85 protein-coding genes, 1 tRNA gene and 3 riboswitches (2 of these 89 only partly in view) are annotated in these 115,343 nt (G+C 35.9%); of the genes, 67 read left to right on the top strand and 19 right to left on the bottom strand.

The window, feature by feature from the left end; translation table 11 throughout:
- Positions 1-2,258, top strand: the 3' portion of a protein-coding gene (locus PGC14_RS08155) for an MBL fold metallo-hydrolase (RefSeq protein WP_271628638.1). 208 nt of this gene lie to the left of the window's left edge; 2,258 of the gene's 2,466 nt are visible here — the last part of the coding sequence; the start codon falls outside the window, past its left edge; its stop codon occupies positions 2,256-2,258.
- Between the two features lie 535 nt (positions 2,259-2,793).
- On the opposite strand, the gene PGC14_RS08150 is transcribed toward PGC14_RS08155, so the two are convergent.
- Both PGC14_RS08150 and PGC14_RS08145 read right to left on the bottom strand, forming a co-directional pair.
- A complete protein-coding gene (locus PGC14_RS08150; RefSeq protein ID WP_011916575.1) occupies positions 2,794-3,552 on the bottom strand; it encodes a DUF3800 domain-containing protein in 759 nt (252 codons plus the stop codon).
- A 518-nt stretch (positions 3,553-4,070) separates the two neighbouring features.
- Positions 4,071-4,146, bottom strand: a tRNA-Arg gene (locus tag PGC14_RS08145).
- 205 nt (positions 4,147-4,351) lie between these two features.
- On the opposite strand from PGC14_RS08145, the gene PGC14_RS08140 reads away from it, so the two are divergent.
- The 5 genes from PGC14_RS08140 (at position 4,352) to PGC14_RS08120 (ending at position 10,087) form a co-directional block, all read left to right on the top strand.
- Entirely contained in the window at positions 4,352-5,485 is a 1,134-nt protein-coding gene (locus PGC14_RS08140) for a dienelactone hydrolase family protein (RefSeq protein ID WP_271628637.1), read from the top strand.
- A 22-nt stretch (positions 5,486-5,507) separates the two neighbouring features.
- On the top strand, positions 5,508-5,879 hold the full coding sequence (locus PGC14_RS08135) for a sensory rhodopsin transducer (RefSeq protein WP_039766944.1): 372 nt from the start codon (positions 5,508-5,510) through the stop codon (positions 5,877-5,879).
- A 26-nt stretch (positions 5,880-5,905) separates the two neighbouring features.
- Positions 5,906-7,936 carry a beta-galactosidase gene (locus tag PGC14_RS08130; protein WP_271628636.1) on the top strand — a complete coding sequence of 677 codons (2,031 nt, stop codon included), beginning with the start codon at positions 5,906-5,908 and terminating at the stop codon, positions 7,934-7,936.
- A 158-nt stretch (positions 7,937-8,094) separates the two neighbouring features.
- Entirely contained in the window at positions 8,095-9,342 is a 1,248-nt protein-coding gene (locus PGC14_RS08125; protein WP_039766939.1) for a putative DNA modification/repair radical SAM protein, read from the top strand.
- A gap of 1 nt (position 9,343) precedes the next feature.
- Entirely contained in the window at positions 9,344-10,087 is a 744-nt protein-coding gene (locus tag PGC14_RS08120) for a TIGR03915 family putative DNA repair protein (protein ID WP_271628635.1), read from the top strand.
- Positions 10,088-10,231: 144 nt separating this feature from the next.
- Here the strand turns inward: PGC14_RS08120 and PGC14_RS08115 are convergent, their stop codons facing one another.
- Entirely contained in the window at positions 10,232-11,266 is a 1,035-nt protein-coding gene (locus PGC14_RS08115; RefSeq protein WP_271628634.1) for a hypothetical protein, read from the bottom strand.
- A gap of 175 nt (positions 11,267-11,441) precedes the next feature.
- Here PGC14_RS08115 and PGC14_RS08110 point away from each other — a divergent pair, with 175 nt between their 5' ends.
- The 4 genes from PGC14_RS08110 (at position 11,442) to holA (ending at position 17,027) form a co-directional block, all read left to right on the top strand.
- Complete coding sequence (locus PGC14_RS08110; RefSeq protein WP_271628633.1) at positions 11,442-12,824, top strand: NAD(P)/FAD-dependent oxidoreductase; 1,383 nt, start codon at positions 11,442-11,444, stop codon at positions 12,822-12,824.
- A gap of 97 nt (positions 12,825-12,921) precedes the next feature.
- Positions 12,922-13,761, top strand: a complete 840-nt coding sequence (locus PGC14_RS08105) for a PHP domain-containing protein (protein WP_271628632.1) — start codon at positions 12,922-12,924, stop codon at positions 13,759-13,761.
- On the top strand, positions 13,758-16,013 hold the full coding sequence (locus tag PGC14_RS08100; protein ID WP_271628631.1) for a DNA internalization-related competence protein ComEC/Rec2: 2,256 nt from the start codon (positions 13,758-13,760) through the stop codon (positions 16,011-16,013). The genes PGC14_RS08105 and PGC14_RS08100 overlap by 4 nt, the downstream gene beginning before the upstream one ends.
- Positions 16,014-16,022: 9 nt before the next feature.
- Positions 16,023-17,027 carry a DNA polymerase III subunit delta gene (holA, locus tag PGC14_RS08095; RefSeq protein WP_271628630.1) on the top strand — a complete coding sequence of 335 codons (1,005 nt, stop codon included), beginning with the start codon at positions 16,023-16,025 and terminating at the stop codon, positions 17,025-17,027.
- A gap of 61 nt (positions 17,028-17,088) precedes the next feature.
- On the opposite strand, the gene rpsT is transcribed toward holA, so the two are convergent.
- Positions 17,089-17,388 carry a 30S ribosomal protein S20 gene (gene rpsT / locus PGC14_RS08090; protein WP_011916586.1) on the bottom strand — a complete coding sequence of 100 codons (300 nt, stop codon included), beginning with the start codon at positions 17,386-17,388 and terminating at the stop codon, positions 17,089-17,091.
- Between the two features lie 149 nt (positions 17,389-17,537).
- Entirely contained in the window at positions 17,538-18,482 is a 945-nt protein-coding gene (locus PGC14_RS08085; RefSeq protein ID WP_271628629.1) for an L-lactate dehydrogenase, read from the bottom strand.
- 410 nt (positions 18,483-18,892) lie between these two features.
- Here PGC14_RS08085 and PGC14_RS08080 point away from each other — a divergent pair, with 410 nt between their 5' ends.
- The 6 genes from PGC14_RS08080 (at position 18,893) to PGC14_RS08055 (ending at position 25,257) form a co-directional block, all read left to right on the top strand.
- Positions 18,893-19,813 (top strand): ABC transporter permease, encoded by a 921-nt coding sequence (locus tag PGC14_RS08080; RefSeq protein WP_039766921.1) that lies wholly within the window; start codon positions 18,893-18,895, stop codon positions 19,811-19,813.
- Positions 19,814-19,835: 22 nt separating this feature from the next.
- The gene (locus PGC14_RS08075) at positions 19,836-20,813 is read left to right on the top strand and encodes an ABC transporter permease (protein ID WP_271628628.1); all 978 of its coding nucleotides are present in this window, start codon (positions 19,836-19,838) and stop codon (positions 20,811-20,813) included.
- Positions 20,814-20,850: 37 nt separating this feature from the next.
- Complete coding sequence (locus tag PGC14_RS08070; RefSeq protein ID WP_039766917.1) at positions 20,851-21,867, top strand: ABC transporter ATP-binding protein; 1,017 nt, start codon at positions 20,851-20,853, stop codon at positions 21,865-21,867.
- Positions 21,868-21,923: 56 nt separating this feature from the next.
- The gene (locus PGC14_RS08065; RefSeq protein WP_039766915.1) at positions 21,924-22,889 is read left to right on the top strand and encodes an ABC transporter ATP-binding protein; all 966 of its coding nucleotides are present in this window, start codon (positions 21,924-21,926) and stop codon (positions 22,887-22,889) included.
- A 56-nt stretch (positions 22,890-22,945) separates the two neighbouring features.
- Complete coding sequence (locus PGC14_RS08060) at positions 22,946-24,550, top strand: peptide ABC transporter substrate-binding protein (RefSeq protein ID WP_271628627.1); 1,605 nt, start codon at positions 22,946-22,948, stop codon at positions 24,548-24,550.
- Positions 24,551-24,666: 116 nt separating this feature from the next.
- Entirely contained in the window at positions 24,667-25,257 is a 591-nt protein-coding gene (locus PGC14_RS08055) for a hypothetical protein (RefSeq protein WP_271628626.1), read from the top strand.
- Here PGC14_RS08055 and PGC14_RS08050 read toward each other — a convergent pair.
- The gene (locus tag PGC14_RS08050) at positions 25,243-26,370 is read right to left on the bottom strand and encodes a M20 family metallopeptidase (RefSeq protein WP_271628625.1); all 1,128 of its coding nucleotides are present in this window, start codon (positions 26,368-26,370) and stop codon (positions 25,243-25,245) included. The two genes, PGC14_RS08055 and PGC14_RS08050, sit on opposite strands and share 15 nt — an antisense overlap.
- Before the next feature lie 3 nt (positions 26,371-26,373).
- The gene (locus PGC14_RS08045; RefSeq protein ID WP_271628624.1) at positions 26,374-27,765 is read right to left on the bottom strand and encodes a PLP-dependent aminotransferase family protein; all 1,392 of its coding nucleotides are present in this window, start codon (positions 27,763-27,765) and stop codon (positions 26,374-26,376) included.
- Positions 27,766-27,856: 91 nt separating this feature from the next.
- Between PGC14_RS08045 and pdxS the strand changes: the two genes are divergently transcribed.
- Together pdxS and pdxT are read left to right on the top strand one after the other, a co-directional pair.
- Positions 27,857-28,747, top strand: coding sequence for a pyridoxal 5'-phosphate synthase lyase subunit PdxS (gene pdxS / locus PGC14_RS08040; protein ID WP_271628623.1), 891 nt, complete (start codon positions 27,857-27,859; stop codon positions 28,745-28,747).
- A 3-nt stretch (positions 28,748-28,750) separates the two neighbouring features.
- A complete protein-coding gene (pdxT, locus tag PGC14_RS08035) occupies positions 28,751-29,317 on the top strand; it encodes a pyridoxal 5'-phosphate synthase glutaminase subunit PdxT (RefSeq protein WP_127352264.1) in 567 nt (188 codons plus the stop codon).
- A 2-nt stretch (positions 29,318-29,319) separates the two neighbouring features.
- Here the strand turns inward: pdxT and PGC14_RS08030 are convergent, their stop codons facing one another.
- Entirely contained in the window at positions 29,320-29,484 is a 165-nt protein-coding gene (locus PGC14_RS08030) for a hypothetical protein (protein ID WP_271628622.1), read from the bottom strand.
- Positions 29,485-29,570: 86 nt separating this feature from the next.
- On the opposite strand from PGC14_RS08030, the gene acpS reads away from it, so the two are divergent.
- From acpS to PGC14_RS07955, 15 genes are all read left to right on the top strand, one after another.
- A complete protein-coding gene (gene acpS, locus PGC14_RS08025; protein WP_039766903.1) occupies positions 29,571-29,942 on the top strand; it encodes a holo-ACP synthase in 372 nt (123 codons plus the stop codon).
- A gap of 7 nt (positions 29,943-29,949) precedes the next feature.
- Positions 29,950-31,485, top strand: coding sequence for an NAD(P)H-hydrate dehydratase (locus PGC14_RS08020; protein WP_271628621.1), 1,536 nt, complete (start codon positions 29,950-29,952; stop codon positions 31,483-31,485).
- Positions 31,486-31,497: 12 nt separating this feature from the next.
- The gene (locus PGC14_RS08015; protein WP_271628620.1) at positions 31,498-32,013 is read left to right on the top strand and encodes a hypothetical protein; all 516 of its coding nucleotides are present in this window, start codon (positions 31,498-31,500) and stop codon (positions 32,011-32,013) included.
- A gap of 7 nt (positions 32,014-32,020) precedes the next feature.
- On the top strand, positions 32,021-33,184 hold the full coding sequence (gene alr / locus PGC14_RS08010) for an alanine racemase (RefSeq protein ID WP_164742595.1): 1,164 nt from the start codon (positions 32,021-32,023) through the stop codon (positions 33,182-33,184).
- A 108-nt stretch (positions 33,185-33,292) separates the two neighbouring features.
- Positions 33,293-33,613: a hypothetical protein gene (locus tag PGC14_RS08005; RefSeq protein WP_271628619.1), complete on the top strand. Its 321-nt coding sequence runs from the start codon at positions 33,293-33,295 to the stop codon at positions 33,611-33,613.
- 1 nt (position 33,614) lies between these two features.
- A complete protein-coding gene (locus PGC14_RS08000) occupies positions 33,615-34,013 on the top strand; it encodes a type II toxin-antitoxin system PemK/MazF family toxin (RefSeq protein ID WP_276054235.1) in 399 nt (132 codons plus the stop codon).
- Positions 33,974-34,621: a hypothetical protein gene (locus PGC14_RS07995; RefSeq protein ID WP_271628617.1), complete on the top strand. Its 648-nt coding sequence runs from the start codon at positions 33,974-33,976 to the stop codon at positions 34,619-34,621. Before PGC14_RS08000 ends, PGC14_RS07995 begins: the two co-directional genes overlap by 40 nt.
- A 17-nt stretch (positions 34,622-34,638) precedes the next feature.
- Positions 34,639-35,286, top strand: coding sequence for a cytochrome c biogenesis CcdA family protein (locus PGC14_RS07990; RefSeq protein WP_271628616.1), 648 nt, complete (start codon positions 34,639-34,641; stop codon positions 35,284-35,286).
- Between the two features lie 30 nt (positions 35,287-35,316).
- Positions 35,317-35,829: a TlpA family protein disulfide reductase gene (locus PGC14_RS07985; RefSeq protein WP_271628615.1), complete on the top strand. Its 513-nt coding sequence runs from the start codon at positions 35,317-35,319 to the stop codon at positions 35,827-35,829.
- Positions 35,830-35,835: 6 nt separating this feature from the next.
- Positions 35,836-36,156 (top strand): glycine cleavage system protein H, encoded by a 321-nt coding sequence (locus PGC14_RS07980; protein ID WP_271628614.1) that lies wholly within the window; start codon positions 35,836-35,838, stop codon positions 36,154-36,156.
- Between the two features lie 48 nt (positions 36,157-36,204).
- Complete coding sequence (locus PGC14_RS07975) at positions 36,205-37,149, top strand: ABC transporter substrate-binding protein (RefSeq protein ID WP_307742487.1); 945 nt, start codon at positions 36,205-36,207, stop codon at positions 37,147-37,149.
- Positions 37,150-37,179: 30 nt separating this feature from the next.
- Positions 37,180-38,190 (top strand): FecCD family ABC transporter permease, encoded by a 1,011-nt coding sequence (locus tag PGC14_RS07970; protein WP_271628612.1) that lies wholly within the window; start codon positions 37,180-37,182, stop codon positions 38,188-38,190.
- Between the two features lie 4 nt (positions 38,191-38,194).
- Positions 38,195-39,421, top strand: a complete 1,227-nt coding sequence (locus PGC14_RS07965; protein ID WP_271628611.1) for an ABC transporter ATP-binding protein — start codon at positions 38,195-38,197, stop codon at positions 39,419-39,421.
- A complete protein-coding gene (locus PGC14_RS07960; RefSeq protein ID WP_011916612.1) occupies positions 39,421-40,062 on the top strand; it encodes a lactate utilization protein in 642 nt (213 codons plus the stop codon). The genes PGC14_RS07965 and PGC14_RS07960 overlap by 1 nt, the downstream gene beginning before the upstream one ends.
- Positions 40,063-40,155: 93 nt before the next feature.
- Positions 40,156-40,318, top strand: a riboswitch (cyclic di-AMP (ydaO/yuaA leader).
- Between the two features lie 7 nt (positions 40,319-40,325).
- Positions 40,326-41,282, top strand: coding sequence for an NlpC/P60 family protein (locus PGC14_RS07955; RefSeq protein WP_271628610.1), 957 nt, complete (start codon positions 40,326-40,328; stop codon positions 41,280-41,282).
- A gap of 92 nt (positions 41,283-41,374) precedes the next feature.
- Here PGC14_RS07955 and PGC14_RS07950 read toward each other — a convergent pair whose 3' ends face one another.
- The gene (locus PGC14_RS07950; RefSeq protein WP_271628609.1) at positions 41,375-42,283 is read right to left on the bottom strand and encodes a hypothetical protein; all 909 of its coding nucleotides are present in this window, start codon (positions 42,281-42,283) and stop codon (positions 41,375-41,377) included.
- Between the two features lie 162 nt (positions 42,284-42,445).
- Here PGC14_RS07950 and PGC14_RS07945 point away from each other — a divergent pair, with 162 nt between their 5' ends.
- Both PGC14_RS07945 and aroE read left to right on the top strand, forming a co-directional pair.
- Positions 42,446-42,955 (top strand): YqeG family HAD IIIA-type phosphatase, encoded by a 510-nt coding sequence (locus tag PGC14_RS07945; protein ID WP_271628608.1) that lies wholly within the window; start codon positions 42,446-42,448, stop codon positions 42,953-42,955.
- The gene (gene aroE / locus PGC14_RS07940; RefSeq protein ID WP_271628607.1) at positions 42,952-43,791 is read left to right on the top strand and encodes a shikimate dehydrogenase; all 840 of its coding nucleotides are present in this window, start codon (positions 42,952-42,954) and stop codon (positions 43,789-43,791) included. Before PGC14_RS07945 ends, aroE begins: the two co-directional genes overlap by 4 nt.
- A 335-nt stretch (positions 43,792-44,126) precedes the next feature.
- On the opposite strand, the gene PGC14_RS07935 is transcribed toward aroE, so the two are convergent.
- The gene (locus tag PGC14_RS07935) at positions 44,127-44,594 is read right to left on the bottom strand and encodes a GtrA family protein (RefSeq protein WP_011916617.1); all 468 of its coding nucleotides are present in this window, start codon (positions 44,592-44,594) and stop codon (positions 44,127-44,129) included.
- A complete protein-coding gene (locus tag PGC14_RS07930; RefSeq protein ID WP_011916618.1) occupies positions 44,581-45,534 on the bottom strand; it encodes a glycosyltransferase family 2 protein in 954 nt (317 codons plus the stop codon). Before PGC14_RS07930 ends, PGC14_RS07935 begins: the two co-directional genes overlap by 14 nt.
- Positions 45,535-46,307: 773 nt before the next feature.
- Between PGC14_RS07930 and PGC14_RS07925 the strand changes: the two genes are divergently transcribed.
- From PGC14_RS07925 to PGC14_RS07790, 28 genes are all read left to right on the top strand, one after another.
- Positions 46,308-46,511: a DUF2273 domain-containing protein gene (locus tag PGC14_RS07925; protein ID WP_011916619.1), complete on the top strand. Its 204-nt coding sequence runs from the start codon at positions 46,308-46,310 to the stop codon at positions 46,509-46,511.
- A 39-nt stretch (positions 46,512-46,550) separates the two neighbouring features.
- Complete coding sequence (locus PGC14_RS07920) at positions 46,551-49,751, top strand: response regulator (RefSeq protein WP_271628606.1); 3,201 nt, start codon at positions 46,551-46,553, stop codon at positions 49,749-49,751.
- 27 nt (positions 49,752-49,778) lie between these two features.
- On the top strand, positions 49,779-51,491 hold the full coding sequence (locus PGC14_RS07915) for a GspE/PulE family protein (RefSeq protein WP_271628605.1): 1,713 nt from the start codon (positions 49,779-49,781) through the stop codon (positions 51,489-51,491).
- Positions 51,492-51,545: 54 nt separating this feature from the next.
- Positions 51,546-52,601, top strand: coding sequence for a type IV pilus twitching motility protein PilT (locus tag PGC14_RS07910; protein ID WP_271628604.1), 1,056 nt, complete (start codon positions 51,546-51,548; stop codon positions 52,599-52,601).
- Positions 52,602-52,671: 70 nt separating this feature from the next.
- Entirely contained in the window at positions 52,672-53,883 is a 1,212-nt protein-coding gene (locus tag PGC14_RS07905; protein WP_271628603.1) for a type II secretion system F family protein, read from the top strand.
- 37 nt (positions 53,884-53,920) lie between these two features.
- Positions 53,921-54,337: a type II secretion system protein gene (locus tag PGC14_RS07900; protein ID WP_271628602.1), complete on the top strand. Its 417-nt coding sequence runs from the start codon at positions 53,921-53,923 to the stop codon at positions 54,335-54,337.
- A 33-nt stretch (positions 54,338-54,370) separates the two neighbouring features.
- A complete protein-coding gene (locus tag PGC14_RS07895) occupies positions 54,371-54,808 on the top strand; it encodes a prepilin-type N-terminal cleavage/methylation domain-containing protein (protein WP_271628601.1) in 438 nt (145 codons plus the stop codon).
- Positions 54,809-54,854: 46 nt separating this feature from the next.
- Complete coding sequence (locus tag PGC14_RS07890) at positions 54,855-55,631, top strand: prepilin peptidase (RefSeq protein ID WP_011916626.1); 777 nt, start codon at positions 54,855-54,857, stop codon at positions 55,629-55,631.
- Positions 55,632-55,638: 7 nt separating this feature from the next.
- The gene (locus PGC14_RS07885) at positions 55,639-55,929 is read left to right on the top strand and encodes a late competence development ComFB family protein (RefSeq protein WP_271628600.1); all 291 of its coding nucleotides are present in this window, start codon (positions 55,639-55,641) and stop codon (positions 55,927-55,929) included.
- Positions 55,919-56,473: a prepilin-type N-terminal cleavage/methylation domain-containing protein gene (locus tag PGC14_RS07880; RefSeq protein ID WP_011916628.1), complete on the top strand. Its 555-nt coding sequence runs from the start codon at positions 55,919-55,921 to the stop codon at positions 56,471-56,473. The genes PGC14_RS07885 and PGC14_RS07880 overlap by 11 nt, the downstream gene beginning before the upstream one ends.
- Positions 56,470-57,042 carry a prepilin-type N-terminal cleavage/methylation domain-containing protein gene (locus PGC14_RS07875; protein WP_271628599.1) on the top strand — a complete coding sequence of 191 codons (573 nt, stop codon included), beginning with the start codon at positions 56,470-56,472 and terminating at the stop codon, positions 57,040-57,042. Before PGC14_RS07880 ends, PGC14_RS07875 begins: the two co-directional genes overlap by 4 nt.
- A gap of 56 nt (positions 57,043-57,098) precedes the next feature.
- Positions 57,099-58,061, top strand: a complete 963-nt coding sequence (pilM, locus tag PGC14_RS07870; protein WP_011916630.1) for a type IV pilus biogenesis protein PilM — start codon at positions 57,099-57,101, stop codon at positions 58,059-58,061.
- Positions 58,062-58,101: 40 nt separating this feature from the next.
- On the top strand, positions 58,102-58,635 hold the full coding sequence (locus PGC14_RS07865; RefSeq protein WP_271628598.1) for a PilN domain-containing protein: 534 nt from the start codon (positions 58,102-58,104) through the stop codon (positions 58,633-58,635).
- A 51-nt stretch (positions 58,636-58,686) separates the two neighbouring features.
- Positions 58,687-59,331, top strand: coding sequence for a hypothetical protein (locus PGC14_RS07860; RefSeq protein WP_271628597.1), 645 nt, complete (start codon positions 58,687-58,689; stop codon positions 59,329-59,331).
- A gap of 11 nt (positions 59,332-59,342) precedes the next feature.
- On the top strand, positions 59,343-60,191 hold the full coding sequence (locus PGC14_RS07855; protein WP_011916633.1) for a type II secretion system protein: 849 nt from the start codon (positions 59,343-59,345) through the stop codon (positions 60,189-60,191).
- 7 nt (positions 60,192-60,198) lie between these two features.
- Positions 60,199-62,127 carry a taperin gene (locus PGC14_RS07850; protein ID WP_271628596.1) on the top strand — a complete coding sequence of 643 codons (1,929 nt, stop codon included), beginning with the start codon at positions 60,199-60,201 and terminating at the stop codon, positions 62,125-62,127.
- Positions 62,128-62,339: 212 nt separating this feature from the next.
- Positions 62,340-62,429: riboswitch (cyclic di-GMP riboswitch) on the top strand.
- 610 nt (positions 62,430-63,039) lie between these two features.
- Positions 63,040-68,265 (top strand): glycoside hydrolase family 48 protein, encoded by a 5,226-nt coding sequence (locus PGC14_RS07845; RefSeq protein WP_271628595.1) that lies wholly within the window; start codon positions 63,040-63,042, stop codon positions 68,263-68,265.
- 154 nt (positions 68,266-68,419) lie between these two features.
- Positions 68,420-72,604 (top strand): glycoside hydrolase family 48 protein, encoded by a 4,185-nt coding sequence (locus PGC14_RS07840; RefSeq protein ID WP_271629870.1) that lies wholly within the window; start codon positions 68,420-68,422, stop codon positions 72,602-72,604.
- A 177-nt stretch (positions 72,605-72,781) separates the two neighbouring features.
- Complete coding sequence (locus PGC14_RS07835) at positions 72,782-77,572, top strand: endo-1,4-beta-xylanase (RefSeq protein WP_271628594.1); 4,791 nt, start codon at positions 72,782-72,784, stop codon at positions 77,570-77,572.
- 243 nt (positions 77,573-77,815) lie between these two features.
- Positions 77,816-82,009, top strand: a complete 4,194-nt coding sequence (locus PGC14_RS07830; protein ID WP_271628593.1) for a glycoside hydrolase family 9 protein — start codon at positions 77,816-77,818, stop codon at positions 82,007-82,009.
- A gap of 255 nt (positions 82,010-82,264) precedes the next feature.
- Positions 82,265-83,962, top strand: coding sequence for a glycosyltransferase family 39 protein (locus PGC14_RS07825; protein ID WP_271628592.1), 1,698 nt, complete (start codon positions 82,265-82,267; stop codon positions 83,960-83,962).
- 39 nt (positions 83,963-84,001) lie between these two features.
- A complete protein-coding gene (locus tag PGC14_RS07820; protein ID WP_271628591.1) occupies positions 84,002-85,459 on the top strand; it encodes a hypothetical protein in 1,458 nt (485 codons plus the stop codon).
- A gap of 41 nt (positions 85,460-85,500) precedes the next feature.
- Positions 85,501-87,027, top strand: a complete 1,527-nt coding sequence (locus PGC14_RS07815) for a WG repeat-containing protein (RefSeq protein WP_271628590.1) — start codon at positions 85,501-85,503, stop codon at positions 87,025-87,027.
- A 65-nt stretch (positions 87,028-87,092) separates the two neighbouring features.
- Complete coding sequence (locus tag PGC14_RS07810) at positions 87,093-88,115, top strand: peptidylprolyl isomerase (RefSeq protein WP_011916645.1); 1,023 nt, start codon at positions 87,093-87,095, stop codon at positions 88,113-88,115.
- A gap of 273 nt (positions 88,116-88,388) precedes the next feature.
- A complete protein-coding gene (locus PGC14_RS07805; protein ID WP_271628589.1) occupies positions 88,389-93,380 on the top strand; it encodes a glycoside hydrolase family 48 protein in 4,992 nt (1,663 codons plus the stop codon).
- A 389-nt stretch (positions 93,381-93,769) separates the two neighbouring features.
- Complete coding sequence (locus PGC14_RS07800) at positions 93,770-96,151, top strand: helix-turn-helix domain-containing protein (RefSeq protein WP_271628588.1); 2,382 nt, start codon at positions 93,770-93,772, stop codon at positions 96,149-96,151.
- A gap of 356 nt (positions 96,152-96,507) precedes the next feature.
- Positions 96,508-97,851 (top strand): pectate lyase, encoded by a 1,344-nt coding sequence (locus PGC14_RS07795; protein ID WP_271628587.1) that lies wholly within the window; start codon positions 96,508-96,510, stop codon positions 97,849-97,851.
- Between the two features lie 188 nt (positions 97,852-98,039).
- Positions 98,040-100,514 carry a cellulose binding domain-containing protein gene (locus PGC14_RS07790; RefSeq protein ID WP_271628586.1) on the top strand — a complete coding sequence of 825 codons (2,475 nt, stop codon included), beginning with the start codon at positions 98,040-98,042 and terminating at the stop codon, positions 100,512-100,514.
- Positions 100,515-100,960: 446 nt separating this feature from the next.
- Here the strand turns inward: PGC14_RS07790 and PGC14_RS07785 are convergent, their stop codons facing one another.
- Positions 100,961-104,422 carry an adenylate/guanylate cyclase domain-containing protein gene (locus tag PGC14_RS07785; protein ID WP_271628585.1) on the bottom strand — a complete coding sequence of 1,154 codons (3,462 nt, stop codon included), beginning with the start codon at positions 104,420-104,422 and terminating at the stop codon, positions 100,961-100,963.
- A gap of 141 nt (positions 104,423-104,563) precedes the next feature.
- Positions 104,564-104,660: riboswitch (cyclic di-GMP riboswitch) on the top strand.
- A gap of 136 nt (positions 104,661-104,796) precedes the next feature.
- On the opposite strand from PGC14_RS07785, the gene PGC14_RS07780 reads away from it, so the two are divergent.
- A complete protein-coding gene (locus tag PGC14_RS07780) occupies positions 104,797-105,216 on the top strand; it encodes a hypothetical protein (protein ID WP_039764699.1) in 420 nt (139 codons plus the stop codon).
- Positions 105,217-105,278: 62 nt separating this feature from the next.
- Here the strand turns inward: PGC14_RS07780 and PGC14_RS07775 are convergent, their stop codons facing one another.
- The 3 genes from PGC14_RS07775 to PGC14_RS07765 are packed head-to-tail and all read right to left on the bottom strand — an operon-like array spanning position 105,279 to position 108,405.
- Positions 105,279-106,484 (bottom strand): sensor domain-containing diguanylate cyclase, encoded by a 1,206-nt coding sequence (locus PGC14_RS07775; RefSeq protein WP_039764702.1) that lies wholly within the window; start codon positions 106,482-106,484, stop codon positions 105,279-105,281.
- On the bottom strand, positions 106,481-107,215 hold the full coding sequence (locus PGC14_RS07770; protein ID WP_039764703.1) for an MBL fold metallo-hydrolase: 735 nt from the start codon (positions 107,213-107,215) through the stop codon (positions 106,481-106,483). Before PGC14_RS07770 ends, PGC14_RS07775 begins: the two co-directional genes overlap by 4 nt.
- 41 nt (positions 107,216-107,256) lie before the next feature.
- Positions 107,257-108,405, bottom strand: a complete 1,149-nt coding sequence (locus tag PGC14_RS07765; RefSeq protein ID WP_039764705.1) for a GAF domain-containing protein — start codon at positions 108,403-108,405, stop codon at positions 107,257-107,259.
- Positions 108,406-108,600: 195 nt separating this feature from the next.
- Here PGC14_RS07765 and PGC14_RS07760 point away from each other — a divergent pair, with 195 nt between their 5' ends.
- Positions 108,601-110,328: an S-layer homology domain-containing protein gene (locus PGC14_RS07760; RefSeq protein ID WP_039764707.1), complete on the top strand. Its 1,728-nt coding sequence runs from the start codon at positions 108,601-108,603 to the stop codon at positions 110,326-110,328.
- A 48-nt stretch (positions 110,329-110,376) separates the two neighbouring features.
- Here PGC14_RS07760 and PGC14_RS07755 read toward each other — a convergent pair whose 3' ends face one another.
- From PGC14_RS07755 to PGC14_RS07745, 3 genes are read right to left on the bottom strand one after another with little or no spacing between them, the layout of a single operon-like run.
- A complete protein-coding gene (locus PGC14_RS07755) occupies positions 110,377-110,940 on the bottom strand; it encodes a uracil-DNA glycosylase (RefSeq protein WP_271628584.1) in 564 nt (187 codons plus the stop codon).
- Positions 110,918-112,123, bottom strand: a complete 1,206-nt coding sequence (locus tag PGC14_RS07750) for an aspartate aminotransferase family protein (RefSeq protein ID WP_271628583.1) — start codon at positions 112,121-112,123, stop codon at positions 110,918-110,920. The genes PGC14_RS07755 and PGC14_RS07750 overlap by 23 nt, the downstream gene beginning before the upstream one ends.
- Before the next feature lie 53 nt (positions 112,124-112,176).
- The gene (locus PGC14_RS07745; RefSeq protein ID WP_271628582.1) at positions 112,177-112,803 is read right to left on the bottom strand and encodes a DedA family protein; all 627 of its coding nucleotides are present in this window, start codon (positions 112,801-112,803) and stop codon (positions 112,177-112,179) included.
- Positions 112,804-112,896: 93 nt separating this feature from the next.
- Between PGC14_RS07745 and PGC14_RS07740 the strand changes: the two genes are divergently transcribed.
- Positions 112,897-113,871 (top strand): hypothetical protein, encoded by a 975-nt coding sequence (locus PGC14_RS07740; RefSeq protein WP_271628581.1) that lies wholly within the window; start codon positions 112,897-112,899, stop codon positions 113,869-113,871.
- Here the strand turns inward: PGC14_RS07740 and uppP are convergent.
- Positions 113,840-114,634 (bottom strand): undecaprenyl-diphosphatase UppP, encoded by a 795-nt coding sequence (gene uppP / locus PGC14_RS07735; protein ID WP_039764718.1) that lies wholly within the window; start codon positions 114,632-114,634, stop codon positions 113,840-113,842. The genes PGC14_RS07740 and uppP overlap by 32 nt on opposite strands.
- Before the next feature lie 142 nt (positions 114,635-114,776).
- Between uppP and tsaD the strand changes: the two genes are divergently transcribed.
- Positions 114,777-115,343: the 5' portion of a tRNA (adenosine(37)-N6)-threonylcarbamoyltransferase complex transferase subunit TsaD gene (tsaD, locus tag PGC14_RS07730; RefSeq protein WP_271628580.1), read on the top strand. It continues 444 nt past the right edge of the window; the window shows 567 of its 1,011 coding nt (coding positions 1-567); its start codon is at positions 114,777-114,779; the stop codon falls past the right edge of the window.

Below are 115,343 nucleotides of genomic sequence, written 5' to 3'. Positions count from 1 at the left end.
TTGCAAGAGAATATCCCCATATATTCTTCTATACTAATCAGCCAACAAAAGATTTGGTGAAAGTGCTTTTGTACGACAGCTTAAAGATTATGGACTCAAAAGAAGATGAGATTCCTATCTATGCAGAAAAGAATGTTGAAGATTTGCTGGACAGGACAATTACCTACGGGTTTAATTATACATTTGAGCCTTTAGAAGGGATAAAGGTTACTTTTTTCCCTGCGGGACATATCCTTGGTGCTTCGATGATTTTTATACAAACTCAGGAAGGGAGCATTCTATACACTGGAGATTTTTCCACTGAAAAGCAGCTTACTGTTGACAAAGCATCAGTTCCTAAAATAAGACCAGATGTTGTAATTTGTGAGTCAACCTATGGTGACAGGCTTCACACAAACAGAAGCTATGAGGAAGAAAGATTATTTAACAGTATATATGAGTTTATATCAAAAGGTGGTAAGGTATTAATTCCTGCATTTGCAATTGGAAGGGCTCAGGAGATAATTTTGATTTTAAGAAACTACATGAAAAAGAAAAAGGTAGAGTTCAATGTATTTATTGATGGAATGGTAAGAGAAGTCATAAGAGTTTATAAAAACAATCCAACCTTTTTGTCTTCAAGATATTACAAAAAAGTATTGAAGGGTGAGGAGATTTTTTTATCAGAAAACATCAATGTAATTACTGACAAAAAGCAAAGAGAAGAAGTTATTTCCTCCTCAAACCCATGTGTTATCATTTCCAGCTCAGGAATGTTAACTGGTGGTCCTTCTGTATTCTATGCAGAGAAGTTAGTAGAAAATCAAAATGCGCTGATTGCAATTACAGGGTATCAAGACGAAGAATCTCCGGGCAGGAAACTTCTTGAGCTGACTGAGCTTCCAGAGAGTGAGAGAAAGATTGAACTAAATGGCAAGGAATATGAAGTAAAGTGCAAGGTTGAAAAGTATGGTCTTTCTGCGCATGCAGACAGGGATAGTATATTAGGATTTTTAGCAATGCTAAAACCAAAAACTGTGGTTTTTGCTCATGGAAGTGAGGAAGCAATTTCGCAACTTTCAGATATGGCAATAAAAGAGATAGAAGCTGCTGTTTTAATTCCGCAAAATGGTGAGGTAACTACAGTTTCAATTGAAAAGCCAAGAAGACAGCTTTCATTTTTCAATGTCAGAAAACTAAGCAACATTGAACCACTGAATGAAGAAAATATCAAAAGTTTATGGGAATATCTTCTTGAAAGCAAACAAGAAGCAAATCATATTACAGCAGAGCATGCAATTCTGATTTGGAATGGGAAACAGTTTTTAGAAAGAGATGAGGTAAATAGGGTATTTGAACTTTTAAAATCTTCCCCATATTTTGAGCAAAATCCACGAAAACCTTATCTTTTTAGGATTTTGTCAAGAGCTGAAGTTGAAGACAAGCTGAAGCCAAAGCCTATGGAACAAAACAAGATGAGAGAGCTTGCTTTTGAAATGTTTAAAGATTTTGGACTTTACAAAGTTGGAATGGATATCGAAAATGTTGTTGTGACCTTTTATTTTAACTTTCCACACATAGCAAATAGGCTTGAAGATAAAATAAAAGAGTTTGAGGAAAAGACCCTGTGGAAGGTAGAGGTAAATCCAAATATAAATCTAACATATGCTCAAAAATATCTACAAAAGTTATTAGAAGATGAAGGTGTTAAGCTTTTAAAATTTTCATACAATCCTGTGATAAATGCTATTGTAGTAAAACCAAACAAAGAATTTGATTCGATGAAGGAGCTGTGCTCTAAATTTCTTGATGAGACAGGCATTGAGCTTATATTTGACATTGAAAATAAAGAGGATTGTACAGCAAGACTTCAAAATAAAGACAGGATGGAGCAGAACAAGGCTTTGCTTTTGATAGACCTGTATTTTGAAAATGAAAAAGACAAGGTTTACAAGAAGAGCATAAAAGAGGGTGGAAAATACATTGAACTATCATTTGTAACACCCTTTGTTGCAGAAAAGTACAAAGATAAGCTTAATGAACTTTCACAAAAAACTGGCTGGGAGATAAGGATTTCACAGACAATAAACCAGGTCGAAATGGTAAATATTTTGAAAGATATTTTAGCTAAGTATAATATTGATTTAATTAAAAATCCAAGTATTTATCCCTCAATAAGAGAAGTTAGGATAAAATTAGCAGGGGAGATAGATAGTAATATTGTAAATGAAATTGCAAATGAGTTTTATGATAGAACAGGATTTTATTTAAAGATTTAACTTACCGCTCTACAGCCTCACCTGATTTGTTATAGTTTACACAACAAAAACTGAGGTCATGGTTTATACTCAAACTCCTTCAAAAAAGACAATGAATATTTTCGCAGTGCTGCCAAGTAATGATTATTGTTATAAAGTTGCTGAAATACGAAAGAAAAAATGATGGGAAAATTTAGCTTTTTTTATTAGAATGCCACTTACCCGTTTTTGTCGACGCTTGCCGTTTTCATCTCTAATAGTATCAAAAACTACACTATATATGCTACCTCACTTTCTGATGTGTTCGCGCATTCTCAAACCTCCAACTTTACAAAATAATACCATATGGAATTATGGGCAACGTTATAACGCAATATAACACAAAATAAAAAATTTTTTTGACTAAATTGCTGTTGTGAGGTATAATTAAATTAAAAGATGAAAAAATAAATAATAAGTAGGTTAAAAACCTGCGTTCAGGAAATAGCGCCACTGATATCCGAAACCCTCACCAAGTGTGAGGCGCATCCTCAAAAAGAGGATAGGACTCAGGGCGCTATTTCGTTTTATATACCTTTTTTGATTTTTTAAAATCGCAATACCAAATATGAAAATGCATACTACAATCTTTTCTATGATATGATTTCAAAGTTGCTAATCCCGCTTTTTGAGCTATATACAAAGCTAATTCTTTTTTAGCTGAACTTGCACCTTCTTTTTTGTCCATATCATTCCAATGAAAACCTATTGCACCAGTCAAAATATCAGTAGCTTGTATTAAGTCTACTTCATGAGATTTTCTTGCCTCAATATGTCTTACTATATCCATATCTAATTTATGCTTTTTTCTAAGTCCTCTGTTAAGTATAATTTGTAAACTTTGTAGTCTGTACTTATAAGAGTTTTTTCTGTCATCTGGATAAATTATATAACGGTAATTTGGGTTGATATAATGTAGCAGCAACTGATAATACATTTTGTAAAAGCCTAATTCTTCATCTCCTTTATTGTACTTTTTGTTGTCCATTAGGGATAAATCAACCACTATACACCTATAAGCCATTTTCTTTTCTCCTATGAATTTGAAGATTATATCTACAAGCTTTTTGTACTCTACTAATTTTCCTTTAGAAACCTTACCCCACTTAAGTTCACTATACATATTATGTTGTGTTCTATACTGTTTAATGGTTTCTTCTATTTCTTTTAAATTTTCATACAAAACCCATAGCCCACCGATAATCATGTATCTATTTTTATTTTGTGAGCTTTCATCACAATAGATGTGTATTAAAGGTAGTTTTCCTTTTTTCATTGCGATGTTCCTTTCTACGATGAAGATATAGCAAAAAGTTATATTCCCCCAACATACTTCTTCGACGTGTTGCTTTTTTAATTAGATTTAGTTGACGAAGTAGACATCTCATTTATATATTCATGATTTTCATCTCTTAGTGTCACCTTTGAAATGTTTTTATTAAAACCATTTTCGCAGATTATTAAGCCTTAAATAACACATAACTATTGCCTTGATGATTGTTAAATTATTTTTAAACTCACGGCGCAATCCTTAAAGCTGCTTTGTCGGTTTGGGGCAATCCAGATGGTCTTGTTGTGTCATTCAATGATACAAGGGTTTGATTGGGAAAAATAGCTGCATATACAAAATTATATCACATTTAACGACACAACGCAAAACAAAAAAGCTGAGCATTGTGCTCAGCTTAATTTGTTGTATTCTATTATTTCTTGTTATTGCATAGTGTATGTTTGCAAAATGTTAGAAAATGCAAAGTATTTTAAATCTTACGGGCTTAAAACCCTTGCTATCTCTGGCACGCCCGGGGGGACTCGAACCCCCGACCACAGGATTCGAAGTCCTACGCTCTATCCTCTGAGCTACGGGCGCATCTTCATATTTTCATTTAAATTATAAAATCAAATGTGCAAAATTGCAACTCTTTCTTGTACATCTTAAAATCCTTATATCAATCTTAAAATTCAATGCTCTAAAGTAGCTTAACAGCTCTCGAACTTATTGATATAATATAGACAAATTCTGATGGAAAAATAAAAATTAGTAAACCCAAAAGCTTGAAAGGAAAAGAACCAAAATGGTTGAATTATTCGAAAGGTATTTTGGAATTCATAATAAACCGAATGTCTCTGCACCACACTGGGCAAAGTCAATTTTGGATTCATGTGACTTTGAATTTCAAAAAAGTATAGTTGAAAAACTACAGCCTTTGCTATATTTGAATTTGGAATTGTGCTTTGTTGAAAGAAACAAAAGAGAGATACACTATGAAGCCTTCACAGAAGAATTAATAACAGCTAACCTAAATGGTATTGAATCAGAAGCAGCATTTTTAAAACCATCCAATTCAAATCCACCTTATCCTGTTATTGTAGTTTTGCATGATCATGGTGGATTTTATTACTACGGCAAAGAGAGAATCTTTATGGATGATAGTACACAGCCTTTTTTAAGAGAGTACAGAGAAAAGTTTTATTCATCGTCAATGTGGGCTTTTGACCTACTTGAAAGAGGGTTTGCAGTTTTCTGCCCTGATGCGTTTTATTTTGGAAAGAGAAGGTTCCCACAAGAGCTAATAAAGATATTTGTTGATAATAAAACCTATGAACAGCTGACAAGTCTTGCTGAGGGTAGCTATGAATTTATTAAGCTTTTTAATAGAATTTCCTCCGAGCTTGAAGGGATAATATTTAAGAATATCAATTTTTACGGAACAAACTGGTCAAGTATTTTAATTAATGAAGACATTGCATGGCTAAATTACCTATTGAAAAGAGAAGATGTTGATAAAGAAAGAATTGCGTGTATGGGTTTTTCTTTGGGCGGTTTTAGAACTTTATTTTTAAGCGCTTTGAAAAAAGAGATAAAGGCAAGCTTAGTAATAGCTTTTATGTCTGAGTTTTCAAAAATGCTGGGTCAAACTTCAAGGCATACATTCATGGTACATATCCCCAGCTTTACACGCTTTTTAGACTTGCCAGATATAGCCGGGCTTATCCTTCCAAGAAAACTTTTTGTGAAGCAGTGTAGCGAAGATTCTTTATTTCCAGTTGATGCAATGAAGAGTGCAGTAGCCAAGATTGAAGAGTATTATAGCAGAGCAGGCTGTAGACACAATTTTTCGTACAAATTTTATCCAAATCCTCATCAATTTAATTCATACATGCAAAAAGATGCGTTTGATTATTTGTTTTTAAATATTCAAAAATAAAAATGTTTGGGAGGTTTTGTAAATGAAAGCCTTGGGCAAAAAAGTATGGGTAATCCCTGATGGATACATTCCATCTGAGGGTTCAATGTCAATCCCTGGGCATGAGTGTCTGTGCATAGTAAATACTGGAGATGTTGATGCAAAGGTGAAACTCACAGTCTTTTTTGAAGACAGAGACCCAATTGAAAGTGATTATTTTGTTGTCAAGGCAAAAAGAACAATTCATGCATGGCTAAACAAGCCAGAGCTGATAGGAAATCTTGTTATTCCAAAAGAGGTTCCGTATTCTTTAGTGGTTGAAAGTGACCAAAACATTGTTGTTCAGATGTCACGCTTGGATACACGACTTGGTAATATGGCGCTCTTAAGTGTAATTGGATTTCCAATTGAATAAACACCAAAAAAGGAGGCTTTGTTTCTATGGCTAAAATCAAACTGAAAAAATTCCTTTATGGCGGAGATTATAATCCTGACCAGTGGTCAGAAGATGTTTGGGAACAAGATATTGAGTTTATGAAGTATTACAATGTAAATGCAGTGTCAATGCCAATATTCTCATGGGCTCAGCTTCAGCCAAGTGAGGACAAGTTTACGTTTGAGTGGCTTGACAGAATAATTGATAAGCTCTATTCAAATGGTATTCACGTCATCTTGGCAACACCAACAGCTTCACAACCTGCGTGGCTGTCAAAAAAGTATCCTGACGTATTGCCTGTTGATATTCATGGAAGAAAGAGAAAACATGGGGCAAGGCAAAACTACTGCCCTAACAGCAAAAACTTCCAAGAGGCTGCAAAAAGAATTGTTGAAGAGATGGCAAAAAGATACAAAGACCATCCAGCAGTTATAATGTGGCATATCAGCAACGAATATGGTCCTTACTGCTACTGTGAAAACTGCGCTAAAGCCTTTAGAGAGTGGCTAAAAGAAAGATATAAAACATTGGATGAGCTTAACAAGAGATGGAACACAGCTTTCTGGGGACATACATTCTATGATTGGGATGAGATAGAAGTTCCATCGTATCTGAACGAAGAATATGAATATATGCCAGGCAGACAAAAAAGCTCATTCCAGGGACTTTCGCTTGATTACAAAAGGTTTATGTCTGATTGTTTGCTAAATCTTTATAAGATGGAAGTTGAGATTATCAAAAAATACATGCCAGATGTGCCTGTTACAACAAACCTTATGGGTCCATTTAAACCACTCGATTACCATAAATGGGCACAGTATATGGATGTAGTTTCGTGGGACAATTATCCTTCTATCAAAGACTCTCCACATTCTATAGCTTTCAAGCATGACCTTATGCGAGGACTTAAAAGGGACCAGTCATTTATATTAATGGAACAGACACCAAGCCAGACAAATTGGCAGTGGTATAATTCAGCAAAACGCCCTGGAATGATAAGACTTTTGAGCTACCATGCAATAGCTCATGGTGCGGACTCTGTTTTGTATTTCCAGTGGAGACAGTCGGTTGGGTCGTGTGAAAAATTCCACTCTGCAATGGTACCGCATGCTGGGCACTTGAATACAAGGGTTAGCAAAGAGCTAAAACAAATTGGCGATGAGCTTTTGCGCTTAGATGAGATTTTAGAATCAGTAAACAAAAGCGATGTAGCACTTTTGTTTGACTGGGAAAACTGGTGGGCACTTGAAGAGAGTATGGGATTTAGAAATGACATTTCGTATTTAGAGCACATTGATTCGTATTACAAGGCTTTGTATAAACTCAAAACAAACGTAGATGTTGTTGACCCAACCGAAGATTTATCAAGGTATAAACTTGTTGTTGCACCACTTTTGTATTTGCTCGATAGCAATACTGCAAAGAATATAGAAGAGTACGTGAAAAACGGAGGAATATTTATTACCACCTTCCTATCAGGTCTTGTTGATGAGAACGACAGGGTAATTCTTGGAGGATATCCTGGCTGGTTCAGAAAACTTTTGGGAATCTGGATTGAGGAGATTGATGCGCTCTTTCCAGATATGAAAAACGCAATCATTCTTGAGAAGCCACTTGGAACACTTGATGGCAGGTATGAGTGCGACTTTATATGTGATGTCATTCACTCAGAAGGAGCAAAAGTGCTTGCTTATTATGAGCAGGACTATTATAAAGGGATGCCAGCTATTTTGGAAAATACATATGGCAGTGGCAAGTCAGTGTATATAGGTACAAGACCAGAGCAAAAGGTTATAGAAGGACTTATCAAGTACTATGCTGATATGGCTGGTGTAAAACCAATTTTGCCTGTACCAGAAGGTGTTGAGGTTACAAAACGAACAAAGGATGGAAAAGAGTATATTTTCCTTTTAAATTTCAATAATTACGATGTATGTATTGAGTTGCCACAAGAATTCTATGAACTGATAACGCAAAAGCTATTTGGTGGCAGAGTAGTTCTGAGAGCAAAAGAAGTTATGATATTAAGAAAATAAAGCATTTTTAACCGCAATTTGCTAATTATATGGGACTCTTCAAATTGTTTTTTGAAGGGTCCCAGTTTTTTTGATATGACCTTAAACTATTGAAATAGAATATATATTCGGTTATTATATAGTTATGAAGTCAAAGAATAAACAAAGAAGTGATTGAAATGGATATTCTTGAAAAACTTCAGATACTGGGTGCAGCAGCAAAGTACGATGTTTCTTGTGCATCCAGTGGTAGCAAACGAGAAATAAATTATGGTATTGGTTCAACTTTTACAGCAGGTATTTGCCACAGCTGGACAGATGATGGCAGGTGTATATCTCTTTTGAAGATTCTCTTTACAAACGAATGCATCTTTGACTGTGCCTATTGTATCAATAGAAAGAGCAATGATATAAAAAGGGCAACTTTTACTCCTCATGAAATTGCTGAGCTTACCATGAATTTTTACAAGAGAAATTACATTGAAGGGCTTTTTCTAAGTTCTGCTATCAAAAACTCTCCTGACTGGACAATGGAGATGTTGTATAAAACGGTATATCTTTTGCGACACAAGTATCAGTTCAATGGATATATTCACGTAAAAGCAATCCCATATGCATCACTCGATTTGATTAGGAAAACAGGTTTTTTAGCTGATAGAATGAGTGTCAATATTGAACTTCCGTCTGAAAAGAGCCTGAAGCTTCTTTGTCCAAACAAAACAAAAGAGAGCATTTTAAAACCAATGGAGTTTATAACAAGAGTAGGTGAAGAAGAAAGAAATTTTGTCTCAGCAGGTCAAAGCACTCAGATGATAATAGGTGCAACAGAAGATAGTGATCGAAAGATTATTACACTCAGCCAGCATCTTTACAAAAAATTTAAGCTCAAGAGAGTTTACTATTCTGCCTATACACCTGTGAACAATGATCCAAGAATTTTGAAAGTTGAAAAACCTCCACTTTTAAGAGAACATAGATTATATCAAGCAGACTGGCTGATTAGGGTTTATAATTTTTCTGCTGATGAGCTTTTTGAAAAGGATGAAAACCTTGACCTTGAAGTTGACCCAAAAGTAATGTGGGCACTCAGACACCTTGACAAATTCCCCGTTGAGGTAAACAAAGCGAGTTATGAAGAGCTGATAAGAGTGCCGGGAATAGGAATAAAAAGTGCGAGAAGGATTATCAAAAACAGAGTATTTCATTCTCTTGACTTTGATGACTTGAAAAAGATAGGGGTTGTCATAAAAAGGGCAAAGTTTTTCATAACCTGCAATGGTAAGACTTATGAAAGACATTTGATTGATCTTCAGCCAGAAAAAATAAAATTGCAACTGACAGAAAAAGCAGTGGCTCAGCAAAGAATGCAGCAGCTTTCCTTTTTTGATAAAGAGGTTTTCACATCAGTAATAACTGGGGAGATTTAGAATGTATAATGTTTTTTTGTATGATGGAACATTTGATGGGCTTTTGACATGTATAGATGAGATTTTATCCACACATATTAATGAAGATGAAGTTGTCATTGTAGAAAAAGACAAATATCAACCAATGCTTTTTGATAATCCAGTTTATGTAGCTTTGGATAAAAATAGAAGTCAGGAACTTCGGCAAAAGGTAATAAATGCTTCTGGTAAGGTTACTTTTAAAAAGATATATTATTGTTTTCTATCTGAAGCTCAAAACAAAGAAACGTATATCTATAAGTATATAAAGCTTGTTTTAAAGCATGGCAAAAAAGTTAAATACCTTTACCATGATGATGTTGTCAATTTTGTTGAAAAGGCATCAAAGAATGTAAGCAGAGAAATAGGAAAGTATATGGGACTTATGAGGTTTAATGAAATAGAGGGTGGAGTACTTTATGCTCAATTTGAACCCACAAATGATATCTTGGTTCCTATTTCTTACTTTTTTAGAGAAAGATTGAAGAGTTTTAAATGGATCATACATGACAAAAAAAGGAGCAAACTTTCGATTTATGATACCAGAATGATAAAGTTTCTCAATGGAATGAATTTAAATGCAAGCTTTTCAGATAATGAGAATTTGTATCAAAAGCTGTGGAAACTTTATTTTAAGACCATGGCAATTGAAGAAAGAAAGAATTTAAAATTACAACGGCAAAATATGCCAAAGAAATATTGGAAGTATTTGATAGAAAAAAATTAGGTGTATACCTTGTTAGTTAAGGTATACACCTATCTTTTTGTACAACAACCATATTATATCTTATTTCTTCTTTATTAGAGGGGAGCAGTTTTTATATTTTGAGATTAATCTCACTTTTTCTTTCCGTTACCTTTATTCTCATTCTTATTTTTTTCTTTTTCTCTCTTTTTCTTTATTCTGTCCTTCCTGAATGTTCTGGTTCTTATTTAATATCCGTTCTTTCTCTTTTTCTTTATTTTGTTCTTTTTGAATATTTTGCTTCTTATTTTGAACTGGCAGTTTTAAAGAATTCTTCATTATATTTTCAATCTTTGTCAAGGTATCTATATATAAATTCTTAACTTCAGTAATTTTGTTAACCTTTTGCTGATAAAGAGCAATTAAGTCATTCAAGGTAGCTACCATCTTGTTATAGTTATTTTCTTTTTTAGCTTGTTCATATTCTTTTGTCTTTATCTTTATTTGATTGTTTATTTGTTCTATTTGATATACCTTATCTTTTACAGTTGGCTGGACTTGGTCCGCTAAAAGCTTTATTTGGTAAACAGCTTGTGCCACAGTTGCTTCATTTTCATTTTTGTAAGCTTCTTGGTAGACTTTAAGGTCATTTAATTTTTGGGTAAGCTGTTTTGAGTACTCATCAATTTGTGAGGATGAAAGCTTTTTATTATTTATTTCTTTTTTGATTTGGGAAATTAGTTTATTTGCCTCATTGATTATCTTTTGCAGCTCTTGATTAAAGAATTTTTTGTCGTATCTTTGAGCAGCTGCGATATAACTGTTAATTTTTGCGCGCAGATGATTTACCTCAGCGTTGATTTTATTAAATTTTGATTTCAGCTGATTAATTTGTAATATTAACTTGGAGATATTCTTCTTTTGCTCTTTTGTTAACTTTTCAGACTCCTTAATGGTTATATTATCGTTGCTAATTGGTGGAATAACCTCTGGACCGCTTACACTATAGGTAGAATTATAGGTTGTCGATGATGTTGAAGAATTGGTGGTGTTTGTAGTTGTTTTATAAGTTGAGTTTACTGTTGTGGTATACGTTGCACTGACTACAGTTTGATTATTTGTTGCAACTGATGAAGTTGTGTTTCCCTCTGCAAAAACAGGTAGTATTATTGAAAGTCCGAATACCAGAACTATTAGCAAAGTGACAAACTTTCTTTTCATAAGGAATAAACCTCCTTGTTAAATTTTCTCTTCCTAACTTATATAATAACCCCATACATATATATTTTTCTTTTCTTTTATGTTAAAAAAGTGTGTAAAATTATGATAGACAAATGTCCCATTTTGATGTAATATTTCAAAGAGAATTTAAATTTCAAAAGGGTGAAAAACAGAAATGAAGTACGATGTTATCATTGTAGGAGCAGGACCATGTGGAATATTTACTGCATATGAGCTTGTAAAACAAAACAAAGATGCAAAGATAATTATGTTTGAAAAAGGAAGAGACATTGAGTCACGCGAGTGCCCAAAAAGAGTTACAAATGTCTGTGTTGGATGTAAACCTTGCAATATAACAACAGGCTTTTCTGGTGCGGGGGCTTTTTCTGATGGTAAACTTTCACTTTCTCCAAATGTAGGAGGAAGAATTCAAGAGTATGTTGGTCAGAGCAAAGCATATGAGCTAATAAAATACGTAGACAATATATACCTTGAAAACGGGGCTGACACAAAGGTTTATGGCACAAATAGTCAAGTCATTGAAGAGATTAAAAGAAAAGCAACTGTTGCAAACCTCATGCTTGTCGAAAGTCCTATAAGGCATTTGGGCACTGAAGAGGCAAAAAAGATATACAAAAGACTTCAGGATTTTCTTCTAAACAACAATGTTGAGATAAAATTTAAAACTCCTGTCAAAGACTTGATAGTTGAAAATAACAAGGTTATAGGTGTTATAGCAGAGGATGAAAAAAGCTACCTTGGGAAAAATGTGGTTGTATGCGTTGGTCGTGAAGGTGCAAGCTGGCTTTCTAAAGTAATAGAAAAGTACAATATTCCGTGTGATAACAATAGAGTTGACATAGGTGTTAGAGTTGAGACACCTAATCACATTTGGAAAGGCATTACTGAGCACCTGTATGAAAGCAAATTTATTTATTATACAAAAACCTTTGATGACAAAGTAAGGACATTTTGTATGAACCCGGGCGGCTATGTTGCAGTTGAGCACTATGACAACTTGGCAGTTGTAAACGGCCACAGCTATAAGAACATCAAAAGCGACAATACAAACTTTGCATTGCTTGTCTCGAAACACTTTACAGATCCGTTCAAAGACAGTATAAAATATGGAAAGTACATTGCAGAACTTGCGAATATGCTATCTGGTGGCAAAGTTCTTGTGCAGCGGTATGGTGACTTTATTAGAGGAAGAAGGTCTAACGAAGAGAGAATAAGGAGAAACTCTGTTGTTCCTACATTGCAAGATGCAGTTGCAGGGGATTTGAGCCTTGTTTTGCCTTACAGAATTATGCTTGATATAAAAGAGATGATAGAGGCTTTAGACTATGTTGTCCAAGGTGTTGCCTCGTTTGATACACTACTTTATGGTGTTGAAGTAAAGTTTTATTCAAATGAAGTAAAAGTAAAGCAGAACTTTGAATGTACAACAATCCAGAACCTTTATTTTGGAGGCGATGGTGCAGGAATTACAAGGGGGCTTATGCAGGCAAGTGTAAACGGTGTTTTGATTGCAAGAGATATTGCAGCAAAGCTATAAAAAAATGATTTTTTGGCAGAGGTGGTCATTTTTTGACCGCCTTTTTCAATATTTAATATTTGCGATATAATAGTTTGGAAAAAGAGGTGAGAATGTTTTGATAGACTTGCACGTCCATACAACTTTTTCAGATGGAACATATTCGCCAGAGGATGTTGTTGAGCTTGCAAAGGAAAAGGGACTTTTTGCTATTGCAATTACTGATCATGACACAACAGATGGTGTAAAGATTGCTTTGAAAAAAGGACAGGAGATTGGAATAAAAGTTATTAGCGGGGTTGAAATTAGCGCAGATTTTGAGATTGAGATGCATATATTAGGACTTTTTATAGATGTCGACAATACCTCTTTGCAAGAAAAATTAAAAATGCTTGAGGTATTCAGAAAGGAGAGAAACCCAAAAATAATAGAAAAACTAAGAAAGATGGGATATGACATTTCAATGGAGGATGTTGAGAAGGTTGCCTCAGGTGAGGTGATAGGAAGGCCTCATATTGCCCGTGTGCTTGTCCAAAAGGGATATTTTGACAGTACAAAGGCTGTGTTTGAAAATCTTTTGGGGTTTGGGAAACCTGCATATGTAAAAAAGGAAAAGCTAAAGCCATATGAAGCAATTAGGGCTATAAAAGAAGCAAAAGGAATTGCAATCTTGGCACATCCTCACAAATATTTGTACCTTGAAGAAGGTCCAGAAAATGTATTTGAAGAGCTAAAAGAATATGGCTTAGACGGAATTGAGGTTTATCACTCGGATCACACGGACAAAGAGACAAGAGAACTTTTAGAGACTGCAAAAAAGCTTGACTTAATTGTGAGCGGCGGAAGTGACTTTCATGGAGCTAACAAACCTGATATTGAGATAGGAATTGGCAGAGGTAATTTGAATATAGAAGTAGGGATTTTAGAGGAGTTGGAAAGAAAGGTAGCAGGAAGATGAAAAGAGGAGCTTTGTTTTTGGCTGTGTTTCTAATTACTGGCATTGTGCTTGGAAGGAATTTGCCCACCATCAGTTTGTTATTTCTTTTTCTTGCTGTATTGACGTTTGGCTTTTTCACTTTGAATTTTTATTTTTTGAAAGAAAAAAAGATTGACATGATGCTCTTTCTATTAGCAATAGGTCTTTTTGTATATGCTTCTTTTAGAACATTTTATATCTTTAACTTTTTCGAACCAGAAGTTTCTTTGGATAATGAAGAAGTTACTATTATTGGTAAGGTTTCTTCGTTTCCAGAGATTAGCAAAGACAAAGTTGTTTTCTATTTAAAGACAAGAGTAAATAAGAGGTATGTAAACATAAGAATTACCACTAATATAGAGAAAAAATTTTATTATGGAGATATTGTAAAGGTATATGGCAAACTGAAAATACCAAGAGGAAAGACCAGCAGGTATGGATTTGATTATAAAGAGTACTTAAAAGCTAAAGGCACTTTATATACTCTTTATGCTAAAAAGCTATATATTGTTTCTACATCTCACAATATTCTAACTTATCTTGACATGTTCTCAAGCAAATTAAACCATCTTATAAATAATTCTTTTAAAGCTGAAATATCATCACTTTTAAATGGTTTAATCCTTGGCAATAAATCTACAATTCCTGATGATATATACAAAGATTTCCAAAGAAGTGGGCTTGCGCACCTTCTTGCTGTTTCAGGTGGAAATGTAGGTGTGCTTTGTGCATTTGTTGAGATTTTCTTTAGAAGAGTTTTAAGAGTTTATGGAAGAGGAGTAAATCTAATAATAATTGGCGTTATAGTCATATTTGCAATCATAACAGGTCTTTCTCCCTCAGTTGTGAGAGCCTCTATTATGGCAATAATATATTATCTTGGCAGAATAATCTATAGAAATCCAGACACATTAAATAGTTTAGCAGTAGCCGCAGTTTTAATGCTGGTTATAAATCCTCTTTACCTTTTTGACATTGGATTTCAGCTCTCTTTTTTAAGTGTGCTCTCTATAGTAATTTTTTACAGAAGAATATATGAGTATTTTATAAAGGTCAAAGTTCCTACAAGTATATCTTCACTTTGCGCAGTTTCAGTCTCAGCCCAAATTTTGATTTTGCCACTTTTAGCTTACTACTTTTGTGAAGTTTCATTGATTTCCTTTTTGACAAATCTCATTGCGGTACCCTTAGCAGGAGCGCTGGTACCAATAGGACTTGTGTATTACATACTTTTACTATTTGGAATAGACTTCATTGTACTAAAGTGGGTGCTATTAGTAATTGTCAAAGCTTTAATTTGGGTTTCACAACTGTCGCATGTGAGATTTTCATATATAAATATTGCATTTTGGGATGAAAAATTAATCATTGTTTACTACATATTTATTTTGATCCTATTTTATAAAAAGGTTATTCCAAAGTCTCTAAAACTTTTAATGTATTCAACTATTTCAGCTCTTATGCTAATATTTATTTTACAGGTAGTTATAAACTACAATAGACTAACTATCAGCGTGATTGATGTAGGACAAGGGGATAGCAATCTTGTAACATACAAAGGTTTTTCGATGCTCATTGATACAGGGCCGACCAACGAAGATTTTAGTTCTCTCAAGCGTATAGTTTTGCCATACATCTTGAAAAACAATGTCTCAAAGATTGATGTTTTGGTCCTTACACACAAACATAACGACCACATAGGTGATTTTGATTATCTTTTAAATGAGATGAAGGTGCGTGTAATTGTAACATCAAGAGAGGTTTATACTGAAAATATTGAAAAGTTAAAAGGAAGATATGTGGTTTTAATTGATAAATTAAAAGGGTTTTCTTATAAAGACTTAAAAGTCTTTTTCTTTCCACCAATTGAACGAGACCTAAATTCGTCTGTGGTCACGAAGATTGTTTTGGGGAACTTCAGTATGCTTTTTACTGGAGATGCTTCTTATGAGTCAGAAAAAGAATATATAAAGAAATTTAACCTTCGGGCAACTGTATTAAAAGTTGGTCATCATGGTAGTAATACTGCAACATCTGAGGAATTTTTAGAAAGTGTTGCTCCAAAGGTAGCAGTGATATCTGTTGGCAAAAACAACATATTTGGACATCCGTCGGAAGATGTTTTACGAAGGCTTGAAAAGAAAAACATAAAGGTGTTCAGAACAGATTTAAATGGTACAATTAAAATAGTAAAGACCAAAAATGAGGTTTTAATAAATCCTTATATGAGGTGATTTTTGAAAATGGACAAGTCAAAAGAGATAATAAAAGAGTTAAACTCTCAGCTTCTAAAAAAAGAGTTTAAAAAGATTTATCTTTTTTATGGTCAAGAAATCTTCCTCATTGATGAGTATACAAAGAGAATAAGTAGGGCAATTGTGAATGGCAATACAAACAACATTATAAGGTTTGATGGTGAGGATGCAAACTACAACGATATTGTAAACGAGATGATTTCAATATCGTTTGATTTGCAGCCACGAGTTTTGATATTCAAAAACTTTTTCAAATACAGCACAACAAACTCAAACTTGAATCTCTCTGGTATAGTTGAAAGACTAAAAGACTTTAACAGTGATAAAGTTTATATAATTTTTAAAGAGTATGAAGCAAAAGAAAATAAATTGTTCAACAGTTTAAAGTCAATAGCATTTTCTGCTGAGTTTACAACTCCTTCTATGCCAGACTTGATAAAATGGGTTCAAAACATCATGGCAAAGGAAGGCAAAGTTATTTCAGAGAACATGGCACAAGAGATTATTATGCACTACAACAAAGACATGCTGCTCATATACAATTACTTGCAGGTGCTTATTTCATACCTTGGCAAAAAGAGCAGACCTGCACATGAGGATATTCTAAAAACTTTAACAGACAATCCTCAAGACCACATTTTCCAGATGCTTGACGCTTTTGCAACAAAGGATGTTGAAAGTGGTTTTAGGTATTTAAAAGAGCTTTATCAACTTAAAACAAGTGTGAGCAAGATTCTTGCTCTTATTCTTCGTCACTTTAAAATACTTGGAATGATGAAAGAGTTGCAGGAGACAAATAAAAAACAGATTGCAAAACAGCTTGGTATACTTGAGTTTTTTGTTGACAAGTATAAAAAACAATCTGAGGCGTTTACCTTAGACAAGATTAAAAATATTATTCAAAGAACAATCGAATATGAATACATGATCAAAAGAGGACAAATTGATGACGAGACAGCACTTGAGATGCTTTTGTACCAGATTGTCAAATAAAAAGGTAATAAAAAATATAAAAAGGCTATCCAATAGAGAATAGCTGGACAGCCCTTTTTCTTTATTGAGCTTTCTTTTCTGGTTGTGGTGTAGACAAAGCAGCATACTTGTTGATTAGCTTCATTAATCTTGACTTTTTCCTTGAGGCATTGTTCTTATGGATAACACCCTTTGCAGCTGTTTGGTCAATTAGTTTTGCAGCTTTTGAATAGAGCTCTTTTGCCTTTTCAATGTCACCTGCTAATAGTGCTTTCTTTACTTCTTTGATAGCCTTTTTCATCTTAAACTTTTGAATTTTATTCTCAATAGTTCTGCGTCTTATAACTTTTATCTTCTTTTTTGCAGATTTTGTATTTGCCAACCCTTTTCACCTCCACTCAAAATTTAAGACTAATTGCTATTTTACCACGAGCAAAATAAAATTGCAACAGATGTCTTACCAGAAGTTAAAACAAAAAGGGTAAGGCTTTTAACCTTACCACCCATTACAAATTTATAACCGAACTTAATCTAAATATCAAGAGAATTTATTACGTTTTTGATAATTTGTGCAGAATTTTTTAGTTTTTCTTTTTCTTCATCTGTCAGAGGTATATCAAAAACTTTTGCAACTCCACTTTTATTTACAATTGCAGGGAGTGACAAAGCAACATCCTTTATTCCATATACATCATCAACTACTGAAGACACAGGCAAGATTGAATTTTCATCTCTTATAATTGCTTCGACAATTCTTCTTACTGCTAAGGCAATTGCATAGTAAGTTGCTCCTTTTCTTTCAATTATTTCGTAGGCAGCATTTTTGACCTTGTTAAATATTTCCTCTTTGACCTCAGGTGAGCAGTTCTTACCGCACAACAGACACTCTTGCATAAAATTCACACCACCGATGTTTGTGAGACTCCATGCTGCAATCTCGCTATCTCCATGTTCACCTAATATATATGCATGAACATTTCTCACATCAACTTGGCAATGCTGTGCCAAAAGATATCTAAACCTTGAGCTGTCTAAAACGGTCCCAGAGCCCAAAACCTGATTTTTTGGAAACCCTGATACTTTATACACAACGTAGGTCAGGACATCAACTGGGTTTGTCACCATCAGCAATATGGCATCCTTTGTATATTTAATAATATTCTCAACAATCGATTTTGTAACCTGTGCATTTTTCTTTGTCAAATCAAGCCTTGTCTCACCCGGCTTTTGATTTGCACCAGCTGTTATAATCACTATATCTGCATCTTTGCAATCTTCATAATCGCCCGCCCAGATTTTAACTGGCTTTACAAAAGATATTCCATGATTTAAATCCATTGCCTCTCCTTCTGCTTTTGCGCGGTTCACATCGATCAAAACAAGCTCTGTTGCAAGTCCCGCATCCATAATTGCAAAAGCTGTTGATGAGCCCACAAAACCAGTACCAACAATAACAATTTTACCAGGTTTTCTCACAAAGTATTCCTCCTATTTTATTGAACTTTTCTAGCTTAATTTTACCCTCAAAATAGGATATTTAAACTGACAAAAAAATTTTTTAAAACATAAAACAGTATAAATATAAAACGATTTTTTCTTTCCAATTGAATACCAATAATTTTAAGCCTTCATTTTTACGGGATAGAATAATTGAAAAATGAGAAGATAACTTAATAAGTATGAACAAATACATGCATACAATTCAAACGATTGAAAATTTTTTGATATATTCAGACAATTGAATGTGTTCACATGTATTGATTATGCAAAAACTTAGTGCTATAATAATCAACAGTAAATTCTGAATTAAATACTTTATAAATATTCAAACAATTGCATGAATATATACGTTTTATATAAAACTAATTCTAAAGGAGAGAGAAGAAGTGGCAAGATACATATTAAAGAGGTTATTATGGTCAGCTGTATCTCTGTTTGTAATTATAACTGTAACCTTTTTCCTTATGAGAATGATACCCGGTGGGCCTTTTACAGGTGAAAAAACACTACCTGAACAGATTTTGAAAAATTTAAACGAAAAATATGGCTTAAATCAGCCAATTGGTGTTCAATATGTAAAATATCTAAAAAGCCTTCTTCATGGTGATTTAGGAATTTCAATGAGAAACCAGGGAAGAACAGTAAATGAGATTATTGCTGAAACATTTCCGGTTTCCGCGAAGATTGGTATTATAGCGATAATTGTGAGTCTATTGGTTGGGATTCCTTTGGGAATTTGGTCGGCTGTGAACCAAGGAAAGTGGCAAGACCATCTTTCAATGGTGTTAGCTACAATATTTATAACAATACCTGGCTTTGTTCTTGCAATAATTTTAATGTACATCTTTGGTGTGAAGCTTCAACTTGTGCCTATAATGGGTTTAGATGAACCAAGAAGTTATATTCTGCCGGTGATAACCTTGGCAGCATATCCAATATCTTTTATTGCAAGGCTCATTCGAAGCAGTATGCTTGAAAGTTTGTCCCAAGACTATATAAGAACTGCAAGGGCTAAGGGACTTTCTAATTTTAAAGTTGTGTACAAGCACGCATTGAAAAACTCTTTAATTCCTGTTGTAACATATTTGGGACCGCTTATTGCAGGTGTTTTGACAGGTAGTTTCGTGGTTGAAAAGATTTTCTCAATACCGGGAATGGGAAGATTTTATGTTGATAGTATCTCAAATAGAGACTATTCGCTTGTAATGGGAACTACAATATTCTATGCTGCATTTTTAATATTTATGAATCTTATTGTTGATATCATCTATGTATTTATAGACCCACGTATTAAACTTGAGGACTAATTTTAAGGGGGCAAAGAAAATAATGGAGAATATATCAAGAGAACTTTTTGTGCCAATTTCAAAAGAAGAAAAACAACTTGAGACAATAGTCCGTCCAAGCATGAGTTATTGGCAAGATGCTTGGAGAAGACTCAAAGCCAACAAGGTTGCAATGGCTTCTATGTGGGCAATAATATTTTTTATAGTCCTTGCAATAGTTGGGCCAATGGTTATGCCATATAGGTATGATGAGCAGCTTCGTGGACAGGAAGCGTTAGCACCATCACTGAAACACTTATTTGGAACTGACGAGTTGGGAAGAGACCTTTTCGTAAGATGTTTGTATGGCATGAGAATTTCCTTGTCCATCGGTATAGTTGCGACAATTATAAATATTGTGATTGGTGTATTGTATGGCGGGATTTCAGGGTACATAGGTGGAAAAGTTGACAATATAATGATGAGAATAGTTGATATTTTATATAGCGTGCCCTTGATGATTTATGTAATTCTTCTTTCAGTTTCATTAAAACCTGCATTGGAGAAATTGTTTGACAAATACTCTTTTTTAAGCGGTCTTCAAACAGTAGGAGCACCACTTGTTTGTATCTATATTGCCTTGGGATTAACATATTGGATATCAATGGCAAGAATTGTTCGTGGCGAAATTTTAAGCCTAAAACAGCAAGAGTATGTTACTGCTGCGAAGACAATTGGTGCAAGTGGATGGAGGATTTTACTAAGGCACCTTATTCCAAACAGCATGGGTTCAATCATTGTTACGGCTACGCTGCAGATTCCAAGTGCTATTTTTACTGAGTCTTTCTTGAGCTTTATAGGACTTGGCGTTGATGCACCTGTTCCATCGCTTGGCTCTCTTGCATCTGATGGTATAAATGGCTTTATATCATACCCTTACAGACTATTTTTCCCGTCGCTCTTGTTGTGTTTAATAATATTGGCATTTAACCTGTTTGGCGATGGACTTAGAGATGCACTTGACCCAAGAATGAGAAAGTAATTATCTTCATAACTAATAGAATTTGAGGTGAAAGAAGTTGGCCAATAAACTGCTTGAAGTGAAAAACTTAAAAACCTCATTTTTTACACATGTTGGAGAAGTTAAGGCAGTAAACGATGTTTCGTTTGATGTATATGAAGGACAGACGGTAGGCATTGTAGGTGAATCTGGAAGTGGCAAGAGTGTAACATCAATGTCTATTATGAGACTTATTGCCCCGCCGGGCAAAATAATAGATGGTCAGATTATATTTGAAGGAAAGGACCTTTTAAAGCTATCCGAGAAAGAGATGAGAGATGTAAGAGGAAATAAAATCAGTATGATATTCCAAGACCCAATGACCTCTTTGAATCCTGTTTTCACAATAGGAAATCAGCTAATTGAAGCTATAAAGATTCACAATAAAGTTTCAACTGCCGAGGCTAAAAAAAGAGCAGTTGAGATGCTAAGATTAGTTGGAATTCCCAGTCCAGAAAGAAGACTTTCACAGTACCCGCATGAGTTTTCAGGTGGTATGCGTCAGAGGGTAATGATTGCAATGGCACTGTCTTGCAATCCAAAGCTTTTGATTGCAGATGAGCCAACAACTGCTCTTGATGTTACTATACAGGCACAGATATTAGACCTTCTAAAGAAGCTTCAGCAGCAACTAAAAATGTCTATAATACTTATCACACATGACCTTGGAGTTGTTGCTGATATATGCCAAAAGGTTATTGTTATGTATGGTGGGATAATTGTTGAAGAAGGAAGTGTTGATGATATCTTCTACAATCCAAAACATCCTTATACATGGGGACTTCTAAGATCTGTGCCAAAGATGCACTTGGGACTCAAGAAAAGGCTTGTTCCTATTGAAGGACAGCCGCCAGACCTTTTAAAACCACCAAAAGGATGTCCTTTTGCACCAAGGTGTGATTATGCAATGAAGGTGTGCTTAGAGGTACGGCCACCACTTTTTAATGTAGGGGATGGGCATCAGGCAAGGTGTTGGCTCAATCATGAATATGCTCCGCAAGAGTTACTAAGCAGTGCAAAGGTAGTAAATGAATAAAAACTGGGCCTAAGATTTTGTATTTGTCAATTTACCTAAAGAGGTAGGTGAAAAAATTGGATGAAATCCTTATTGAAGTAAAGAACCTTAAAAAATATTTTCCAGTAAGAAGTGGATTCGGCAAAAGGGCTTATATCAAGGCAGTAGACAATGTTAGCTTTTTTATAAAAAAAGGCGAAACGCTTGGTCTTGTGGGAGAAAGTGGATGTGGAAAGTCTACCACAGGAAGGACAATAATTAGACTTTATGAGCCAACAAGTGGTCAGATTATATTCAAAGGTGAAGATATAACAAAAAAAGACATGCTTCCTTACAGAAAATACATGCAGATGATCTTCCAAGACCCGTATGCATCACTAAATCCGAGAATGACTGTTGGAGATATAATAGGTGAGCCGCTTGAAATTCATAATATTGCAAAAGGCAATGAGAAAAAGGAAAGGGTCCAAGAACTGTTGAGGCTTGTTGGGCTGAATAGCGAACATGCAAACAGATACCCTCATGAATTTTCTGGTGGTCAGAGACAAAGAATAGGTATTGCAAGGGCATTGGCTGTTGAGCCTGAGTTTATAATCTGTGATGAGCCAATATCAGCACTTGACGTTTCAATTCAGGCTCAGATTGTAAATATGCTTGAAGACCTGCAGCAAGAGCTGGGTCTTACTTACCTATTTATTGCACATGACTTGTCAATGGTAAAGCATATAAGCAGCCGAGTAGGTGTTATGTATTTGGGAAAACTTGTTGAACTGGCAAGCAGCAATGAACTATATGAAAAGCCTCTTCATCCTTATACACAAGCGTTGCTTTCTGCAATACCTATTCCTGACCCAAAGATTTCAAGAGAACGAACAAGAATCATATTAGAGGGTGATGTTCCAAGCCCGCTAAATCCGCCAAGTGGTTGCAGGTTCAGAACAAGGTGCAAATATGCATTTGACAGGTGCAAGGAAGAAGAACCACAGCTAAAAGATGTTGGTTCTGGTCATTACGTAGCCTGCCATCTGATGGATAGAAAGTAAAGGTGGGCTACGTAAAGATAAATAAAAAAATTTCTTTTCAAGGAGGAGGATTTTTTATGAAAAAGCGTCTTATTGCCGCGTTTATACTTGTTATGTTTTTGGTGACAGGCCTATTTATTAACTCAAATTACAAATCAACAGAAGCTGCGGCAAAGCAGGTTTTGACTTACATCAATGGTGCTGAACCAAGGTATTTAGACCCAGCTTTAAATAATGCGGTTGATGGAGCAAACATCATCATTAATGTGTTTGAAGGTTTAACAAGAGTTAATGTAAAAGGCGAAACAGTGCCGGGCATGGCTTACAAGTGGACAGTATCTAAGGATGGTCTTACCTACACATTCTATTTAAGAGATGCAAAATGGTCAGATGGTAAACCAGTTACAGCATATGACTTTGAATATGCATGGAAAAGGGCATTAGATCCAAAGACAGCATCAGAATATGCTTATCAACTTTACTACATCAAAAATGGTCGCAAGTTTAATGAAGGTAAAGCAAAGGCTTCTGATGTTGGTGTAAAGGCTTTAAATGCAAAGACTCTGCAAGTAACATTAGAAGCACCAACACCATACTTTATTGATTTGACAAACTTCCCAACATACTTCCCTGTAAGAAAAGATATAGTAGAAAAGTATGGTGACAAATGGGCAACAAATCCAAAAACATATATAGGTAATGGTCCATTTATAATGACAAAGTGGGTTCATAACTCATACATTGAGTTCAAGAAAAACCCAAAATATTGGGATGCAAAATCAATAACACTTGAAAAGATTGTATATAAACTTTCAGAAGATGATAAAGCAAACCTCTTAGCATACGAAGCAGGACAAGTTGACGGTGCAGAATCTGTTCCAACAGAGGAGATACCAAGACTACTCAAAGAGAAAAAACTAAAAGTTTGGCCATTACTCGGCACATACTACTATGATGTTAACTGTAAGATAAAACCATTTAATGACAAGAGGGTAAGAGCTGCACTTTCACTTGCTATTGACAGGACTTATATTGTAGAGAATATAGGAAAGCTTGGTCAAAAACCAGCAACTGGATTTGTACCATATGGAATTAAAGGTATTTCAAAAGATTTTAGAATAGAGAGTGGTAATTATCTGCCAGTGAGAGCAGATTTAGCAAAAGCTAAGAAACTTTTGGCAGAAGCAGGTTATCCAAACGGTAAAGGTTTCCCAGAAATTGAAATTATCTACAACACAAACGAGGGACATAAGAAAATTGCAGAGGCTATTCAGAATATGTGGCAGCAGCTTGGTATCAAAGTCAAACTTTCCAATATGGAATGGAAAGTACTGCAAGACAGAAGACAGAAGAAAGACTACATGGTTGCAAGAGATGGTTGGATAGGCGACTATGTTGACCCAATGACCTTCTTAGATCTATTTACATCATACAGCGACAACAACAACACAAATTGGAGCAACAAAAAGTATGATGAGCTTATCGACAAGGCAAAGAGAACAACAGACAGAAAACAAAGAATGAAATACATGATGGAAGCAGAAAAGATTTTAATGGAAGATTATGCTGTTATTCCAATTTACTTCTATGTAAAAGGACAGCTTCTCAGAGACTACGTAAAGAACTACTACATCTCACCACTTGGATTTAACTACTTCATGTATGCTAAGATTGTAAAGTAAGAGAAAATGGAGTAAAATATAAAGGGAAGAGCTATTCAACAGTTGTAAATAGCTCTTCCCTTTTTGATTTATATGGTATGGCCTTTTTAGAAATAAAAAAAGGCAGGTGATATTATATGATTCAAAGAAATTTAAAAAAGAGTCTGAGTTTAATAGTTCTCATTAGTTTTTTAGCGTTTTTGTTGCAAGGCTGCTCAAGCAATGCAGATGATATCAACAAAAAAGTGAGGATTGTTCTTGTTGGCAATTTCATAGGCGATGAAAATGCTCAAAAATTGATTTCTGAGCTTGAAAAAAAGTCAGGCGATAAAATTTACATTGACCAGATTCTTTACACAGGAGATACTCCAAAATCCGAACAAGAATTTGCGTTTATGCAAAAACTTATGGTAATGCTTGCAGCAGGTGAAGGTGATATATATATCCTTGATAAAAAACTCTTTACAAACTATGCTCAAAATGGAGCATTCTATTCTCTAAAATCTTTTGTGAACAAAAACAAGCTAAATAAATTTATCGACGATACATGTTATGTTAAAGAAAAAGACAAATCTGCAAAAGACTTGTATGGCATTAAGGCTGACAACGTTGAAATACTTAAAAAATATGGGTTTGATACAAAGAACAAGTACATTGCTATTTACGTAAGAAGCAATAAGTTTTCACGTGCACAAAAGGTACTGCTTGCTCTTCTAAATAGTAAGTAAGTAGTTAACAACAAGGTATATTCCATAAAAAATACACTTTTCTGATGCATCAAAAGATGGTGAGTGCAAGGGATTTTCTCCTTTGCCATTTTCTTTTATTCCAAGCCTAAAATAAAAAGAGGGTACTTGTTTACAATAGAATGCAAAGTCTTCGGCGGTAAAGCTCATTTCAGCCCTCTTTACATTTTCCTTACCTAATATATTTTCAGCAGATTTTGAGAATTCTGCTGCAATCTTAGAGTCATTTATCAAAGGTGGATATTGGAAATAGTAGTTTATATCTACCTGTACATTGTATTTCTCAGCTGAGCACTTTGCTAATTTTTTTATGTTCTGGTAAATAAAATCTTGGACTTTAGTATCAAATGTTCTCACAGTACCTTTTATTTTACATGTATTTGCAATCACATTATAAGTTTCGCCACTGCTAATGGACGAAAAGGATATATGAAAAGGAGAAACTTTTTTGGAGAATGCTGAAAAAAAGTTATTTGCACTCTGTATAAATTCTATTGCAGGATAAATAGGGTTTTTAGTAAGCTCTGGCATGGCTGCATGTCCACCTTTTCCAATAAATTCTATTTCAAAATCATCAACACTTGCCATAATAGCCCCACTTGATACTTCAATCATTCCAACATCAAGTTTTGGCCAAACATGAAAACCTATCATTTTTTTCACATTTGGATTTTTCAATCCACCTTCTTCAATTACTTTTTTAGCACCGCCAGGTCCTTCTTCGGCAGGTTGGAAAATAAATTTTACACACCCTGTATAGCCAATGTCAATTAAGGTCTTTGCAATGCCAAGTACAATTGCCATATGAAAGTCATGACCACAGCAGTGCCTTGGTTTTCCTTCAACTAATATTGCATCCATATCAGCCCTAACTGCTACACATTCATCCGAATTATTTATAATTCCAATTACACCTGTTTTTGCAACAGGAAAGTTTTCTATTCCCCATTCAGTCAATTTTTCTCTTATGTATTTTTGTGTTTTATATTCCTCAAACGATAGCTCAGCTATGTTGTGCAGTTCTTTTCGAATATTTTCAAAAAGGTTCATATTTTTCTCAATTACTTCTTTAATTTTATCAGTTTGCAAGCTCATGACCTATTCACCGTCCTTTTGTAAAATAAGTTTTAGGGCATCTCTTATCTTCTCAATTCCAATTTGAAGTTCCACGTCACTACAGTTTAAGAAGCTCACTCTAAAGAAATTTATAGAGTTTGGCTTGTGATAAAAACATGTATGGGGTTGTATAAACACTTTCTCAGCTTTCAGTTTATTGTAAATATACGCTGATGAGATTTTTTGTGGAAGCAAGAATGATACAAATATACCTTTTGGACTCTTAGTAAATAGTCTACTTGCCAGATCACATTTTTCTATCAAATCTAAAAACAATTTTTGCTTTTCTTGGATGTAAGATTTAAGTTTTTGAATGTACAAATCAAAATGATTTTTCAGAAAATCTGCAAAACACACCTGGATAAATAGAGACGTTGAGATATCTGCTGTAGATTTGTAATAAGCCACTTCATCTGCAAACTCTGCTGGTGATACCACAAATCCAATCCTCAGCGCTGGCATTGTAAGAGTTGAAAAACTTTTGATGTAAAATACCCTGTCATGTCTGTCATAAGCCTTTATAGGGAAATTTCCCTCTTCTACTACTACATCGCTAAGAAAGTCATCTTCAATAAGATAAAAGTTATATTTTTCGGCAATATCACACAAATATCTTTTGTATTCTTCAGTATAAGAAATGCCAGTTGGGTTTTGGGAAAAAGGAATTATGTAAAAAGCTTTTGGAGAAAATTTTTTGACATAGTCTTCAATTTGCTCCATCTGGTCTATATCAATTCCTATAACATTCAAGTGCATGTTACTAAAAATATGGTATGCACCCAAGTATGAAGGATTTTCCATAAATATGGTATCACCTGGTTTTAAAAGGCTTTTTGTTGTGATTTCTATCCCTTGTTGAGCACCAGATACAATTATTACATTTGAAGGATCAGTATAAACTTTAAATTTTTTTAAGTAATTTTCAACAAGGTACTCTTTCAATGGATTTTTAAATGGTTCAATATAGTCAAAAATCTGTGGTCCAAAGCTTTCAATTGCACTATTTATAGACCATTTAAATTGTTCAATTGGATACAAGCTATATGGCAGTTTTGAAGAAGAAAAGTTTATAAACTCACTTGACGGCGTGCTTAAAATCTCCTCTTCAAATATTACCTTGTCCTGATATTCGTTATAAACAACGTAATGTCCACTTCCAGCAACTGCCTTAATATACCCCTCGAGTTGCAACTGATTCAAAGCCTTTGTGACAGTGGAAAGATTAACATTTAAAGTCTTGCAAAGTTGACGAACAGAAGGCAGTTTTTGCATGTAGCTGTACTCACCAGATAGAATCTTTTCTTTGAAAGCTTCATAGATCTGAATGTAAAGTGGCTTTTTTGAGTCTTTATCAAGCTGTATCGATACACACATGGTCATCCTGCCTTTACACAAAGTTTATTTTAATTATAATAAAATGGACAAAAGAGTTCAATAAATTATATCGATACGGAGGTGCAATTTCATGAGCGAGGTTGTAAATGAAAGATATGAGCTCAATAAGAACCTTGCCCAGATGTTAAAAGGCGGTGTTATTATGGATGTGACATCGCCAAGGGAGGCAGAGATTGCAGAAAAAGCAGGTGCTGTTGCTGTAATGGCACTTCAAAAGGTTCCAGCAGATCTGCGCAAAGAGGGCAAAGTTGCAAGAATGGCAGACCCAAAAATTATTTTAGAGATTAAGAAGGCTGTTTCAATTCCTGTTATGGCAAAGGTGCGAATTGGACATTTTGTTGAAGCCCAGATTTTAGAAGCTTTAGGTATTGACTATATTGATGAAAGTGAGGTCTTAACGCCTGCTGATGAGGAGCACCATATTGACAAGTGGAAGTTTAAAGCTGCTTTTGTATGTGGTGCAAGAGATTTAGGAGAGGCACTCAGAAGAATCCAAGAAGGAGCTTCTATGATAAGAACAAAAGGTGAAGCTGGCACAGGAAATGTTGTTGAAGCAGTAAGGCACTTAAGAAGGATTAACAAACAGATTGCATACGCAGCATCATTAAATGAAGATGAGCTTTATGCATATGCAAAGGAATTGGGGGTATCATATGAACTTTTGAAGAAAACTGCTGAGTTAAAAAGACTTCCTGTTGTGAACTTTGCAGCAGGTGGAATAGCAACACCAGCTGATGCAGCGTTGATGATGCAGCTTGGAGCAGATGGTGTGTTTGTTGGCTCTGGAATATTTAAGTCAAAAAATCCCGAAAAAAGAGCAAGAGCAATTGTAATGGCAACAACCTATTACAATGATCCAAAAGTCTTGGCAGAAATTTCATATGATCTTGGTGAAGAGATGGAAGGAATTGATTTAAGAAATCTTTCCCAGAATGAACTTTTGCAGTTTAGGGGGAATTAAAAGTTGAAAAAAATTGGAGTATTGGCATTTCAAGGTGGAGTTATTGAGCATGTAAAAAAGATTGAAGAAATAGGACACATACCAGTTTTAGTAAAGAAAATTGAAGACTTAGATGGAATAGATGGTTTGATTTTGCCAGGCGGTGAGAGCACAACCATAGGAAAATTTTTAATAGAAACTGGGGTAAAGGAGAAAATTTTGAGCTTGGCAGAACAAGGGATGCCAATGTGGGGAACATGTGCGGGTGCAATACTTCTGTCAAAGACCATAAAAAACCAGGGAAGTGGTGTTTTGCCACTACTTGACATAGTAATTGAAAGAAATGCTTATGGAAGCCAGCTTGACAGTTTCAAAAAAGAAGTTTTTGTGCTAAGGTTTAATAAGACAACTGAATGTGTATTTATAAGAGCGCCCAAGATAGTTGATGTTGGCTCAAATGTAGAGGTTTTGGCACAGCTTGACACCCCTATTGCTGTGTTGCAAGGAACTATTTTGGCAACAACATTTCATCCTGAACTCACATCTCAAAATTATTGGCATTCTTTCTTTGTTGAGAATGTGATAAAATAAATTTAAAGTTCTTCTTTTTCTTTTTCCTTTTTTCTTTTAAAATTTTCTTCCGGTTCAAAAAATAAACAAAAGCCAGCGTTGTATTTTGACGGTGGGCAAATATGGGTTTTAATACAATATCCATCCTTTTGATATTTACATGGATATGAGCAGTTAATAAAACTCATGTTTTGTCCCCTCCCGTTTTTATTTTTTGTAGTTTTGCGAATAAAATTTAAGTAATTTTTAAGCAAAAAGGGGAATAATTTCAGGAATGATATTTAATATTGGGATTGACATTATTGAGGTTGAAAGATTTAAGAATATAAAAAGATTTGATGCTTTTTTGAAGAGGGTATTTACTCAAAAAGAACTTGAGTATATAAGCTCAAAAAATTTCAATCTGCTAACAATAGCAGGGTATTTTGCAGCAAAAGAGGCTGTGGCAAAAGCACTTTCCACAGGCATTGTATTTGGATTTAAAGATATTGAGATACAAAAGGATACAAATGGGTGTCCAAAGGTGAAGCTTTACAACAGAGCCAAAGAGATTTGTGAGAATTTAAAAATTACAAATATTGTCTTGAGCATCTCACATCAAAACTCGGTGGCAGTTGCCTGTGCAATTGCCGAAAAAGAGGAGTGAAATTTGCATGTATGTATTAACTTCTGAACAGATGAAGCAAATAGATAAAAAAGCAACAAGCGAGATTGGAATTCCTGAAGTAGTGTTGATGGAGAATGCAGGCTTTTGTGTATTTGAGGAAATTAAAAGAGATTTAGGTGATTTAAAGCAAAAAAGGATTGCTGTTTTTTGTGGCAAAGGGAATAATGGGGGAGATGGTTTTGTAGTTGCACGTTATCTTTTAGAACAATCAGACAGTGTTCAGATTTTTATATTTGATGAGAATGTAAGTGCATCTTCGAAGGTTTTTTTAAACATATTAAAACACTTAGGTGCAAACATTCAAGTGCTAAATGAAGAGCTTCTGGCGAAACTTTATCATGAGAGGTTTGACATTATCGTTGATGGGATATTTGGAATAGGTCTTGTAAGAGATGTTGAGGGCTTGTACAGAAAGGTAATTGAGTATATAAATTCTTCGAAAGCCTATGTTTATTCTATCGACATTCCAAGTGGAGTTTGCTCTGACACAGGACAGATAAAAGGAGTTGCAGTGAAAGCAAACAAGACAATTACTTTCATGTATCCTAAAATTGGAAACATCCTTTATCCTGGGGCTTATTTGTGTGGTAAACTTATAGTAAAAGACATTGGTATCCCTGAAAAGGTTGTAGAGAAGATCAGTATAAAGATTTTAGGCAGAGAAGAGCTAAATATTGAAAAGCTTTACCGCTATCCCGATTCACACAAAGGTGACTACGGGAAAGTGGGGGTTGTAGCAGGCTCAAAATTCTTTCCTGGTGCCTCTGTGCTTTGTGCAAATGCTTGTGTAAAAAGTGGGTGTGGGCTATGCTTTTTATTCTCACCAATTGAGAGTCTGAGTCTGCACAATTTTAGAAATCCAGAAATAATCACAGTAGCGATTGAAAGCAAGGATGGAGTAGTAACTTTTGAGGGTTTCAAACAGAAAGAGGAGTTTTTGAAAAGGTTAGATGTCATTGCATTTGGATGCGGTCTTACCAGTTCTGTAGAAGTTGAAAAGATATTGATTCATATTTTAAAAAACTTTCAAATACCTATTGTAATAGATGCAGATGGTTTAAATGTTTTAGCAAATAGTAAAGAAGCTCAAACACTTTTGTGTGAGTACAAAGCACCCAAGATATTGACTCCACATTACAAAGAGGCGTCAAGGATACTTAGCTGTGATGTTTCTGAGGTTGCTAAAAACCCGCTTGACGCAGCCCTTCAACTTTCAAAAAGGTTTGACTGTGTATGCATTTTAAAAGGTGCAAGGACTATAATTACAGATAGCAACAATGTTTACATCAATATACTTGGAAATCCTGGTATGGCGAAGGGTGGAAGTGGTGATGTTGTAACTGGTATAGTTTCTGCAATCCTTGCACAAGGATATAGTGGTTTAGATGCAGCAAAACTTGCTGTTTATCTGCATTCACTTTCTGCTGATATTTTGCTTGAAAGAAAGTCAATGCAGACCATCTTGCCTTCAGAAATAATTGAGAATCTTGATTTTGCGTTTAAGCGAGTAATTGAAGGTTAATTATATAAGAGAATGTGGAAGAGGTTTTGTTATGTATTTTTTATACTCTTGATTTTTGTGTTACTAACCTCTTGTAAGAGTGGAAATAGCCAAGGTACACCTAAGATTTATCCAGATTACATTGCAAAAGGATTTGTGGAAATAACTTCAAACAAAATGGTTTCAAAATACTTTTTTTCTGAACAAAGAGTAGATGGAAAGGTAGAGGCAGAGTTTCATAAAGATAAGAGAAAGATAAAAATAACTAAGGAAAATGGAAAGGTTATATTAGAAGGCAAAGATCTAAAAAACATTGCAGAGGATATTTTTTTAGAATACTATATTGATAAGCTTATAAATAGCGAAAAATATTCTATTGTAAAACAGGAAAAGACCACAATAATCACAATTGAATTAAAAGATGATATTAGGTATTTGCATTACTACTTTGAGGATGAAAGGTTAAAAAAAATAGTTGTAATTTATCAGGATGCAAGATTTATAAAGACAATCTACCTGACAGAGTATAAAAAATACAGAAAGGGATGAAAGGAAATTGTCTCTTTACAACCGTGTCTGGGCAGAGATAAATCTTGACAACCTCATATACAATGTTAATAACATCAAAGAAAAGATTTCGCCAAATACTCAGATTATGGCTGTTGTTAAAGCCGATGCATATGGCCACGGAGCAATTGAAGTGTCAAGGGTTTTAGTCAAAAACGGAATTAACATGCTTGCTGTTGCAATAATAGACGAGGCTTTGCAGCTTAGGCACTATAATTTTGACATTCCTATTTTGATATTAGGATTTACTCCTTTTGAATTATCTGAACAGGTTGTTGAAAATGACATTAGCCAAACAGTGTACACATTTGAGCAAGCATATTATCTAAATGAGGCTGCTAAGAAAATAGGGAAAAAGGCAAAGGTACATATCAAAGTTGATACTGGTATGGGAAGAATTGGATTCTTGTGCACCAAAGAAAGTATCGAAGCAATAATCAGAATTGCAAGCCTTTCACACATAGAACTTGAAGGTATATTTTCACACTTTTCATCAGCTGATGACCCACACTCTGATAATTTTACCTATGAACAGTTTTTAAAATTTGAAAACTTTGTGAAAGAACTAAATAAAAATGGGGTATACTTTAAATATAAGCATATTGCAAATAGCGCTGCGGCAATCCGTTTCCCCCAGTATCAACTTGATATAGTAAGGCTTGGTCTTGTACTTTATGGACTTTATCCAAGCGAAGCAGTAAAAACAGAGATTTCCTTAAAGCCTGTTATGTCTGTCAAGGCAAAAGTAATCAATGTAAAGGAGGTGCCAGAAGGGTATCCTATAAGCTACAACAGAAGGTACGTGACTCCTTGCAAGAGCAAGATTGCTACGATACCTATCGGATATGCTGATGGTTTTACAAGAGTTGGAAGTGAAAAAAGATGTGTTCTCATCAATGGAGAGTATGCAAAAGTTGTAGGGAATGTGTGCATGGACCAGTGCATGGTGGATGTCACTCATATTAAAGATGTCAAGATTGGCGATGAGGTTGTAATTATAGGGAAGCAAGGGAAAAATGAGATTACAGCAGATGATTTAGCATCGCAAATTGGCACTATAAACTATGAAGTGATATGCTCTGTCAGTAAGAGAATTCCACGTGTTTATATTAGGGATGGGCGAGTTGTCAAAATATTAAACTACATCTTATGAAAAATTTACATTGATTTAAAGCACCAAAAAAATTTATAATGAAGATAAGCTCATCCGCTATACCTTATAAATATGTTTTTATATTTTGTTTTGCAAGGGGGAAATTAGATGCCGCAAATACGTATTGTGAAATATCTTTTGCAATATCGCGGTGGAGATTTTTATGATGATGGATTTATAAAACCTTTTGCGATAAAAAGAAGGATGAGGAAAATTGAAAAGGAACTTGAGAGTTGTTATAAAAAGTATGCAGATTTAAACAGGACAATTGCAAATGAATGGTTAGCTCTTGACTTTGAGGGACTTGTAAAGTATGAGAATATAATATATGATGATTTGTACCATGATTTTTATAAATTTGAAGAAGGTAGGGTAGCGGAGAGTGGAGAAAGTGCTGCAACAACATCAAAACCAAAATCAGACATTTGAAATTAAAAGAGGAGACATATTCTATGCCGACCTTGCTCCGCATGTTGGGTCTGAGCAAGGTGGCATACGGCCTGTACTGGTAATTCAAAATGACATAGGAAATAAATACAGTCCAACAGTAATTGTTGCTGCGATAACCTCGCAGATTGGCAAGGCAAAGTTTCCAACTCATGTTGAAATTCATGCAGGAGAGTTTGGCCTTACGAAAGACTCTGTTATTTTGCTTGAGCAGATAAGAACAATTGACAAGGTAAGGCTAAAGAACAAGGTTGGAAAGCTCTCTGATGAAGTTATGGAAAAGGTAAATCAAGCAATTTTAATTAGCCTTGGATTGATAGACTGGACAGCGGAGGGATACGAGTGGAAAAAGAAAGAAGGCGCTGGTATAAAAAAGGTATAAATGTTACAGTTATTGCTATTGTGGTAATAGTATTGGGTGCAGGAGTAATTTTTGCAAGCAGTCAGTCAATTGATAATGATGCTCTTATAACATACGGATTTTTTAAAAAGCAACTTGACCAGCTAAAAACTTACATAGATTCGAAGATAAATGAATTAGATAGTAAAATTAGCAAAGTAAGTAATGCTTCACAGAATAGTACAGATGTGATCCAGCTCCAAAAACAGCTTTCTAATTTGAATTTAGAAGTGGAAAAACTAAGAAAACAAGTGTCTGATTTAGAAGCCAAGTTAAAAGTTCAAGCACAAGGACAAGGTCAGGCGAAAAGTGAGTTTGCTTTGACAAAAGGATATGAAATAGTAAAAGTGCCAAAAGGAAAAGTTATTGTCTTTGATGCCTCAACTGAGTTTATTTTAAGGGTGGGAAAAGCAACTGCTACTGTTCCGAAAGGAGCATCTTTAATTGATCTAACAGCGGCAAAGGATATTGGAAATAATCAACAAATATCCAAAAATCATTTAGTCCTAATTGTCAAAAACGATGGCAGGGGATTTAAAGCAATTGATGATGTATGGGTAATAGTAAATGGCGGCTATAAAATAAAATAACGGGAGAGTAGAAAAGTATGGATATAAGTATAATTTCAGCGATTGTGGCAGGTTTTTTGTCTTTTTTCTCACCTTGTATTCTTCCCCTTGTCCCTGTTTACATTCTTTATATTTTTTCACAAAGAGGCAGTAAATTGAAAAATGCCTTTTTATTTGTCTTAGGATTTAGTATAGTGTTTGTAGGGCTTGGGATCTTGGCATCGTTATTTGGGGTGGCGTTTTCGCAGTATAAATGGGTTATTGTGAAGATAGCAGCAATAATCTTAATTTTGATGGGTCTGGTGATGCTTGATTTGTCACCAGATTTTTTAAAAAGGTTATTTATACCCATAGGTGGTAACGGTAATTATCAAAAAGAAAGAATTCCACTGATTTTGGGTATGCTTTTGAGTATTAGCTGGACACCTTGTGTAGGACCAATTTTAGCATCAATTTTGAGTTTAGCTGCTGTGCAGAAGACTTTTGTAAAAGGGGTGATGCTTTTAGTATTTTATTCAATTGGTTTTGCCATGCCATTTTTGTTAACTTCTCTTTTTATAGAGAGAATTAAAGTTTTTTTTGATTTTATAAATAGGCATGTCAAAGTAGTAGAGTATTTAACAGGTATTTTTATGATAATTTTTGGAATCCTTGTATTTTTTGATAAGATAAATCTTTTAAGATGATAAAAATTTAAAACAGGGGGTAACTATTACATGTTGAATCAAAGGGCAAAAAATGTTATCTTTATATTAGTTGTTGCAGTACTCATTGCTCTTTTAGTCTATCAATTTATTCCACGGACAAAGTCACAAGTAAGAGTAAATGGTGCTGTTGACTTTAAGCTTGAATCTGTTGATGGCAAAGAATATTCGATCTCAAGTTTTAGAGGCAAAAAGGTAATTTTGAACTTTTTTGCTACCTGGTGTCTGCCATGTAAAGCTGAAATTCCTGATTTTGAAAAGTTTCATCAAAGTAACAAAGACATTGTTTTGATCGGGGTAAATATTCAAGAGGACAAAAATACAGTCAAAGAGTTTTTAAACTCAATGGGTGTAAGTTATCTTGTTTTGCTTGACAAAGATGGCGAGATTGCGTCAAATTTTGGTATAGAGGGAATACCTACGACATTTTTATTGGATGAAAATGGGAGAATAATAGCAAAGAATGTTGGTATGATGACATATGATGAGTTGGATAAGTTTGTAAAACAAAATAAAAAGGACTGAAGAAGGATGCTTTACAATGAGAGACTTCTTTATGGCGATTTATGGGTTGAGTTAAATGGTTCATTGGCTTCAGTTGGTATTACAAAAAATTTAGAAAGAGAACTTGGTGATATTGTCATATTTGAATTCATAAAGACACATGGCTATCTTCAGCAGGGTGAAGAATTTGCAAGTATTGAGACAATTTATAAAACATATACATTAAAGTCTCCTATCAGTGGGTTTATAAAGCATGCTAATTTTAAGCTGTGCTATGACCCTACTATATTAAATTTATTCCCAGAAGAGACAGAAATAATTAGTATAGACATAGAGCAACTTGTGTGATATAATGGTGCAAGTGAATATTACAAAATAAAGGGGTTGGAGACACTGATGAAAATGAGTAGAAGAATTGTTGCTATTGTTGTATTGATTGCACTTGCGATAAGTTTGATGCCACTTTATTCCCATGCTGCGGACTTTCCAATTACAGTAAAAGATGGAAAAGGTAATAGCATTACAGTAAAACAAAAACCTCAAAGAATTCTTTCATTGGCACTTCAGACAGATGAAATTCTTTTGAACATGGTTTCACCAAGCAGAATTATAGGTCTTTCTATATTTGCAGATGATAAGAACAATTCAAACGTTGTGAACTTGGCTAAAAATGTGAAAGGTAGATATTCAAGCAATGACATTGAAAAGATAATTGCTGCAAATCCTGACCTTGTAATTGTTCCCTATTATATAGACAAGTCAAAATATGACCTTTTGAAAAAGGGGCTTAAGTGTCCAATATATGTAAGTTTAAATCCAAATTCGATTTCAAATATCAAAAAGGAGATTATAAATCTTTCAAAGCTAACAGGTGAAATTCAGAAAGGCCAGGCTCTTATAAAGTACATGGATGACAAAATTAACTTTGTCCAAAAAAAGGTAAAATACTTAAGAAAGAAAAAGTATGTGCTTTTCTACACATATTACTTTAACTCAACATATGGAAGAAACACAACACAGCATGAGATTGCAAAATTTGCGGGGGTTATAAACATAGCTGCTGTTGCAGGTTTGAAAGGTTGGCCAACAATCACAAAAGAACAGATTTTGGAGTGGGACCCTGATATTATTGTTATTCCTTCTGCTTCATATAATCCAAAAAAGACTTCTCAGCAATATGTAGAAGAGTTTAAAAAAGACCCTGCTTTTAAGAATCTAAAAGCTGTTAAAAACAACGCAGTGATTATACTTGACGATAGACACGTTCAAACTGTTTCGCATTACATTGTTGAAGGTATTTACGACTTAGCAAAGGCTGCTTATCCGTACCTGTTCAAATAAAAACAAAGAAATTTGAAGTGGTGGTATGTATTGAAAAGGGTTATAGTGATACTGAGCCTAATACTTTTAATAGTATTTGTGGTCTCAATAGGGGTGGGAAGTGTATTTATCCCTCCCCTTCGTGTTTTAAAGGCAATTTTTTCACTCATTGGTTTTAAAGTGCCTGGGGTCAACCAGATGGATTTGACAATTATTGGTCAGATTAGACTTCCCAGAATAATAATTGCTATGATTGTAGGCATGAGCTTGTCTGTTGCAGGAGCACTTGTGCAAGGGCTTTACAGAAACCCTATGGCAGATCCGGGTATAATTGGAACATCAAGCGGTGCGAGCCTGGGTGCAATTTCTTGTATTGCTCTTTCGTTCAACACCATAAGCATTTTTTATTTACCTTTATTTTCATTTGTAGGTGCACTTGGTATTTCTTTTTTAGTGTACAAGCTTGCAACAAAAGATGGAAAAACTCCCATTTTGAACCTGATATTAATTGGCATTGCTGTATCCACTTTTATATCCTCAATAAATTCCCTTATCCTTTCAAACATCAATCAGTACCAGGTAAGCGAGTATATATTTTGGATGCTTGGCGGGCTTGATAGCCGTAGCTGGACACATGTGAAGATAAGTTTTGTGCCTCTTGTTATTTTGATACTGTGTTCACTTATTTTCGCAAAGAGGATAAACATTCTAATATTAGGAGAAGAAGAAAGCTATACAATTGGTGTTAACCCTGAGAGGCTCAAAAAACAGCTTTTAGTTTTAGTTTCTCTTTTAACAGGGATTGCAGTTTCAGTATCAGGTGCGATTTCATTTGTGGGGCTGATAACACCACATATTTTAAGACTAATTGTCGGAAGTGATTATAGAAAGCTCATTCCTGCTTCAATTCTTGGTGGTGGAATTTTTTTGATTGTGTGCGACACAATTGCAAGAGTGCTGTTTTCACCAATTGAAGTAAAGGTTGGGATTATAACCTCAATTGTGGGTGCACCGTACTTTTTGTACCTTTTAAAAAAGCGCGAGAATGAGGTGACAATTTGATATTATGTCTCTTTATATAGAAAGTCTAAAGTGTGGGTATACAAAACCCATAGTAGAAGTCGAAAAGGGAATAGAATTTAAAGAAGGAAAAGTCTATGGGATAGTTGGTCCAAATGGAAGTGGGAAAAGTACATTCATTAAGGCCTTAGCAGGGATTGTCAAAATTTTTGAAGGAAAGGTTTTTTATAATCAAACTAATATATTTTCACTTTCTGATATTGAACGGGCAAAAATTATATCATATATGCCCCAGAGTATATTTTCAAACTTTCCTTTTACGGTGATTGACATAGTAATGATGGGAAGATACCCACACGAAAAGAGTAGGTTTTCAAACGACAAAGAGAGCAAGAAAGTTGCCGAAGAGAAAATAGATATGGTTGAGTTAACAGCAAAAAAGTATTCAAGCATCTTGCAGATTTCAGGTGGTGAGAGGCAAAGAACTTCGTTTGCAAGGGTACTTGCCCAAGAGAGCAAAGTTTTACTTTTAGATGAGCCAAATTCAAACCTTGACATTACACATCAAGAAAAGATTTTAAATATTGTAAAGGATGAAGTGAGATTAGGCAAGATTGCAATAATGGCACTTCACAACATTAAACTCGCGGCGAAGTTTTGTGACATTGTCTTTTTGATGAAAGATGGCAAAATTGTAGACTTTGGAAGGCCACAGGATGTGATAAAGGCAGAGAATATAAAAAAGGTGTACAATACCGAAGCAATTGTCTATAGAAATCCATTTGGAATATTTGACATTGAACTAATTCAAAAAGAATATGAAAAGGGTGTTCATGTGCACGTTGTAGCAGGCGGAGGTCAAGGACAAGCAGTTTTTAAACTTTTGGTTGAGATGGGATTTAAGGTTACAACAGGTGTTCTTGCAATAAATGACACAGACTATGAAACTGCTCAGGCACTTTCTATATACACAGTTTTCACAATGCCATTTATGCCAATTGGAGAAGTAGAGTACATTGAAAATGTTGAGCTAATAAAGAAAGCAGATTTTTGTATTTTGTGCGATATTCCGTTTGGAATTCAGAATGTAAAAAATCTTGAAGCACTAAGGTTTGCAAAGAAACTATTTATTATAGAACAAGAAGATATTTCAAATCGTGACTTTACAAATGGAATAGCAACAAGTCTTTACAATAGCCTAAAAGAAAAAGCTGTTGTTTTAAATACCTTAGAGGAGCTAAAACACATACTTCAAAGGGAGGAGAAAAAATAATGAATCCAAACAAAAAATGGTGGATTGATATAAATCTTGAAACTTTGAAGAAAAACCTTGAGTTGAGAAATTTTGAATGTTTTATTGTAGACAAAAAAGAGGATATTGTACCTCTTTTAGAAAAAATAATTGAAAAAGGTTCAGTGGTTTCGTGTGGAGGTTCAATGACGCTTTTTGAGTGTGGGGTAATTGATTTTTTGAGAAATGGGAAGTTTAACTTCTTGGACAGGTACAAAGAGGGGTTAAGTGGCGACGAGCTTGGAGAGATTTACAGAAAATCGTTTTGGGCAGATTACTATATCATGTCTTCAAATGCCATAACCCTTGATGGCAAACTTATCAATATTGACGGCAATGGTAATAGACTTGCAGCTTTGATGTTTGGACCCAAAAGCGTGATAGTAATTGTTGGAATAAACAAGCTTGTCTTGAATGAGCAGGAAGGAATAAACAGGGTAAGAAACATTGCATCACCTATGAATGCAAAAAGACTTTCAAAGAATACACCTTGTACTTCTTCTGGTAAATGTCATGATTGTTTGAGCCAGGACTGTATATGCAGCCATATTGTTGTCACAAGGAGGCACCCTGTAAAAGGGCGTATAAAGATAATAATAGTAAAAGAGGAGTTAGGATTTTGAGTAGTAATATTTTAGCAACATTCGTGTAACAATTTCGTAAAAAGAGGTTGACGTAATATCGAAATTATAATAAAATAATAACATCAAAATGATTGACAAGAGTGGCTGAATGCATGAGGCAGTTTGTTAAATTTGCCTCATGCAGCGGGAGAACCAGCGTTATATTGGGGTGAATCGGCAAACTTTGGCTGCCGTAGGGATGTCCTTCTTGTCCCGAACCCGTCAGCTAATCCCGTAAGCCCCAAAAAGAAGGGAGTATTCTAATGAATACTAAAGCTTTAATTGGAATTTTGATGTTTTTGCTGCTTATAACATGGAGTAGCAAAGGTTTTGCAAAGACAGCTGAGGCAACAGTTACTGTCAACATCCGAAGCAGTCCTTCAACATCATCAAAAGTATTAGGAATTTTTCCAAAAGGCTTTAAAGCGCAGGTTTTATCATCTACAGGTGGATGGGTTAAGATTTCATTTGATGGTGTTGTGGGGTATGTTAAATCTGATTACATAAAGCTCACAAAAGACAGCAGTACTTCAAATGCAGTAAAAAGTTCTACAAATACAAGGCAAGTAGTTTCTCAGATGCCGATGGCAACCGTTCTAAAAGACAATGCAAGGGTCAGAAGTAATATGTCCACTTCTTCAAAAATACTAAAAACATTGAAGAAGGGTAGCAAGGTATACGTTTTGGCAAGAGAGCGAAACGGTTGGATAAAGGTAAAAACACTCGATGGCACAGTTGGATATATGGCATATTATCTTTTGAAAATGTCAACAAGCCATACAACGAAGATATCATCACGTGGCGGATATGATAGGGAAGCTCAAGTTGCTTACAATGGCAGTTTAGCTGATAGAATACTTGGTTTTGCTAAAAACTTTTTAGGGATACGGTATCGATATGGTGGATCATCTCCTTCGACAGGGTTTGACTGTTCAGGATTTGTTCAATATGTGTTTAGAAACTTTGGGATTAGCTTAGAGAGAACTGCAGCTGACATGGCAGCTACAAATGGTGTGAGAATATCATATAATGAGTTAAGACCTGGTGATTTGGTATTTTTTGATACAGACGGTGGTAAAAATTATATCAATCACGTTGGAATTTATCTGGGTGGTGGTAAATATATTCATGCATCGAGTGCAAGAGGCTGTGTGACAATTTCAGACCTTACTTCAAAGTATGGTACATCGTTCATGATGGCAAAAAGAGTAATAAGGTAAAAAGACAAGGGGGTCTTCCAGTTAAAGAGGGAAGCCCCCTTTTTGAGTGCAACCATAGATTATACAAGTATTTTTTGATTCATTTCTTGCCTTTATTTTTCGTCCTTCTTTACAAGAGGCAGGATTAATCTTTTAACATCATCTTCGCACCTAATCTCCCCAGATACTTTATTGAGTTCCCACTCCTCGTGGTGGACAATCTCACTGCCAGGTAGCAAATTGTAAAGAGGACTTAATGTTTCCATCTCAAGCATGAAATCTGTTGTATATGTTTCATATGAGCACCCAAAATCTGGGTATTCAGCACCTTCTATATGTTTGTAGTATTTTACGAACAGATCTCCGTCATTTAAATAACAAGCCCAACCATCTAAATTTGGATACCCAATTTTAAAGGGGGGTTTGCAGTTTGGATTCTGCTTTAGTAAAATAAAATCTTCACCCCACACAACTCTGTGATCATTGAGTTTTGTATATGGCCACATGACAAGAGGATAGCTTGGTAAAAGTCCAGTATCAATTTTAGGTACTGGCATAACTTCAACCCCACCAGGTCTCATAACAGATAGTGCCCATGCAGCCACTTTTACATCAAAAAGACCATTATTCTTTATTCTGTATGTAACATATGCTTTTGGCAAACTTGGGTCAAGCCTAAATTCAATTATCTTTTGAAGCTTTGTCCACTCTTCAGTAGGCTGAATTAACATAATACCATCGGTCAAAATTTCATACTCAATAGGTGTATTGTCAGGGTAGTATGATCGTGGCATTGCCTCTGGACTATGCCAAAGTCTTGTTCCCCCGTAGATTCTCCATTCATCTCCGCCTTTTTTACCAGCTTGGTCTTCAACAATGCAAAATACATTTTTACCACCCTTAAAACCAAAATAAATTATTCTTGGGCCGACATCTGTTGTGACAATAGCTTCAACTTTCTCATTTGAAATCAAAAAGCAATTTTCCCACCCTTTAAATTCTACTTTTTTGACCTCAACCATTTTTTAATTTCCCCCTTGTAAATTGTTTTTGAAAAAATTCCAACATTAGAATATAATTTAATTATACTCTACAAAAAAGATTTGCTCAAATGTACTTTTAAAAAAGTTGTATTTTATCATCTTTTTAGACAGAAAAGTTTTTAAGGGGAGATAGAACGTAAAATGCTAAAGCGCTTTAAACCCGATATTATCTGTAATAACATATTTGAGATTGACCTAAAGAAATTAAAGTCAAGAGGCATTAATTATCTTATCATTGACATTGACAATACTTTAGTGCCTTGGGGTGAACTTGAGATAAAAAGTGAAGTATTTTCTTGGATAAAAAAAGCACAGGAACTGGGGTTTAGAATATGCCTTGTGTCAAACAATCAAAAAGAAAGAGTAAAAAAAATTGAAAATGTTTTAGGGCTCCCGAGTGTGTACAATGCTAAAAAACCTTTAAAATCTGGTTTTTTAAAAGCATCTTACATTCTTCATGAAGGAAAGAAAAACCATCAAACAGCTGTGATTGGTGACCAGTTTTTTACGGATGTAATAGGTGCAAAAAGGCTAAAACTCTTTGTGATTTTAGTAAGGCCGCTTAAAGAAAGGGAGTTTTTTATAACACGAATAAACAGAATCTTTGAGAGAAGGATCTTAAAATACTATATGAAGGATGAGGGCAAATGAAAAAACTGTATCTTATTGGAAAGAGCTTAAGACACTCTATCTCTCCTCTTATTCACAATAAAATCTTGTCTAACTTTGGTATTGATGCAGTTTACTCAAATGTTGAATTACCTGATTTTGAAAAGCTAAAAGAGTTTGTTGAAATGGTTAAAAAAGATGGCGATGTTGTCGGATTTAACATAACAATTCCCTATAAAGAGGATATTTTGGAGTTTTGCGATGAGGTTTCTGAAGATGTCAGAATAATTCAGGCTGCCAACACCGTAAAAAAAGAAGGTGAAAAGCTTGTTGCTTATAACACTGACTGGTTAGGTTTTAAAAGGAGTTTAGAAGAAGTAGGAATTAGTGTAAAAGACAAAAGGATTTTAATCTTAGGTGCTGGTGGTGCAGCAAAAGCTTGCATCTATGGACTTTACAGGATGGGTGTGAAAGAGGTCTTTGTTGCAAACAGAACATATGAAAAGGCAGAAAGCTTAAAAGAGGTTTTTCAAGACATTTTAAAAATCCTTCCAGTAGAATGGCTAAGAAGATATGAGTTTAAATACGATATAATTATTAACACAACATCTGTGGGAATGTTTCCGAATATTGAAAGCAGTCCTTTTGACTTTGAAAACTATGTGGCTGGCATACCAGTTTTTGTATATGATATGATATACAATCCTCCTAAGACCACTTTTTTGGAAGAAGCCGAAAAGAAAGGGTCAAAGACTGAAAATGGTCTTAAGATGCTTGTGTACCAGGCAGTTGAAGCTGAAAAGATTTGGTTTGATATAGTAAATCTTTCTCAAAGTTTTTTACTTGAAATCCTAAAGGAGTGCGAGAAAAAAATATAGCTTGGAAAATATAAGGTTATAGGGTATTAAGACATACAAGAGGCATGTAGATTGGAGGTGAGTTGCTCATTTAAGAGAGGTATGTAACAAAAAACGATAAGTCTCAAATTTCTCCCAAATATGCTAATACAATTTGCAATCACCTTTATATTAATGGAAAATCATTTGTTCAACAAGCTATTACATCCCCCGAAAACACAGAATATTAAGACTTTCGGGAACTATATCCTAAAACTTTTTCTTGTTAGAGCAAAAATCTATAGTAATAGGATAACAAAAAGAGAAATACCAGCAATAAAGCAACAATGTACTCAAAAATCTTTTTACATGTTTTTTTAAATACTCTCATTATTTGTCTCCATTTTAGTAAACACCCAGAACTTATATAAAATATAGTTTACCCCTTGAGCACATAAAGTTGCAAGTATTTTTGCAATTAAAATTGAGTTTGACAGATATAGCCTTGAAAGTTTTATCATTACAATTGAGAGTAGCAATGAGATAATATTTGTAAAGGCAAACTTTACTACCTTTAGTATTATTATACGTCCTTTTGTGCTATCTTCAAATGTCCACTTTTTGTTCATCAAAAAACTGTTGACCATACCAGCCGTGTAGCCAAAAACCTGACTGAAAGAAGAATTAAAATGCAAAATAGAGTAGCAAACAAAAAAGACTGCAAAATCAATTGTTGTGTTTATAACCCCTACAATTGAAAATTTGACAAGTTCAAGTAATTGATTGACCTTTGAATGAATTTTTAAAATAAACTTTCTTTTGAGGGATACATTACTCATGTTCATCTTTTGCTATCTCCTCAATAAGATATAGCGGTCGTCTCTTTACCTCTTTATAAATCTTCCCTATGTACTCACCAATCAATCCCAGTGCAACAAGCTGAAGCCCGCCTATAAACCAAATTGAAATGGTTAAAGAGGTCCAACCTGCAATGGCTTGTCCTCTTATCTTCTGAACTATTGCATATATCAAAATTGCAATGCTGAGTAAAAACATCAAAAAGCCTGCAAAAGTTATATATTTTATTGGCTTTACAGAAAATGAGGTTATTCCTTCAAAGGCAAAAGAAAGCATCTTTTTGAGTGGATATTTTGTCTTACCTGCAATCCTTTCTTGTCTTTCATAATACACAATTGTTGATTTGAGCCCAATCAGGGGAATTATTCCTCTCAAAAACAAATTTCTCTCTTCAAACTGCATCAAAAACTCTAAGGCTTTTTTACTCAAAAGCCTGTAATCTGCATGGTTATACACAATTTCAACTCCAAATGCCCGCATCAGCTTATAAAAACTCTGTGCTGTAAATCTTTTGAAAAAAGTATCAGTTTTTCTGCTGCTTCGAACACCATACACAACATCATACCCTTCTTCAAACTTTTTGATAAACTCGTCAATTACGTTTATATCATCCTGCAAATCAGCATCCAATGTAATTGCACAGTCACAAAACTTCAGAGCATAGCTCATTCCAGCCATCAAAGCATTTTGATGGCCACAGTTTCTCGAAAGTTTTACACCAACAAACTTTATGTCTTTTGTTGCCTCTTTTATTAGCTGCCAAGTTTTGTCTTTACTCCCATCATCCACAAAGATAATTCTGCTGTTTTCGGATATTAGTCCCTTTTTCAAAAGATCGTCAAACTTTTGCAGCATCTTCTCAATTGTATAAGGAAGCATCTCTTCTTCGTTATAGCATGGGATTACAAAGTATACTTTTGGTAGCATGGTATAAATCCTTTCTTCGTGAATTTTTATTAAATTATATCTCACCTTTTTCAGAACTTCAACTTATAATTATTGAAAGACAACTATTCTGTTTAATGGATATAAAATTTCAGAAATAACCAATTATTCGGAATAATCATTAATACTTTATCTTCTGCAAGAATAATGCAGGAATTTCTCAACCTTTTTGGCAATAAAAAAATAAAAACTCAGCAGACTACTTCCATGTAACCAAGTAATTAAAAGTATCAATACCACTTCCGGATGTTAGACATTAAAAAATTTTCTTTCTTAGTAACAGAATGAAAAAGAAAATTTCAAAAAGTAAATTAGAGGTTAAAGATTTGACAGCATTGTTAGAGCGAATAATACTTAATTCCTTTCTGGGACTATTTATATGTATTTTAACATAACAGGGAATTCGCTCAATAGTTAATCTTCCTGATTTTAGAACAGCGTATAAAGAGGGGTGCACAAAAAGTGAAGTAATTAAACAAATAATTATAATTGATATATAGTTAAATACTATAAAAAAAGTAATGGAAAGAATTGCTAACTTCTGTAAAACTTTAGAATCTCTATGGTGTTGTAATTTCTTAGATAGAGGCAGTTTTCAATAAAAAAGTAACTAACAACGTTTAGCGCTATTCAAAAATTTTTTAAATTGCGCAATTAATTTAAGCGTAGTATAATAAAAAGTAAGAAAATGTGTAAATTTATTTACAAAAGGTTCACAAAAATATATGAAAAAATATTCGAGGGGGTATGGGTGATTGAATAAATTAGAAAAATTTATAAAAGAAAATGTGGGAATGTTGGTAGGCGGAGCTTTAGCTCTTATTTTGATTCTGTTTATTTTAGAAGTTGGAATAGTCAAAGCTATACTGATAACAGTAGTTGTCATTGTTGGAATAATATTAGGTAAAAAGTTTATAACGTATGATAAAATAAGAGAACTTCTGAAAGATAAGAATTGAAATAACCGAAAGTTCAAATAGAGGGGTAGGTGTATCAGGGTGAAAATCTTAATTGTGGATGATGCTGTTTTTATACGAAAGGTTTTAAGGGGAATATTACAAGAATTAGGAGAAGAAGTAGTAGGAGAAGCTTCAAGTGGAAACGAAGCTTTAAGGATGGTTAAGGAATACAAACCTGATGTAGTGACTTTAGATATTACTTTGCCGGATATGAGTGGATTAGAGCTCTTAAAAAAAATAAAAGAAACTTCATCCTCTACGCAGGTTGTAATGATTACAGCAATTAGTAATCATGAGGTTGTAAAAGAGGCAATGAAAGTTGGAGCAACAAATTATATCACCAAACCGTTTTCCCGGGAAAAAGTTGAAGAGGTTCTGAAAAAAGTAGAGAAAAATATTCAAGCATTGTCTCAGATTGAAAGAAATATGACAAACGAGGAAAGTATAGGTCAGAAAGAATTAAGTCAAGCGACAATTGAAACACCTGGTGTGGAGAATGAAAGCAAAAACGAGGAAGTTGCTAGAATTGATGAATTCGTAAAAGTTGAAGGTGAGGGAGGTAAAAGTAAAGTTGATACAACTGAAATTTCAGATGTTCCAGAATTGACCCAAGATCTCTCAGAAAAAAGAAATGAAACAAATAATCAGCAAGAAATCAGCGAAAAAGTTTCAGATTTGATAGAGACAAAGATGGGTGTGTCAGATGAGTTTCTTGAGGATGAAAAAGAAAAAGAAGGAAGTACTACAAGTGTTTTTTACGACGAAGACAAAGGTGAGGAGATAGACGTTGGTGGTATTGTGACTAATATTGAATTTGAGCAGAAAGGTGGGGAAGATATCCTTTCAATTTGTACAAACAAAGAAATAGCTTACAATGTGGGGAGAATGAAATTAGGGAATGGAGTAATAGTTACTATCGAGGAGTGCTTTGTAGCATCAAATGTCAAACATGAGTATACATTTGAGAATAGTCTTGTTGAGAAAGTAGAAGTAAAAGAAATAAATGGAAATGTATATATTATGGTTCTAACAAAAGCTAAAAAGTTTGATATTCGTGAAAGAGAAGGGAAGATATCAATAGTTCTCAGAAGAAGCAAGGGAGTTATTTCATACAATAAAAATAATAAATTCATAATGATAGATAATGTGGTGCCTTCCAGTATTCAAGTTGATGCTATCTCCGAGAAAGAATACACCATCAGGATTTCTACCAGTGACATAATATTTAATGAGGGAGAAACTAAAGTAGAGGATTTAATAGTAGACAGATATATAGTAGAAAAAAGTGAAAAGGGATATGATGTAAAAGTTATTTTATACAAAGAAGCAAGATATGAAATTATTGAAGGAAGAACATCGGTTGGAATAAAATTTGTGGAAGTAAATATTTTGAAAGATGTCTTAATACATCATTCTGACGAGGAAACGCTAATAGAACTTATAACAAACTCAAGTACTGTGCCTGTAGTATTGGAGCATGATACCGAGAACGGGGTTGCATATGCCTATTTGCATGGTTATATTGTGGCAAAAACGTTGCTTGAGAGAAACTTTGAATTCGAAGAGGAGTATCTTGAAAGTCTTAAAATAGTTGAAGATAGGGAAAAAGGCCAGTCGTATCTTGTCATCTGCTCACCAGTAAAAAGGATTTCGGTTGTAAAAGAAAAAGGCAGAACGTTTATTTCAATAAAACCTAACAAAGCTTTTGTGCTCTACAATTTGTTCCAGGAATGCATTGTATTTCAAAATATACTTCCTGAGGAGATTGAAATTAACCATAACCAAATTCAAAACACGATTGAGTTTCATGTCAATAACAAATATGTAAATTTATTGAAAGACCCTATTTTAAACAGTGAGCAATTTGAAGCCTTTAGTTCTATTGAAATAGAAAGATTAGGAAAGGGATATAGCGGAACAATTGTTCTTAAAAATAAGAGTAAAATCGAGGTTGCACTGTCAAAAGATAGGACGTCAACAAACCTATTTATAATACCATATAGAAAGTTGAATAAAATCAAAGCATTTGAATATGAAGAAAATGGTCCAAAAGCATTTTTAACTCTCAAGGGTGAGGGAGAAATAAAGTATTTAGCAGAAAAAGACAAAGAAAAGGGTGCTGTTACTATTAAAGTTTTAACTGCTTCTTTATGTAATATCGAGCAACCAATAGTTGAATTCAGAGAAGGCTGTATTGAACGGGTAGAGTTCTATGAGCAAGAGGAAGATGTGATAATAAATATTTATAGCAAAGTGGAAGACTTTAATGTAAGATTAGAGAATTCAAACATAATTGTTGAGTTTGAAGCACAAGTTGTAACAGTTAATCCAGTTATTGAAGACGATATGGTAGTATTTGAACTGTCCCGGATAGATTACGATGATGTGGAAGTTATAAAAGACGATGAAAATAATATGTTAATCGTAAAAATAAGAAGAAGGGATATATACATTGAAAAAGGAATCAAATATTTGCAAAGCAAGGTTGTCAAAAGATATCAGGTAGCTCAGGAAAATGGTTATAAACTGTTGATTGATACTGCTGACCAAGTCAGATACTCTGTAGAAAAGAAAGAAGATAAAATATTTTTGACAGTTGAAAAATGCCCTGTTCTTGAAAAGGTTGAAGTTAAAGAAGTTAACGAAGAGCTGGTGCATGTTGAGTTTCATTTCAACAGAGGTGGAATTAAACCACAGAAGGTTGAAAAAGAAGATGGAAAGCTTAATGTCTTGTTAGGAGAGGTATTAACTAAAGAAAAAGATATTGTGTGGAATACCAAATCAAGGAAAGTTGTTAAAAGTATAGATTATATAAGCAGCGAAAAAGTACTTATTTTGTCCATAGAGCATGCTTATGCATTTTGGCAAGTAGTAGTAGAGAACAATGTTATAAAACTTATTTTTGAAGTGAAACATTGTGAAATCTTGGTTGGGGATGAATATATCAAGATACAAAATGTTGAAAGCAATAAAGTGCAAATCTTGAAATTTGAAGATAATGGTTTGCTAATTGCTATAATTCCACAAAGCGCAGCTTTTGTAACTTCTAATTCTCTCAAGCTAACTTCAAATAATGTTTTGTATTCTGCAATTGAGCAAGATATAAATCAAACAGAATGGAAAGTTTACGTGTTATATAAACCAAACATAATATTTGAGTCAGAAATTGACAATAATGACGTAATGATAAAAATAACTGCGAAAAGAAACAATTTTGCTGAGAGTGAATTAGGAACATAAAAATAAGGGAAAAGAGGGGAGATTATTTTGCCAAGAGAAAGAAAGAGAATTGGAGATGTTTTAGTAGAGGCAAAGATAATTACACCTCAGCAACTGGAAGAAGCACTTAAAATTCAAAAGCAGACCAATAAAAAATTGGGCGAGATACTGGTTGAGAAAGGCTATATAACAGAAGATGAGCTAATAGAGATTTTAGAATTTCAGTTAGGGATACCTCACATAAAGTTAGATGTATATCCAATTGACCCTAAGGCAGTTGAAACAATTTCTGAGTCAATTGCACGAAGACATACCGTTTTGCCGGTAAGTTTTGCTGAAGATGGAAGCCTGATTGTGGCAATGGCCGACCCTCTTAATATATTTGCAATGGAGGATATTGAGATTTATTCAGGCAAAAGAGTACGACCACGAATCGCCAAGGCATCCGATATTAAACGTGCGATCGAAAGGTTCTATGGTAAGCAAGAAGCTTTAAAAGCAGCTGAAGAGTTGCAAAAAGAGACTGCAGAGAAGGACAGCCAAGCCAAAAGAGCTACTTTAACACCGCGATTCCAGCTTGGTTTGGAAGACGGAACAGAAGGACCTATTGTAAGACTTGTCAATTCGATTTTTGAACAAGCTATTACATCGCGTGCAAGCGACATTCACATTGAACCGTTTGAGAACGAGATAAAAGTCAGATACAGAATAGATGGTGTATTGTATGATGTCTTGAAGTTAGATATTGGGATATTGCCATCACTATTGGCAAGAATTAAGATTGTAGGTAATATGGACATTGCAGAAAAGAGGATACCACAGGATGGGCGAACAACTTACATTTTTTCGGATAAAATATATGACATGAGAATCTCCTCTTTACCATGTGTTTATGGTGAAAAGATTGTTGTGCGTGTGATAGACAAAAGTGCATTTGTGCGTTCCAAAACTGAGCTTGGCTTGACTGAAGAGGACGAAGAGAAATATAACAAGCTGATTGCTGCGCCACATGGAATAATCTTGGTCTGTGGTCCCACCGGTAGTGGTAAGTCTACTACGCTTTATACTATTTTAAACGAACTTAACACTGGAACGCGCAACATAATAACCGTTGAGGATCCTGTTGAAAGTACTATAGAAGGTATTAATCAAGTTGAGGTCAATACCAAAGCAGGGCTAACATTTGCAGCGGCGCTGAGATCAATCTTGCGACAGGACCCGGATATAATTATGATTGGTGAGATCCGAGACAGAGAGACAGCTGACATGGCAATCAGGGCTGCTATTACAGGGCATTTAGTGTTGTCAACCATTCATACAAATGATGCAGCAAGTGCAATTACAAGGTTGGTTGACATGGGGATAGAAAACTTTTTGATAAGCTCGTCGTTGGTAGGGGTAATATCACAGAGATTGGTAAGAAAACTGTGTCCATACTGTAAAGAGCCTTATGAGCCATCAGAGGAAGAAAAAATTCTTCTTGACATAAAGCAAGATGAGAATGTAAAATTATACAGAAAGAGAGGATGTCATATATGTGATAAAAAAGGTTACTATGGTAGAACAGGTGTATATGAAATTCTGATTGTGACAAAAGAGTTGAGAAAACTTATAAACAAAAAAGATGTCAGCAGTGAGGAGATAAAGGAACTTGCTGTCAAACAGGGGATGAAGACACTGCGACAAGCTTGCAAAGAGAGAGTTTTGAATGGAATTACATCAGTTGAAGAATATCTTAAGATTACTTATGCCTTAGAATAGTACTGTAAAGTAATAACAAGAGGGGAGCTTAGGGGAAGGAGGAAGCAAATACTTATGGATATTAATTCAATTCTCAAAGAAGCATTTCTCAAGGAGGCATCAGATATACATATTACACCAGGTGTTCCTCCAATTTATCGAATTCACGGTAGATTGGTACGGACAGACGATTCAATTTTGACGCCTGAAATGGTAGAGGAGTTTGTGCGACAGATCACCAACGAAAACCAGTTTAAAATTCTTGAGCAGAAAGGTGAGATAGACTTTTCTTACGGCATAAAAGGCGTAAGCAGGTTCAGAGTAAATGTTTATAAACAAAGAGGTTCATATTCTATAGCTTTTAGAATAATTCCAGTAAATATACCACCATTTGAGACACTTGGCCTTCCACCGGTATTGAAGGAATTTACAAAATTGAACAAAGGACTTGTTTTAGTTACAGGTCCAACTGGTTCAGGAAAATCCACAACTCTGGCATCATTGATTGATATAATCAATAAAGAAAGAGATGTACATATAATAACCTTGGAGGATCCAATAGAGTATTTGCATAGGCACAACAAGAGTATTATCAATCAAAGAGAGATAGGGAGTGACACACTCAGCTTTGCAGATGCGCTGAGGGCGGCTTTGAGAGAAGATCCTGATGTAATCCTGGTTGGTGAGATGAGGGATTTGGAGACAATTGCGATAGCTTTAACAGCTGCTGAAACAGGACACCTGGTGTTTTCCACACTTCACACAATTGGAGCGGCAAAGACAATAGACCGTATAATTGACGTTTTTCCACCGCATCAGCAACAACAGATAAGAATTCAGCTATCAACAGTTTTACAGGGAGTTGTTTCTCAGCAACTTTTGACCCGTCGAGATGGTAAAGGTAGAGTTGTTGCGACAGAGGTAATGATAGTAAATCCGGCCATAAGAAACCTCATTAGGGAGGCTAAAACATATCAGATTCAATCAATTATTCAAACGCATCAGCGACAGGGCATGATAACAATGGAGCAGTCACTCATAGACTTGTACAAACGAGGGCTTATCACCCGTGAAGATGCGTTCAACTATGCTACTGACTTTGATTTTATGCAAAGACTGCTCAGTGCATAAGCTTTTCAAATGCTTTTTAGGTTTGGTGGTGTGACGAATAAATTTGGGATGTTAAGGAGAGTAGTGGGGTATGCCGGAGTTTGTTTACAAAGCAGTAGATAGCAGTGGTAAAAATGTTGAGGGGACAATATTGGCAGATACAATTGAGCTTGCAGCAGAAAGTCTTAAGAGACGTCAGCTATATATAATAGACTTGCGAGAAAAAGGAGTATGGCAAAAAGATATTTCAGTTCAGTTGCGAAAAAAGATACCTATAAAAGACTTAGCAGTGTTTTGTCGCCAGTTTGCAACAATGCTTATGGCGGGTATACCAATGGTAAGTGCGTTAGATGTCATTGCTGAGCAGTTCAAAGGCAGATATTTCGGAAAGGTATTAGAGGATATACATAAGAAAGTGCAAAGTGGGTCAATGTTGTCGAGAGCTTTGGCAGAAAAAGCTGAATGTTTTCCACCAATTTTGATAAACATGATTGAAGCTGGTGAGATGTCAGGTTCTGTTGATCAGGCACTTGATAGGATGGCTACCCACTTTGAAAAGGAGTTAAAATTACGCCAGAAAATTATAAATGCCTTGATATATCCGGCAATTGTTATTCTTGTTGCAATAGGTGTATTGATAATAATGCTCACATTTGTTGTACCAACTTTTGTAGGGATTTTTAGCGAGCTTAATGTTGAGCTGCCTGCAACCACAAAGTTCATAATCTCCAGCTCCAATTTTATGAGAAACAATTTTATTTTAATAATTATAGTATGCATTTTATTTGTGGTAGCTTACAAGGTAATTAGAAAAACCGACAAAGGTGGATTTTATATAGATAAGTTCAAACTTCAAATTCCAGTCATAGGTAAGATTATCCTTGGACAAATTGTAACAAGGTTTACAAGAACACTTGGCACGATGACAGCAGCTGGTGTTAGTATAGTGATAGCTCTTGAGACCACAAAAAATGTCATGACAAATGTATTTGTGGAGAAGAAGTTTGAAGAGGTTATCGACAGGGTGCAGAAGGGAGAGGGTTTGAGCTACCCTATTGCTGATGTGGGGATTTTCCCAAGGCTTATTGAAATTATGATAAGAACTGGTGAAGAAAGTGGTAATTTGGAATATATGCTTAATAAGGCAGCGGATTATTATGAGAATGAAGTTGAAAATCAGGTAACAAGGCTAACATCAATATTTGAACCTATAATGATTGTGTTGCTTGCTATCATGGTAGGTTTTTTACTGGCATCAATAATCTTGCCGATATTCAAATTGTATGGAAGCGTTGGTGCGTAAAAAACTCAAAGATGTATAAAAGGTGGGGAAAATTAAATTGAAAAGAAAAGGATTTACCTTAATTGAGCTGGTGGTAGTGGTTGCTATCCTGGGTGTGATTATTGCTATAGCTGTTCCCCAGGTTTTAAAGAATATAAATAAGGCAAGAAAGTCAGCTGATATACAAAATGCAAGGCATATTGCATATGCGTTTTACCTTTTCGAGGAAGATAGCGGGAAAAGTTTAAATGTGCTTATACCTGATAACAATTTTCACAAAATTGACTCAGATGTTGTAAGTTTAAGTCCTCCATATAGTTTAAAGCTTAGCGATTATATTTCAGGAGGCTTGCCAAAGCCAGTTTACCGACGTTCCTGCTATTTCTACTATAAACTTGATACTGTACTAAAAGTTTATAGTGGTGATGGAACAAACTTTTATGAGCTTTTTCCAAATGTTGATCCTGGTTACTAAAAATTTAAAAAACAAGAGGGGGCGATTTGAAAGATGATGGCTTGGCTTGTAAAACAGGTTAACAGCAAGCACAAAGGTTTTACATTAATTGAGATGGTTATAGTTGTTGCGATAATTGCTATCTTGATTGCAATTGCGGTACCTCAAGTATTAAAACAGATAAACAAGTCAAAAATTGAGGCTGATAAGGCAAATGCAAAGAATATTGCTACAGCTATTCAGCAGTGGGTTTCAGAGGGAAATGTGTTGAATGGTACAGCTGACTGGCAAAAAATACAAGATAAAGACCCTGTTAACACTGGTAACGGTATTCAAGATTACTTAGGTAGTGGACTTCCAAAGACAAAGTTGAGAAATGGAGATTTTTATTATCAATATGATGCAACAAATCAAGTATTGAAGATAGGTGCTCAAGATTCTAATGGTACTGTTCGTGAGCTCTATCCGTCTCCAGATCCAGACTACAAATAATAATTGTTTTGTACTCTTAATTTAATTTTGAAGGAGTATACTAAAGATGTTAGAGGCAATAGTGGGAACGTTGGGATTGGTTATTGGCAGCTTCCTGAATGTATGCATATACAGAATACCTCGAGGGGAATCAATTATATTCCCCTCGAGTCATTGTCCAAATTGTGGAAAAAGGATAAGATGGTTTGATTTAATCCCTGTCTTAAGCTTTATTATCCTGAAAGGGAAGTGCAGGTATTGCAAAAGTCCAATTTCACCTTTATACCCTGTGGTTGAGATGGTATGCTGTTTTCTTGCAATAGCAAGCATAAAAGTGTTCGGAATGAGCATTTCAGCTTTTTTATTATTTGTTATAGGGTGTGTATTATTATACATTTCAGTTGTAGATTTCAAAACATACGAAATGAGCGTAGGAAATCTCCTGTTGCTTGCTATTTTAAAGCTTGCTTTTGAAGTAAGCATAAAAGGTATTGCAAAGACCACAATTATATATATACTGCTTGGACCAATTTTAAATACTTTTCTTGTGGGGCTTATATACATTATTTCCAGAGGCATTGCTATGGGGTTAGGGGATGTTTTACTTTTGATGGCAGGTGGTATAGGGTTTTCGGTAAGACAGGCAATTGTGTGCAATTTCGTGGCATTTTTTGTAGCGTTTTTATATGTTTTAGGTTTGAAGTTTGTTCAAAGCATTTTAAAGGGAAACGAGAAAAAGAGGGAGATTCCGTTTGGTCCATTCATATCAATTGGCATATTTGTATCAACAGTAGCAGGCGAAAGGATTGCTGATCTTTACTATCAGCTAATAATAGTGAGGTAGGTATTTGATGTATGTTGTAAAAAATCTGATGGAAGAACTTGTTCAAAAATACTATGAGAAAATAATTGATGAATTGGACGTTTGCAAATGCGAAAAATGCAAAGCCGATGTAATGGCATTGGCTCTGAATAGACTTCCACCTCGATATTGCGTGACAGAAGAAGGTAAGATGTATGTTAAATTAAAAGAGTTAGAAATTCAGTTTGAGATTGACATAATTGCTGCGCTGGCAGCAGCGGCGTATATAGTCAAAAATAATATGAGGCATGAAGAAAGGGATTGTAAGAATGAAATGTAAGGGATTTTCCCTGAGCGAAATGATAATTGTCATTGTGATAATTGCAATATTGTTAGCAATTGGAATACCGGCTTATCTGGCATCTGTTCGCCGGGCAGAGGTCAAAAACGTTGCCAATGGGCTTGCTGATATGCTGTCAATGCTCTACGAGTATGAAGACAAAGAAGTAGTATTTGATAAATACTTTGTCAAAATCAATAACTATATTGTGCCAGATCCGGTAACAGGTGAGACGTATTTGCAGATCCAGCTTGTAAAATATGAAAGAGGAACGGAAAAGGTATTAAAGGAACTAAAAAGCAAGAGCGCTGAGTTAGACTCTGACGTGATAGTTACAGGATCGGGACCAGTTGCGACCTATATATATTATGACAATAAAGGAATATTGTGGCGTTTTTCAGGTTCACCGGGTGTGAGGAGCAATGAAAGTTATTTTCCAAATGCAAATAAGGAGTTTGTTGTGAGAATAAGAGGGGTAACAGGCGGTTATCAAAAAAAGGTTATTGTCAGGGTAATGCCACCAGGGAGTGTTGAAGTTAAATGAGATGTAATTTGAAAATAAAAAGTGATTTTAAATTAAAAGGTTTGACGCTTGTTGAGCTGATAGTAGTTGTTGCAATTGTAGCAATAATCCTTGGCGCAATTTATTCCTTTTTTATTCAGAACTTCAAAGTTGCACAGGAGAACATTAACATAGCCAGGATTGAGGGTGAAGCAAAAAGATTAAACGATCAGGTAAAGCAGTGGCTGTCTATGTCTGACCAGGCCAGTATTCAGTATTCGGTTGCTGGCACAACAAAAGAAATAACAATGGATGTATATCAAAGCGACTTGCCAGCACCAACTGCCCGACCTGATTTTAGAATAAAGCTTGTGTATGATAGCGGTTCTAAGAAAATTAGTATTGAGAAGATATTTCTGGCATCTTCAAGTAGTCCCACTGTCCCATCACCTATAGCCTTCACCTTTTTAGATGGGCTGGTTACCAGATTTGATTGTATTTTTGTTCCGGGTTCAAAGATAGTAATTGAATATGAGGTTGTTATAAACAAGCGTGGTTCTAACCAAATAACAAGAGTATACAAAATAGAACATGTTTTTCGCACCTTTTAATGTAACGAAAGAATATACAGGTAGAAACTTTTTGAAATTTATTCGAGGTGAATCTGATGAGTGAAAAAGTAGTTGTGGAGATAGGAAAAAACTATGTAAGAGTGGCCGAAGGTAAGTTTCAAAATAGCAGCATAGAAATCAATAGATTTTTTGAAAAAAATCTCGATGATAACATAATCAAAGAGGATATTAAGGTTGACGATGTTCTTTTGCAGATAGAGCTTAGAAGCCTTTTCAATCAAAATAAGGTTGGCAAGAAAAATGTTAATGTTATATTTTCAGGGATTTCAAACATTTTGATAAGAGAATTAGAAATGCCTTACGTTGCCGATGATAAAATATACAACATGATACGCCATGAGGCAAGACAATATTTCCCAATAAACATAGATAGTTATGTACTTGATTATAAGCAACTTAAAATATTTGACGAAGGGAAGATTAAAAAGCAAAAGATACTTATTGTTGGTGTACATAGATTTTTAATAGAAGGTGTAATAAATGCCTTTAAAAATGCAGGAATAAAAATATCTAAGATTGATATTGAGCCAAATTCAATTGTTAAACTGTTCAAAAACGAAAGAAAGCTGAACAAACAAGAAGATGATAACTCATACATGATAGTGAATATCACCCGAAATGGAGTTTCTACTTCTGTTGTTGCGAACAATGAACTTTGTGCCACAAAGTTATTTTCGCTTGTTCAGCTTGAAGAGATGTTTAAAGAAAATTCTGAGCAATCTTATGATTATGAATTTAGCTTAATTGAAGATCTTATTTCTGAAAGCGTAATTAAGTTTTATGACTTTGTACGAACAAGGGAAGAACCTATAACAAACATAAAGAAAATATACTTAACGGGAGAGGTATGTCAACATATTGATATTAGTGGTCTTTTGAGAAGAAGATTGAATATGGATGTAGAACTTGTGAGCGATTTTAAGTCTGTCAGAAAGATTGAATCACAGGAAAAAAGTGTGATGTTTGCATATGCAACAGCTTTCAGTGGGTTGATTTAGAAGACACAGTGATATTGGAGGGCAAAGGAGGCAGAAGGTAGTGCCAGTTTTAAAGGATATAAATTTGTTAGAGGCATACAGTAAGCAATATAGAGTGAGGGAAGAGAAGGCAAGCGGTGCATTAATAATTGCTCTGATATCAGTAATTGGTGTGTGTATATTGGTATCTGTACTTATGTTTGTTCAGATAATTTCCTATTCCATGAAAATCAGCAGTACTACGACAGAAATAAACTCGAAGAGAATAATTGTGAACAAGATACAGAAAGATTTAAAGATAAAAGAGGCATATGATATAAAAATTGGGTTTGTTAATCAAAAGAAAAATGAAAACCGAAAGTTAAAGGAATTGCTTACTACTCTTGAGAAACTAACTCCCAAAAATCTGACATTTGAGATGCTGCAGATAGAAAATAACAAACTTAATTGCAGAGTGGCAAGCAAGAATGTTGAGAGTGTGGTTCAGTTTGTTTACAGCCTATCTAATGATCCACACTTTTCAAATGTAGTATTTAATGGTGCAAATGATGTGGAAGGTATCAAAAAAGCTGATGTGAGTGCTGATATAAGATAAGAAGTTTTAAGAATTTTAAGATCAGTTTAATGAAGGTGGGGAAAGGTAGCAATGGGTTATAAACTGAGCAGTAGAGAAAAAAATTTACTGATTATTGGGTTAATAGTGATAATTGGAGTGGTTTTTTATTCATTTGTATATAGTAACTTGTCTCAAAGATTAGAGAATTTAAAAACACAGTATGAAACCCTTACTGCAGAGCTTTCAAGGTTAGATATGATAATAAGCAATTATAACGCACACAAGGCAGAAATTGAAAATGCGAAAAAAGAGTATGCTAAATTAAAAGATATTATTCCGCCAAATCAGAATGCTTTGTTTTGTGTTGTAGATTTAAAAAGACTCTTAGAAACAGTGAAGATTAGTACTTCTTCATATATGTTTGAGCCTTCCCAGAAAATTGAGCTTGGAAATACAAAAAATTTGGGTGACCAGTTTTATCCATATTATCTATCATCACGCCAAACCTGGAATTGTGAATATGAAAAAATACACACAATTCTTGATAAACAACCGAATTTTGCGCCTTTATTTACAATTGATTCGCTGAACATGACAAAAGCAGAAAACAAGTTAACGGTAAATGCAGTGATAAAATTTTATGGATTTAACGACCCGCAAAGTCCAGCGCGTGAGTTTGTTTTGAATAAGACAATTAAGAGCAGTCCAAGTGGAAAAAATAATTTATTTAAATAAGGTGAGCTCACATGAAGGTAAAGGGTTTTTCGTTAATAGAGGCTATAGTTGCTGTTGCTATATTTGCTATAATATTGATTCCAATTGGTATTGCATTTAACCAGTCGATAAGGGTAACCTCAAAGTCAAAAGAGAATATGGATATTGCACAGGTTTTGAACAAAGCAATGGAAAAAATGTATGCTGATATGGGAAATGATGATAGTCATTTTGCGGATGTAGTATATTCATTACCAGACTATAGTGGTAGTGAACTTGAATTTGGCAATGACAAATATAAAGTAAAATATACTGTAAAAAGGATTGATTGTGATTTCGATTTAATACTTGTAGCTGATGCTTCAAATACAATGTCAGTATACCAAAAAGTGTACGATGCAACTTATGGTGGTGTGAAATATGACCTTAGTTTATCTATTCCTCCAAGTTTAAGTGGAGTGGTAAATATAGAAGTTTATAAGGAAATAAGCGGAATAGACCGAGCTGAGTATAGATTTAATAATATACCATTAATAGTTACTAATCCCAATTTTAAAATTTACTTTATTGAAAATACTTCTACTGTAAATTGTAATATTGATGGTGTCTTTGAAATGAACGGGGGAATTCGTACATCAAATTACACTACTCAACTATTAGAAGTATGGTCTAAAAGCTTTACAGTAGGTTCTGCGGCATCTCCTACACCAAGTCCGACAGCAAGTCCAGCTGGTAATTTTACCACACAAAGGTCCACAGTGAAATTTATTTCGTACACCAATTCAAAATTTTACCATCAGCTTTTTGAGGTAACCATGGAAATTTGGAACGAACAAAAGAATAGAAAAGTGAGGGAGTACAAATTTATTGTGAGGGGGTAAAAAGTGGATGCCGGAAAAAATTAGTTGTTTAAAAGACAGGATGTTTATTAAAAAGGTTGACGGATCTGTTTTGATTGTGGTGATAATAGTTATTGCTGTTCTGAGCACAATATTGCTGGGGACGATGTCTGCTGTGTTGGCATCACTGAACCAGAGCACATCTATATATCAGAAATCTGCAACAGGCTATGGAGCTGAAAGTGCAGCAGAGGAGTTTTTGTATTATTTTAATCAACTGTTAGAGGATGCAAAGAACATAGCGTATGGTTATTATTACAAGGGAGATGGGACACTGAAAGATATAAGTCCTGGTCGAGTGAGATGGTTATTGGGGGATGAGAGCTATGAGCCGGGGAAGATATTGGATGATTTGCGACATGGGAGGATAAGTCGAGATGTAGCTGAAGACAAAGTGTATGAGGGTATGAAAGCGATTATAAGGGATGAGGTAAGCCGGTTTATGAATGACGTGGGTAGTGATGCTTCCATAAAGGTTGAATTTCTGTCGCTGCCGGAGTTTAAGAAGTTATCTGACTTAGTAGAGTTGTATATAAAGCCACATTATGAGAGCCTGACTGGGTATGAACTTGATGATATTACAGTTAATGCATGGTCAGGTACGACAAGTGGGTCTCTTCCTGATGGATATACAATTTACATTGATGTATCTAAAAAGAGAGCAGGAACTTCGTCAGATAAAGAGATAAAAAGAACATTACGATTAGATGTTGGAATAGCTGGTAACAGTGAAGGTTCAGTGAACTTAATTTTGAATCCATCACCAACGTCTGTTCCTTCATCACCGCTTGATTATGCAATATTTTCGAAAGGTGCTCTTATTACTAACAAAAACCTGACTGTGGAAAATGGCAGTGTTTATTCAGGCGGTGACATGACGATTGACGGTGGTGCGGTGTTTAATATTGACAATTTGATATCAAAAGGTGAGATGGTGATAAATCAAGATAGTGACTCGCGATGTCGTGACAACAATATAGTTGTAAGAAACATGATTTATGTAGAAAAAAGTTTGAAAGCAAATAGGATATCCCCACGCTCAACTAATATTGATGCAAAAACAATTTATGTTGGTCAGGAAATGCAATTATATGGGGCCGGTAGCTATAAGTTTGTACAATTGTTTTCCGATAGCAATGTAAAGCTAGCTGGACCGGGTGTGAACATGGAAGTTTCAGCTTTAGCAAGTATAAGAGGGACACTTGAGGTTATTGATGGAGCAACAGTAACGTTGAAAAGCAACAGTGCGGTTTACTGCAATTCATTGGTAGTACGCAATGGTTCCCGCTTGATTCTTGAAAATGGAGCAAAATTATATGTAGCAACAACTCCCGATGCATCCACGATAATATCCATACAAAATAATGGTGGGACAATTTCGTATTCTTCTTCTTTTTCATATCCACCTACGCCAGCTGAGATAGATGAGATAAGAAATCGGGATTATACCAGTGGTTTGCTAACAACACCATTGCCAGCTGATAGTGTTGGTAGTCATCAGCTTGGCAGCACTGCAGACATAACTCAAACCCCACCGCAGATAGTAATATATGGTGAATCCTTTATTAACGATAATGAAGCAAGGATAGAGATATCAGACAGATTGGGATTACCAATTGTTGATTTCTCAACACTCCAGCTGCATTTAATTTCAAGAGGAAACATTACATTTGTGGGTGGCGGCTTAACCATTCTGAATGGTTCAATTATCTCCCTTGGTAATACTTTCAATATTAACACTATGGGAAATCCATATGCAGGACTAACGTTGAAGTATCAAATGCCAAGTCCACCCATTCAGCAGGACATTGAGAATAATACAGGTATTCAACCATCTCAAATAATATATACGGAGGCTGATGCAGTTGGAAGAAAAACTTTATATAACATTTTAAGACGAAACATTGTTATAAAGTAGTAGATGTGAGGATAATAAGTTTATTTAAAACAATGACGAGTGTGGTCAATTGTAATGCTCATTCAGATGGTTGTGGAGGTAGTCTTTGCAGCTTTAAATTAATAAATTTAATTACACTTGAATACAGGAGTTGAAAAATGTGCTTGAAAAACTCTAAGTTTTGTGAGATAATAATATACAGAGGATTGTGATTGCCAAAAGAGTAAAGGCATATATCGAAAGGGCAAACCTGTCGAAAGGCAGGGGCGCAAAGCCATGGGCCTGTCGGAAGTAAAACTTCCTATGGTTGCCAGGCTGCCGAAACCTACTCGGGCTTAATAGAGGGTTGAGAAAAGGTTAAAACGGCGTCTGGCGTGACGCCGTTTTATTTTTGGAATGAAATTAAAAAATGGTTCATAGGTATATGTTAAAGTATAAAGAAGATAGTAATCTAAAATTTATATAGATTCTTCTGTAACGCTGAAAGAAGCTATCCCCTAACCCCCTCTTTTTAATATATTCTATATATAATATATTGGCTGCCGTGCAAAGGCAGCCAATATATTAACTTTGTTTAGCTACTGAAAAAAGTTTCTACCACATCATAAAGCTATTCAAAAAAAAATAACTATCTTTTCTTAACCGATCATATCCATATGAATTCCGTTTAATATCAAATTATTTTGTTGCATTTTTTTGACCTCCATAGAGCAAAATAATGCAAAATATTAGAAACATTTGTGTTATAATTTTGTAATAAAAAGAATATGAGAAATAAAAGTACGTATAAGGAATGAAAAATAGAAATAGCGTATTGCGTTTTTGACAATTAAACAAACAAATTAGACAAAAAAAATCAATTGGCATGCACATATTTTGGGTATATAATAGAATCGAAAATTATAATAAACTGAGTGAGGGGGTTAGAGATTTATGAAGCGTTACAGAAGAATTATTGCCATGGTTGTAACTTTTATATTTATTTTAGGAGTGGTATATGGGGTTAAACCATGGCAGGAGGCTAGGGCTGGTTCGTTTAACTATGGGGAAGCTTTACAAAAAGCTATCATGTTTTACGAATTTCAAATGTCTGGTAAACTTCCGAATTGGGTACGCAACAACTGGCGTGGTGATTCAGCATTAAAGGATGGTCAAGACAATGGGCTTGATTTGACAGGTGGTTGGTTTGACGCAGGTGATCACGTCAAGTTTAACCTTCCAATGTCATACACTGGTACAATGTTGTCATGGGCAGTGTATGAATACAAAGATGCATTTGTCAAGAGTGGTCAATTGGAACATATCTTAAACCAAATCGAATGGGTTAATGACTATTTTGTAAAATGCCATCCAAGTAAATATGTATATTACTACCAGGTTGGAGATGGCGGCAAGGACCATGCATGGTGGGGTCCTGCTGAGGTTATGCAAATGGAAAGGCCTTCATTTAAAGTTACACAAAGCAGTCCAGGTTCTGCGGTAGTAGCAGAGACGGCAGCTTCCTTAGCAGCAGCTTCAATTGTTTTGAAAGACAGAAATCCCACTAAAGCAGCAACATATCTGCAACATGCAAAAGATTTATATGAGTTTGCAGAAGTGACAAAAAGCGATTCTGGTTACACGGCAGCAAATGGATATTATAATTCATGGAGCGGTTTCTATGATGAGCTTTCTTGGGCAGCAGTTTGGTTGTATTTGGCAACAAATGATTCAACATATCTAACAAAAGCTGAGTCATATGTCCAAAATTGGCCAAAAATTTCAGGTAGTAACACAATTGACTACAAATGGGCTCATTGCTGGGACGATGTTCACAATGGAGCGGCATTATTGTTAGCAAAAGTTACCGGCAAGGATACTTACAAACAAATTATTGAGAGTCACTTAGATTACTGGACTACAGGGTATAACGGCGAAAGGATAAAGTATACCCCGAAAGGATTAGCATGGCTTGATCAATGGGGTTCTTTGAGATATGCAACAACTACAGCGTTTTTAGCATTTGTTTATAGCGATTGGTCTGGTTGCCCAAGCACCAAAAAAGAAACATATAGAAAATTCGGAGAAAGCCAGATAGATTATGCATTGGGTTCAACCGGAAGAAGTTTTGTTGTAGGATTTGGTACAAATCCGCCAAAGAGACCGCATCACAGAACTGCTCATAGCTCATGGGCAGACAGTCAGAGTATACCTTCATATCATAGGCATACATTATATGGAGCGCTTGTTGGTGGTCCAGGCTCTGATGATAGCTATACAGATGACATTAGCAACTATGTGAATAATGAGGTAGCATGTGATTACAACGCAGGATTTGTTGGTGCATTGGCAAAGATGTACTTATTATATGGTGGAAATCCAATACCTGACTTCAAAGCAATTGAAACACCAACAAATGACGAGTTCTTTGTTGAAGCTGGTATAAATGCTTCTGGAACAAACTTTATTGAAATTAAGGCGATTGTTAATAATCAGAGTGGTTGGCCCGCAAGAGCAACAGATAAGCTTAAATTTAGATATTTTGTTGATCTGAGCGAATTAATTAAAGCAGGATATTCACCAAATCAATTAACCTTGAGTACCAATTATAATCAAGGTGCAAAAGTAAGTGGACCTTATGTATGGGATGCAAGCAAGAATATATACTACATTTTAGTAGACTTTACTGGCACATTGATTTATCCAGGTGGCCAAGACAAATATAAGAAAGAAGTTCAATTCAGAATTGCAGCGCCACAGAATGTACAGTGGGATAATTCTAACGACTATTCATTCCAGGATATAAAGGGAGTTTCAAGTGGTTCAGTTGTTAAAACTAAATATATTCCACTTTATGATGGAGATGTAAAAGTATGGGGTGAGGAACCAGGAACTTCTGGAGCAACTCCAACTCCAACACCTACAGTAACTGCTACACCAACCCCAACACCAACAGCAACATCAACACCTACACCCACACCAACACCTACTCCGACATCAACCCCAACGTCAACCCCGACACCGACAGTAACAGTTGTACCTACACCGACACCAAGCAGCACACCTGTAGCAAGTGGGCAGATAAAGGTATTATATGCGAACAAGGAGACCAATAGCACAACTAACACGATAAGGCCTTGGTTGAAGGTAGTAAATAGTGGCAGCAGTAGCATAGATTTGAGCAGGGTAACGATAAGGTACTGGTACACGGTAGATGGAGACAAGGCACAGAGTGCGATAAGCGACTGGGCACAGATAGGTGCAAGCAATGTGACATTCAAGTTTGTGAAGCTGAGCAACAGTGTAGAAGGAGCGGACTATTATTTAGAGATAGGATTTAAGAGTGGAGCGGGGCAGTTGCAGCCTGGGAAGGACACAGGAGAGATACAGATAAGGTTTAACAAGAGTGACTGGAGCAATTACAATCAGGGTAATGACTGGTCATGGATACAGAGCATGACGAGTTATGGAGAGAATGAGAAGGTAACGGCGTATATAGATGGAGTATTGGTATGGGGTCAGGAGCCGACGGGAGCGACCGCAGCACCAATAGCGACACCAACACCTACACCAACGCCAACTGCTACCCCAACCCCAACAGTGACCCCGACGCCGGCACCGACAGTGACGGTGGCACCGACACCAACACCGAGCAGCAGTCCGGTTGCAGGTGGGCAGATAAAGGTATTGTATGCGAACAAGGAGACCAATAGCACAACTAACACGATAAGGCCTTGGTTGAAGGTAGTAAATAGTGGTAGCAGTAGCATAGATTTGAGCAGGGTAACGATAAGGTACTGGTACACGGTGGATGGGGAGAGGGCACAGAGTGCGATATCAGACTGGGCACAGATAGGGGCAAGCAATGTAACATTCAAGTTTGTGAAGCTGAGCAGTAGTGTAAGTGGAGCGGACTATTACTTGGAGATAGGATTTAAGAGTGGAGCGGGGCAATTGCAGCCTGGGAAGGACACAGGAGAGATACAGATAAGGTTTAACAAGAGTGACTGGAGCAATTACAATCAGGGGAATGACTGGTCATGGATACAGAGCATGACGAGTTATGGAGAGAATGTGAAGGTAACGGCGTATATAGATGGAGTGTTGGTATGGGGTCAGGAGCCGAGTGGAGCGACACCAGCGCCGACAGCAACACCAGCACCCACACCTACTCCAACCCCGGCACCAACACCAACGTCAACACCAACACCAACTCCAACCCCAACGTCAACCCCAACACCGACGGTGACAGTTGCGCCTACACCGACGCCGAGCAGCACACCGAGCGGGCTTGGCGAATATGGGCAGAGGTTTATGTGGTTATGGAACAAGATACATGATCCTGCGAACGGGTATTTTAACCAGGATGGGATACCATATCATTCGGTAGAGACATTGATATGCGAAGCACCTGATTATGGTCATTTGACCACGAGTGAGGCATTTTCGTACTATGTATGGCTTGAGGCAGTGTATGGGAAGTTAACAGGTGATTGGAGCAAGTTTAAGACGGCATGGGACACATTAGAGAAGTATATGATACCGTCAGCGGAAGATCAGCCGATGAGGACATATGATCCTAACAAGCCAGCGACATACGCAGGTGAGTGGGAGACACCGGACAAGTATCCATCGCCGCTTGAGTTTAATGTACCTGTTGGCAAAGACCCGTTGCATAATGAACTTGTGAGCACATATGGTAGCACATTGATGTATGGTATGCACTGGTTGATGGACGTAGACAACTGGTATGGATATGGCAAGAGAGGGGACGGAGTGAGCCGGGCATCATTTATCAACACGTTCCAGAGAGGACCTGAGGAGTCTGTATGGGAGACGGTGCCGCATCCGAGCTGGGAGGAATTCAAGTGGGGCGGACCGAATGGATTTTTAGATCTGTTTATTAAGGATCAGAACTATTCGAAGCAGTGGAGATACACGAATGCACCTGATGCGGATGCGAGAGCTATTCAGGCTACTTACTGGGCGAAGGAATGGGCGAAGGAGCAAGGTAAGTTTAATGAGATAAGCAGCTATGTAGCGAAGGCAGCGAAGATGGGTGACTATTTGAGGTATGCGATGTTTGACAAGTATTTCAAGCCATTAGGATGTCAGGACAAGAATGCAGCTGGAGGAACAGGATATGACAGTGCACATTATCTGTTATCATGGTATTATGCATGGGGCGGAGCATTGGACGGAGCATGGTCATGGAAGATAGGTTGTAGTCATGCGCACTTTGGATATCAGAATCCGATGGCTGCATGGGCATTAGCGAATGATAGTGATATGAAGCCGAAGTCACCGAACGGAGCGAGTGACTGGGCGAAGAGTTTGAAGAGGCAGATAGAATTTTACAGGTGGTTGCAGTCAGCGGAGGGAGCGATAGCAGGAGGCGCGACAAATTCATGGAATGGCAGGTACGAGAAGTATCCGGCAGGTACAGCGACATTTTATGGGATGGCGTATGAACCGAACCCTGTGTATAGGGACCCGGGTAGCAATACATGGTTTGGATTCCAGGCATGGTCGATGCAGAGGGTAGCGGAGTATTACTATGTGACAGGAGATAAAGATGCAGGGGCACTGCTTGAGAAGTGGGTAAGCTGGATAAAGAGTGTAGTGAAGTTGAACAGTGATGGTACATTTGCGATACCATCGACGCTTGATTGGAGTGGGCAGCCAGACACATGGAATGGGACATATACAGGTAATCCGAACTTGCATGTGAAGGTAGTAGATTATGGTACTGATTTAGGAATAACGGCATCACTTGCGAATGCACTGCTTTATTACAGTGCAGGGACGAAGAAGTATGGGGTATTTGATGAGGAAGCGAAGAATTTAGCGAAGGAATTGCTGGACAGGATGTGGAAGTTATACAGGGATGAGAAAGGTTTATCGGCGCCAGAGAAGAGAGCGGATTACAAGAGGTTCTTTGAGCAAGAGGTATACATTCCGGCAGGATGGACAGGGAAGATGCCGAATGGAGATGTAATAAAGAGCGGAGTTAAGTTTATAGACATAAGGAGCAAGTACAAACAAGATCCTGATTGGCCGAAGTTAGAGGCGGCATACAAGTCAGGGCAGGTACCGGAGTTCAGATATCACAGGTTCTGGGCACAGTGTGACATAGCAATTGCCAATGCAACATATGAAATTCTGTTCGGTAATCAATAATAAGTAGGTAAATGGAAATTTAGCGGGGTGGCACATCTATCGGAATGGTGTGCTGCTTCGCTAAAATCCTGTATGGAGGTGTTCGAAAAATAGTACAAAAAATGGCGAGGTATAATGGCAAAAATGCATAAAAAAGAGGGGGTTAGGTTTTATGTTGAGACTAAAAACGAAAATAGGAAAGAAATGGTTGAGCATACTATGTACAGTTGTTTTTTTATTGAACATTTTGTTTATAGCAAATGTAACGAGTTTACCCAAAGTTGGTGCGGCTACATCTAATGATGGAGTAGTGAAGATAGATACGAGTACGTTAATAGGAACCAATCACGCACATTGCTGGTACAGAGATAAACTGGAGACGGCATTGCGTGGAATCAGGTCATGGGGTATGAACTCTGTGAGGATAGTGCTGAGTAATGGTTACCGATGGACGAAGATACCAGCAAGTGAAGTGGCAAATATTATATCATTGTCAAGAAGTCTTGGTTTCAAAGCTATTATATTAGAAGTACACGACACAACAGGATATGGAGAAGATGGGGCAGCATGTTCATTGGCACAAGCAGTGGAATATTGGAAGGAGATAAAGAGCGTATTAGACGGTAACGAAGATTTTGTAATTATAAACATTGGTAATGAGCCGTATGGGAACAATAACTATCAAAACTGGGTTAATGACACGAAGAATGCTATAAAAGCACTTAGAGATGCGGGATTCAAGCACACAATAATGGTGGATGCGCCGAACTGGGGTCAGGATTGGTCTAATACTATGAGAGATAATGCCCAGAGCATAATGGAAGCAGATCCGCTGCGCAATTTGGTATTTTCGATTCATATGTATGGCGTATACAATACAGCAAGCAAGGTCGAAGAGTACATCAAATCATTTGTTGATAAGGGGTTACCATTGGTTATTGGGGAATTTGGACATCAGCACACAGATGGTGACCCTGATGAAGAAGCTATTGTCAGGTATGCAAAACAGTACAAGATAGGATTATTTAGTTGGTCATGGTGTGGAAATTCGAGCTATGTTGGGTATTTGGACATGGTAAACAACTGGGACCCCAATAATCCGACTCCATGGGGGCAATGGTATAAAACTAATGCAATTGGTACATCTTCTACACCAACACCTACGTCGACAGTAACGCCAACGCCCACCCCCACGTCAACAACAACACCGACAGTAACAGCGACACCAACACCGACACCTACGCCAACACCTGTTAGCACACCTGCGACAGGTGGGCAGATAAAGGTACTGTATGCTAACAAGGAGACAAACAGCACTACAAACACGATAAGGCCATGGTTGAAGGTAGTGAATAGTGGTAGCAGTAGCATAGATTTGAGCAGGGTAACGATAAGGTACTGGTACACGGTAGATGGTGAGAGGGCACAGAGTGCGATATCAGACTGGGCACAGATAGGGGCAAGCAATGTAACATTCAAGTTTGTGAAGCTGAGCAGTAGTGTAAGTGGAGCGGACTATTACTTGGAGATAGGATTTAAGAGTGGAGCGGGGCAGTTGCAGCCTGGGAAGGACACAGGAGAGATACAGATAAGATTTAACAAGGATGACTGGAGCAATTACAATCAGGGGAATGACTGGTCATGGTTACAGAGCATGACGAGTTATGGAGAGAATGAGAAGGTAACAGCGTATATAGATGGAGTGCTGGTATGGGGCCAGGAGCCGAGTGGAGCGACACCTGCGCCGACGTCAACACCGACAGTAACGGTAACACCAACACCTACACCTACTGCGACACCGACAGTAACAGCGACACCAACACCGACACCTGTTAGCACACCTGCGACAGGTGGGCAGATAAAGGTACTGTATGCTAACAAGGAGACAAACAGCACTACAAACACGATAAGGCCATGGTTGAAGGTAGTGAATAGTGGTAGCAGTAGCATAGATTTGAGCAGGGTAACGATAAGGTACTGGTACACGGTAGATGGTGAGAGGGCACAGAGTGCGATATCAGACTGGGCACAGATAGGAGCAAGCAATGTAACATTCAAGTTTGTGAAGCTGAGCAGTAGTGTAAGTGGAGCGGACTATTACTTGGAGATAGGATTTAAGAGTGGAGCTGGGCAGTTACAGCCTGGGAAGGACACAGGAGAGATACAGATAAGATTTAATAAGGATGACTGGAGCAATTACAATCAGGGGAATGACTGGTCATGGTTACAGAGCATGACGAGTTATGGAGAGAATGAGAAGGTAACAGCGTATATAGATGGAGTGCTGGTATGGGGCCAGGAGCCGAGTGGAGCGACACCTGCGCCGACAGTGACGCCAACCCCGACAGTGACACCAACTCCGACCCCAGCACCGACCCCGACAGCGACTCCGACACCAACTCCAACACCGACGGTGACACCGACGCCGACAGTGGCTCCGACACCTACACCGAGCAGCACACCGAGCGGTCTTGGAGAATATGGGCAGAGGTTTATGTGGTTGTGGAACAAGATACATGATCCTGCGAGCGGGTATTTTAACCAGGATGGGATACCATATCATTCGGTAGAGACATTGATATGCGAAGCACCTGATTATGGTCATTTGACCACGAGTGAAGCATTTTCGTATTATGTATGGCTTGAGGCAGTGTATGGGAAGTTGACGGGTGATTGGAGCAAGTTTAAGACGGCATGGGACACATTAGAGAAGTATATGATACCGTCGGCTGAAGATCAGCCGATGAGGTCATATGATCCTAACAAGCCAGCGACGTATGCAGGTGAGTGGGAGACACCGGACAAGTATCCATCGCCGCTTGAGTTTAATGTACCTGTTGGGAAGGATCCGTTGCATAATGAGCTTGTGAGCACATATGGTAGCACATTGATGTATGGTATGCACTGGTTGATGGACGTAGACAACTGGTATGGATATGGCAAGAGAGGGGACGGAGTGAGCCGGGCATCATTTATCAACACGTTCCAGAGAGGGCCTGAGGAGTCTGTATGGGAGACTGTACCGCATCCGAGCTGGGAGGAATTCAAATGGGGCGGACCGAATGGATTTTTAGATCTGTTTATTAAGGATCAGAACTATTCGAAGCAGTGGAGGTATACGAACGCACCGGATGCGGATGCGAGAGCTATTCAGGCTACTTACTGGGCGAAGGTATGGGCGAAGGAGCAAGGTAAGTTTAATGAGATAAGCAGCTATGTAGCGAAGGCAGCGAAGATGGGAGACTATTTGAGGTATGCGATGTTTGACAAGTATTTCAAGCCATTAGGATGTCAGGACAAGAATGCGGCTGGAGGAACGGGATATGACAGTGCACATTATCTGTTATCATGGTATTATGCATGGGGCGGGGCACTTGATGGTGCATGGTCATGGAAGATAGGTTGCAGTCATGCGCACTTTGGATATCAGAATCCGATGGCGGCATGGGCATTAGCGAATGATAGTGATATGAAGCCGAAGTCGCCGAACGGAGCGAGCGACTGGGCGAAGAGTTTGAAGAGGCAGATAGAATTTTACAGGTGGTTGCAGTCAGCGGAGGGAGCGATAGCAGGAGGCGCGACAAATTCATGGAATGGCAGGTACGAGAAATATCCGGCAGGTACAGCGACATTTTATGGAATGGCGTATGAACCGAACCCGGTATATCGAGATCCTGGCAGCAACACATGGTTTGGATTCCAGGCATGGTCGATGCAGAGGGTAGCGGAGTATTACTATGTGACAGGAGATAAGGACGCAGGTGCACTGCTTGAGAAGTGGGTAAGCTGGATAAAGAGTGTAGTGAAGTTGAACAGTGATGGTACATTTGCGATACCGTCGACGCTTGATTGGAGCGGACAACCTGATACATGGAACGGGGCGTATACAGGGAATAGCAACTTACATGTTAAGGTAGTGGACTATGGTACTGACTTAGGAATAACAGCATCATTGGCGAATGCGTTGTTGTACTATAGTGCAGGGACGAAGAAGTATGGGGTATTTGATGAGGAAGCGAAGAATTTAGCGAAGGAATTGCTGGACAGGATGTGGAAGTTATACAGGGATGAGAAAGGTTTATCGGCGCCAGAGAAGAGAGCGGATTACAAGAGGTTCTTTGAGCAAGAGGTATACATTCCGGCAGGATGGACAGGGAAGATGCCGAATGGAGATGTAATAAAGAGCGGAGTTAAGTTTATAGACATAAGGAGCAAGTACAAACAAGATCCTGATTGGCCGAAGTTAGAGGCGGCATACAAGTCAGGGCAGGTACCGGAGTTCAGATATCACAGGTTCTGGGCACAGTGCGACATAGCAATAGCTAATGCAACATATGAAATTCTGTTCGGTAATCAGTAAGAATCTGTAAAAAAAGACAAATGTGAAAATTTGTGTATATGCTTATGAGGAGGGGTGGTATTGAGAACCACCTCCTCCTCATAGTTATAAATTGACATGGCATTCCAAAGAGGAATGAATTAAGAAATATTATGTCTCTTATTAGCGTTGAATTTAAGAGAGGGGGTTAGGTTTTTGATGAAAACAAAAAAAGCAACAAATAGAATTACGTCGATATTAGTAATACTAACATTTTTATTTAATATATTAATAGGTATTAGCCTATTTCAAGAGAGTGTAAATGCAGAAACATATGCATTGGACTTTGAAGAAGAAAATGAAACAATTTCATATTTTGCGTACGGTGGTTCGAATATTACGATTGACGAAAACGACGCATATAATGGAAAGAAAAGTATTAAAGTTACGAACAGGAATTCAATATGGAGCGGTGTGGCTGTTGATGTTAAGAACATTATTAAAAATGGAACCACATGGGTGATATCAGGATATGTAAAGCACAACAATCAAAAACCAGTCGCTTTCGGCATTTCTGCAGTTTATGATGATGGAAGTGGAGTAAAAAGTGCTCTATTAGGCGAGGTTGTAGCGGTACCAAATTATTGGAAAAAGATTGTTGGCAGGTGGAATCCAAATTTAAACAATGTAAAAAATTTGGTAATTGTGATACACACTATTGTAGAAAGTGGAATAGATTTCAATGTTGACTGTATTCGTATAATGGACGAGAACAGCTATTTGTCAGGTGGAGTAATACATTCCACAGGATTTGAAAGCGGTACAACTGAGGGATGGCAGGCAAGGGGAAGTGGTGTAACAATAAAGGCTGACAGTTCAGTTGCGTATTCTGGTAAGTACAGTCTGTATGTTAGTGGGCGTTCATCTAATTGGCATGGGGCACAAATTCCCGTTGACACTATTTTGGAGCAAGGGAAAGTATATAAGATAAGCGTTTGGGTATATCAGAACAGCGGCTCTACACAAAAGATGTCATTGACTATGCAAAGGAGATTTGCAACTGATTCTACAACAAGTTATGAAAACTTGATATATAACAAGGATGTACCAAATAATACTTGGGTTGAGCTCAGCGGAAGTTATTCAGTTCCAGCTGGTGTTACAGTAAATGAGTTAATACTGTATGTAGAAGCTCAAAATGCAAGTTTATCATTCTGGGTTGATGAATTAAAAATATTTGATTCATCTAAGTTAGCTGAACCTGAATGGGAGATACCTAACTTAGTTGAGAAATACAGAGATGATTTTAGAATTGGAGTTGCTTTTGGAAATACAAGCCTTGCTTCGGAGATGGAAAAGAAGCTTATTTTAAAACATTTCAACAGCATTACACCAGAGAATGAAATGAAACCTTCTGAATTATTAATAAATGAAAATACGTACAATTTTAGCAAATCAGATTCATTTGTGAATTTTGCGATAAGCAATAACATGACAATAAGAGGTCATACACTTGTATGGCATCAGCAAACACCTGATTGGTTTTTTAAAGACTCGAATGGAAATACATTGAGTAAAGACGCATTGCTTAGTAGATTAAAACAGTATATTTACGATGTGGTTGGAAGGTACAAAGGCAAGGTTTATGCATGGGATGTGGTAAATGAAGCTATAGATGAGGGTCAGAGTGATGGATACAGAAGATCTAATTGGTATAACATATGTGGACCTGAATATATTGAGAAGGCATTTATATGGGCACATGAAGCAGATCCTAATGCAAAATTGTTTTACAACGATTACAATACAGAAAATAGCCAAAAGAGACAGTTTATATACAACCTGATAAAGAGTTTGAAAGAAAAAGGAGTTCCGATTCATGGAGTGGGTTTACAGTGTCACATAAATTTAGATTGGCCATCAATTAGTGAGATAGAGAATACAATAAAGTTGTTTAGCTCAATACCTGGCATAGAGATTCACATTACAGAGCTTGATATGAGTTTTTATCAGTGGGGGTCAAGCACAAATTATGCTGTCCCTCCAAGAGAGTTGCTTATTAAGCAAGCTCAGAGATATAAAGAATTGTTTGATTTATTCAAAAAATATAAGAATGTAGTCACAAATGTTACGTTTTGGGGATTAAAAGATGATTATTCATGGCTAAGCAAAAACTACGGAAAGAAAGATTATCCGTTGCTATTTGATGAAAACTATATGTCTAAATATGCTTTTTGGAGTTTGATAGATCCATCCATAGTTCCTACAACCACAACTTTACCAACTCCGCCAGAGATTCAACTTCCAACATTAACCCCAACGCCAACTGCAAGCGTAACGCCGACACCGACAGTAACAGTAACGCCAACCCCGACACCGACAGTAACAGCGACTCCAACACCAACACCGACACCGACAGTAACAGCGACACCAACACCTACACCTGTTAGCACACCTGCGACAGGTGGGCAGATAAAGGTACTGTATGCTAACAAGGAGACAAACAGCACTACAAACACGATAAGGCCATGGTTGAAGGTAGTGAATAGTGGTAGCAGTAGCATAGATTTGAGCAGGGTAACGATAAGGTACTGGTACACGGTAGATGGTGAGAGGGCACAGAGTGCGATATCAGACTGGGCACAGATAGGGGCAAGCAATGTAACATTCAAGTTTGTGAAGCTGAGCAGTAGTGTAAGTGGAGCGGACTATTACTTGGAGATAGGATTTAAGAGTGGAGCAGGGCAGTTGCAGCCTGGGAAGGACACAGGAGAGATACAGATAAGGTTTAACAAGGATGATTGGAGCAATTACAATCAGGGGAATGACTGGTCATGGTTACAGAGCATGACGAGTTATGGAGAGAATGAGAAGGTAACAGCGTATATAGATGGAGTGCTGGTATGGGGCCAGGAGCCGAGTGGAGCGACACCTGCGCCAGCCCCGACAGCGACGTCGACACCTACACCAACAGTAACACCGACGTCGACACCTACACCAACAGTAACGCCAACCCCGACACCGACAGTAACAGCGACTCCAACACCTACACCTGTTAGCACACCTGCGACAGGTGGGCAGATAAAGGTACTGTATGCTAACAAGGAGACAAACAGCACTACAAACACGATAAGGCCATGGTTGAAGGTAGTGAATAGTGGTAGCAGTAGCATAGATTTGAGCAGGGTAACGATAAGGTACTGGTACACGGTAGATGGTGAGAGGGCACAGAGTGCGATATCAGACTGGGCACAGATAGGAGCAAGCAATGTAACATTCAAGTTTGTGAAGCTGAGCAGTAGTGTAAGTGGAGCGGATTATTACTTGGAGATAGGATTTAAGAGTGGAGCAGGGCAGTTACAGCCTGGGAAGGACACAGGAGAGATACAGATAAGATTTAACAAGAGTGACTGGAGCAATTACAATCAGGGGAATGACTGGTCATGGTTACAGAGCATGACGAGTTATGGAGAGAATGAGAAGGTAACAGCGTATATAGATGGAGTGCTGGTATGGGGCCAGGAGCCGAGTGGAGCGACACCTGCGCCGACGATGACGGTTGCCCCGACAGCGACCCCGACAGTGACACCTGCGCCGACAGTAACAGTAACACCAACTCCAACACCAACACCGACACCGACAGCGACGCCGACACCAACTCCAACACCGACGGTAACACCGACGCCAACACCTATGCAGACAGCAATACCAACGCCAACAGTAACTCCAAATCCAACGCCAACATCGAGTATTCCTGATGATACAAATGATGATTGGCTTTATGTAAGTGGTAACAAAATAGTTGATAAAGACGGTAGACCAGTATGGTTAACAGGTATTAACTGGTTTGGATATAATACTGGTACAAATGTATTTGATGGTGTATGGAGTTGTAATCTGAAAGATACTCTTGCTGAAATAGCTAATAGAGGCTTTAACTTGCTAAGAGTTCCAATATCTGCAGAGCTTATATTGAACTGGTCGCAAGGTATTTATCCAAAACCAAATATAAACTACTACGTAAATCCAGAGCTTGAAGGCAAAAACAGTCTGGAAGTATTTGACATAGTAGTGCAAACATGTAAAGATGTTGGTTTGAAAATTATGTTGGATATTCACAGTATAAAAACAGACGCGATGGGACATATCTATCCGGTATGGTATGATGAAAAATTTACTCCAGAGGATTTTTATAAAGCGTGCGAATGGATTACAAATAGATATAAAAATGATGACACTATTATAGCTTTTGACCTAAAGAATGAGCCACATGGAAAACCGTGGCAAGATACAACATTTGCAAAATGGGATAATTCAACAGATATTAATAATTGGAAATATGCAGCTGAAACATGTGCAAAACGTATACTGAATATAAATCCAAACCTTCTAATTGTGATTGAAGGAATCGAAGCCTATCCAAAGGACGACGTCACATGGACATCAAAATCCTCCAGCGACTACTATTCAACATGGTGGGGCGGTAACTTGCGAGGTGTTAGAAAGTATCCTATTAATCTGGGTAAATATCAAAATAAAGTTGTATATTCGCCACATGATTACGGGCCATCTGTTTACCAGCAGCCGTGGTTTTATCCAGGGTTCACAAAAGAGTCTTTACTACAAGATTGTTGGCGTCCGAATTGGGCGTACATTATGGAAGAAAACATTGCGCCACTTCTGATAGGTGAGTGGGGTGGTCATCTGGATGGAGCCGATAACGAAAAGTGGATGAAGTATTTACGAGATTATATCATAGAAAATCATATTCATCACACATTTTGGTGCTTTAATGCTAACTCGGGTGACACTGGAGGATTGGTTGGATATGATTTTACGACATGGGATGAGAAAAAATACTCATTTTTGAAACCGGCTCTATGGCAAGACAGTCAAGGTAGGTTTGTTGGATTAGATCACAAAAGACCCTTAGGTACAAATGGGAAAAACATTAATATTACAATATATTACAACAATAATGAGCCTGAGCCAGTTCCAGCTTCAAAATGATAAAATACGTTAAATGGGAATTTGTGGATATATGAAAAAAATTTAAGGTCAGTAGGGGACTTGTATAGTTAAAGTCATTAAGCAAGCGAATTAAAGGAAAGAAGGGGGTGATAGAAAACGGCTAAAAACTAAGTAATTATTAAACATTTATTGTAGGAACTAAGTATAAGTTTCAAAATTATACCATTCAATACAATTAATTGAAATTAACTATCAAATCAAAAAAGGGGGTTAGGGTTAAAAATGCTTAAACTAAAAAAAGCAATAAAAAGGATAACATTGTGTGTTGCTGTGGTATTTCTATTGCAGATTTTATTTCTATTTTCAGGATACAATAACAGTGATGTGAAAGCAGCAACAACCTTTAACTATGGTGAAGCTCTTCAAAAAGCAATTATGTTTTATGAATTCCAGATGTCAGGTAAACTGCCATCATGGATCCGCAACAACTGGCGAGGAGATTCTGGTCTAAATGATGGTAAAGATGTAGGCTTGGATCTTACAGGTGGCTGGCATGATGCAGGCGATCATGTAAAGTTTAATCTACCAATGTCATACAGTGCTTCAATGCTTTCGTGGGCAGTTTATGAGTATAAAGCAGCATTTGAGAAAAGTGGCCAGCTTGAACATATACTTAACCAGATAGAATGGGTAAACGACTACTTTGTAAAATGCCATCCATCAAAGTATGTATACTACTATCAAGTTGGTGATCCAATTGAAGATCATAACTTCTGGGGACCAGCAGAAGTTATGCAAATGAAACGGCCAGCATACAAGTGTGATTTAAATAATCCTGCAAGTTCAGTTGTTGCAGAAACAGCTGCATCCTTGGCTGCAGCTTCAATCGTTATACGTGAAAGAAACAGTCAAAAGGCAGACACATATTTGCAGCATGCGATAGAACTCTTTGATTTTGCTGATAGAACTCGTAGCGATGCAGGGTATACTGCAGCAACCGGCTTTTACACATCAGGTGGCTATATTGATGATCTTGGCTGGGCGGCAGTGTGGTTATATCTTGCGACAAATGACAAATCATATTTGGATAAAGCTGAGGCGCTTATGGCAGAATATGCCGGTGGCACAAATACATGGACACAGTGCTGGGATGATGTAAGATACGGAGCAATCTTACTTTTAGCAAAGATTACTAATAAAGACATATATAAAGGTGCTGTTGAAAGAAATCTTGATCATTGGACATATAACATAACATATACACCTAAGGGTCTTGCATGGCTAACAGGGTGGGGCTCACTTAGGTATGCTACAACTGCAGCTTTCTTAGCGTTTGTTTATGCAGATTGGTCGGGATGTCCAGAAAACAAGCGAACAGCTTATCTAAAATTTGGTGAGAGTCAGATTAACTATGCATTAGGTTCAACAGGAAGAAGCTTTTTGGTAGGATTTGGACAAAATTATCCACAACATCCACATCATAGAAATGCACATAGTTCATGGGCGAACAGTATGCGAATACCCGAATATCATCGACACATTCTTTATGGTGCATTAGTAGGTGGACCAGGCTCTGATGATAGTTACAATGATGATATTACTGACTATGTACAAAACGAGGTGGCTTGTGACTACAATGCTGGTATTGTTGGTGCTCTAGCAAAAATGTACCTTATGTATGGAGGAGACCCAATACCTAATTTCAAAGCTATCGAAAAGCCAACTAATGATGAAATTTTTGTTGAATCCAAGTTTGGTAATTCACAGGGTGCAAACTATACTGAAATAATTTCATACATTTATAATAGAACGGGATGGCCACCACGGGTCACAGATAATTTAAACTTTAAGTATTTTATTGACCTAAGTGAGTTAATCAAGGCTGGGTATGGTCCTGATATTGTTAAAGTAGAGACATATTATTCGGAAGGTGGAAAAATATCTGGACCATACGTATGGAATGCATCAAAGAACATTTACTATATATTGGTTGATTTTACAGGAACAAAAATATACCCAGGTGGGGAAGTAGAACACAAAAAACAAGCTCAATTTAAGATCTCTGTACCACAAGGCGTTCCATGGGATCCAACTAATGACCCATCTTATGCAGGATTAACAAAAGAACTTAGTAAGAATAAATTCATAGCAGCTTATGAAGGTAATGTGCTGGTATGGGGACAAGAACCAGAGGGATCCTCAAGTTCAACGCCAACACCAACACCTGTGCCGACGGTGACAGTTACACCGACGCCGACACCGACAATGACACCTACGCCGACAGTAACAGCAAGCCCGACACCAACACCAACACCGACCTCAACACCGACGGTAACACCGACACCAACACCGACACCTGTTAGCACACCTGCGACAGGTGGGCAGATAAAGGTACTGTATGCTAACAAGGAGACAAACAGCACTACAAACACGATAAGGCCGTGGTTGAAGGTAGTGAACACGGGAAGCAGTAGCATAGATTTGAGCAGGGTAACGATAAGGTACTGGTACACGGTAGATGGTGAGAGGGCACAGAGTGCGATATCAGACTGGGCACAGATAGGGGCAAGCAATGTAACATTCAAGTTTGTGAAGCTGAGCAGTAGCGTAAGTGGAGCGGACTATTACTTGGAGATAGGATTTAAGAGTGGAGCTGGGCAGTTGCAGCCTGGGAAGGACACAGGAGAGATACAGATAAGATTTAACAAGAGTGACTGGAGCAATTACAATCAGGGGAATGACTGGTCATGGTTACAGAGCATGACGAGTTATGGAGAGAATGAGAAGGTAACGGCGTATATAGATGGAGTGCTGGTATGGGGACAGGAGCCGAGTGGAGCGACACCTGCACCAGTACCGACAGCGACGCCGACACCTACACCAACAGTAACGCCGACGCCGACAGTGACACCTACGCCGACAGTAACAGCAAGCCCGACACCAACACCAACACCGACCTCAACACCGACGGTAACACCGACGCCAACACCGACACCTGTTAGCACACCTGCGACAGGTGGGCAGATAAAGGTACTGTATGCTAACAAGGAGACAAACAGCACTACAAACACGATAAGGCCGTGGTTGAAGGTAGTGAACACGGGAAGCAGTAGCATAGATTTGAGCAGGGTAACGATAAGGTACTGGTACACGGTAGATGGTGAGAGGGCACAGAGTGCGATATCAGACTGGGCACAGATAGGGGCAAGCAATGTAACATTCAAGTTTGTGAAGCTGAGCAGTAGCGTAAGTGGAGCGGACTATTACTTGGAGATAGGATTTAAGAGTGGAGCTGGGCAGTTACAGCCTGGGAAGGACACAGGAGAGATACAGATAAGATTTAACAAGAGTGACTGGAGCAATTACAATCAGGGGAATGACTGGTCATGGTTACAGAGCATGACGAGTTATGGAGAGAATGAGAAGGTAACGGCGTATATAGATGGAGTGCTGGTATGGGGACAGGAGCCGAGTGGAGCCACACCTGCGCCGACGGTGACGGTTGCCCCGACAGCGACGCCGACACCTACACCAACAGTTACACCGACGCCGACACCGACAGTAACAGTAACGCCAACCCCGACACCGACAGTAACAGCAACCCCGACACCAACACCAACACTGGGTAATGGAGTAGCAAGAATTGATACAAGCACATTGATAGGAACTAATCATGCACACTGTTGGTATAGAGATAGACTTGATACGGCATTGCGTGGAATCAGGTCATGGGGTATGAACTCTGTGAGGATAGTGCTGAGTAATGGTTACCGATGGACGAAGATACCAGCAAGTGAAGTGGCAAATATTATATCATTGTCAAGAAGTCTTGGTTTCAAAGCTATTATATTAGAAGTACACGACACAACAGGATATGGAGAAGATGGGGCAGCATGTTCATTGGCACAAGCAGTGGAATATTGGAAGGAGATAAAGAGCGTATTAGACGGTAACGAAGATTTTGTAATTATAAACATTGGTAATGAGCCGTATGGGAACAATAACTATCAAAACTGGGTTAATGACACGAAGAATGCTATAAAAGCACTTAGAGATGCGGGATTCAAGCACACAATAATGGTGGATGCGCCGAACTGGGGTCAGGATTGGTCTAATACTATGAGAGATAATGCCCAGAGCATAATGGAAGCAGATCCGCTGCGCAATTTGGTATTTTCGATCCATATGTATGGCGTATACAATACAGCAAGCAAGGTCGAAGAGTACATCAAATCATTTGTTGATAAGGGGTTACCATTGGTTATTGGGGAATTTGGGCATCAGCACACAGATGGTGACCCTGATGAAGAAGCTATTGTCAGGTATGCAAAACAGTACAAGATAGGATTATTTAGTTGGTCATGGTGTGGAAATTCGAGCTATGTTGGGTATTTGGACATGGTAAACAACTGGGACCCCAATAATCCGACTCCATGGGGGCAATGGTATAAAACTAATGCAATTGGTACAAAGTAGAAGCATGAATAATTCAACGTGTTAATTGCAAAATTAGTTACTTTTGAACTCACAGGGTGGGTTTTCTGTACGCCCGCCCTGTTGATTTTATGAATAAACATGTTGTAAGAACAGTAATATTAAATTATTTGGACAATTGGCTGGGAAATAACCATTTAATATCATTAATGGTATTCAATTAATGACATACATTTTAGAAAATGTCATCATAAAATTAAAATATTCTATGCTAAAAATTAAAGGAGTGAAAAGTTAATGAAAAATAAAAATAGTTTAATAATTTTTGCGATACTAATTGCAACAATATACTTTACGTTACAAGTCATTACGATTGGTTCAAGAGATATCCCAGTAACATATTGGGCTCCTAAGGAAGAAGGATGCATCATTGAAATTTCTATTGCAAAAGAATTTATAAAAGATTTCTTTGCCTATTTTGGTTATGGCGATGGAAAAATTGATGTACAATTTTTAAAAGATAACTCTATAATATTACAGCAATCTGTTCAAGCTGCTTTTTACCAAGGGAAAATTGTACCAGTGAACAATATTGTTGACAAAATCATCATTGTAACACACGGAAATAATATTGAGATCAAAGAAATTGCAGCACGGAAGGATTACAAAAATTTCTTAAACTTATCGAAAGCAGTAATTAACATTTTAAAAGGTTCAAAATATATAGGGAATCCTAACAATATAGTTGATGAACAGTCAAAAATGAGAACAATTTTAAATTACCGTTACAGTTCATATTTTGATGAAATATATCACGCGAGGACAGCTTATGAACTTTTAAAGGGATTGCCTCCATATGATTTAGTCCATCCGCCATTGGGTAAGTGGTTAATATCAATCGGAATGGCAATATGGGGAGTAAATCCATTTGGGTGGAGATTTGTTAACTTAATTTTTGGTTCAATTGTGTTAGTCCTTATATTAATTTTACTCACAAAACTGTATAAACCATCATTTTGGTGCGGAATAGCAATTACTATACTGCTGGCAAGTGACTTTTTGCACAATAGTTTATCGAGGACGGCAAACATTGACACATTTAGTTTGTTTTTTGTTATTTTATGTTCTATTCTTGGGATGTCATACATAAATAATATGCGTCACATGAGAGAGAAATTAGAGAGGACAGATATAGTATACTTTTTGACCTTTTCAGCTGGGGGGTTGGCTTTTGCGTGTAAATGGAATGCCTTGTATCCAATTATACCTGTACTAACTATTTCATTCGGTTATAAGCTTTATAATATTATAAAAAATAATAACAAAAGTTGGATTTTAAAAACAGTCAAGCAAGGTGTATTGTCTATTTTAGCTTTCACAATACCTTATTATCTTGCGTATTTACCAATAACTATAAAGTATCCATATCACAATTTACCATGGGCAATTATAAGTGATTTTATAATGTTACAAAAACATATATGGAAATACCATTCAACATTAGTAGCAACGCATCCATTTTCTTCTGAGTGGTATCAATGGCTTTTATCAACAAAACCGCTATGGGCTTATTTTGATAATTCGCTGCCAACGAATTTGCGTTCGACTATTGCATATTTAGGTAATCCAGTTATGTGGGGCCTGGGGTTATTAGCAATGGTATATTTATTGGTAATTGCCGCAAAAAATCCCAAAAACAATTTGAGTCTTTTTATAGTAATTGCAAGTTATGTATCTTCAATTGTTCCTTGGATTTTCATAAGCAGAATTAAATTCATATATCATTATTACCTCGCATTACCGTGGCTTTATATAGCAGTAGTTATGGTAATTGATAATCTAAATCTTAAGCAAAGTTTAAAAAAGAAGGTTGCAATTACTTTAAGTGTTTTGGGATTGATTATGCTTGTCATATTCTATCCAGCTGTGAGCGGTTTAACAGTATCAGCTAAGTACATTGAGTTATTAAGAATAATGAAAAGTTGGATATTTTAGCAATAATAGGATAAACATAAAAAGGAGATTGGGAAAAAGATGACAAATAAAAAATTTGAAGCAATAAACAAGCAAGAGATTTCAAATGAGAAAGATGGAGTAATTATTGTGTATGGTATCCTAACTACAATATTGTTATTGAGTTGGTGGATTTTTAATTTCAGTGAAGCAATATTTAAAAGCAGACAACCAGATAGAATAATAGTAGGTATTACAACATTAATTGGAATTATTTTATACAGTTATTACTTGATTTTTGGTGATAAAAAGTCATTCGTTACAAAAGCAGAATTAATATGGATGTTAATAGTAGCATTTTTTGTTAGGTTAGCTTTAGGTAGGGCAGTATCAGGACATCCAATAGATGTAAACTGCTTCAAGGTATGGATGAATATTGTTTCAAATGATATGTTCAACATTTATGAAAAGAATATTTTTATTGATTATTTACCAGGATATTTAATTGTCTTAGCATTACTTAAAAACATTGTTTCAATTGTTTCATATTCTATTTCAGAAGAACTACTTATCAAATTACCGAACATTATAGCTGATGTTGCTATTATAATTATGGTGTTAGGACTTAAACGGAAGTTTGGAAGTCGACTAACGCGAGTGGAAAGTATAGTAATTTTATTTAATCCAGTACTAATAATGCTTTCCTCACTGTGGGGTCAAAGTGACAACTTTGTATCAATGTTATTTGTTATATTATTTGTAAGTTTAGTTTATAATTCTCACATTTTAGCTGGATGTGTAACAGCATATTTATTATTCACTAAACCCCAATTTATTTTATATTTACCACTAATAATACTGTACTGGATATACAATCTTTGGATAAGAAATAATACTAAGGACGTAGTAAAACAAATAATTTCTTTTGGCATTCTAAGTAGTGCTTTATATTTTCTTTTTATGCCTTATAAAGATATATTATGGCTTCCTGCGTTTTTTGCGAAAGTAGCAGGAGAATATCCTTACTATACAGTAAATGCATTTAATATCTATTACGCTGCGGGTCTTAACTGGGTTAAAATAGGCGGTATGTACAATTTCATAAATCTAATTGTATTGGCAATTGCCTACATTTTGGTGTTAGTGCAATTTGGCCTTGGATTGAATAAAACAAACGATAAAATAGTCCAACTAAAGTATCTTATGCAAGGTGGTTTAATAGTTGGTTTACTTTCGTATAATTTTATGACTGGGATGCATGAGAGGTACGCTATATTTGCATGGTTATTTTGCCTAATGTTATATTTGATGAGTAATGACATAATATTGTTAAGGGGTGCAGTGGTTATCTCGTTGTTATCATTTATGAATATATCTAAGGTTTTAGACCTTTCTCTGTCAAATATTTATTTTGTACAAAGAGAGTTTTCTAACTTTTTAGTGGCAATAGCCAATATTATGATTCTCATCGTGCTACTTTACGTTATTACTCACAACCTACTGAAATGCAAGAAAAAAGGTATGGGTGTTAGAGAGTAAAAATACAAAAGCAAAAAATATACAAAAGGGGGTGCACTAAAATGAAACGCAAAAAGAAGAACAAGGCAGTCCAAAAACAGCTAACGAAAAATCAACCTAAGGAACTTTTAAAGTTGCCTATTATAAGAAGTCTTATAATAGTATTAATTTTATCACTGGTGGTGTTCATAATATATGGCACAACTTTAATGGTAGTCAAGAGAAATATTGCTGACCAATTTTTTGCTGTTTCAAACGAAAGTTATCAAAATGTAGCATACATCAATAGTAAATTGGCTATGTTTGAAAAGAACGGCAAATGGGGAGTAATGGATATAAAAGGAAAAATTATAGCAAAACCTATATACGAAAGAATCCTGTTAGAAAGCGAGGGAATGATTCCAGTAAAGATTAGAAATAAATGGGGGTTTATCGATATTCATGGAAAGATTAGAATAAAACCGCAATTTGACAATGTGTCTGCGTTCACAAATCAGTTAGCAGCTGTATGCATCAATAACAGATGGGGAATTATAGATAAGTCAGGTAATTTTACTATAAAGCCACAGTACCAAGATATAATTATACATCCGAATAAAATGATTCAAGCTAAAAAGCAAAATAAATGGGGTATTATTGATAAAAAGGGCAATCAGATTATTCCGTTTAAATACAACGAAGTGCAAATTTTAAATTACAAAGGTGTGTTTGTTGCCAAGGAAAAGAGTAATTATAAAGTTATATCAATAGCAAACAAAAAAGAGAGCAAAGAAAACTACAGCAATTATTCGTTAAACATTGGAAAATTACTGCCAGTTTTTAGAAATCATAAGTGGGGCTTATTAAATCTTGAAACATTATCAGAACTTTGTCCACCCATATATGATGAAATATGGGTCCACAATGAAGGTTGGTTTGAACTAAAAAAGGACAAAAAGTTACATATTATGTTTTCTGATGGCAAAATGTTACCTAAAAATTTTAAAAGGGATTCAGTAGTTGTTTCTTCAAACAAAATAATTTCAATAAAACAAAATAATGGCGTGGTCACGTTATTAAATCTTAATACACGAAAAACGATTGACATAAAAGCACAAGATATATCAGTATTTAACAATGGATTAGCGGCAGTTAAGGTTAAAGAAAAATGGGGATTAATAACCGAGAAGGGAGAATATGTTATTAAACCAAAATATGATTCAATTTGGATAGCTGATAAAGACATAATTGTGACTTATCTTGATAAAAAATGGGGAATAGTAAAGACAGATGGGAAGGTTTTAATACCCCCAAAATATGACCTAATTGGTGAAGTAAAAGATGAGTATATCGCTTTTTTAAAAAATGGAAAATGGGGTGTAATGAAAAAAACAGGGAAGATACTTTTGAAACCGAAATTTGACCAAATTGTGATTCATAAAAAGAATTATATATTTGCTAAACAAAATGACATTTGGTTTTTAATAGTAATTGTGAATAATAAAAAGTACTTTTACAAGTTTAAAACATTTTCTGTAATGAAAATAAATGACAATATTTGGGCATATACTATAGATAAAGGAATGAAAGTCATTATACTGAAAAAATAATGTTAAAGTTACTGGATTATTAAATAGAGAATAACTAAAATATACTATATTAGGAGGCTTATTATATGAATAGAAAAAGTCTGATTGTAATAACCAGTATAATTTTTGTATCAATCATATTGTCACTGCTTATCTTAAAGGATCATATTGTTAAAATGATTGATGATAATAAAGTGGTATTGGAGGTAAACGGTGATCAAATCACTAAAAGGGAGTATAAAATAAGGTTTAATACATTAAAAGAAAATGCAATTCAATTTTCATCACGTACGGATATCTTGGATCAAGTGTTTAATGGAAAAACATATAGAGAGTTATTGAAAGATGAATTGTTTAGGATTTTAATTGAAGAATTACTATGCTTGCAGGAAGCAAGGAGAAAAAATATTTATCTTACCAGACAAGAAGAAGATGAAATAAGAAAATACATTGAAGAGTTGAAAAGAGACATGGAAATGAGAAATTATTTTAATCAGTATCTCCGAAAGATTGGTTCAGACGAAAATCATTTTTATAGAGACTTACAAAAGACGAGAATCATTAATAAACTCTATAAATATGTTACAGAAAGAATAACACTTAGTGACTCAGAAGTGATTAAATATTATAATGCTAATAAAAGTCAGTTTAGAAAAATAAAAGTTATGGACATTTTTCTGAGAGTAGAAAATGCAGAAGAGGATGCCAAAAAGAGGAAAGTTGCAAATGAGATAATATCAGAGTTAAAGAGGGGAGAGGATTTTGAAAAGTTAGTTAAAAAGTATTCAGAAGTTGAGAGTTTAGACGGAAAAAAAGGAATTATTGATTACTTTAGAAAAGGTGAAAAAGAAGCTCAGTACGGCAGTGTTTTTGAGGAAGAGGTATTCAAATTAGCTGTTGGTCAAATTAGCAACGTTATTAAAACTGTTAATGGTTATCACATTGTAAAAGTAATTGATGAAAAGTATATGCCTTTTGATGAAGTGAAGGGAGAAATTCAAACCAAGTTAATAAAACAAAAGAAGGATGAAGTTTTCAAGTCGTATATTGAGAGCTTGAAAAAAATGTCAAAGATCAGTATTTATAAAGACAGAGTAAAAGATCTATAAATAGAATTCTAGTTTTTTTACACATTGCATATGCGATAAGAAAAGTCCAACAATTGTTAGTGCATTAAGAGCAATATTGTAATAATTTTTTGCAAGATAATTATAGATTCAGCGCAGTTCAAAAGTATAAAATGTTGTTAAAAAGAATAATGTATCAAATCTAAAACAACACAGTGACAGATGTGGGGTGATAAAAGGAAGGTAATATTGTACATGTAACATGTAAGCTTTAAATACTTTCCTATTTAAAAAAAGAGAAAAGAGGGGGTTAAAATGCGAAGGGGTATAGCGTTAATTGTTGGACTTATCTTTCTGTGTACAACTCTTTACAGTTTAGTCATTCCTGTGAGGGCAGAGAGTACAGTTGCTACTCAAAAATACGTTTGGAAAAATGTAAAAATTGAAGGTGGCGGCGGTTTTATTACGGGAATAGTTTTTAATCCTAAGGAAAAAAACTTGGTTTATGTAAGAACAGATATTGGCGGTGCTTACAGAAGTACAGATGGTGGCAATACGTGGACACAGCTTATGAATTGGGTTAGTTTTGATGAGTGGAATTTATTAGGCGTAGAAAGTATAGCAACAGATCCTGTTGATCCAAATCGACTCTACATTGCTGCTGGTACTTACACGAATAGTTGGACAAACATGAACGGTGTTCTTTTACGTTCAAAAGACAAAGGTAATACATTTGAAAGAACTCCTTTGCCGTTCAAACTGGGTGGCAATATGCCGGGTCGTAATATGGGAGAGAGATTAGCAATTGATCCGAATAACAATAGTATCCTATATTTAGGTACACGAGAAGGGAATGGATTGTGGAAAAGCACCGATTATGGAGTTACATGGAAAAAAGTTGATAGCTTTCCAAACCCAGGGACATATATCGAAGATCCTAATTGTCCAAACGATTATTTAAATCATATCACAGGCGTTGTGTGGGTTGTATTTGATCCATCAAGCGGAAAACCAGGAGAGGGAAGTAAAGTAATATATGTAGGTGTTGCAGATAAAAATACAAGCATATATTATACAAAAGATGGTGGGCAAACGTGGGAACCATTACCAGGGCAACCAACAGGATTACTTCCACAACGTGCGAAATTAAGTTCAGATGGAATGCTATATATAACTTATAGTAACACGCAGGGGCCATATAATGGTGATTATGGTGAAGTATGGAGGTATAATACTAAAACTGGGGAATGGAAAAATATAAGCCCAATGCCAGCAAAAGATACTTATTTTGGTTATGGTGGGTTAGCAATTGATGCTCAGAACCCGAAGGTCGTTATGGTTGCGGCATTAAGTTCATGGTGGCCTGATACTTATATCTGGCGTAGTACAGACGGTGGTGAAACATGGAAGTGTATATGGGAATGGGCTGGATATCCTAACAGAACGTTGCATTATACAATGGATATTTCGGCAGCTCCGTGGTTAAACTTTGGTATAACAAGTCCAGTTCCACCTGAGACAAGTCCTAAACTTGGATGGATGGTTGCAACCCTTGAAATAGATCCTTTTAATTCTGATAGAATGTTGTATGGTACAGGTGCCACATTATATGGTTCTGATGATTTGACAAAATGGGATAGAGGAGAAAAGATAACTATCAAGGTAAAGGGAATTGGAATAGAGGAAACTTCTGTTGCAGCATTAGTTAGTCCTCCAGTTGGACCACATTTATTTAGTGCAATATATGATATAGCAGGGTTTAGACACGATGATTTAGAAAAGGCACCAAGTTGGACATATACTCAGCCCAATATGGGGTCAACAACGGATATAGATTACGCTGAATTAAATCCTAACTTTATGGTGCGTGTAGGAAATGTAGATAAAAAATGGAACCCAAATACAAATAGAATTGGTTTTTCATATGACGGTGGAAAATCATGGTTCCAGGGTAATCAAGAGCCTCAAGGAATGACAGAAGGTGGAACAGTTGCAGCAGCTGCTGATGGTAGTGTTGTCGTTTGGGCACCAAAAGGAGCACCAGTGTGTTATTCTACGGATAATGGGAATACATGGAATCAATGTGCTAATGTACCTTCAGGAGCAATAGTATACTCTGATAGAGTTAATCCGAACAAGTTTTATGCTTTTAAAGATGGAAAATTCTACATTAGCAACGATAAAGGTAAAACGTTCATTCAGTCACCAGCTACTGGTTTACCAACAAGCGGCAATTTTAAGGCTGTTCCCGGTCGAGAAGGCGATATATGGTTAGTTGGTGATAATGGAATGTGGCATTCAGTTGATGGCGGCTATACATTTACAAAAATAGAAAATGTCAATGAAGCAGCAAGTATTGGATTTGGTAAACCCGCAGAGGGAAAAACGTACCCAGCGATATACACATATGCTAAAATTAATGGTATCAGAGGCATATTTAGATCTGATGATGCAGGAATGAGCTGGGTGAGAATAAATGACGATAATAATCAGTTTGGTTGTGCTAATGCTGACATTACTGGAGACCCGAGAGTATATGGAAGAGTATTCGTTGCTACCAACGGCTTAGGTATAAAATGGGGAGAAATTGCTGACAGTGCTATTGTTCCAACATCAGCGCCAGTTTCAACAACAACTGCGTCTCCAACCCCAACACCAACACCTGCGTCGACAGTAACGCCAACCCCGACACCTACGCCGACAGTAACACCAACCCCGACACCAACACCAACACCGACCTCAACACCGACGGTAACACCGACACCTACGCCAACACCTGTTAGCACACCTGCGACAGGTGGGCAGATAAAGGTACTGTATGCTAACAAGGAGACAAACAGCACTACAAACACGATAAGGCCATGGTTGAAGGTAGTGAATAGTGGTAGCAGTAGCATAGATTTGAGCAGGGTAACGATAAGGTACTGGTACACGGTAGATGGTGAGAGGGCACAGAGTGCGATATCAGACTGGGCACAGATAGGAGCAAGCAATGTAACATTCAAGTTTGTGAAGCTGAGCAGTAGTGTAAGTGGAGCGGATTATTACTTGGAGATAGGATTTAAGAGTGGAGCTGGGCAGTTACAGCCTGGGAAGGACACAGGAGAGATACAGATAAGATTTAACAAGGATGACTGGAGCAATTACAATCAGGGGAATGACTGGTCATGGTTACAGAGCATGACGAGTTATGGAGAGAATGAGAAGGTAACAGCGTATATAGATGGAGTGCTGGTATGGGGCCAGGAGCCGAGTGGAGCGACACCTGCGCCGACAGTGACGCCAACCCCGACAGTGACACCAACTCCGACCCCAGCACCGACCCCGACAGCGACTCCGACACCAACTCCAACACCGACGGTAACACCGACGCCGACAGTGGCTCCGACACCTACACCGAGCAGCACACCGAGCGGTCTTGGAGAATATGGGCAGAGGTTTATGTGGTTGTGGAACAAGATACATGATCCTGCGAGCGGGTATTTTAACCAGGATGGGATACCATATCATTCGGTAGAGACATTGATATGCGAAGCACCTGATTATGGTCATTTGACCACGAGTGAAGCATTTTCGTATTATGTATGGCTTGAGGCAGTGTATGGGAAGTTGACGGGTGATTGGAGCAAGTTTAAGACGGCATGGGACACATTAGAGAAGTATATGATACCGTCGGCTGAAGATCAGCCGATGAGGTCATATGATCCTAACAAGCCAGCGACATACGCAGGGGAGTGGGAGACACCGGACAAGTATCCATCGCCGTTGGAGTTTAATGTACCTGTTGGCAAAGACCCGTTGCATAATGAACTTGTGAGCACATATGGTAGCACATTGATGTATGGTATGCACTGGTTGATGGACGTAGACAACTGGTATGGATATGGCAAGAGAGGGGACGGAGTGAGCCGTGCATCATTTATCAACACGTTCCAGAGAGGGCCTGAGGAGTCTGTATGGGAGACTGTACCGCATCCGAGCTGGGAGGAATTCAAATGGGGCGGACCGAATGGATTTTTAGATCTGTTTATTAAGGATCAGAACTATTCGAAGCAGTGGAGATACACGAATGCACCTGATGCGGATGCGAGAGCTATTCAGGCTACTTACTGGGCGAAGGAATGGGCGAAGGAGCAAGGTAAGTTTAATGAGATAAGCAGCTATGTAGCGAAGGCAGCGAAGATGGGTGACTATTTGAGGTATGCGATGTTTGACAAGTATTTCAAGCCATTAGGATGTCAGGACAAGAATGCGGCTGGAGGAACAGGGTATGACAGTGCACATTATCTGCTATCATGGTATTATGCATGGGGCGGAGCATTGGATGGAGCATGGTCATGGAAGATAGGGTGCAGCCACGCGCACTTTGGATATCAGAATCCGATGGCGGCATGGGCATTAGCGAATGATAGTGATATGAAGCCGAAGTCGCCGAACGGAGCGAGCGACTGGGCGAAGAGTTTGAAGAGGCAGATAGAATTTTACAGGTGGTTGCAGTCAGCGGAGGGAGCGATAGCAGGAGGCGCGACAAATTCATGGAATGGCAGGTACGAGAAATATCCGGCAGGTACAGCGACATTTTATGGAATGGCGTATGAACCGAACCCTGTGTATAGGGACCCGGGTAGCAACACATGGTTTGGATTCCAGGCATGGTCGATGCAGAGGGTAGCGGAGTATTACTATGTGACAGGAGATAAGGACGCAGGTGCACTGCTTGAGAAGTGGGTAAGCTGGATTAAGAGTGTAGTGAAGTTGAATAGTGATGGTACATTTGCGATACCGTCGACGCTTGATTGGAGCGGACAACCTGATACATGGAACGGGGCGTATACAGGGAATAGCAACTTACATGTTAAGGTAGTGGACTATGGTACTGACTTAGGAATAACAGCATCATTGGCGAATGCGTTGTTGTACTATAGTGCAGGGACGAAGAAGTATGGGGTATTTGATGAGGAAGCGAAGAATTTAGCGAAGGAATTGCTGGACAGGATGTGGAAGTTGTACAGGGATGACAAGGGATTGTCAGCGCCAGAGAAGAGAGCGGACTACAAGAGGTTTTTTGAGCAAGAGGTATATATACCGGCAGGATGGACAGGGAAGATGCCGAATGGAGATGTAATAAAGAGTGGAGTTAAGTTTATAGACATAAGGAGCAAGTACAAACAAGATCCTGATTGGCCGAAGTTAGAGGCGGCATACAAGTCAGGGCAGGTACCGGAGTTCAGATATCACAGGTTCTGGGCACAGTGCGACATAGCAATAGCTAATGCAACATATGAAATACTGTTTGGCAATCAATAATAAGTAGGTAAATGAAAATTTAGCGGGGTAGCACATCTATAGGTATGGTGTGCTACCCTTTTTTGTTTGAATACATAATTTTAGTAAATTAAAATATATGGGAAAATTGCTTAAATAAAGTTGTGTAATTTGAGATATATTTTAAGCTACGAAATGACTATAGCATACATATTAAGAAGTAATAACCAACATACAAAATTGCTGTAATATGATAAAAACTATTTTTAAAGGTGCTTAAAATTTTCCTGTCCAAAATAAAATTTTCTTGCTTAAAGTGTGACAAGTTGCGTGATAAACTTTATTGTGAAGTGGCTATAGCAAATAAAATTAAAATTCATATAAAATCCAACAATTTTTAGTATGAGGGGTTAGGGGGTTTATGTAGGAAGATGAGAAGAATTATATGTTTTAAAAAAAGTGCAAATATGTTCTTAATCTTTTTAGTTATGGTTTTTCTGCTTCATTTTCTAATGTCAGTTTTCTTATTATATATGACTAAAGAACTTATTTTAAGAGACAGAATTAATAATAAGTCAATTCAATTAGATAAACTTCGCGAAAAAATAGACTATGAACTAAAGAAAATGAATGAGATAGTTACACGTATTCTTACTGATGATGAATTAAAATGGGTAGGGAATCTAAGGGGTTTAAGAGAAAATTCTTCAGATTTGTGGGAGTACTTTGAATATTATAAACACTTTAAAGACATTAGTATGATTAATGGAGAGTTAAAACCTATCATTGTACTTTTTTTATGCGAGGGAGAAATAGTATATTTTGCTTCCGAAGAATTTGGCTCTTTTTTTACATTTGGATTTGAAAATTTTTGTAATTACTTTTCACCTGACAGAATGAACTGCCGCGTTTGGCGCAATAGAATATTCAATAAAAACAACAGTAAATGCAAAAATAAGTTAATATCACAAGAATATTTAATTAGTGGGCAAAGAATATTGGCATTGCATGCAACATATTACTTTCCATTTGATAATTTTGGAAATCGATTGGCAATTCTTCTGGTAATTATTGATGTTGCTAAGTTTCGGAAGCTACTAAAAGAAAACAAATTAAACAGCCAAGATTCAATAATTTTAATTTATGATAGGTGTGAGAAAAGAATATTAACTTCAAATAAAGCAGATATTAATAATATAAGAAATGACATTTTAGAAAATCTTAGCAAAACCAAAGAATATGTTGCTAACCTGTATGATGTAGTAGCAATACGAAATAAAAAGTATATATTTTTACGGTTGGCTTCAAATGTATATGATTGGGATTATGTTTATCTAGTACCATATAACAGCATAAAAAGTGAAATATACATTTCAAGAACTGTTTATACATTGTATCTAACGGGGTTTACAATTTTCATAGTTATTATAAGTTTATATGCTATTTATATCAAATTATATAAAATAAGGACAAATAAAATAACTAAGGGCTTAAAAAATGTAAACGAGGAGAATGAAAATAAAATACTTCCTTTTAGGAGGTTAAACGAGTTAAAGGAGAAAGACCGCAGGTTAATACACACTAAAATTACAAATTACAGGATTCTTAATAAAATAACAAGTAAACAAGAATTATTAAACGATATGATAATAGAAAAACTTATTTATGGTTGGTCTTATAGCAAAGGGGCAATAGAAGAAAAAATCCAAAGTATAGGCTTAAAAATTGGAGGTAAAAAATTTTTAGTTGCCATGATCAAAATGCTATCTCTTACCAAACAAGTTAGAACAAGAGATATAATAAAAAATGAGTTAGAAAGTATTAGGATTGACTCAAAAATTAACTTGGTATTTTATTATGTTTACCAACTTGCAAATAGTGATCTTGCTTTAATTTTAGCATTTGATGAAGATGAAGATAAAAAAGTAAGTCAAAATGTAAATCTTTTGCTGAGGTTGATAGGTGATAAATTAGTAATTAAAATATGTGACAAATATTTAATTGCAGTTGGCCGTATAGTTAATAACATTGACGAATGTAGAATTTCATTTTTAGATGCAAAAGAACTTATTGAAGCGAATAAATTAATCACAACAGAGAACGTTGAGAATGGCATACTGTGGTATTATGATGTTGTTAAGAAAGATAATAATATATGGTATCCAATAGAAATAGAAGAGAGATTAATGTTGTTAGTTAATCTAGGGAAAATATCTGAGATTGAAGAAATTCTAAACCTATTATATTATAAAAACTTTGAAGAAAACGATATATCACTGAGTTTAAAGTATGTGCTAATTAGTGAGTTAATTGGAACAATTATTAAAATTGCAGATAGGACAAAAGTAAATATTGACAATCTATTTGACATTAAGAACTTTATTTTTATTGAAGAAAATGACTTCGACAGGTTATTTGAAGATATAAAGCAAGTATTTATTAATATAACAGAACAAATCAAGAGAAACAGGAAAGCTTCCAGGGAAAAATTAATAGAGGAGATATTAGAATTTATAAACAAAAACTTATTTAATCCAAACATGAGTATATCCTTTGTCGCTGAAAGATTTAATTTATCTGAATCTTATTTTTCTAATATTTTTAAAAATGCAGTAGGTATTAAGTTCAGTGATTATGTAGAAAAGTTGAGAATAGAAGAAGCATATAAATTGATAAAGCAAAAAAAGTGGAATCTAGACGATATTAGTAAAATGGTAGGATATACCAACATTAAAACCTTTAGAAGAGCTTTTAAAAGGGTTAAAGGTTGTTTACCCAGTGAAATTTTAAACATAAATGAACAGGATATATAGAGAACCATGTGTATTTAAACATACCTTAATAAAATCCTATCACATTAAAATTTTCTTTATTCAAAATAAACAAATTAGTTAAACATAACATTGTTTAACCATATTATAAAACTAAAAAAGTGTCCCTTGAAACAAAGAATTCAAATTAATATATTAATGCTAACAGGGGAGTAGAGGAGCAAAAGAGAATATTTCTACTCCATCTGTAGATTCAAAAAAATAAGATAACAATACACCAAGGGAGGGATGAATTTGTTAGCACACTTTTTGTAAGTGACAGTTAAAGAACCATTTTCAACAAATTTTTTGATGCAGACCGTAAATAATTATAACAAAATAAGAAGGGGGTTTAGGAGATGAGTTACAGGAAGATTTTATCTATTGTGGTCAGTTTGATAATGGTTGTATCGTTGTTTACGGGGATTAGTTTGCATAATGGAGTTGCAAAGGCGGCGACACTTTTGACAGATGATTTTGAAGATGGCAACAGGGATGGATGGTCGACCTCGAACGGTAGCTGGAGTGTAGTAGTGGATGGGAGCAAGGTTTTAAAGCAGGCTAGTACAGGTTCTGAGGCAAGAGCGTATACTGGTTCATCTGACTGGAGCAATTATACAGTTGAAGCGAAAGTTAAGGTATTGGGTGTGAAGGATTCGAGTTCAGGTGCGGGAGTGATAGTGAGATATAAGAACTCAGGTAACTTTTATGCGTTGGTATTAAGAGATTCAAAGATAGAGATAGTGAAGAAGGTAAACAGTAGTAGGAGTACATTGGCGTTCAAGTCGTTTACGTTGAATCAGGATACCTGGTATAATGTGAAATTAGAAGTAAATGGGAACAAGTTAATTGGATATGTTAATGGGAGTCAAGTATTAAGTGCAAGTGATTCATCGATTGCGACAGGGAAAGCAGGTTTAATAGCTGACAGGTGTGTTGCTGAATTTGATGATGTTATTGTAAATTCAAGTGTGAGTGGTATAGCACCTACTCCGGCACCAACACCGACTTCATCAGTGACACCAACACCAACGTTGACTCCAACGCCAACCGAAACACCTACTCCAACTTCCACACCAGTACCAACACAAACTCCAACAGTAACACCCACTCCAACCCCAAATACTGGTGGTGTTTTAGTTATTACAGATACAATAATTGTTAAATCCGGTCAAACATATGACGGTAAAGGAATAAAAATAATAGCTCAAGGAATGGGTGACGGAAGTCAATCTGAAAATCAAAAGCCCATATTTAAACTTGAAAAAGGGGCAAAGTTGAAAAATGTAATAATTGGAGCGCCAGGTTGTGACGGGGTACATTGTTATGGTGATAATGTGGTTGAAAATGTTGTATGGGAAGATGTTGGAGAGGATGCGTTGACTGTAAAAGGTGAGGGGGTAGTGGAAGTTATTGGTGGTTCAGCAAAAGAAGCTGCTGACAAGGTGTTCCAACTTAATGCACCGTGTACATTCAAAGTAAAAAACTTCACAGCTACAAATATAGGAAAGCTTGTAAGACAAAATGGTGGTACTACTTTCAAAGTAGTTATTTATCTTGAAGATGTAACATTAAACAATGTAAAAAGCTGTGTTGCAAAATCTGATAGTCCAGTATCAGAACTGTGGTATCATAACTTGAATGTAAATAATTGCAAAACATTATTTGAATTTCCGTCCCAATCGCAGATACATCAATACTAATTGTTCATTTAAGAAAGGAATAATGACGTTTTAGTGAGTAAAATAGAGAAAAAAGTAGATAAGAGTGCGTGTGATGAATTTGATATTTATATGAAGTCCTCAAATTCATCACACGCCACTTTTTTGGATGAGTCTTTTGTAGGTTATTACAATTGAAGATAAAGAGAGAAGTTTTGGAGGTAAGTTCAATGTTAACTAAGAAAAAGCTTAAGGAATATGTATACTTTGTATCGATTATTTTTTTTATGAGTATTATATTGTTAAATGGACAGATAAATGTGAGCAAAAGTAATTTAGCAATGGCGGCAACGGGAAGTCAAATTGAGAAGTTAAATAGAGGATTAATTGCAATAAAAGTAACCAACGGAGTATTTTTGAGTTGGAGAATGTTTGGTTCAGATCCAGCGAATATAGGATTTAATATTTACAGAAATGGAATAAAGATAACTAAAACACCAATTCAGAACAGCACAAACTATGTTGATACTGATGGAACAACCAGTTCGAGGTATTATGTAAGAGCAGTAATAAATGGGGCAGAGGTAGAGCAATCTGAAGAAGTAAGTGTGCTTAGTAGCAATTATATTGAAATAAGATTAAATAAACCAGCGAATTCTCCACTCGGTGCTTCATATTCGCCAAATGATGCAAGTGTCGGCGATTTAGATGGTGATGGGGAATATGAGATTGTTCTGAAATGGGATCCAAGTGATTCAAAGGATAACTCACAAGCTGGATATACAAGCAATGTGTATTTAGACGCTTACAAATTAAATGGCAAGTTCTTATGGAGAATTGATTTGGGTAGGAATATAAGAGCAGGAGCACATTATACACAATTTATAGTATATGATTTAGATGGTGACGGAAAAGCTGAAGTTGCATGTAAAACAGCTGATGGAACAATAGATGGACAAGGCAATGTGATAGGAAATCCAAATGCTGATTGGCGGAATTCGTCTGGCTATGTTTTATCAGGTCCTGAATATTTGACTATATTTGAAGGTGCGACAGGAGGAGCAATAAAGACAGTTAATTATATTCCGCCACGTGGAAATGTTTCGTCATGGGGCGATTCATATGGAAACAGGGTTGACAGGTTTTTGGCAGCAGTAGCTTATTTGGATGGGAAGAGGCCTAGCCTAATTATGTGCCGAGGATATTACACAAAAACATATATAGTTGCTTGGAATTGGCAAAATGGCGATTTAACAAAGTTATGGCAATTTGACACAGGAGAGATTAAAGATGGATATAGAGATGATTACGAAGGACAAGGAAATCACAATTTGAGTGTAGCTGATGTTGACAATGATGGTAAGGATGAAATAATATACGGCGCGATGGCAGTAGATGATAATGGAGCACCGTTATATTCAACCAAATTAGGTCATGGTGATGCAATGCATGTGTCAGATATTAATCCAGACAGGCCTGGATTAGAAGTTTGGCAGTGTCATGAAGGAAGCACAGGAGCGAGTTTAAGAGACGCGAAGACTGGGCAGATATTAGTAAGGGTTTTAACATCTGGAGATTGTGGGCGTGCTTTGGCGGCAGACGTTGATCCGAGATATAAAGGGTTAGAAGTGTGGGCAGCAGGGGTAAGTATTAGAGATTGTAAGGGAAATGTAATCAGTAATGCGACACCACCATATAACTTTGCAATTTGGTGGGACGGGGATTTAGGCAGAGAATTATTGGATAAAACATATATTTACGAATGGGATTATAACAATAATAGAACAAATACTATATTTACAGCAAGTGGATGTTCATCAAATAACAACACAAAGGCAACGCCCTGCCTGAGTGCAGATATATTTGGAGATTGGCGAGAAGAGGTTATATTTAGGACTAGTGATAACAATGCAATCAGGATATATACAACCACCACATTGACAAATTATAAGATACCTACGCTTATGCATAACAGGCAATATAGAGTGTCTATAGCATGGCAGAACGTTGCATATAATCAACCACCTCACGTAAGTTTTTATTTAGGGTATGAGACTAATGTGAATAACATATATCAATATTTTGAAGGGTATGGGCAACAACCAATTGCTACACCGTCGCTAACCCCGACAAAAACACCAACGCCTACATCAACTCCATCGCCAACATCAACTGCAACATCTACGCCAACTCCAACAGCAACACCAACTCTAACCCCGACGCCTGTTAGTACCCCTGTGACAAGCAGGCAGATAAAGGTACTGTATGGTAACAAGGAGACAAACAGCACGACAAACACGATAAGGCCGTGGTTGAAGGTAGTGAACACGGGAAGCAGTAGCATAGATTTGAGCAGGGTAACGATAAGGTACTGGTACACGGTAGATGGTGAGAGGGCACAGAGTGCGATATCTGACTGGGCACAGATAGGAGCAAGCAATGTAACATTCAAGTTTGTGAAGCTGAGCAGTAGTGTAAGTGGAGCGGATTATTACTTGGAGATAGGATTTAAGAGTGGAGCAGGGCAGTTGCAGCCTGGTAAAGACACAGGAGAGATACAGATAAGGTTTAACAAGAGTGACTGGAGCAATTACAATCAAGGAAATGACTGGTCATGGTTACAGAGCATGACGAGTTATGGAGAGAATGTGAAGGTAACGGCGTATGTAGATGGGGTGCTGGTATGGGGGCAAGAACCAAAATAATAGGTTTATAGAAAATTATTTAATGACAAAAAATTGTTAATTGCAAATTAAAAATGCAACGGATAAAAATTATTAAAGCCATAGCTTCGAACTGTAATATTGGTGATATAAAATTTTACAAAATATGTATACGAAGCTATGGCTTTATTTTTATCTTGTGGTTCTGAATACCCGTAAATACTTCTGATTATAACTCTCTTTTTATAACGAATTTTGATTTAATCTCGTCATAAAATTAGTTTGTGTAGCCTATTTCTATTTTTAGGTTTATCTTATAGTCTTCATAGTGTTTCTTTGTTCTTCCATCTTCCCTACGTATTCATACAAGTTCTGATTAGTTAGACTCTATTTTCCTGTTATTTCATGCTTAATTGAGATGTTAATTTTTGCTTTTTAAGGAAATTTTACATTAGTAAAATATCTTCTGCTCAAACAATGGAGTTGATCTAACTTATCAAAAACTTTTTAAATGAAGCTATTTCAGTCTTGATACTGCACTCATCATCAATTAATTTGCTCCATTTTTCTGACATTTCAAAATAATACTTTGCTTGGTCTTTTTGCGAAGTTTTTAGATAAGTTTTTGCTAAGAGAAAATAGCACTTTGCGAGTTCTAAGGCAGAACCACTTGTTTCACTAAGTTTTATTGCATTTTTGAAGCATTCTATTGCTTCACTGTACTTTTCAGCAGCAGAAAGTATCTCCCCTTTCTTTCTTATGCATTCTATTTGTCTGAATATGTTTTTTTCTGCAAACTTTAATGAAATATCAATTTCTCTCTCTGCATCCAAAAGATTGTTTGTCAACAAAAAAAACTCTGCCTTAGTTAGATGATATTCGTAAGATGTATCTATGTCTTTTAAATTTTTAATAAAACTTGTTGCTTTATTAAGAAATTCTTCAGCAGCTTGCCAATTTTTCAGAAGAAGCAAAACTTTTGCGAGATTTATAAAACTCAAAGCTTTTTCGGCAGTAAACATTTTTGTTTCGCTGATATTTAGTGAGGCTAAAAACAATTCATAGCTATGTATTAATAAACCTTTTTCAATGTAGATTTCGCCTATATTAAGTAGGCAAGCACATTCTTCATACGAGAAATTCCATTTTTCAGCATTTTCATAAGCTTGGTTTAGATATTCGTATGCTTTTTTAAGAAGTCCTTTCTTTGTATAAATTATCCCTAAATTTATCAAAATATGAATTTGTGTATGTCTATCGGAAATTTTTTTGCTTTCTTCTAAGGCTAATGTTAAATTTTGTATTGCGCTATTAATTTGACCAGTTTGAAAATAAAGAATACCAAGATTACTGGTAAGTTTGACACGTAAACCAATATTATTAGTTTTAATTGCGGCAGATTTAGCTTTTTGTAAGTAATTTATTGCCTTATTAATATCTCCATAGTTTCTATAAAATGTATATGCAACTACATTAAAAATTTTCACAAGATTCTCAATCTCATTATCTTGCATTATTATAGTTTCTGTCTCTTCCAAAATTTGGTTAATATCTGAAGCCCCAGTATAACATTGAAATAGACTCTTGAGGTAGACTAATTTTGAATATAAGGTACTATTCCTGTCAATATTTTTTTCAAGCCCTATGAGTATTTCCTTCGCTTTAGCAAAGTCAGCAGTAAGGATGAGACATTCACATATTTCGCATTTTATAAATAGACTTTTTTCGGCATCTGCTACGCTATCTAAGATATTTAAGTACTTAAGAGCTTCAACATAGTTACCCATTTGTTTTTCTAAACTTGATAATTCTTCAAGTACTTTTGTATATAGATTGTTTTTTTGTTGGTTGTAATTTTCTAACATTTCAATTGCAATTTTAAAGTATTTTACTGCGTACTTGTACAAAAGTTGCTTTTTATAATAATTTGCAAGCAATATACAATATTTGGAAGAATTTATTATATCGTTCGCTTCACGGTAATGATAAATCAAAAGCTCGTAATAATAACTAATATTTTCTCTGAATAGTTTTTCAATAGATTTGGCAATTTTAAGATGAAGACTTATTTTAGTACTTTTTGGTATTGACCTCAGGACTGTTTCAAAAATAATATTATTTGCAAATTCGAAGATTTTGTCTGCTGTTGAAGATTGATAAGTTATGTCAACAAATTTAATGAAATTACTTTTTGAAAGAGTTAAGATGATATCATTTTCAGATTTTGAAGGTTTTAAAACATTTAATACTATACGTAAATTAAATCTTTGTCCAAAAACAGCAGCTATTTTCAAAAATTGTATTAATTCCTTATCGAGTTGAGAAAGTCTGTGTTCAACAATTTTATAAAATATTTCTGAAGCATTTATATTAGTGTTTTGAAGAAACAGCTTATTGTTCTGAATGCACAACTGATGATTCAAATAAAGCCATCTACAAACCTCTTTAAGATAAGAAATTTTTCCTTCTGATATGTCCACCATTAGCTGAGTAAATTTTTCATCAACAGTATTAACATTAAAGAAAGATTTCAGAAATTCCTCTGTTTCCTGAAGTGACAATTTCTGCACATAGATGGTTTTTTCGGCATTAAGGTGGATACTTTCATTTTCTGAAGTTATAATAAAGATTACTTTATCACAATACAAATTTGTCTTTAAATATTCCAGGATTTGAATTGATTCAATGTCAGCATAATGGATGTCATCTATTAAAAAAATAGAAAAATTTGAGCTCAAAAAAGCATCAAAAAATAGAAGTACATTTTGCCGAATTTCAAATTCCAAATCTTCTTGGGTCATGGATGAAACAATATTTCTAAAATCATCCTCGATATCTAATTGCAGAATGATAGAAAGAAATTTGAAACAGGTTTCTTTTTTTTCTAAGTCATCTTTAAATAAAAAGTCAAGAAAAGAGATTAATCGATGTTGCTTTATGGTTTGCACATCGTCTACACTTACATTTAATACTTTACATATTATTTGCGAAATTAACAAGTAAGGACGCGAATAATTATTAAAACTGCATCTAATGTAATACGTTTTTATATTGTTTGCAACTAAATGATTAGTTAATTTTTCTAAAAGAGAAGTTTTTCCAACACCGTTTGGCCCCAGTAAAAGAACGCTATTTGTATCTTTTGATGCGATTATATTAAATAGTTTTGATAAATAGCTATCCTGGATACGAGAAATTACATCAAATGTTGTAGCTTCATTGATAATTTCTAAAGGTATATAACACCTTATGGGATTGCTTTTATTTTTAACATAAATTTCTTTTGCCTCTGAATATAGGAATAAATCAAAAGTCTCCCTATAAATACTCTCTGATACATAAATAGTATTCTCAGGTGCTGCTGCTTGTAATCTTTGAGCAACATTAACAACGTCCCCAATAACAGTATAATCCTTTTCATAATATCCTCCGACTTTGCCAATTGCAACTATACCATAATTTATGCCGATACTCATTGATATTTTTAAATTTTTTTGTACTGAAAACTCGTTACAGAGCTTTAACATTTCAAGAGCACACAACACAGCACGCTTTGGGTCATCCAAGTGAGAGTTTTTTGCACCAAATAGTATCATAACACAATCTCCAATGAATTTATCTATGGTACCTTCATAGTAGTAAACAGGCTTTAAAATATATTCAAAAAATTCATTGATTATATTATTAACCTCATCAGGGCTTATTTTTTCGGAAAGCTTAGTAAATCCTGATATATCTGCAAATAGCACGGCTACCTTTTTTAGTTCGTCAGCAGATTGTTGATTAGCTTCACCTTGTCTTACAAATTCCCCACAATTAGGGCAGAAATTAATGTAAGTAGGTAATAATGAATTGCAAGATGGACACACACCCTTAAATTTCATTCCGCAAAAGATACATTTTTCAGCATTAGGAGATTGAATTTTATTGCCACAGTTAAAACAAATCATAGTTTTTCACAACCCAAAAATTTTTTTAAAAAGCTATTGAAAATTTAAAAATTTATGCGATAATATAATTAGAAAACCACATAAAAATTATACACAAAGAATGCTAATTTGAACAGAGCTTTTAAAAATAAGTGAAGCATATGTCGATAAAGGCAAACCTGTCGAAAGGCAGGGGCGCAAAGCCATGGGTCTGTCGGAAAAGGGTTTTACCTTTTCCTATGATCGCCAGGCTGCCGAAACATATGTCAAGGGTAAAGTGAGTAAAAGGAGTATTTACCTTTGGCAGAGAGGCACCTGGCTGAAAAGTCAGGTGCCTTTTGATATATTAATGAGCAAGGCTTTGCTTGCTCAACTTAAAGGGGGTGTAAAAAGTTATGAAGCTTCATGTTTTGAAGAAATGGTCAATTGCTATACTTTTGGTATTTATTTTATCATTGGGTTTGAGTAGCATTGCTTTTGCACAAGATGAAACTCCTATTCAATTTAGTGGTAGTTTTACTGTAACAAATGAAGGAGGAAAATTCCAGGTAGGCTTTGTAGAAATTGATTTTAAGAAAGACTCGCTACCTGATGGAATAGATGCAATTACCTTTTATGCACAGATATATGCTGAAAATGGAACTGTGTACATTGAATTTTCACCAGATGCTAAATTCAAAAAAGATGTGCACCTAAGATGTGAAGGATATGAAGGGTACATCTATGATAGGTCTGCGGGGAAGAATATTTATGTCAAACTTAAAAAACAACAGCTAAAAACAGATCATTTTTCAAGGTTTGTATGGTCATTCTAAGATAATCCCTCTATCCTCATAACCCCTCGAACTCCTTTATATATTTTGAACGACCCTCATAATTAATATGAGGGTCGACTTTTTTTCTTTTCTTTCTTGACCTTGTACATATTCTCATCAGCTATTTTAATCAAGTCTTCGGAGTTCAAATTGGAAGTTGGGGAATATTCAGCAAATCCATAGCTTATTTGAATCTTATAGGGCTTTTGGACTTTTGCGTTAAACTCGTCGATTTTATTTTGGATTCTTGCAAGAACAATATTAGCTTCTCTTATTGTTGCTTTATAAAGTATCAACACAAACTCATCTCCGCCATATCTGAATGCTATATCATAACTTCTGATACTTTCTTTTAGAATTTGAGCAAAGCTTTTTAAAAGTTCATCGCCTATTTGGTGGCCAAATGTGTCATTTACTTGTTTTAGTCCATCGACATCAATAAAGCAAACAACAAAGTGTGTTTCATTCATTTTGGAGAGTTGTATCTGCTTTTCTAAATAAATCATTCCTTCATTTCGCGTAAACAGACCTGTCAGGTCGTCCAAAGATGCATATTTTTTAAACTCTTCTTGTTCAATTAAAATATCTTCACTCAAGTTTGCAATCACTTGTTTCATAGAATTAAATAAACTGATTAGAGCATAACGAGTGTTTGCAATATTTTTTTCTATCCTTTGGTAAAGATGAATTCGTTCAATTAATAAAGACGCTTGAGATGCAAGTGACAAAATAATTTCTTCATCTTCTTTTGTAAAGTCAACAATATTTTGGTAGATGTTGTCTTCTGTTAGCTTAATGGACTTGTCTTTCTTTTTGTTTATTATCTGCAAAACACCAATCACATTGCCTTGATAATCAATCATGGGTATTGCCATAAGATTTAGGGTTTTATAATGTAATGCTTGGTCGAAAAGTTTAAACTGCTGCAGGTGAGAATTTTGGATATTTTGAATGTTGTTAATTGTAACAGGAATGCCATTTTGGGCAACGTATCCGACAATGCTTTGATTATCTATAGGTATTTTATAACCAATGTAATTGAAAGCAACTGAGTAGTTTTTGGCAAGTGTGATGACTAAATATTTTTGTCCTTCGAATTCTTTTACGATATAGAGGGTACCACCATCACTATTTGTGATGTCAATGCTTTCATTTAAGATCATTTCTAAAATGGTATCGACGTTTTTCTCCCGTGAAATTGTAATTCCAATTTTATTGAGTTTTCTGATTAGTCTTTTTAAATCTTGGGGATTATTATATTCGATCATTTTTTTGCATCCCTCTCAGCTACAATTTCTTGAGGTATATTAAAACCTAAATTTTTAGCTAAATTTACATCAAACCTTTCATCAATATGCATACAATAAACCTGTTTTCTTTTTGAGGGTGGTATTTGTTCTGAAAGTTCCTTTATGGAAAGATGGGGATGATGGTTATGATTTTCTGAACAAGTATCTTGGAATAAAAAATCTATTTCGCCTTCTAAAAATTTGGTTAGGATATAAAGAGGAATTGATTTTGAGTCCCCACTGTAATAAAATGTTACATTATTCAAGTAAATTAGATATCCAAAACAAGGCAATTCATTTACATGAACTTGTTCTAAGGATATTACCGTAAGTTTACTGAGATAGTTAACAAAGTCCTGAGGGGTTTTCAAAGTGTATATCTCATTTCTGATACCCATATAGTCAAGTAAATTTGATATTATTTCAGGTTGAGGGAAGATAAGAGTTATTTTCTTGCTTAGTTGATAATAACAATACAAGATTAATTGACCTAAACTTGCAATGTGGTCAGGGTGTGTATGAGTTATTAAAACATTTAAATGTAGATATTTTTCAAGTAGTTTCAAACTCAAAAGGGAGTTAAATATACCTCCACCACAGTCAATTAAAAAAAGATTATCTTCCAATTCAAAGTAAGCAGAGGTATTGTTATAATTAGGATTAAAAGCACTTCCGATTCCCAGAAATTTTAAAGGGTTTTCCTTTGACATTTTTTTCACCACCATTTCTTAATTAATAAATTAAAAACAATTTAAAGATCTCCAAGAGTACTTTTTAAACTTTCAAATATTTCCTCAAGAGCTTTTTCTTCTGAAGGTTTTATTTCATAAAAACTCCATTTGGTTTTGAATGGAAGGTTATAATTTTGTGAATTTGCCTTTTCAATCATTTTTCTTTCTATCCTTTTGGCAATCATTTTAGCTTTTATCAAGTCAACGTTGTAAAGCAAAAGGACATACTCATTTTCTTTTACCATTACAGGAATGTCATATATTCTTATTTCTGATGAAAGTACTTCATAGAATATATTTGATACTTTATTATCTGAAGTTTCGATTGATAAATAACATACAGTTATAATTGTTTCAGTAACTTTTGAGAGTTCAATTTGTTTTTTACAAAGTTCAAGTCCTTCTTTAAACTCAAGAACTTTTTTTCTTTTCTCAGCTTGAAGATACTCTATGAACTTTTGCTGACCTGTCAGCATTATATCATTTAAAGTCAAAATTGATTTTTTTACCGAGTCGAAAATATTACTTAGCATCTTTTGAGTATTTGTTATCAGTTGATCATTTTTTTGATGAAGCCAAATTCTCTCTAAAATAATTCCTAAAAGTGCCGAGATTGCTAATATTATTCTTGCATCGTTATCAGTATAGTCAATAGTAAATAGATGAGCATTATTTTCTTCAAGTTTTAATTGAGGTTTTGCCTTCTTATTAACAACTTGCAAAACTCCTATAACACTGTTTGTGTAATCAAAAATTGGTACTGTTATAGTGTTAATTGTAATATAATGCAAACTCCTGTCAAAAAATTTGAATTGCCTATATTCATGATTTTCAGGTAAAGATAAAGTTTTATTTATAACCACAGGTTTGCGGTTAGAAGCAACATATCCTGCTAAACTAATAGAGTTTATAGGCAGTGAGTATCCCAAGTAGAATTCAAAATTGACTGATTGATTTTTTGTAGCTTTGATTACAAGTTTTTCCTCGTTTTCTATCATTTCTTTAAGATAAATTGTGGCACCATCACTTGTTGTAAGTTCTAAACATATATCAATGGTTTGAAGGAGAATATCCTCTATATTTTTTTCAGTTGAGACATATAATACATAGGAGCTCAATTTCTCAAGAATATTTCGTAATTTCGAAATTTGGTCATAAAGTTCTATCATAATGTCAAAGTCACCACTTTTGAGAAAATCGCTATATTAAAATTATCGCAAAATTTAGTTGGTAAATCAATCAAAAATAAGGTTAGAAATAAATTACACAATTTTGTAATCATTTGATAATATAAATTATAAAAATTATGGTTATAATGGAAGTATCATAAGCAAAATTAATTTAAGAAAGGGGTTCAGAGGAGGATGAAAGTATTTAAAAAACGTCTATTGCTGATATGTGTGATGTTGGTTTTTGCTATTGTACAAATTTTTTCTGCAATTGCTTTTGCTCAAGACACATCAAGTCCTATTTTTTCAGATTTACCGCAAAATCACTGGGCTTATAATGCTGTAAAGTTTATGGTTGAAAGAGGAATTATTACGGGCTATCCAGACAATACTTTCAGACCTGACAATCCTGTGACTCGTGCGGAATTTGCAAGAATAATGGTGGTAGCACTAAATCTACCGATAAAAGTAACAGATACGCCATCCTTTAAAGATGTCCCTAAGGACCATTGGGCTTATCCATATGTTGAAAGTGCAAAATATTATTTGACAGGATTTAGAACTGCAAATGGTGACTACTTTAAACCTTCTGATTATGCAGTGAGAGAAGATATGGCAGTTGCGCTTGTTAAAGCAAAAGGTTTACAAAATGAGAATGTAGATATGAGCATATTAAATAATTACATTGACAAAGACCAAATATCGCCTAATTTAATGAAATATATTGCAATAGCAATTTCAAAAGGCATTATGATAGGTAACCCAGTTACCAATTCTAATCAGTTAAGGTTTGACCCACAAGGTGTTCTTACACGTGCCCAAGCAGCTATGCTTCTTTATAATGTTATTAATACCAAAGAGGAAAAAATAACTTATGACGATAACAATGGAGCTCAAAATAATCAGCAGCCTGGTTATCAAAAACCCAACGTGAGTGGATACACAAAAGGCGATAAAGTAGTTTTGGTTTGGAATAGGATAAACGACACCAGATTAAAAGGATATGCAGTTGTTATTTCCAAGAACAATATTGAACCTGAGTATCCTAAGGATGGCTATCTCACTATATTCAATAACAGAGATAATACTTACATTGAAATAAGCGTGGACTCAAAATATAATAATGGTGATTTTGGAGTTTACCTAAAAAGTGGAGAAGAGTATTATTTTAGTGTAACTGCTATTTATGACAACAATGTGTATGTAAAAGGCAATTCGATAAAACTGAAAATGCCAGTAGTACCTAATTATTTTGAAAAACCCTATGTGAAGTATGAGTATAAAGATAATAAATTTGTCCTGAGCTGGCAACCAATAAATGATTCGAGGTTAATTGGATACTATGTAGTAATTTCTAAGAAAAATAAGGAACCAAAGTATCCTGATAATGGCTATCTTGTTTTCATTAATGATAAGAATACGACCCAAATAACAATTGACAATACTATACCTTATAAGGGAGGAGACTTTGGTGAGTATTTAAGAGATGGTGAGGAGTATTATTTTAGCGTGACTGCCCAGTATCAAGACAGGTTTGTTGCGGGCAATAGTGTAAAAGCAGTTTATTACTCAAACTTAGACATAGCAAAGCTAAGGCCAAAACTTGAAGCGAAGACCATAAAAAAATTTTTTGGTATAAGATATATATCTCTAAGATGGAACAAAATAGATAATGATAAATTGTTAGGATATAAAATAGTTATCTCAGAAAACAATTCAACACCTGACTATATAAAAGATGGTTTGCTGGCAACAATAACTGATAGAAATATTACCTCAATAAATGTAAAAGCAAAGGATAAGTATTTAACAAACAATGAATATAAAGAGATAAAGAGAGGGTATTACTACTATATAACAATTTACGCAATTTATACTGATAGAATAGTTGGAGGTAATGTCTTAAAAGTTAAAATTCCATAAAATTTGAAAGGGCTGTAAACGCTTATACATAGGTTGTTTACAGCCCTTTTAAAATTGAATCATTTCTTTTAACTTTTCTTTCACACTTTTCAAATCCCTGTAAAAATCCTCTCTTTTGCTGGGATCGCGAAGAAGTGCTGCTGGATGGTATGTAGCCATAATGTGAAACTCACCTTTTTGAAACCACTTGCCCCTGTCTTGAGTGATTTTAAGATTCCTACCAAGAATATATTTCATAGCAGTTGCACCAAGACAGACTATTATTCTGGGCTGAACAAGCTTTACTTGTGCCCGCAAATAAGGTAGGCAATTTTGGGCTTCGTACTCTGTAGGTACACGATTGTTGGGTGGTCGACACTTCAGGATGTTGCATATATAAAAATCATTTTCACGTGAAAGTTCAAGAGCATCCAGCGCAAGATCAAGAAGCTTTCCTGCTCTTCCAACAAAAGGTTTTCCTTGCTTATCTTCTTCTTCACCCGGTGCTTCGCCAATAAACATGAGCTTTGCGTTTTTGTTGCCATCTCCAATTACAACATTTGTCCTGTCCTTTGAAATTGGGCATTTTGTGCAAGAAAGACAGCTTCTTTCAAGCTCTTCCCATGTTGTCATACCTTTTCACCACTTCTTTGAAGATTTCTATCGCTCTGTCAATATGTTCTTTTTGAACAATCAAGGGCGGGGCAAACCTTACAACATTACCCCCACCGCAACTGCTTGTCAAAAGCCCATTTAATGCAAGCTCTTTTACCATATCTTTAACAGGGAAAGAAAATTCCACTCCAATCAATAGTCCTAAACCACGGACATCTACAATTGATTTAAAAAGCTCTTTTAGTTCTAAAAGCTTTTGTTTTAAATACTCTCCCATATTCTTTACATTATCGATTATATTTTCTTCTTCAATTATCTTCAATACCTCTAAAGCTGCTCTTGTTGCTAAAAGATTCCCGCCAAATGTAGAACCGTGCTCACCAGGTTCAAAGCTTGCAACCTCTTTTTTGCAAAGCATTGCACCAATTGGTATGCCATTTCCAAGTCCCTTTGCAAGTGTTATTATATCTGGGATGACTTCATACTGTTCAAAGCAAAACAGGCTTCCACATCGTCCAATTCCTGTTTGAACTTCATCAATTATAAGTAAAATTCCGTTTTCCTTGCAGAGCTTGTAAATTTCATTTACGAATTTCTTTTCAAGAACCTTAATTCCACCTTCTGCTTGTACAAGTTCAATCATGATAGCTGCTGTCTTGTCATCTATTGCAATTCTTATTTTCTCAATATCAGCTTCAACATTCAAGAATCCTTCTGGCATTGGTTCAAATGGTTTTTGATACTTCTTTTGTCCTGTTGCAGCAGTTGTTGCAAGCGTTCTTCCATGAAATGAGTTTATAAGTGTTATGATTTTATATCGATTGCTTCCTTTTTTGTAAAAATAATTTCTTACAAGCTTTATAGCAGCTTCATTTGCCTCAGCACCTGAATTGCAGAAGAATACCTTGTCAAAAGGTGAAATTTCACAAAGTTTTTTAGCCAAAAGGGTCTGATTTTCTATATAAAAAAGGCTTGATGTGTGGATTAATTTTTCAATTTGGTCTTTTAAAGCTGCAACAAATTTCGGGTGGCTGTGGCCCAAGTTGCACACTGAAATTCCAGAGATAAAATCAAGATATTCTCTGTTTTCTGTATCATAAAGTATGCAGCCTTCACCTTTTTCAAATGCAATTGGGATTCTGTCGCCAAAAACATTTACATAGTACTGTTTATCATAAGAAATAATCTCATCTATTTTCATTTTTTACTACCTCACTAATCAAATTTTTTATAATTATACACCAATATTAATATTTATTCAACATCAACCCTCTTTTTAGACCGTGTCAGCTTGATAATTACGTATCCTAAAATAGCGATTATCAAAACAGCCAAGATAAAATAATCTAAGCCTTTTAAATGCTCTTCAATTGTTCTCCAGTTATCTCCAAGCTTTTTGCCAAGGTACACAAATACTAAAGACCAAGGAAACGAACCTAAGATTGTATACACAGAAAATTTAACAAAATTCATCCTTGCAATTCCAGCAGGAAGTGAGATAAACGTCCTTATTACTGGCAAAAGACGGCTTATGAATATTGTAATTTCTCCTCTTTTTTGAAAGAATCTTTCTGCTCTTTCAAAATCGTGTTTTGAGATAAAGAAGTATTTCCCATATTTTAGGATAAAGGGGCGACCACCATAATATCCAATTAAGTATGCAATTACAGAACCTGCATAACCTCCGAGTGTTGCTACTAAACTCATAGAGAATATATTTCCAATACCTTTATAAACCAAATATCCACCAAGCGGTAAAATTATCTCAGAAGGAATAGGAATGCATGCAGACTCAAGAGTCATACCAATAAATATTCCTAAATATCCAAATTGTGATAAATATTCAGCAATTGAAACAAAGATTTGTTTTAGAACTTCCATTTCCTTTTTCCTCCAGTAGGTTTGTATTCATATTAAATAAAAGAGTATAATACATTTAATTGAGAAAAAAGAATGTTAGGAGAACACAAAGTTATGACAATATTTTTTGCAATTGCATCAACAATTCTCGGCTCAATTATTGGAGCTGGTTTTTCAACAGGTCAAGAGGTTTTCTATTTCTTTTCTCGGTACAAAACAACCAGTTTTTGGTATATCGCTGTAGCCTCATTTCTAATACTTTTGATTTTATTATACTTTTCAAATAGTGTATTTGAAAATGGTATTTTAAATAGAGTTTTAAGGTTATATATCATGTTATTTTCATTTGTTACTTTAATTGTAATGTTCTCAGCGTTTGGGCAGCTCGGCTTCGAATTTTTAAGGATAAACAAATATTTTTTTACAATTCTTTGCTTTGTTTTGAGCATTATTATCTATGGCCGCGGTTTTGCATCTGTCATAAACGTGAATAAAGTAGTTGTAAGTTTGCTAATCAGTACGATTTTTATAGTTTTTTTAAAAGACACATTTTCTAAAGAGGTATTACTACAGTTTGATGTACTCACGGATTCTTTGAAAAAACTTTACTCTACCCCTCTCTCACCGATATTATATGCAACATACAATTCACTTTTAGCATTTCCTGTAATATATAAGTTAAAAAATAGGTTTAAACCCAGAGAACTAAAAGTTGGTATTATCATAGCTTCTATTTTAATTTTTATATTGTTGAATTTCATAAACATAATTATACTTTCAAATCCTTCTTCTCAAACCTCACAGATGCCACTTTTGAAGGCAACTGACAATCATGTATTACAAGCCATCCTTATATTGTGTACATTTTTGGAGATACTTACAACAATTTTGGCAAACTATGTGGGACTTTGTTATTCTATCAAAAGTTCAGAAATTCAAAATATCATAATGATTACAGCTTTACTTTTGGGTTTTAATGGTTTTGAGCAGCTTCTAAGAAGTCTGTATTCTCTTATGGGCTATCTTGGTATTGGAGTAATTATGATGATGCTCTTGTCTACATTCTTAAAAAAAAGACAACTAAAATAAATGCTGCAAGTAAGAATCTATAGTAAGCGAATATCTTAAATCCACTTTTTCTCACTATATCAAGCAAAAAATGTATAGCTAAAAATCCAACAATTGCAGAAGTAAAAAATCCTATTGCAAAGCTTGAAAACTGGCTTGAAACATCATGTATGTTTTTCAAAAGTGACACAGCACCAGCTCCAAAGATGATTGGCGCTGACATCAAGAAAGAAAACTTTGCAGCAGCTTCTTTTTTAAGCCCCAGTAAAAGCCCTGTTGTCATTGTAATACCTGAACGAGATATTCCCGGAAAAAGTGCAAATGCCTGTGAAATTCCAATCAGTCCTGCTTGTAAGATGTTCATATTCGAAAGCGTAAATTTATTTTTAGCAGTTTTATCGACATAGTATAAAATAAACCCGAAAACTGCAAGTACCACAGCAATTAATAGGTACTGTTTTCTGAACACATTCTCAACAATGTTTTCAAAGAAGTATCCAAACCCTGCTCCTGGAATTGTTGCTACTATTATAAACCACAGAAGTTTTCCTTGGTCTGATTTTGGCTGTGTAATACCTTTTACTATTATCTCGATATAGTCTCTCCAAAAATATACAAGTACCGCCAAAAGAGTACCTAAATGCAAAGCTACATCAAATACCAGTGAGTGTTCCTTCCATCCAAAAAGCCATGGGAATATAATAAGGTGAGCAGAGCTCGAAATAGGCAAAAATTCTCCCAAACCCTGAAGTATTCCCAAAAAGATTGCTTGAAAAGTGCTCAAAACTCATGCCTCCTTTGAAAATTTTAATAGACTCTTATATTATACCAAAAATACGACTTATATTTTATTAAAACCAAATTAAAAATTTGGTATAATAAAAACGTTACTCAAAAGAACATTGAAAGGGAGATGCAAATTATAGATGCTTGTACTTGGTATTGAAACATCATGTGATGAGACAGCAGCTGCTATTGTAAAGGATGGCAGAGAGGTTCTTTCAAACATTGTGTATTCTCAAATTGAGATTCACAATCAATTTGGTGGAGTTGTTCCAGAGATAGCTTCAAGAAAACATGTTGAGAAGATTTCGTATGTAGTTGACATGGCTTTAAAAGAGGCAGATATAGATATTGATAAAATAGATGCAGTTGCGGCAACTTATGGGCCTGGACTTGTTGGTTCTCTTCTTGTTGGACTTTCGTTTGCCAAGGCACTAAGCTATGCCAGAAAAATACCTTTTATTGCTATAAACCATATAGAAGGACATATATACGCAAATTTCATTACCTATCCCAAGCTCAAACCGCCTTTAATAGTTTTGGTTGTTTCAGGTGGGCATACAAACCTGATTATTTTAGAAGACTTTGACAGATATGAAGTTGTTGGAAAGACAAGAGATGATGCAGCAGGCGAGGCGTTTGACAAAATCGCAAGGTATTTAGGTTTGGGGTATCCTGGCGGACCTGCAATAGATAAAGTTGCAAGACAT

Origin of the sequence: Caldicellulosiruptor sp. DIB 104C (genome assembly GCF_028198085.1) — a bacterium.
Lineage (GTDB): Bacteria > Bacillota > Thermoanaerobacteria > Caldicellulosiruptorales > Caldicellulosiruptoraceae > Caldicellulosiruptor > Caldicellulosiruptor saccharolyticus.
Note: the sequence above shows the minus strand (reverse complement) of the source record. Positions and strands in the feature narration are given on the sequence as shown.

Coding starts and splice junctions, on each gene's coding strand:
- PGC14_RS08150 (WP_011916575.1), bottom strand. CDS start 3,552: ATGAAAAAAGGAAAACTACCTTTAATACACATCTATTGTGATGAAAGC.
- PGC14_RS08140 (WP_271628637.1), top strand. CDS start 4,352: ATGGTTGAATTATTCGAAAGGTATTTTGGAATTCATAATAAACCGAAT.
- PGC14_RS08135 (WP_039766944.1), top strand. CDS start 5,508: ATGAAAGCCTTGGGCAAAAAAGTATGGGTAATCCCTGATGGATACATT.
- PGC14_RS08130 (WP_271628636.1), top strand. CDS start 5,906: ATGGCTAAAATCAAACTGAAAAAATTCCTTTATGGCGGAGATTATAAT.
- PGC14_RS08125 (WP_039766939.1), top strand. CDS start 8,095: ATGGATATTCTTGAAAAACTTCAGATACTGGGTGCAGCAGCAAAGTAC.
- PGC14_RS08120 (WP_271628635.1), top strand. CDS start 9,344: ATGTATAATGTTTTTTTGTATGATGGAACATTTGATGGGCTTTTGACA.
- PGC14_RS08115 (WP_271628634.1), bottom strand. CDS start 11,266: ATGAAAAGAAAGTTTGTCACTTTGCTAATAGTTCTGGTATTCGGACTT.
- PGC14_RS08110 (WP_271628633.1), top strand. CDS start 11,442: ATGAAGTACGATGTTATCATTGTAGGAGCAGGACCATGTGGAATATTT.
- PGC14_RS08100 (WP_271628631.1), top strand. CDS start 13,758: ATGAAAAGAGGAGCTTTGTTTTTGGCTGTGTTTCTAATTACTGGCATT.
- holA (WP_271628630.1), top strand. CDS start 16,023: ATGGACAAGTCAAAAGAGATAATAAAAGAGTTAAACTCTCAGCTTCTA.
- PGC14_RS08075 (WP_271628628.1), top strand. CDS start 19,836: ATGGAGAATATATCAAGAGAACTTTTTGTGCCAATTTCAAAAGAAGAA.
- PGC14_RS08060 (WP_271628627.1), top strand. CDS start 22,946: ATGAAAAAGCGTCTTATTGCCGCGTTTATACTTGTTATGTTTTTGGTG.
- PGC14_RS08055 (WP_271628626.1), top strand. CDS start 24,667: ATGATTCAAAGAAATTTAAAAAAGAGTCTGAGTTTAATAGTTCTCATT.
- PGC14_RS08050 (WP_271628625.1), bottom strand. CDS start 26,370: ATGAGCTTGCAAACTGATAAAATTAAAGAAGTAATTGAGAAAAATATG.
- PGC14_RS08045 (WP_271628624.1), bottom strand. CDS start 27,765: ATGTGTGTATCGATACAGCTTGATAAAGACTCAAAAAAGCCACTTTAC.
- pdxS (WP_271628623.1), top strand. CDS start 27,857: ATGAGCGAGGTTGTAAATGAAAGATATGAGCTCAATAAGAACCTTGCC.
- PGC14_RS08030 (WP_271628622.1), bottom strand. CDS start 29,484: ATGAGTTTTATTAACTGCTCATATCCATGTAAATATCAAAAGGATGGA.
- acpS (WP_039766903.1), top strand. CDS start 29,571: ATGATATTTAATATTGGGATTGACATTATTGAGGTTGAAAGATTTAAG.
- PGC14_RS08020 (WP_271628621.1), top strand. CDS start 29,950: ATGTATGTATTAACTTCTGAACAGATGAAGCAAATAGATAAAAAAGCA.
- PGC14_RS08015 (WP_271628620.1), top strand. CDS start 31,498: ATGTGGAAGAGGTTTTGTTATGTATTTTTTATACTCTTGATTTTTGTG.
- PGC14_RS08005 (WP_271628619.1), top strand. CDS start 33,293: ATGCCGCAAATACGTATTGTGAAATATCTTTTGCAATATCGCGGTGGA.
- PGC14_RS07990 (WP_271628616.1), top strand. CDS start 34,639: ATGGATATAAGTATAATTTCAGCGATTGTGGCAGGTTTTTTGTCTTTT.
- PGC14_RS07985 (WP_271628615.1), top strand. CDS start 35,317: ATGTTGAATCAAAGGGCAAAAAATGTTATCTTTATATTAGTTGTTGCA.
- PGC14_RS07980 (WP_271628614.1), top strand. CDS start 35,836: ATGCTTTACAATGAGAGACTTCTTTATGGCGATTTATGGGTTGAGTTA.
- PGC14_RS07975 (WP_307742487.1), top strand. CDS start 36,205: ATGAAAATGAGTAGAAGAATTGTTGCTATTGTTGTATTGATTGCACTT.
- PGC14_RS07965 (WP_271628611.1), top strand. CDS start 38,195: ATGTCTCTTTATATAGAAAGTCTAAAGTGTGGGTATACAAAACCCATA.
- PGC14_RS07960 (WP_011916612.1), top strand. CDS start 39,421: ATGAATCCAAACAAAAAATGGTGGATTGATATAAATCTTGAAACTTTG.
- PGC14_RS07955 (WP_271628610.1), top strand. CDS start 40,326: ATGAATACTAAAGCTTTAATTGGAATTTTGATGTTTTTGCTGCTTATA.
- PGC14_RS07950 (WP_271628609.1), bottom strand. CDS start 42,283: ATGGTTGAGGTCAAAAAAGTAGAATTTAAAGGGTGGGAAAATTGCTTT.
- PGC14_RS07945 (WP_271628608.1), top strand. CDS start 42,446: ATGCTAAAGCGCTTTAAACCCGATATTATCTGTAATAACATATTTGAG.
- aroE (WP_271628607.1), top strand. CDS start 42,952: ATGAAAAAACTGTATCTTATTGGAAAGAGCTTAAGACACTCTATCTCT.
- PGC14_RS07935 (WP_011916617.1), bottom strand. CDS start 44,594: ATGAACATGAGTAATGTATCCCTCAAAAGAAAGTTTATTTTAAAAATT.
- PGC14_RS07930 (WP_011916618.1), bottom strand. CDS start 45,534: ATGCTACCAAAAGTATACTTTGTAATCCCATGCTATAACGAAGAAGAG.
- PGC14_RS07910 (WP_271628604.1), top strand. CDS start 51,546: ATGGATATTAATTCAATTCTCAAAGAAGCATTTCTCAAGGAGGCATCA.
- PGC14_RS07905 (WP_271628603.1), top strand. CDS start 52,672: ATGCCGGAGTTTGTTTACAAAGCAGTAGATAGCAGTGGTAAAAATGTT.
- PGC14_RS07895 (WP_271628601.1), top strand. CDS start 54,371: ATGATGGCTTGGCTTGTAAAACAGGTTAACAGCAAGCACAAAGGTTTT.
- PGC14_RS07890 (WP_011916626.1), top strand. CDS start 54,855: ATGTTAGAGGCAATAGTGGGAACGTTGGGATTGGTTATTGGCAGCTTC.
- PGC14_RS07885 (WP_271628600.1), top strand. CDS start 55,639: ATGTATGTTGTAAAAAATCTGATGGAAGAACTTGTTCAAAAATACTAT.
- PGC14_RS07880 (WP_011916628.1), top strand. CDS start 55,919: ATGAAATGTAAGGGATTTTCCCTGAGCGAAATGATAATTGTCATTGTG.
- PGC14_RS07875 (WP_271628599.1), top strand. CDS start 56,470: ATGAGATGTAATTTGAAAATAAAAAGTGATTTTAAATTAAAAGGTTTG.
- pilM (WP_011916630.1), top strand. CDS start 57,099: ATGAGTGAAAAAGTAGTTGTGGAGATAGGAAAAAACTATGTAAGAGTG.
- PGC14_RS07860 (WP_271628597.1), top strand. CDS start 58,687: ATGGGTTATAAACTGAGCAGTAGAGAAAAAAATTTACTGATTATTGGG.
- PGC14_RS07855 (WP_011916633.1), top strand. CDS start 59,343: ATGAAGGTAAAGGGTTTTTCGTTAATAGAGGCTATAGTTGCTGTTGCT.
- PGC14_RS07850 (WP_271628596.1), top strand. CDS start 60,199: ATGCCGGAAAAAATTAGTTGTTTAAAAGACAGGATGTTTATTAAAAAG.
- PGC14_RS07845 (WP_271628595.1), top strand. CDS start 63,040: ATGAAGCGTTACAGAAGAATTATTGCCATGGTTGTAACTTTTATATTT.
- PGC14_RS07835 (WP_271628594.1), top strand. CDS start 72,782: ATGAAAACAAAAAAAGCAACAAATAGAATTACGTCGATATTAGTAATA.
- PGC14_RS07830 (WP_271628593.1), top strand. CDS start 77,816: ATGCTTAAACTAAAAAAAGCAATAAAAAGGATAACATTGTGTGTTGCT.
- PGC14_RS07825 (WP_271628592.1), top strand. CDS start 82,265: ATGAAAAATAAAAATAGTTTAATAATTTTTGCGATACTAATTGCAACA.
- PGC14_RS07820 (WP_271628591.1), top strand. CDS start 84,002: ATGACAAATAAAAAATTTGAAGCAATAAACAAGCAAGAGATTTCAAAT.
- PGC14_RS07815 (WP_271628590.1), top strand. CDS start 85,501: ATGAAACGCAAAAAGAAGAACAAGGCAGTCCAAAAACAGCTAACGAAA.
- PGC14_RS07810 (WP_011916645.1), top strand. CDS start 87,093: ATGAATAGAAAAAGTCTGATTGTAATAACCAGTATAATTTTTGTATCA.
- PGC14_RS07805 (WP_271628589.1), top strand. CDS start 88,389: ATGCGAAGGGGTATAGCGTTAATTGTTGGACTTATCTTTCTGTGTACA.
- PGC14_RS07800 (WP_271628588.1), top strand. CDS start 93,770: ATGAGAAGAATTATATGTTTTAAAAAAAGTGCAAATATGTTCTTAATC.
- PGC14_RS07795 (WP_271628587.1), top strand. CDS start 96,508: ATGAGTTACAGGAAGATTTTATCTATTGTGGTCAGTTTGATAATGGTT.
- PGC14_RS07790 (WP_271628586.1), top strand. CDS start 98,040: ATGTTAACTAAGAAAAAGCTTAAGGAATATGTATACTTTGTATCGATT.
- PGC14_RS07785 (WP_271628585.1), bottom strand. CDS start 104,422: ATGATTTGTTTTAACTGTGGCAATAAAATTCAATCTCCTAATGCTGAA.
- PGC14_RS07780 (WP_039764699.1), top strand. CDS start 104,797: ATGAAGCTTCATGTTTTGAAGAAATGGTCAATTGCTATACTTTTGGTA.
- PGC14_RS07775 (WP_039764702.1), bottom strand. CDS start 106,484: ATGATCGAATATAATAATCCCCAAGATTTAAAAAGACTAATCAGAAAA.
- PGC14_RS07770 (WP_039764703.1), bottom strand. CDS start 107,215: ATGTCAAAGGAAAACCCTTTAAAATTTCTGGGAATCGGAAGTGCTTTT.
- PGC14_RS07765 (WP_039764705.1), bottom strand. CDS start 108,405: ATGATAGAACTTTATGACCAAATTTCGAAATTACGAAATATTCTTGAG.
- PGC14_RS07760 (WP_039764707.1), top strand. CDS start 108,601: ATGAAAGTATTTAAAAAACGTCTATTGCTGATATGTGTGATGTTGGTT.
- PGC14_RS07755 (WP_271628584.1), bottom strand. CDS start 110,940: ATGACAACATGGGAAGAGCTTGAAAGAAGCTGTCTTTCTTGCACAAAA.
- PGC14_RS07750 (WP_271628583.1), bottom strand. CDS start 112,123: ATGAAAATAGATGAGATTATTTCTTATGATAAACAGTACTATGTAAAT.
- PGC14_RS07745 (WP_271628582.1), bottom strand. CDS start 112,803: ATGGAAGTTCTAAAACAAATCTTTGTTTCAATTGCTGAATATTTATCA.
- PGC14_RS07740 (WP_271628581.1), top strand. CDS start 112,897: ATGACAATATTTTTTGCAATTGCATCAACAATTCTCGGCTCAATTATT.